The sequence below is a fragment of the Pantoea allii genome (assembly GCF_002307475.1).
GTDB lineage: Bacteria > Pseudomonadota > Gammaproteobacteria > Enterobacterales > Enterobacteriaceae > Pantoea > Pantoea allii.
The window spans coordinates 1-109,305 of record NZ_NTMH01000041.1; the positions used below are offsets into that span (position 1 = coordinate 1).

Genomic DNA, 109,305 nt, shown 5'->3' on the forward strand with positions numbered 1-109,305 from the left:
GGTTAAGCTACCTACTTCTTTTGCAACCCACTCCCATGGTGTGACGGGCGGTGTGTACAAGGCCCGGGAACGTATTCACCGTGGCATTCTGATCCACGATTACTAGCGATTCCGACTTCACGGAGTCGAGTTGCAGACTCCGATCCGGACTACGACGCACTTTATGAGGTCCGCTTGCTCTCGCGAGGTCGCTTCTCTTTGTATGCGCCATTGTAGCACGTGTGTAGCCCTACTCGTAAGGGCCATGATGACTTGACGTCATCCCCACCTTCCTCCGGTTTATCACCGGCAGTCTCCTTTGAGTTCCCGACCGAATCGCTGGCAACAAAGGATAAGGGTTGCGCTCGTTGCGGGACTTAACCCAACATTTCACAACACGAGCTGACGACAGCCATGCAGCACCTGTCTCAGAGTTCCCGAAGGCACCAAAGCATCTCTGCTAAGTTCTCTGGATGTCAAGAGTAGGTAAGGTTCTTCGCGTTGCATCGAATTAAACCACATGCTCCACCGCTTGTGCGGGCCCCCGTCAATTCATTTGAGTTTTAACCTTGCGGCCGTACTCCCCAGGCGGTCGACTTAACGCGTTAGCTCCGGAAGCCACTCCTCAAGGGAACAACCTCCAAGTCGACATCGTTTACGGCGTGGACTACCAGGGTATCTAATCCTGTTTGCTCCCCACGCTTTCGCACCTGAGCGTCAGTCTTCGTCCAGGGGGCCGCCTTCGCCACCGGTATTCCTCCAGATCTCTACGCATTTCACCGCTACACCTGGAATTCTACCCCCCTCTACGAGACTCAAGCCTGCCAGTTTCAAATGCAGTTCCCAGGTTAAGCCCGGGGATTTCACATCTGACTTAACAGACCGCCTGCGTGCGCTTTACGCCCAGTAATTCCGATTAACGCTTGCACCCTCCGTATTACCGCGGCTGCTGGCACGGAGTTAGCCGGTGCTTCTTCTGCGGGTAACGTCAATCACTGCGGTTATTAACCACAATGCCTTCCTCCCCGCTGAAAGTACTTTACAACCCGAAGGCCTTCTTCATACACGCGGCATGGCTGCATCAGGCTTGCGCCCATTGTGCAATATTCCCCACTGCTGCCTCCCGTAGGAGTCTGGACCGTGTCTCAGTTCCAGTGTGGCTGGTCATCCTCTCAGACCAGCTAGGGATCGTCGCCTAGGTGGGCCGTTACCCCGCCTACTAGCTAATCCCATCTGGGTTCATCCGATAGTGAGAGGCCCGAAGGTCCCCCTCTTTGGTCTTGCGACGTTATGCGGTATTAGCCACCGTTTCCAGTGGTTATCCCCCTCTATCGGGCAGATCCCCAGACATTACTCACCCGTCCGCCACTCGTCACCCGAGAGCAAGCTCTCTGTGCTACCGTCCGACTTGCATGTGTTAGGCCTGCCGCCAGCGTTCAATCTGAGCCATGATCAAACTCTTCAATTTAAGTTTGATTTGCTGAAACCAGTTCAGCGGTGCTCATCTGTAAAACGTCATAATGAATTTCATTATGTGTTCACTCGTGAGACTTGATATTTTTTACGTCCGNNGACGCTGATATCAATCCTGCGAGTGCCCACACAGATTGTCTGATAAATTGTTAAAGAGCAGTGCGAACAGCGGGTTAACCGTCTGTCGCGAGGTGGCGTATATTACGCTTTCCTCCTTCAGAGTCAACCTCTTTTTCAGAAGTTTTTCTCCGGCGGTTCAGTTTCCTGAACCTCCCGACACCGCATTCCGTAAGCCGTTGTGCCGTGTCAGTGGAGGCGCATTATAGGGCGTTCTCTCTGAGTGACAAGCATTAATTACAAAAAAATGACTGAGCGGTTTATTTTTAAACGAACGTGCTAAAAACCAACACTTCCTGCCTAAAGAACGCACGGAAATCACCACACAGTCATGAAAAGAGGCGTATTGTGCATTTCTGCCAATGCTATTCTTCTTCATTATCTTTGCTGAAAACATTACGAAGGACGCTCAATGATCACATCCGCGCGCAGTATGGCCGGTCTGCCATGGATTGCCGCTATGGCATTCTTTATGCAATCACTGGATGCCACCATATTGAATACCGCTCTGCCCGCGATCGCCACCAGCCTTGAGCGTTCCCCCCTTGCCATGCAGTCCGCCGTGATCAGCTATACCTTAACTGTTGCCATGCTTATCCCGGTTAGCGGTTGGCTTGCAGATCGTTACGGCACACGCAAAATCTTCATGATTGCCGTCTCTCTCTTTACGCTGGGGTCGTTAGCCTGCGCCTTATCGCCCTCTTTATCGGTTCTGGTCACTTCACGCATCATTCAGGGAGTCGGTGGCGCAATGATGATGCCGGTGGCCCGCCTGGCACTCCTGCGTGCTTATCCGCGCAGTGAACTCCTGCCCATCCTTAACTTTGTGACGATGCCAGGTTTAGTGGGGCCAATCCTTGGGCCTCTGCTGGGCGGTGTTATGGTGACGTATGCCACCTGGCACTGGATATTCCTGATTAACATCCCTATTGGCATACTTGGCATATTCTATGCGCGAAAATATATGCCTGACTTCACCACGCCAAAACGCCGCTTCGACTTTCTGGGCTTTCTACTGTTCGGAATTGGATTGGTGATGCTCTCTACAGGTATCGAGCTATTTGGTGAGCGCATTGTCTCGCCCTGGATTGCGGCAGCGGTACTGTGCGGCGGTATTGTGTTATTGCTTCTCTATATAGCACATGCCCGGCGCCATCCTTCTCCCCTGATCAATCTGCCCATGTTTAAGACCCGCACCTTCTCGGTAGGTATCATTGGCAATATCGCTTCACGACTGGGTACAGGCTGTGTTCCATTTTTAATGCCGCTGATGCTTCAGGTGGGATTCGGTTATTCAGCGATTCTGGCAGGATGCATGATGGCACCAACGGCCGTTGGCTCTATTCTCGCGAAACAGAGCGTGACGCAGCTGCTGCGCTGGTTTGGTTATCGCCGCTTGCTGGTGAGCATTACGGTAATCATCGGGTTTATGATCGCCAGCTTCTCCCTGCAGTCGCCTTCTGAAAGCATCGCGTTATTGTTGATACCGCTCTTTCTGCTGGGCATGGCGATGTCCACCCAGTTTACAGCGATGAACACGATTACTCTGGCCGATTTAGATGACGACAACGCCAGCGGTGGAAATAGCGTCTTAGCCGTAACGCAACAACTGGCTATTAGTTTTGGCGTCGCGGTCAGTGCTGCCGTACTGCGTTTTTATCAGGAATTTGATGGCACGACGGTAGAACAGTTCCATTCTACCTTCCTGACGATGGGCATTGTTACCGTGCTGTCGGCGCTGACATTTATGATGCTGCGCAACGGTGACGGACGTAACCTGATTAGCAATCGGGACAAAAAGAAGAAAGCTTAAACCGAGCCTCGCGGTACTAACTCCGGCGTCAGTACCAGCGTTTGCTGACTGACGTCGGGATTGCTCAGACGATGAATCAGCGTATCTATCGCCAGTTCACCCAGTTCGTCTTTGGGTTGATGGATGGTACTGAGCGGGGGTGACATATAGCGCGCCAGTTCAATGTCGTCATATCCCATCACCGCCATATCTCGTGGAATCTGCAATCCGGCCTGATGCAACGCGTGATAAACCCCGACCGCCATCGCGTCATTGCTGGTAAAAACGGCATGTGGGGGCCTGTCCAGCGCCAGCAATTCAAACATTGCGTTGTAGCCGCCTGAAAACTCAAAGTCGCCACTCACAACATACTCGGGCGGAACATCCAGACCGTTTTTCTGCATCGCCTGGTAATACCCTTCCAGTCGCATACGCGCCGGCGTTTTATCAAGCGGCCCTGAAATACAGGCGATACGTGAATAGCCACTATCAATAAGATGCTGTGTTGCCAGTTCACCGCCCAGAAGCGCATTGTCCTGAATAATATCGCCCCGGCCTTCAAAAGGTGCCCAGTCCATCATCACCATTGGGATAGAAGGATAACGATTAAGGATTTCAGCCGAGGGTAGATGGCTTTCAGTGCACATGATAAGTAAACCATCCACGCGTTTTTGCAGCAGCGTTTCCAGACTGCGGTTCATGCGCGCTTCATCGCCTGCGGTATTACACAGAATCAGGCTGTATCCACGCTCATAGCAACTGTCTTCTACGCCGCGCACGACTTCAGCATAAAAAGGGTTACTACTGGCGGTCAGTAACATACCAATGGTATTGGTTTGGTTAAGCTTAAGGCTACGTGCTAATGCCGACGGCGCATAATTGAGATCGCGGATCGCCTGTTCGATTTTTTCACGCACGCCATCACTGACAAAACGGTTCTTATTGATAACGTGTGAAACCGTTGAAGTTGACACTCCCGCCAGTCTGGCAACATCTTTCATCGTAGCCAAGCGCTTAACCCTGCTGCTGTAAAAAGTCGTCGATCTCCGCACGCCAGGGTACAGAAGGCTGGGCGCCAGAACGGGTTACCGCAATTGCCGCTGCGGCGTGGGCAAAGCGAACGGCATCATGCATGGCCTTACCTTCAAGACGAGCTGTGATAAATGCCCCGTTAAACGTATCGCCAGCCGCAATGGTGTCGACCGCGTTAACGTCAAAACCCGCAATGCGCTGCCCTTTACCATTTTCACTCAACCAGACGCCGCGGCGGCCAAGGGTGATCAAGACGGTCGCAATACCTTTGTCATGCAATGCGGCGGCGGCTCGTGCGGCATCGTCATCATTATTAACCGCGATGCCGGTGAGAATTTCTGCTTCAGTTTCATTCGGCGTAATGATGTCGATAAGCGCTAACAAACTATCGGACAGTTTTGTCGCCGGGGCGGGATTTAAAATTACGCGGGTCTGATGCTGTCTGGCTAAGGTCGCCGCAGCTAAAACACTGTCCAGTGGCGACTCAAGCTGCATCAGCAAGGCATCGGCCTGCGCAATCACCTGCTGGTGACGTTCGACATACTGCGGCGTTAACGCCGCGTTAGCACCGGAATAGATGCCAATATTATTCTCACCTTCGCCGTTGACGAAAATCATCGCGACACCGGTAGATTCACCTTCGACCGCTTCTACTGGATGGGTATCAATATTGTCCTGCGCTAACTGCTGGCAGATGCGTTCACCAATGTCATCGGCACCGACACAGGCTATAAAGGCAATATCGGCCCCCGCACGGCCCGCGGCGACAGCCTGATTTGCGCCTTTACCGCCAAACGCAATCTGATATTTCTGCCCGATCACCGTTTCGCCGGGGCGGGGAAAGTGAGCCAGATTAAGGATATGGTCAGCATTGATGCTACCGAGAACGGCAAGTTTTGCGTTTTTGCTCATTGGGAGAGTCCGAAATAAGTGCGCCACCGACGGGTGACGCAGTGCCCTGCTTTTCTTCGATTTATTTGGTAACCAGTTTCAGGTCGACCGGATTGATCGCCTGCACTTTTTCACCTTTCAGCACTTTATCAGCAGTCTGAACGCCGATCATGCCAATTTTCTCTGGCATCTGAGCCACGGTCGCGGCCAGTTTTCCGCCTTCAACCGCTTTCACACCATCTGGCGTGCCATCAAAACCCACAACCATTACATCGGTTTTGCCCGCCGTTTGCAGCGCACGCAGTGCACCCAGCGCCATTTCATCGTTCTGAGCAAACACAGCCTGCACATCCGGATGCGCCTGCAGCAGGTTCTGCATAACGTTCAAACCTTTAGTACGATCAAAGTCAGCCGGCTGGCTGGCCAGAATCTGGAATTTATGTGCATCAGCGGCCTGTTTAAAACCTTCGCCACGTTCACGTGCAGCCGAGGTACCCGCGATGCCTTCTAATTCGATAATTTTCGCGTTATCACCCAGTTTACGTGCGATGTAGTCACCCGCCATTTTACCGCCAAAGCGGTTATCAGATGCCACGTGACTGACCACGGTGCCCTGTGCAGCGACACGGTCCAGGGTGATCACCGGGATCTTCGCCTGGTTAGCCATTTTGATTGCGTTGCCGACAGCATCAGAATCGGTAGGGTTAATCAGCAGCACTTTCGTCCCGCGCACGGTTAAGTCCTGAACGTTGGCCAGTTCTTTTGCCGGGTTGTTCTGTGAATCCAGCACGACCAGGTTGTAGCCCAGTTTATCGGCTTCTTTCTGTGCACCCTCTTTCAGTGAAACGAAAAACGGGTTGTTCAGCGTAGAGATAACTAAGGCAATGGTATCTTTAGCCATTGCGCTGGCGCTGAGCGTTGCACCAAGGATCACAGCTAATGCAGTTAACTTTTTCATCATTTTATCCTGTATAAAGGTCTGAGTTATTTGCTGCTTTTATTGTCCACCAGCACCGCCAGCAGAATGACTACCGCTTTTACGATCATCTGGTAGTACGAAGATACACCCATCAGATTTAAACCATTGTTCAAAAAGCCGAGGATTAATGCGCCAATTAAGGTGCCAACAATCCGGCCCTTTCCGCCCGCCAGGCTGGTACCACCCAGAACAACGGCGGCAATGGCATCCAGTTCATAACCTGTTCCGGCCGTCGGCTGGGCGGAAGAAAGACGGGCGACTTCGATAGAACCCGCCAGCGCCGCCAGCATGCCGGACAGTGAGTAAACAATCACTTTTACCCGGTTAACATTAATGCCGGAAAGACGTGTTGCGGCTTCATTACCACCCAGCGCATAGATATAGCGGCCCAACCGCGTGTGGTGCAGCATGTACCAGGCTGCCACGAACACCACCGCCATCAGCCATACCGGTGTAGGAATGCCCAACGGACGACCGATACCAAACCAGCCAAACAGGTCGGCATTGTCATTAAAGCCGGTATTCACAGGGCTGCCGTTGGTGTACACCATGGTGACACCGCGCAGTAACAACATCATCACCAGCGTGGCAATAAAAGCCTGCACCTTACCGCGCGCCACAATGGTGCCGGTGACCGCACCAATAGCGGCCCCCAACGCCAGCGAAGCCGCTACGGCAACAAAGGCATTTACCTCCATCCCCACCAGCGATGCCGCCACCGCGCCCGTAAGCGCCAGCAGCGATCCCACAGACAGATCGATACCGGATGTCAGAATAACCAGCGTCATGCCCACCGCCATGATGGCGTTGACCGATGTCTGCTGCAGGATGTTGAACAGGTTTGCCACCGTAAAGAAATTTGGGCTCTGGCTTGCGACCACGGCAATCAACACAATTAACGCAATCAGCGACTTTTGCTCAAGCAACCAGGCTTTGCTGAACCAGCGGCGGTTAGACGGAACGGTTTGGGTGGTCATACAACTAAATCCTCACTGTGTTGCTTACCGACGGCTGCCGCCATCAGGCTTTCCTGAGTAGCGTCTTCACGGGTAAATTCGCCGCTTAAACGGCCTTCATGCATCACGACAATGCGATCACTCATGCCCAGAACTTCTGGCATTTCTGACGACACTAAAATAATGCTCAGCCCTTCGGCCTTGAACTGGTTAATAAGCTGATAAATCTCTTTTTTGGCCCCCACGTCGACACCGCGCGTCGGTTCATCAAGAATCAACACGTTGGGGCGCGTCATGAGCCCGCGGGCAATCGCGACTTTTTGCTGATTACCGCCTGACAGCAGGCCAATCGGCTGCTCCATTGACGGCGTTTTAACGTTAAATAAGCGGATAAAGTCGCTGACGGCGAGTTGTTCTTCAGCGTGCCTGAGTCTGCCGCCCATGTGGCTGAAGTAGCGCAGTGCGGTCAGAGACATGTTCTCTTTTACTGACATGCCCAGCACCAGGCCATCGCGCTTACGGTCTTCCGAGATATACACGATGCCATTGGCAAGGCCATCCTGTGGTGAGCGAGTCACCACTTCACGTCCACTCAGCCAGATCTGCCCGGCGCTGCGGGGCGCAGCACCGTAAAGAATTTTCATCAGTTCGGTACGTCCGGCGCCCATCAGGCCAGACACGCCCAGAATTTCACCTTTACGCAGGGTAAACGAGACGTTATCGACGCCAGGCCCGCTAAGGTTTTCCACTTTAAGACGCACTTCACCCGGAGCATCGTCAACATGGGGATACTGATCTTCCAGTTTACGGCCCACCATCATCTCAATGAGGCTCTCTTCACTCAGATCGCTGACGGCACGTTCAGCAATAAACTGGCCATCACGAAACACCGTGACGTCATCGCAAATCTCGAAAATCTCTTTCATGCGATGGGAGATATAAACGATACCGCAGCCTTGCGCTTTCAGCTCATTGATGACCCGGAACAACGACAGGGTTTCGGTATCCGTGAGCGCGTCAGTCGGCTCATCCATAATGATGACTTTCGACTCAAAACTCAGGACCTTGGCAATCTCAACCATTTGTTGATCGCCGATGGATAAATCGCCCACCAGCTTATGGCTGTTAAAACGCAGATTCAGACGTTTCAACAGCGCGTCGGCCTCGGCATACATCCGCTTCCAGTTAATACAGCCAAATCCATTGACGAATTCACGCCCCAGGAAAATGTTTTCCGCGACGGTTAACTGAGGGATCAGGTTAAGTTCCTGATGGATAATACCAATGCCCGCTTCCTGCGATGCTTTAGGTCCGCTAAACGTGGTTTCTTCACCAAGCCATAACAGCGAACCGGCGTCACGGCTGTAAATACCGGTGAGCACCTTCATCATGGTGGATTTGCCGGCGCCGTTTTCACCTACCAACGCCATTACGCGTCCCGGCCAGACTGACAATGACGCACCATTCAGCGCTTTAACGCCGGGAAATGATTTTTCGATGCCTTTAAGCTGCAGTAAGGGTTGCATAATGGCCTCAGAAGGTCACACCTGCGCTCAGGATGACATTCGCAAACGGAGAACACTCTCCGCTGCGAATGACCGCCTGGCTACGTTGTGTTTGTTGTTTGAACTGTTCATGACTGATGTAGCGGGTAGTGATGGTGTTTCCCTGGTGCTGTTGCAATGCGTCGAGCACGGCGATCAGTTCGCTGTGGAGCTGCGGATTGTGCCGCTTAATCTCTTCCGCAATAAAGGCGCTTTCCACCTGCATCTCAAGCGTAACGGCTTCTACCACCTGCATAAATCCCGGCGTACCCGGCGTCAGCGCCAGATCGATACGTTGTGGTCCTGCCGGAATCGGCAAGCCCGCATCGGCGATCGTTAACGTGTCCGTGTGGCCCAGGCGGGCGATAACGTGAGAGAGTTCAGCGTTTAACAAGCGACCTTTTTTCATTTTTACACTCCATAGCGAAACGTTTCGCTTTCTGGAGTGTATAAAAAACAGGTTACAATTCAACCACAGGATCAAAAATTTGTGATCGTTATCGAAACGTTTCGCTGTTGCAGAAAAGAATTTGAGTTAGGCGCATAGCCAGAGCGGAAAATGGACCGCCGGGGCGGTCCATTTGGGGGGCGTTATGGCAGCTTCTTGACCTGTTTAACATCCAGCTCAATGCTGTTGAAATCTTTATCCAGTTCACCCGTCAGTTCGACGCGATCTTTTGGCGAAACGGTCAGGCCGTTCCAGCGCTTGTGGTCAATTTCTACCTTCATCGTGCCGGTCTCGTCACGGAACAGGTAATCTTCGTCGCCAATCTGCTTTTCAAGCTGGCCACGAACGGTAATCCAGCTGTCATCTTTCATTTCTTCAGCCTGTTTCACCGTCACAACGCTGCTTTGACCGGCTTTAAAACCGCCTTGCTGATGATGTGCTGCCGGTGCTGACGCATTCGGGTCAACGAATCCACCCTGTTGAGCGGCAAATACCGGCGCAGAAGCCAGCATAGTCACGGCTAATAGTGCAGCATACTTTTTCATTTTGTCACCTCTTGTCCATGAAGCTGTTATGTCAGTGGCTGTAGTAAAACATAGAGTTCTTAACAGGATCTTAAGGCGAAAATAACCTCAGTTTTTAGCCAAACTCGCTGTACAACGGCCACCCAGCTTCGTATAAATCGCTTATTAAAAGGGAGAGAGAATGCGAATTTTACTCATTGAAGACGATCGCCTGATTGGAGATGGCATCAAAGCAGGGCTCAGTAAGCTGGGGTTCAGCGTCGACTGGTTTGTCTCTGGTGAGGCGGGTTTTCAGGCATTAACGGCGGCGCCGTGGGATGCGGTCGTACTTGATTTGTCCCTGCCGGAGCGTGACGGGCTGGACATATTGCGCCAGTGGCGTCAGCAGGGGCACGATGTGCCGGTCCTTATCCTCACCGCCCGCGATGCCCTGGATCAACGCGTTGAAGGATTACAGATGGGGGCTGACGATTATCTGTGCAAACCCTTTGCCCTTACAGAAGTTGCCGCACGGTTACAGGCATTGATTCGCCGCCGCCACGGGCAACTTCAGCCCGAAATGCGCCACGGGGATGTGGTATTGATTCCAGGCAATCTTAGCGTAGAAAGAAACGGCGAAAACATTGCGTTAAAAAGCCGTGAGCTGGCGCTGCTTGAGCTGTTTATGCGTAATCCGGGTCGGGTACTGACGCGTAGCCAGCTTGAAGAAAAGTTGTATACCTGGGATACCGAAGTGTCGAGTAACGCGGTGGAAGTGCATATTCATCATCTGCGTAAGAAGCTCGGTAATCGCTTTATCCGCACTATCCACGGCGTGGGTTATACGCTGGGAGACAGCGAATGCGATCGATGAGTTTGTTCCTGCGTCTTGGCATTGGCCTGGTGCTGATCCTGGGCATTTGCTGGGGAACAGCGACGCTCAGCGCCTGGTATAAAACGCGTGACACCATTAATGAGCTGTTTGATACGCAACAAATGTTGCTCGCTAAACGCCTGCTGACCCTGGACTTTACCTCGCTCAACGGCACGTCGCTGCCAAAAACGAAAACGCTGTTACACCATAATCGTGGCGAACAGGACGATGACGCGCTGGCCTTCGCGGTATTCGACCGCGCGGGGAAACAGATCCTCAACGATGGCGATAATGGCAAAGATCTGCCCTTTAATGCGGATCATCAAGGTTTCCAGAATGGCCAGCTTAACGGGGATGACGATCTCTGGCGTTTTGTCTGGCTGACCACGCCCGATCAACGTTACCGTGTCGTCGTCGGCCAGGAGTGGGAATACCGTGATGATATGGCAAAAGATCTGGTCAATGCCGGCATGGTGCCCTGGCTGATTTCCTTGCCTTTTATGCTGCTGATGTTGACGGGCCTGGTCTGGTACGAACTTCGTCCACTAAAAAAACTGAGCCAGCAGCTTGCCGCGCGCGCACCTGATGATGACGCGCCCTTGCAGGCCCAGCGCGTTCCTAAAGAAGTCCGCCCGTTGATTGATGCACTTAACGGCCTGTTCAGCCGCATTCATACCATGATGCAGCGGGAACGCCGCTTCACATCCGATGCGGCTCACGAATTACGCAGCCCGCTGGCCGCGCTGCAGGTGCAAAGCGAAGTCATTCAGTTGGCCGCCGATGACGAGGCGATGCGCACCCACGCGCTGCAGCAGTTGGATGCCGGTATCGTCCGGGCCACCCGCCTGGTTGATCAGTTGCTTACGCTGTCGCGCATTGAAGCCGATGATGTCCGCAAGGCGTTCCAGCCCGTTATTCTGAAAAAGGTGGCACAGGACACGCTGGCTTCACAGTTACCGCTGGCAGATAAGGCTGACATTAGGTTACGCCTTAACGCTACCGCCGATCCGGTTATTTCGGGACATGCGCTGCTGCTGTCTCTGCTGATCAGAAATCTGCTGGATAATGCTATCCGCTATACACCATCAGGCAGCCGCGTTGACCTTACCCTTAGCCAGAATACGTTAAAGGTGGAAGATAACGGCAACGGTTTATCGGCAGATGAACTGCAACGCCTGGGGGAACGTTTCTGGCGTCCGCCGGGGCAGGAAAAAAGCGGCAGTGGGCTGGGGTTATCGATAGTGCGCAATATTGCACAGCTGCATGGCATGACACTGCACTTTGCTCCGCATCCCGGCGGCGGATTATGCGTCACGCTACGTTGGTAACACACTGCGCCTGACTGGCAGGCGCAGTCGTCGTCTAAATCTCGACCTGCGTACCCAGTTCTATTACCCGGTTTGGCGGGATCTCAAACTGATCGGGCGCACGTAGCGCATTGCGTTGTAGCGTCATAAACAACTTGCCGCGCAGACGCAAATACCAGGGCCGTTTACCGATAATCAGCGACTCATGGGACATAAAGAAAGACGTCTCCATCATCCGGCAGTTAAGTCCTTCCAGACCGCAACGGTGGAAAATCTCTTCCACGTTCGGTGTTTCGCGCCAGCCGTAACTCGCCACCACGCGCCAGAAGGTGGGCGACAGCTGTTCGATGGTGACGCGCCGGACGTTATGCACGTAAGGTGCATCTTCAGTACGCAGGGTTAACAGCACGACGCGTTCATGCAGCACCTTGTTGTGCTTCAGGTTGTGCAGCATGGCAAAAGGAATAACGTTCAGTGCACGCGACATGTAAACCGCGGTGCCCGGCACGCGCACAGGCGGCGATTTTTCCAGAGAGGCAATCATCGCCTCCAGGGAGTTACCGTGTTCATGCATGCGGCGCAGCAAACGAAAACGTTCGCTCTTCCACGTGGTCATCACGATAAACATCATCAGCGCCAGCGTCAGCGGCAGCCAGCCACCAGAGAAAATCTTGATTAGGTTGGCCGAGAACAGCGACACATCAATACACAGCATGGCAATTAAAATCAGCCCCACCAGATAACGATTCCAGTGCCAGTTCAGTATCGCGACGGTCGCGCAAAGAATAGAGGTCAGTACCATTGTCCCCGTCACCGCAATACCGTAAGCCGCGGCCAGGTTACTGGAGTGCTCAAAGCCGATGATGACAATCACAACAGAGAAATAAAGCAGCCAGTTAATTACCGGAATATAGATCTGCCCAGACTCATTTTCTGATGTATGAACGATGCGCATAGGAGGTAAATAACCCAGGCGCACGGCCTGGCGGGTTAACGAGAAAACCCCGGAAATCACCGCCTGTGAGGCGATGACGGTGGCTAACGTCGCCAGAATTAACATGGGAATCAGCGCCCAGTCGGGTGCCAGCAGGAAAAATGGGTTTTTGATCGCTTCAGGGTGCTTCAGTAACAACGCGCCCTGACCGAAATAGTTGAGCACCAGCGAAGGCAGCACCACCACAAACCATGCCAGCCGGATAGGGAATTTACCAAAATGCCCCATATCCGCATACAGCGCTTCGACGCCCGTAATCGCCAGTACCACCGCGCCGAGCGCAAAAAAGGAAACCGTCTTATATTCCACAAAGAAGTGCAGCGCCCAGTAGGGGTTTAATGCCTGTAATACCTCAGGATTATTGAGAATGCTGCGCGCACCCAGTACGGCCAGGACGATAAACCACAGCAGCATGACGGGCGCGAACAGTTTACCCACGATACCGGTGCCATGTTTTTGAATGACAAACAGCAGGGTCAGCACGGCAATGGCCATCGGCACAATATAGCTGTCGAGGCTTGGCGCAGCGATTTCCAGACCTTCAATCGCCGACAATACGGATACGGCAGGGGTGATCACCACCTCACCATAGAAAAAACTGCCGCCAATGAGCCCCATAATCACCAGGATCGCAGTGGCACGTCCGCCCGTATTTCGCCCGGCCAGCGACATCAGCGTCAGAATACCGCCTTCTCCGGCATTGTCGGCACGCATCACGTAGCTGATATATTTCAGCGACACCACCAGCACCAGCAGCCAGAAAATCAGCGAAAGAAAGCCAAAGACCGCATCCCGTTCCACGCCAAAGCCAAACTGCCCCGAAAGACATTCGCGTAAGGTGTAAAGCGGACTGGTGCCGATATCCCCGTAGACGACACCAATGGCAGCCAGCGTTAATCCGCCTAGTGAGTGCTTATTATCCGAGCTCATAAAATTATCTTTTGTTGGAGTCTGAGAGGCGCACAAGCCATCAAAAAGCGCACAGTATGCACGTATTCACAAAAATTCCTACCTCCGTCGTGGTAACAGACGGCCATCCCCTGTTTTTTCTGTTGCCTGCAATCTTTAAAGCCGTGTTGTCGAACCTTCTGAAACAAAAAAGCTGACATCGATTAACGCTTTCGCGCATCATACCCTATAGAGTATTGCGTTCGCTAAAACGCGGCGGCTCGACGATTGTAAGGACATTGATGTGATTATGGCTCAACCCCATCTTTTGGCAGAAAGAATTTCTCGTCTCAGCAATGCGTTAGAAAAAGGTTTGTATGAGCGTCATCATGCCATTCGACTTTGCCTTCTCGCCGCCCTCAGCGGCGAAAGCGTGTTTCTGCTGGGGCCGCCGGGCATAGCAAAAAGCCTGATTGCCCGCCGCCTGAAGTGCGCCTTCCAGCATGCCCGCGCCTTTGAGTATCTGATGACCCGCTTTTCCACGCCGGAGGAAGTGTTTGGTCCACTGTCGATTCAGGCGTTAAAAGATGAAGGCCGCTACCAACGGCTGACCAAGGGCTATCTACCGGATGCAGAAATCGTATTTCTGGATGAGATCTGGAAAGCAGGCCCGGCAATCCTCAACACGCTGCTCACCGCCATCAACGAACGCCGTTTCCGCAACGGTGATAGCGAAGAAAAAATCCCCATGCGCTTGCTGGTCACGGCCTCGAATGAGCTACCGGAAGCCGACAGCGGGCTCGAAGCCCTCTATGACCGTATGTTAATTCGTCTGTGGCTGGATAACGTGCATGAAAAGCAGAACTTCCGCAGCATGCTGACTCATCATCAGGATGAAAATGACAATCCGGTCGCCGAATCGCTGCGCATCAGTGACGAAGAGTATGTGCAATGGCAACAAGGTATCAGTCAGGTCACGCTGCCCGATAACGTGTTCGAACTGATCTATCAGCTACGTCAGCAGTTGGAAAAGCTGCCAGATGCGCCTTACATCTCCGATCGTCGCTGGAAAAAAGCCATACATCTGCTGCAGGCCAGCGCCTTTTACAGCGGGCGAAACACCATTGCTCCGCTGGATCTGATCTTGTTGAAAGACTGTTTGTGGCACGACGTCACTTCGATGCAACTTCTGGATCGCGAAATCGATCAGTTGATGACGCAACATGCCTGGCAACAGCAGGCCATGCTACTCAGGCTTCAGCAACTCAAGGCGCGACGTCTGGCACTGCAACAGCAGCAAAGCGTGGCCGTCGCCATTACGCTTGAGAAACACAGCGGCATGTTCAGCCGTAAACCGCATTACGATATGCCCGAAAGCTTTACCGATGCGCAGTTAACCCTGATGCTGCAAAAGCCGCTTACACTGCATGATATGCAGGTCACGCATCTGGTTATTGAGCGTGAAGCGCTGAATCACTGGCTACAGAAAGGTGGTGACGTTCGCGGCAAATTAAACGGCATTGGCTTTGCACAAACGCTGGATATGCTGGTGGATGCTCAACATTGTCTGGCCGTGCGTGATGTCAGTCTGCAAACATCCAGGCTGACTCTGCCGGGCGCAAGCAGCAGTGATGCGCTGCCTGAGGAAATCCGCGAAGCGCTGGATGAACTCGACAGCCAGCTACGTCAGCAGCGCCATCAGTTCAGCCAGCAACAACGTTGCCTGTTTATCAGTGATGACTGGCTGGCTCGCGTCGAAACCAGCCTGCAGGACGTGGCGGAACAACTTAAACAGGCGCGTAAATGATCTCTCTGGAGACGCTGAGTACCCTGCTGTCAATCGGTGAAACCGAACTGATTGAAGAGTTAATTCTGGCACTCCTCGCGTCCCCACAGCTGGCCCTGTTCTTTGAAAAATTCCCCGGCATGAAAAAGGCGCTGTTACGCGACGTTCCTCGCTGGAAGGCGGAGATTGATGCCGAACTCAAAGCCACGCCCGTACCGGAAGCGCTGGCGGAAGAGTTTCAGTTATTCCAGCGTATTCAGTTACTCAGCGATCGTGAATTCAGCCAGCAGCTCGATGAAACCCTTGCTCACCTTGAACGTCTGACGTCCCCTTTTCTGGAAGAGGCACAACGCCTGCTGCTTCATAACGATCCCGGCAATCTTAGCAGCGCTCAGCATACGCTGTTCCTGCAACGCTGGCGGCTCAGCCTTACGCTGCAAACGCTAACGCTTAATGAGCAGCTTCTTGAGCAGCAACGCGAACGTCTGATGGCCGAGTTACAGCAACGTATGGCATTGAGCGGTCAACTGGCGCCGGTTCTGGCAGACGATGACGAAGCCGCAGCCGGACGCTTATGGGATATGGGCAAAGCCCCGCTTCAGCACGGCGACTACCAGCTGATGTTGCAGTACGGTGAGTTTCTGGCGCAGCAGCCTGAATTAATGAAGCTGGCCCAGCAGTTAGGCCGCAGCCGTGAAGCAAAATCGGTTCCCTCGCAGGACGCACCGATGGAGGCCTTTCATCACCTGGTGCGCGAACCTGATGCCGTACCGGAAGAAGTCAGCGGCATTCATCAGAGTGATGATGTGCTGCGTTTGCTGCCGCCCGAGCTGGCGGCGTTAAGCGTCAGCGAGCTTGAACTTGAGTTCTACCGCAGGCTGGTAGAGAAGCGACTGCTTACTTACAAACTTCAGGGTGATGCCTGGCATGAAAAAATCACCCAACGTCCCGTCAGCCACCAGCAGCACGAAGAACAGCCACGAGGTCCGTTTATCGTGTGTGTCGACACCTCCGGTTCGATGGGCGGTTTTAATGAACGCTGCGCAAAAGCCTTTTGCCTGGCACTTCTCAAGGTCGCACTGGCCGATCGCCGCCGCTGTTACATCATGTTATTCGCCCATGACGTAATTGGTTACGAATTAACAGGTGATGACGGACTGGAGCAGGCCATCCGTTTTCTCAGCCAACGTTTTCGTGGCGGAACCGACCTCGCGGCCTGTCTTTCAGCCGTGGTCAAGCGGATGGAGGGCGCGTTATGGCACGATGCCGATGCCGTGATAGTGTCGGATTTTATTGCGCAGCGCCTGCCAGAAGAGGTGGTACGCAGCGTTAAACACCGTCAGCAGCAACAGCAGCAGCGCTTCCATGCCGTCGCCATGTCTACGCATGGAAAACCCGGCATTATGCGCATCTTCGATCACATCTGGCGTTTCGATACCGGCTTAAAGAGCCGCCTGTTACGTCACTGGCGCCGTTAAGCGAGGCAGCAGAAATTCCATTTTGCTTTATAGTAAATATCTGCAATTACTTATTCAGCAATCAGGAGTGTCCTGTGAATACCGTTCAACCCCATCGCGATTTACCTGCGCCGACCCGTACGCTGATGCTCTCTGGCCAAAATGTCGAACAAAAACGTGCAGAGCTGCTGGCTTACTTCAATCAGACCTGGGCGCTGTACGAAGACCTGTTTACCTGTCTTAACGATCAGCGCGCCTGGTTTACCAAAGCGATTCCCCTGCGCCATCCGCTGATCTTCTATTTTGGTCACACCGCCACCTTCTACATTAATAAGTTAATGGCGGGCCGTTACATCGATGACCGCATTGATGACCACATTGAAGCCATGCTGGCCATCGGCGTGGACGAAATGAGCTGGGATGACCTCAATGACAACCATTATGACTGGCCTACAGTGGAAGCCGTGCGCGACTATCGCGGCAGCGTAAAAGCATTAGTGACGCAATTTATTCAGGAGATGCCGCTTGAACTGCCCATCCGTTGGGACAGCCCGGCCTGGGTGATCCTTATGGGCATTGAGCATGAGCGAATCCACCTCGAAACCTCTAGCGTACTGATTCGTCAGTTGCCGGTTGAATGGGTGAAACCCCAGCAGCAGTGGCCTGCGTGTGCTGAAGCGCGCCATGACCGACAGTCAGTACCCGCGAATACGCTCGTTCCCCAGCCCGGCGGTCACATCACCCTTGGCAAGACAGATGAGACCTATGGTTGGGACAATGAATACGGTACTCAGCAAATTGAGCTAAAACCGTTTAAAGCCAGCAAAATGCTGGTCAGTAATGCAGAATTTTATGAGTTTGTGCAGGCTGGTGGCTATCGGGAAACCCGCTGGTGGGATGAAGAAGGTTTGGGCTGGCGTCAGTTTGCGCAGGCAGAGATGCCCACCTTCTGGGTGGGCGACGCTACGATGCCCGATCAGCTAAAACTCCGCCTGATGTGTGAAGAAATTTCCATGCCCTGGGACTGGCCAGCGGAAGTCAATCAGTTGGAAGCCGCTGCTTTCTGTCGCTGGAAAGCAGAAGAAACCGGTAAATCAGTGCAGCTACCCTGTGAGGCTGAATGGTACCAACTCCGTGGGCAGGTAGAAGGCGATCAGCCAGACTGGCAGCAGGCTCCAGGCAATATTAACCTGGCTTACTGGGCTTCTTCCTGCCCGGTCGATCGTTTCCCTCAGGGTGAGTTTTACGACATCGTAGGTAATGTCTGGCAATGGACAACGACGCCGATCAATGGTTTCGAGGGGTTTAAAGTCCATCCGCTGTATGACGATTTCTCTACGCCCACCTTTGATGGTAAGCACTCACTTATAAAAGGTGGAAGCTGGATTTCTACCGGCAATGAGGCGATCAAATCGTCACGTTATGCTTTCCGTCGCCACTTTTTCCAGCATGCCGGTTTCCGCTATGTGGTCTCCTCGCATCAGGAAACCATGGCGCTGAATCCCTATGAAACAGACAGCATGGTTTCGCAGTATCTCGATTTCCAGTACGGTCCGCGCTATTTCGGTGTCGATAACTACGCTGAAGCACTGGTCAAACTGGCACTGCCGCACAGTCAGAATCGAGGTGAAGCACTGGACATCGGTTGTGCAACCGGCCGCGCCAGTTTCGAGCTTGCCCGCCACTTTGAACATGTCACCGGGATGGATTACTCGGCGCGCTTTATCGATGTGGCGCTACAGCTCACGACCGGCGAAGATTTCCGATACGTGGTGCCAGAAGAAGGCGAGCTGGTGGAATATCGGCAGGTACGGCTCAAGGACTTTGATGTCAGTAACGAACAGGCGAAGCGTATTCAGTTTGTACAGGGCGATGCCTGTAATATGAAGCCTCAACCCGCGCGTTACGATCTGGTGCTGGCATCGAACCTGATCGATCGTCTGCGTCAGCCGGCGCGCTTCCTTCAGGATGTAACACCTATGCTGCGTCCGGGTGGTGTCTTAGTGCTGTCATCGCCTTATACCTGGCTGGAAGAGTTTACACCGAAGGAAAACTGGCTGGGCGGCGTGCGTGAGAATGGCGAAGCCCTGACCACGCTGCAGGCGTTACAACGCCTGCTGGCCGCGGACTTCGAGCAAATCGGTTCTCCACAGGATGTGCCGTTTGTCATCCGTGAAACGGCCCGTAAGTTCCAGCACACGCTCGCTCAGGTGACGCTGTGGCGTAAGCGTTAAGGTAACCGGCAGCGGCTGATGCCGCTGCCGGTGAGTTGCCAGTTTGATTATTTTGCTGCACATTCTCCTCAGTTCATTGAAGAAAAACGATAACGAGGATGACCATGCCCGAACATCTGCAACTGGATAATCTCGACCGGGGTATCCTGAATGCATTACTGGAAAATGCGCGCACCGCTTACGCCGAACTGGCAAAACAGTTCAATGTCAGCCCGGGAACCATTCACGTCCGTGTCGAAAAGATGAAGCAGGCAGGCATTATCCTGGGCACGCGGGTTGAGATCGATCCCCGCCAGTTGGGCTTTGATGTCTGCTGTTTTATCGGCATTATTCTTAAAAGCGCCCGTGATTACCCGTCGGCACTGAGCAAGCTGGAAGCCCTGGATGAAGTTGTTGAAGCCTGGTACACCACCGGGCACTACAGTATTTTCATCAAGGTAATGTGCCGATCTATTGATGCCCTGCAGCAGGTATTAATTAACAAGATCCAAACTATCGACGAAATTCAGTCAACGGAAACCCTGATTTCCCTGCAAAACCCCATCATGCGAACCATCAAGCCCTGATCTTTCCACCAGCTTGTGCACAATCTTATCCTTAGACGATCGGCCGCCTGACAACGGCTGCATCGACATCATCTAAACTAATAACCCTGTTTTCCACAGGTGGATCACCGCTTGATCACAGCGTACAATGCTTTCCTTGATCTCAGGAGAGCACGATGGCCGACATTACGTTAATCAGTGGCAGCACCTTAGGCAGCGCCGAATATGTTGCTGAACATCTGGAAGAAAAACTGCAGGAAGCGGGCTTCTCAACGCAGATGCTGCACGGCCCTGAGCTGCATGACGTGCCGCAACAGGGCATCTGGCTGGTGGTGAGTTCTACCCACGGTGCCGGAGAGTTGCCGGATAATCTGCAACCTCTTTATGAGGCCATTGATGAGAGCCGTCCCGATCTGTCAGCCGTGCGTTTTGGCGCAGTTGGCATCGGCAACCATGAATACGATCTGTTTTGTGGTGCAATACGCAACCTTGATGCCCTGTTAATTGCCTGTGGTGCACAGCGCATCGGTGAAAGGCTCGAAATTGATATTCTGGAACATGAGATCCCTGAAGATCCGGCTGAAGAGTGGGTGATGACCTGGAAAGAGGCGATCTAAGCTGGTCGGGGATCGGGAAATAGCTACGATCCCCAGCAGAAGATACTGTTTTTCACACGATCCTGCCGTTTATTTTGTGGATAACTACCCTGTTTAGTTGCGTATAACCGGTAGTTATCCAAAGAACAACCGGAGTTCACTTTGTGAGCTGTGGATAACAAGCCATTTTGATCCCAGCTTATACGGATCAGGATCACCGATCATTAACAGGTATCGATCCTCTCTATACGCTTGTTTACGCTGTGCTTTTCGCAGATATCCACAGGGAACCGCGATCCTAATAAGAGATCTAACAGAAAGATCATATAAAGAATTAAGATCTTTTCTTTTAATACCTGACGATCCCGCTGCTTTCACCTCAGCCATAATTTCAGTAGAATCCACGGCCCAGAGAGAACGATCTCTGACTATTCATCAACGAGGTACCACTTCATGTTTTATCAAGATCCTTTTGACGTCATCGTAATTGGTGGTGGTCATGCGGGCACGGAAGCTGCCATGGCAGCAGCCCGAATGGGTCAGCAAACCCTGTTACTGACCCATAACATCGATACGCTGGGACAAATGTCTTGTAATCCTGCAATCGGTGGAATTGGCAAAGGACATTTGGTAAAGGAAGTGGATGCCTTAGGCGGTTTGATGGCTGGAGCAATCGACCAGGCAGGTATTCAGTTTAGGATACTAAACGCGAGCAAAGGCCCTGCTGTACGGGCCACTCGTGCTCAGGCAGACCGCGTGCTCTACCGCCAGGCCGTGCGTAAAGCGCTGGAGAATCAGCCAAACCTGATGATCTTCCAGCAGGCCGTGGACGATCTCATCGTCGAAAACGATCGTGTCGTCGGTGCGGTAACCCAAATGGGCCTGAAATTCCGTGCCAAAACGGTCGTATTAACCGTGGGAACCTTCCTCGACGGTAAAATTCATATCGGGCTGGATAACTACAGCGGTGGCCGTGCAGGTGATCCGCCGTCGATTCCTCTGGCAAAACGCCTGCGCGCTTTGCCACTGCGCGTTGACCGCCTGAAAACCGGTACACCGCCGCGCATTGATGCACGCAGCATCGATTTTAGCGTACTCGCCCCGCAGCATGGCGATAACCCGATGCCGGTATTCTCTTTCATGGGCAATGCCGGACAGCACCCCCAGCAGGTGCCGTGCTGGATGACCTACACCAATGAAAAAACACATGATGTGATCCGTAATAACCTCGATCGTAGCCCAATGTACGCCGGGATCATCGAAGGGATCGGTCCACGCTATTGTCCGTCGATCGAAGACAAAGTGATGCGCTTTGCCGATCGTAATTCACATCAGATCTTCCTTGAGCCTGAAGGGCTGACCAGCAATGAGATCTACCCTAACGGTATCTCTACCAGCCTGCCATTCGACGTACAGATGCAGATCGTTCGTTCTATGCAGGGTCTGGAAAATGCGACGATCGTGCGTCCGGGCTATGCCATTGAGTATGACTTCTTTGATCCACGCGATTTGAAACTCACGCTGGAAAGCAAATTTATCGACGGTCTGTTTTTTGCCGGTCAGATCAACGGCACCACAGGCTATGAAGAAGCCGCAGCACAAGGTTTGCTGGCTGGCCTTAATGCGGCACGCCAGTCTGCTGACAAAGAAGGTTGGGCGCCGCGCCGCGATCAGGCTTATCTGGGGGTTCTGGTCGACGACCTGTGCACGCTGGGTACCAAAGAGCCTTACCGCATGTTTACCTCGCGTGCGGAATATCGCCTGATGCTGCGCGAAGACAATGCTGATTTACGTTTGACGGAAACTGGCCGTGAACTTGGCCTGGTGGATGATGCGCGCTGGGCTCGTTTTAATCAGAAGCTGGAAGCCATTGAGCAGGAACGCCAGCGGTTGCGTGATATCTGGGTGCACCCTAAGTCAGAACATGTCGATGCGGTTAACGCCATCACCAGCTCGCCACTGACGAAAGAAGCCAGTGCGGAGGATCTGCTACGTCGTCCTGAAATGACCTACCTGAAGCTGATGGCGCTTGATGCGTTCGGTCCGGCTTTAGCGGATGATCAGGCTGCCGATCAGGTTGAAATTCAGGTTAAATACGAAGGCTACATTGCACGTCAGCAGGAAGAGATCGATCGTCAGCTGCGTAACGAAAATACGCTGTTGCCCGCGACGCTTGATTATCGCCAGGTCAGTGGCCTTTCAAATGAAGTTATCGCCAAGCTGAACGATCACAAACCGGTTTCTATCGGCCAGGCATCACGTATCTCAGGCATCACGCCTGCTGCCATCTCGATTTTACTTATTTACCTGAAAAAACAAGGTCTGCTGCGCAAAAGCGCCTGATCTGAACCGGGGCGGGTTATCCCGCCCCCGCTGACTGGACTGATGCTGTGATCAACAAACTCACTTCGCTGCTGCAAGCGGCTAAAATTTCCCTCTCCGATCAACAAAAACAGCAACTGGTCGCTTATGTCGGGCTGCTGGATAAATGGAATAAAGCCTATAACCTGACTTCGGTGCGCGATCCTCAGCAGATGCTGGTTCGCCATATCCTCGACAGTATCGTGGTGGCACCTCATCTTGAGGGGGCGCGCTTTATTGATGTCGGCACCGGTCCTGGTTTACCGGGCATTCCACTGGCCATCGTCATGCCGGATGCGCATTTCACCCTGCTGGACAGCCTGGGTAAGCGGGTACGATTTTTACGGCAGGTCCAACACGAGCTGGGGCTGACCAATATCGAACCGGTACAGAGCAGGGTAGAAGCGTTTCCGTCTGAGCCGCCCTTTGACGGCGTGATCAGCCGTGCCTTTGCTTCGCTGGAGGATATGGTGAACTGGTGTCACCATTTGCCGACGAAGAACGGCCGTTTTTATGCCCTGAAAGGGGTCCGGCCCGATGATGAAATTACCAGCCTGCCCGCAGGCTATTCGCTGGACAGGGTTATCTCGCTCCAGGTTCCACAACTGGACGGTGAGCGTCATCTGGTTATTATTACACCGCCAGGAAGCGTTCAGGCACCGTGAAAGCCTGGCGTTTCATCGTGCCTGTGTTACCAAAGATGCGATAGTTTGAGGGGCGAACCCGGCGATGTTGAGTGTCACATTGTTAAATTTCGCCCCGGAAATTATCTGAAAAACTTTTTCACATTTAACTTTTATTTCACAAAGTTTTATCAAAATAATCACTACTCCGCTGGGTATTAAACGCGTGCATCGCGATTAATCCTATTTAAGGGCAATAAAATTTTTGCATGAGTAATAGGCATTTTACGATTCTGAAGGTGACTTCGATGTCAATAGACCATTTTCATCGACAACAAAAATTATCAAGGACGTTTTTCTTTTTAACGTGATGATTATCAATGTTTTTATCCTTCATACCTTAGTTGGATAATGGCTCCTTAATAAAAGTTACTGTGGTGTGAATGCTTATTATGTGATCTAAAGCACGCTTTAAAATTGAGCCGCTGCAGAACTTTTCACAGCTTTATCCATAAACGGCTGCTCCGTATCTTTGGAAAAATAGTCATTCGGAAAGAAATTTAGATAATTGTTCACCTTTTCGTTACTTAACGATTGAAATCACAGGGACGGCCCGTATAATTTGCACGGCTTTTGCTACTTGACTCAAATGCACAAAGGCAGTCTTATACGACACGCGACATACCCCTAAAGGGGCAGGAGAGTATCAGCGCCATGTCAGTGTCTCTTTACAGTGTAAAATACGCCCGAACGGTGCTGATGATTCAGCTAGTGACCATTGTCATCGTCGGTGCACTCTTTGCCTTGAAAGATGTCACCTGGGGCAGCTCTGCTCTTGCTGGCGGGATGGCAGCCTGGCTGCCAAACGTGTTGTTCTTGTTTATAGCCTGGCGCCTGCAAGGGCAAACTCCGGCTTCGGGGCGCGTCGCGTGGAGCTTCGCTTTGGGTGAAATAGCCAAAGTGTTCGCGACCATTATTTTGCTCATTGTGGCGTTGGGCGTATTCGATGCGGTCTTTTGGCCGGTCGGGATCACCTGGTTATCGGTGCTGGTCGTTCAGATGTTGGCACCGGCGGTAATTAACAACAAAGGGTAAGAGGCATCATGGCTGCAGGAGAAATCTCTACTCCGCAAGAGTACATTGGTCACCACCTGACTCATCTTCAGTTGGACCTGCGTACCTTCGAGTTAGTGAATGCTCACGACGCTCCCGCGACGTTCTGGGTATTAAATATCGATTCCATGTTTTTCTCTCTGGTGCTGGGAGTTATCTTCCTGGTGTTGTTCCGTAGCGTGGCGAAAAGCGCCACCAGCGGTGTGCCAGGGAAAATGCAGGCGGCTATCGAACTGGTTGTCGGTTTCGTTGATAGCAACGTGCGCGACATGTATCACGGTAAGAGCAAACTTATCGCCCCGCTGGCTCTGACAATTTTTGTCTGGGTCTTTCTGATGAACTTCATGGATCTGCTGCCAATCGATTTGCTGCCCTATATTGGTGAGCACTGGTTGGGGTTACCGGCGCTGCGCGTGGTACCTTCTGCAGACGTGAACATCACGTTATCAATGGCGTTGGGCGTCTTTATTTTGATTCTGTTCTACAGCATCAAAATGAAAGGCATTGGCGGCTTCACGAAAGAGCTGACGCTGCAGCCTTTTAATCACCCGATCTTTATCCCCGTTAACCTTATTCTGGAAGGTGTTAGCCTGCTGTCCAAACCGGTTTCTCTCGGTCTGCGACTGTTCGGCAACATGTATGCGGGTGAACTGATCTTTATCCTTATTGCCGGTCTGTTGCCGTGGTGGTCACAGTGGATTCTGAATGTGCCTTGGGCCATTTTCCACATCCTGATTATTTCGCTACAGGCTTTCATCTTCATGGTCCTCACGATTGTCTATCTGTCGATGGCATCTGAAGAACATTGATTTTTTTCTCAACAATACGCGTTTAACTGAAACAAACTGGAGACTGTCATGGAAAACCTGAATATGGATCTGCTGTACATGGCTGCCGCTGTGATGATGGGCCTGGCGGCAATCGGTGCTGCGATCGGTATCGGCATCCTCGGAGGAAAATTCCTGGAAGGCGCTGCTCGTCAGCCTGACCTGATTCCTCTGCTGCGTACGCAGTTCTTTGTTGTAATGGGTCTGGTGGATGCAATCCCAATGATCGCTGTTGGTCTGGGCCTCTACGTGATGTTCGCTGTCGCCTAAAGCCCCCGTGTTCACTCCGCACCTGGTGTGAGAGTGAACGGATTCTGCCGTTTATCGTTGATAGCGGCAGAAAAGTTAAATACTTAATTAGAGGCATTGTGCTGTGAACATTAATGCAACAATCCTCGGCCAGGCCATCGCGTTCATCCTGTTTGTCGCGTTCTGCATGAAGTACGTATGGCCACCGATTATGGCTGCCATCGAAAAGCGCCAGAAAGAAATTGCTGAAGGCCTTGCTTCTGCTGAACGCGCGAAGAAAGATTTGGATCTCGCGCAGGCTAATGCGACCGACCAGCTGAAAAAAGCGAAAGAGGAAGCTCAGGTCATTATCGAGCAGGCGAACAAGCGTCGCACGCAGATTCTGGACGAAGCCAAGACTGAAGCTGATAACGAACGCACTCGCATTGTTGCACAAGCGCAGGCCGAAATTGACGCCGAACGCAAACGTGCACGTGAAGAACTGCGTAAGCAAGTCGCGTTGCTGGCTATGGCTGGTGCCGAGAAGATCATCGAACGTTCCGTGGATGAAGCTGCTAACAGCGACATCGTTGATAAACTGGTCGCTGAACTGTAAGGAGGGAGGGGCTGATGTCTGATCTGATTACTGTAGCTCGCCCCTACGCCAAAGCAGCTTTTGACTTTGCTGTTGAGCATCAAAGTATTGAACGCTGGCAAAAGATGCTGGCGTTTGCCGCAGAAGTGGCTGCCAATGAACAGATGGCCGACCTGCTTTCTGGTGCTTTAGCACCTGAAGCACTGGCTGCCTCGTTTAATGCAGTCTGTGGTGATCAACTGGATGAACCCGCACAGAACCTGATTAAGGTGATGGCGGAAAACGGACGTTTGACAGCGCTTCCGGCTGTTCTGGCGCAATTCATTCAACTGCGAGACGCTTATGAAGCGACTGCCGAAGTGGATGTTATTTCTGCCAGCACGCTGAGTGACGACCAGCTGACTAAAATCAGCGCCGCGATGGAAAAACGTCTGTCACGCAAAGTTAAGCTGAATTGCAAAATTGATAAGTCTGTGATGGCAGGCGTGATCATCCGTTCGGGTGATCTGGTTATTGATGGCAGCGTACGCGGCCGTCTTGACCGTCTGGCTGACGTCTTGCAGTCTTAAGGGGACTGGAGCATATGCAACTGAATTCCACCGAAATCAGCGAACTGATCAAGCAGCGCATTGCTCAGTTCAATGTCGTGAGTGAAGCTCACAACGAAGGTACTATTGTTTCTGTAAGTGACGGTATCATCCGCGTACACGGCCTGGCCGATGTTATGCAGGGTGAGATGATTTCCCTGCCGGGAAACCGTTACGCTATCGCCCTGAACCTCGAGCGTGACTCTGTAGGTGCGGTGGTGATGGGTCCGTATGCTGACCTGGCCGAAGGCATGAAGGTCAAGTGTACTGGCCGTATTCTTGAAGTACCGGTTGGCCGTGGCCTGCTGGGCCGCGTGGTGAACACCCTGGGTGCACCTATCGACGGTAAAGGCGCAATCGACAACGACGGCTTCTCGCCAGTTGAAGTCATTGCACCTGGTGTTATCGACCGTCAGTCTGTCGACCAGCCTGTTCAGACCGGTTACAAATCTGTCGATGCGATGATTCCAATCGGCCGTGGCCAGCGTGAGCTGATCATCGGTGACCGTCAGACCGGTAAAACCGCAATGGCAATCGACGCCATCATCAACCAGCGCGATTCAGGCATCAAATGTGTCTACGTTGCGATTGGTCAGAAAGCGTCAACCATTTCCAACGTGGTTCGTAAACTGGAAGAGCACGGTGCGCTGGCTAACACCATCGTCGTCGTTGCGTCTGCGTCTGAGTCTGCTGCACTGCAGTATCTGGCTCCGTATGCAGGTTGCGCCATGGGCGAATACTTCCGTGACCGCGGTGAAGATGCGCTGATCGTATACGATGACCTGTCTAAACAGGCTGTTGCTTACCGTCAGATTTCGCTGCTGCTGCGCCGTCCACCAGGCCGTGAAGCTTTCCCAGGCGACGTGTTCTATCTCCACTCTCGTCTGCTGGAGCGTGCATCACGCGTGAGCGCTGACTACGTTGAGCGCTTCACTAATGGTGAAGTGAAAGGCCAGACCGGTTCTCTGACCGCGCTGCCAATCATCGAAACTCAGGCGGGTGACGTTTCTGCGTTCGTTCCGACCAACGTAATCTCGATTACTGATGGTCAGATCTTCCTGGAATCTAACCTGTTCAACTCCGGTATCCGTCCGGCTGTTAACCCGGGTATCTCTGTATCCCGTGTTGGTGGTGCTGCACAGACCAAGATCATCAAGAAACTGTCCGGTGGTATTCGTACCGCGCTGGCACAGTATCGTGAACTGGCAGCATTCTCCCAGTTCGCTTCTGATCTGGACGATGCAACCCGTAAACAGCTGAGCCACGGTCAGAAAGTGACCGAGCTGCTGAAGCAGAAACAGTATGCGCCGATGTCTGTCGCGCAGCAGGGTCTGGTTCTTTTCGCAGCGGAACGCGGCTATCTGAACGACGTTGAGCTGGCAAAAATTGGTAGCTTCGAAGCTGCTCTGCTGGCGTTCGCAGATCGCGATCACGCCGAGCTGATGGCTGAAATCAACCAGTCTGGTAACTTCAATAGCGACATCGAAGAGAAGCTGAAAAGCCTCCTCGAGACGTTTAAAGCAACCCAGTCCTGGTAATGTCTGGCGGCTTGTCTGAAAAGGCAGGCCGCAAGGCTTTGAGGAGAAGCTAATGGCCGGCGCAAAAGAAATACGTACCAAGATCGGAAGCGTAAAAAATACGCAGAAGATCACCAAAGCGATGGAAATGGTCGCCGCCTCCAAAATGCGTAAAACGCAGGAACGCATGGCGGCCAGCCGTCCGTATGCAGATACCATGCGCAAAGTGATTGGTCACCTTGCGTTAGGTAATCTGGAATACAAGCACCCTTACCTGGATGAGCGCGACGTTAAGCGCGTCGGCTACCTGGTCGTTTCGACTGACCGCGGGCTTTGTGGTGGTTTGAACATTAACCTGTTCAAAAAATTGCTGGCAGAGATGAAGGCCTGGTCCGACAAAGGCGTCCAGAGCGATCTGGCGATTGTGGGATCGAAAGGCGTGTCATTCTTCGGCGCTGTTGGTGGCAACGTTGTGGCACAGGTCACTGGCATGGGCGATAAGCCTGCGCTCTCTGATCTTATCGGCCCGGTAAAAGTGATGTTGCAGGCCTATGATGAAGGCCGCATCGACAAGCTGTACATTGTCAGCAATAAGTTCAACAACACCATGTCTCAGACTCCGACCATTACCCAACTGCTGCCGTTACCGCCAGCGGAAGGTGAAGAAGAGATGAAGGCGAAGACCTGGGATTACCTGTACGAGCCCGATCCGAAAGCGCTGCTGGATACGCTGCTGCGTCGCTATGTCGAATCGCAGGTTTATCAGGGTGTGGTGGAAAACCTGGCCAGTGAGCAGGCCGCACGTATGGTGGCAATGAAAGCTGCAACCGATAACGGCGGAAATCTGATCAAAGAGCTGCAGTTGGTTTACAACAAAGCTCGTCAGGCCAGCATCACCCAGGAACTTACCGAGATCGTCTCGGGAGCCTCCGCGGTTTAACCAGGTTTGGAATTAGGTAGAGGATTCAAGATGGCAGCTGGAAAGATTGTCCAGATTATCGGCGCCGTAGTTGACGTCGAATTCCCTCAGGATGCAGTACCGCAAGTGTACAGCGCTCTTGAGGTTATGAATGGTGATGCTCGTCTGGTGCTGGAAGTTCAGCAGCAGCTGGGTGGTGGCGTGGTTCGTACCATCGCCATGGGTACTTCTGACGGCCTGAAGCGCGGTCTGAACGTCACCGACCTGAAAAAACCGATCCAGGTACCGGTTGGTAAAGCAACCCTCGGCCGTATCATGAACGTGCTGGGCGAGCCTATCGACATGAAAGGCGACCTGAAAGAAGAAGACGGCAGCGTCGTAGAGGTTTCCTCTATTCACCGCCCTGCGCCTTCTTATGAAGATCAGTCTAACTCGCAGGAACTGCTGGAAACCGGCATCAAGGTTATCGACCTGATGTGTCCGTTCGCTAAGGGCGGTAAAGTCGGTCTGTTCGGTGGTGCGGGTGTAGGTAAAACCGTAAACATGATGGAGCTTATCCGTAACATCGCGGCTGAGCACTCAGGTTATTCGGTCTTTGCTGGCGTGGGTGAACGTACTCGTGAGGGTAACGACTTCTACCACGAAATGACTGACTCCAACGTTATCGATAAAGTCGCGCTGGTGTATGGCCAGATGAACGAGCCGCCGGGTAACCGTCTGCGCGTGGCGCTGACCGGTCTGACCATGGCGGAGAAATTCCGTGATGAAGGCCGTGACGTTCTGCTGTTCATCGACAACATCTACCGTTATACCCTGGCCGGTACGGAAGTATCAGCACTGCTGGGTCGTATGCCATCTGCGGTAGGTTATCAGCCAACGCTGGCAGAAGAGATGGGTGTGTTGCAGGAGCGTATTACCTCCACCAAGACAGGTTCAATCACCTCCGTACAGGCCGTTTACGTGCCAGCGGATGACTTGACTGACCCGTCACCAGCAACCACCTTTGCTCACTTAGACTCAACAGTCACCCTGAGCCGTCAGATCGCCTCTCTGGGTATCTACCCGGCAGTTGATCCGCTGGACTCCACCAGCCGTCAGCTGGACCCATTAGTTGTGGGTCAGGAGCACTATGACGTTGCACGTGGCGTACAGTCACTGCTGCAGCGTTATCAGGAACTGAAAGACATCATCGCCATCCTGGGTATGGACGAACTGTCTGAAGAAGACAAACTGCTGGTGGCACGTGCGCGTAAGATCCAGCGCTTCCTGTCTCAGCCGTTCTTCGTAGCAGAAGTGTTCACCGGTTCTCCAGGTAAATACGTGACGCTGAAAGACACCATCCGTGGCTTTAAAGGCATCATGGAAGGTGAATTTGACCACCTGCCAGAGCAGGCCTTCTACATGGTTGGCGCCATCGAAGAAGCGGTCGAAAAAGCGAAGAAACTGTAATAACGGTTTCCCAGGAGGAAAATTATGGCTATGACTTATCACCTGGATGTTGTCAGTGCAGAGAGCCAACTGTTCTCTGGTCTGGTGCAGAAAATTCAGGTGTCAGGTAGCGAAGGTGAACTGGGAATTTTTCCTGGTCACGCCCCGCTGCTGACTGCCATTAAGCCTGGAATGATCCGTATCGTGAAACAGCACGGCGAAGAGGAGTTTATTTACCTCTCTGGCGGCGTGCTGGAAGTGCAGCCTGGCAGCACCACTGTTCTGGCCGATACCGCGATCCGCGGTACCGATCTGGATGAAGCGCGTGCGCTGGAAGCAAAACGTAAAGCAGAAGAGCATATGAACAGCAGCCACGGCGACGTGGACTACGCTCAGGCCTCTGCGGAGCTGGCGAAAGCCATTGCGAAACTGCGCGTGATCGAGCTGACCAAAAAAGCGATGTAATCCGGCTTTATGCGTCACGAAATGCCAGCCCTTTGGGTTGGCATTTTTTTTTGCCTGCCGTAGGGGTAACAAGATTCTGGCTAATTTCGGGACAAGAAAAATGTAGTAATCTCAGTGCTAAATCGTTTAACTTTCTTCAGTCTACAATCAGTCAGGATGGATATGTCTAACAGTGCGATGAGCGTGGTAATTCTTGCCGCTGGCAAGGGCACCCGTATGTATTCCGATCTGCCAAAAGTGTTGCATACGCTGGCAGGTAAACCGATGGTTCAGCACGTGATTGATGCCGCAAAAGGGCTGGGTGCACAGCAGGTGCACCTGGTATACGGACACGGCGGCGATCAACTGAAAGCAACGTTAACTGACAGCGCAGTCAACTGGGTGCTGCAGGCAGAACAACTGGGTACGGGTCATGCTATGCAGCAGGCGGCCCCGCACTTTGCTGATGACGAAGACATCATGATGCTCTATGGTGACGTTCCGCTGATTTCTGAAGCCACCTTACAGCGTTTGCGCGAGGCTAAGCCCGCGGGCGGTATCGGATTATTGACGGTTGTACTGGATGACCCGACAGGTTACGGTCGCATCGTGCGTGAAAATGGCACCATCGTCGGTATTGTTGAGCAAAAAGATGCTAACCCTTCTCAACTGACTATCAATGAAATTAATACCGGTATTCTGATCGCCAACGGCGGTGATCTTAAGCGCTGGCTGTCCAGGCTAAATAACAATAATGCCCAAGGCGAGTATTACATTACCGACATCATCGCATTAGCGCACGGTGAAGGTCGGGTAATTAATGCCGTCCATCCGGCCCGCAATAGCGAAACTGACGGCGTCAACAATCGCCTGCAACTGGCTACGCTTGAGCGTACTTATCAACACGAGCAGGCTGAAAAACTGCTGTTGGCTGGCGTTATGCTTCGCGATCCTGCACGTTTCGACCTGCGCGGAACGCTGCAGCACGGTCGGGATATTGAAATTGATACCAACGTCATTATTGAAGGCCAGGTGACGCTGGGCAACCGGGTTAAAATTGGCGCGGGCTGTATTATCAAAAACAGCGTTATCGGGGATGACTGTGACATCAGCCCTTATTCGGTGATCGAGGATGCAAATCTGGCCACTGACTGTACCGTAGGACCATTCGCGCGTCTGCGCCCGGGTAGTGAACTGGCTCAGGCTGCGCACGTGGGCAATTTTGTTGAGATGAAGAAAGCGCGTCTCGGCAAAGGGTCCAAAGCGGGTCACCTCTCTTACCTTGGCGATGCTGAAATTGGTGCCAATGTGAACATTGGCGCCGGGACAATCACCTGTAATTACGATGGTGCCAACAAATTTAAAACGATCATTGGCGATAACGTCTTTGTGGGATCGGACACGCAACTCGTTGCGCCGGTCACCGTGGCGGCAGGCGCAACGATTGCGGCAGGTACCACGGTGATGAAAGATATTTCCGGCGCTGATCTGGTCTATAACCGTAAAGAGCAGAATCACAAAGCCGACTGGCAGCGTCCGCAGAAGAAAAAATAATTTTTACGGCCCGTGTTAACGGGCCGCTGTGTAGTACCAAAACTATAATCCCCACTCTCTACAAGGCTCGGGGAACCGGCAAAGCCGGACTATCAGGTCATATGACAACGCAATGGCTTAACGCCATGAAGTCAGGAAATAACTATGTGTGGAATTGTTGGTGCAGTAGCACAACGTGATATCGCAGAAATTTTATTAGAAGGTTTACGCCGCCTGGAATACCGTGGTTATGACTCAGCCGGTCTGGCCGTCGTCGATCAGCAGGGACACATAACGCGCCTGCGTCGCCTGGGTAAGGTGCAGATGCTGGCTGCCGCCGCAGAAGAACAGCCCCTGGTTGGTGGAACCGGTATTGCCCACACGCGCTGGGCAACGCATGGCGAGCCCTCAGAAGCCAACGCGCATCCGCACGTTTCTGAGCACATCGTTATCGTACATAACGGCATCATCGAAAACCATGAGCCTCTGCGCGAAGCGCTGATGGCTCAGGGTTATCACTTTGCCTCAGAAACCGATACTGAAGTCGTGGCGCATCTGGTCCATCTGGAACAGAAACAAGGTGGCTCGTTGCGTGAAGTCGTGCAGCGCGTGATCCCTCAACTGCGCGGTGCTTATGGCATGGTGATCATGGACAGCCGCGATCCGTCGCTGCTGGTAGCGGCCCGTTCCGGTAGTCCGCTGGTCATTGGGCGCGGTGTGGGCGAAAACTTTATCGCGTCTGACCAACTGGCACTGCTACCGGTCACCCGTCGCTTCATCTATCTGGAAGAGGGTGATATCGCTGAAGTGAGTCGCCGTGATGTCACCATTATTGATGGTGCCGGTAACCAGGTCCGTCGCGAAGAGATCGAATCCAGCGTGCAGTACGATGCCGGTGACAAAGGCCTGTATCGTCACTACATGCAGAAAGAGATTTACGAGCAGCCTAACGCGATTAAAAACACCTTAACCGGTCGTTTTAATCACGGCGAAGTGGATCTCAGCGAGCTCGGCCCGCATGCAGAAACGCTGCTCAGCAAAGTTGAGCATATCCAGATCATTGCCTGCGGTACGTCTTATAACTCAGGCATGGTTTCGCGCTACTGGTTTGAAGCACTGGCTAATCTCCCTTGTGATGTCGAAATCGCGTCTGAATTCCGCTATCGCAAATCGGCGGTGCGTAAAAACAGCCTGCTGATTACGCTGTCTCAGTCGGGTGAAACTGCGGATACGCTGGCTGCGTTGCGCCTGTCAAAAGAGCTGGGTTATCTGGGATCGCTGGCTATCTGTAACGTCGCCGGTTCGTCCCTGGTACGAGAATCTGATCTGGCGCTGATGACCAAAGCGGGCACGGAAATTGGTGTCGCGTCGACCAAAGCCTTTACCACCCAGCTCACCGTGCTGCTGATGCTGGTGGCAAAACTGGGTCGCCTGAACGGTATGCCAGCGGAAAAAGAGCATGAGATTGTTCATGGTCTGCAGGCACTGCCAAGCCGCATTGAACAAATGCTGGCGCAGGATAAGCTGATTGAAGATCTGGCAGAAGATTTCTCTGATAAACATCATGCGCTGTTCCTGGGCCGTGGCGATCAATATCCGATTGCGATGGAAGGCGCGCTGAAGTTAAAAGAGATCTCTTATATTCATGCCGAGGCTTATGCTGCTGGTGAGCTCAAACACGGGCCGCTGGCGCTGATTGATGCCGATATGCCGGTTATCGTCGTGGCACCGAATAACGAGCTGTTAGAGAAGCTGAAATCGAATATCGAAGAAGTGCGCGCGCGCGGCGGTCTGCTGTACGTGTTTGCTGATGAAGATGCTGGTTTTAGCGACAGCGATGGAATGAAGATCATTCCCCTGCCGCACGTGGAAGAAGCGATTGCGCCTATCTTCTATACCGTGCCGCTGCAGCTGCTCTCCTATCACGTGGCCCTGATTAAAGGGACCGATGTGGATCAGCCGCGTAATCTGGCGAAATCGGTGACGGTCGAGTAATGCGTCTTACGCGTGAATCCCTGGCGGGATTCACGCGTTTCTTTTATTTAATTTTGCTGCTGACTTGCTCAAGTGCGCGCTGCTGATCGCTGATTTTGCGGTTAGCCTCATCGAGTGAGCGTTGCAGGTTAGTGATCACATCTTCATTTTTGCTTAGCTTTTGTGAAAGCGTATTGAGGGTATCAGTCTGGTTTTCTTGCGTTTTTATTAACGCTTGTACTTGCTTCTTAGTTTCACTCACATCCTCAGCATTGACAGACGCTTGTCTGACCGCGCCACTACTGTCAATTGTGGCCAGAGTGCCTCTGTTATCTGTCATTGCAAAAGATTCATTCGAATGAATCTGCGGTACGTCGTACGCATGGGCGCTGGCCAGCGTACAGAGGAGGACGACATTGCATACCAGAAGCTTCTTCATAAATGTCATTGAACATGTCCTTTTCAATAGTGGGCTTGTAAAAATGAGCAATAATTGTGTCTGTCATATAACTGTAATATTAACTACATTTTTCTGTCACTAAACTGTCCTATTTTCCCTCCTGCAGCAATCACTGACTCTTACTAAAAAGGCATTGAGCCTGAATTTTCTCCCCTGGAGGGAACATGACACTGATGCGTAGCACCGTAGCCCGAATCCTTGCCGCCTCTTTTGCCGTTAGCGCGGTTTCTGCCTTTGCAGCCACCGATCTGACTGGTGCGGGCGGGACTTTCCCGGCGCCGGTTTATGCCAAGTGGGCAGCAGAATATCAGCAAGCCACCGGTAGCAAAATCAACTATCAGGGCATTGGTTCATCTGGCGGTGTGAAACAAATTATCGCCAAAACCGTTGATTTCGGTGCGTCTGATGCGCCTATGAAAGACGAAGATTTGCAGAAAAATGGCCTGTTTCAGTTCCCAACCGTGATCGGTGGTGTGGTGCTGGCGGTTAACCTGCCGGGCATTAAATCAGGTCAACTGACGCTGGACGGTAAAACCGTTGGCGACATCTATCTGGGTAACATCAAAAAGTGGAACGATCCTGCGATTGTTAAACTGAACCCAGGCGTGAAACTGCCAGACACCAACATCAACGTGGTACGCCGCGCGGATGGTTCCGGTACCTCTTTCGTGTTCACCAGCTATCTGGCAAAAGTGAACGAAGAGTGGAACAGCAAAATTGGTAAGGGCAATACTGTTAACTGGCCAACCGGTCTGGGCGGTAAAGGTAACGACGGCGTCGCCGCCTTCGTACAGCGTCTGCCAGGCTCAATCGGCTACGTTGAATATGCTTATGCCAAACAAAATAATCTGACCTACACCAAGCTGGTGGATGCGGATGGTAAAGCGGTTGCGCCAAGCGAAACCAGCTTCTCTAACGCGGCGAAAGGCGCGGACTGGAGCAAATCTTTTGCTCAGGACCTGACTTTCCAGAAAGGCAACGACGCATGGCCAATCACCTCAACCACGTTTATCCTGATTTACAAAGACCAGGCTAACGCGGCGAAAGGTGCCGAAGTGCTGAAATTCTTCGACTGGGCTTACAAAGACGGCGGCAAAACGGCAAACGCGCTGGATTATGCCACCCTGCCTGACAGCGTAGTTCAGCAGATCCGCGCTGCATGGAAAGCCAATATCAAAGACAGTTCAGGTAAAGCGCTTTATAAGTAAGTGAATGACCCTGGCCAGACCGACGTCTGGTCAGCCTTCAGGGGCGGCGTCTGCCGCCCTGATAACTTCTGAGGACTGAGACTTCTATGGCTGCAACGAAGTCGGCATTCAAAGCCCCAGGCAAGCAAGGCGACAGAATTTTCGGTGCACTGGTAAAACTCGCTGCGCTGATCGTCCTGTTACTGATGGGCGGCATCATCGTCTCCCTGATCTTCTCTTCCTGGCCAAGCATACAGAAATTTGGTTTCGCGTTTTTGTGGACCAAAACCTGGGACGCCCCTAACGAACAATTTGGTGCGCTGGTACCGATTTACGGTACGCTCGTCACCTCAATTATTGCCCTGATTATTGCGGTACCGGTCAGTTTCGGTATTGCGCTTTTCCTTACTGAACTCGCACCAGGCTGGTTACGTCGTCCACTGGGTACCGCCATTGAGCTGTTAGCGGCGATCCCCAGCATTGTTTACGGCATGTGGGGCTTATTTGTTTTTGCGCCACTGTTCGCACAGTACTTCCAGACGCCGGTTGGCGATGTGATGTCGGGCATTCCTGTCATTGGCGAGCTGTTTTCTGGCCCCGCATTTGGTATCGGTATCCTGGCCGCAGGCGTTATCCTGGCCATCATGATCATCCCGTATATCGCCTCGGTAATGCGTGATGTGTTTGAACAGACGCCGGTGATGATGAAAGAGTCGGCTTACGGCATTGGCTGCACGACCTGGGAAGTGATTTGGCGCATTGTTCTGCCCTTCACCAAAAATGGGGTGATCGGCGGTGTCATGCTCGGTCTGGGACGTGCACTGGGTGAAACCATGGCCGTGACCTTTATTATCGGTAACACCTACCAGTTAGACAGCGCCTCGCTGTTTATGCCTGGCAACAGTATCACCTCAGCGCTGGCGAACGAATTCGCTGAAGCAGAATCAGGCGTACACGTTGCGGCTCTGATGGAGCTGGGCCTGATTCTGTTTGTTATCACCTTTATCGTGCTGGCGATTTCAAAGTTAATGATTATGCGGCTGGCCAAAAGTGAAGGAACGCGATCATGACAACGATGGAAGTGCAGGCTCGCGCAGAACTGGAAGCGTCACGTCGTAAGATGCAGTCATGGCGCAGTACCAAGAATAAAATTGCGCTGACGATGTCGTTACTGACCATGGCTTTTGGCCTGTTCTGGTTAGTGTGGATTCTGTTTACTACGGTAAGCCGTGGCATCGATGGTTTGTCATGGTCGCTGTTTACGGAGTCCACTCCGCCGCCAAACACCGCGGGTGGTGGCTTAGCCAACGCCCTGGCAGGAAGTGGTTTACTGATTTTCTGGTCTACCTTCTTCGGTACGCCGCTGGGCATTATGGCCGGCGTTTATCTGGCGGAATACGGACGCAAATCAGCACTGGCAGAAGTGATTCGTTTTATTAATGACATTCTGCTGTCAGCACCGTCAATTGTGGTTGGCCTGTTTGTCTACACCATCGTCGTGGCGCAAATGCACCACTTCTCCGGCTGGGCGGGCGTGATTGCGCTGGCGCTGCTGCAGGTTCCGATAGTGATTCGAACCACGGAAAACATGTTGCGACTGGTACCAGACAGCATGCGCGAAGCCGCCTATGCGTTGGGTACGCCGAAATGGAAGATGATCTCGGCTATTACGCTTAAAGCGTCGGTTTCCGGCATCATCACCGGTGTGCTGTTAGCGATTGCCCGTATCGCCGGTGAAACCGCGCCGCTGCTGTTTACTGCGCTGTCGAATCAGTTCTGGAGCACCGACATGATGCAGCCCGTGGCTAACCTCCCGGTCACCATATTTAAATTCGCCATGAGCCCGTTTGCCGAGTGGCAAAATCTGGCCTGGGCTGGCGTACTGATTATTACCCTGTGCGTGCTGCTGCTGAATATCGTAGCAAGAGTTGTTTTCGCCAAGGGCAAACACGGTTAACTACCGACACTGCCCTGCGCGGTGTTGATTAAGAGAGAAAAACAATGAGTACTGCGACTGCATCAGCCGGAAAAATCGAGGTTCGTAATCTGAATTTCTATTACGGCAAGTTTCACGCTCTGAAAAATATCAACCTGGATATTGCTAAAAACCAGGTCACGGCGTTTATTGGGCCATCAGGCTGTGGTAAGTCCACCCTGCTGCGCACTTTCAACAAAATGTATTCGCTCTATCCGGATCAGCGAGCAGAGGGTGATATTCTGCTGGATGGCGACAATATTCTGGCGTCGCATCAGGATATCGCACTGTTGCGCGCCCGGGTTGGCATGGTATTCCAGAAGCCGACGCCTTTCCCGATGTCGATTTATGACAATATCGCTTTCGGCGTGCGCCTGTTCGAGAAGCTGTCTCGTGCCGACATGGATGAGCGCGTGCAGTGGGCGCTGACCAAAGCGGCCCTGTGGAACGAAACCAAAGACAAGCTGCACCAGAGTGGCTACAGCCTGTCTGGTGGACAGCAGCAGCGTCTGTGTATTGCCCGCGGCATTGCTATCCGTCCGGAAGTGCTGCTGCTGGATGAGCCATGCTCTGCACTGGACCCCATTTCTACCGGCCGTATCGAAGAATTAATTACCGAACTGAAGCAGGATTACACGGTGGTGATCGTGACCCATAACATGCAGCAGGCTGCACGTTGTTCCGATCACACGGCGTTTATGTATCTGGGCGAACTGATTGAGTTCAGCGACACTGACACGCTGTTCACCAAGCCGGCACAGAAACAAACAGAAGACTACATCACAGGTCGCTACGGCTGATTCGACAGGAGATCGCCATGGACAGTTTAAATCTGAATAAACACATCTCCGGTCAGTTCAATGCTGAGCTGGAGCACATACGCACTCAGGTGATGATCATGGGCGGGCTGGTCGAACAGCAACTGACCGATGCGATCACCGCGATGCATAATCTGGACGGTGATCTGGCCCAGCGCGTCATTGATGGTGACCAGAAGGTCAACATGATGGAAGTGGAGATTGATGAGGCCTGCGTCCGTATCATCGCCAAACGTCAGCCTACCGCTATCGACCTGCGCCTTGTGATGGCAATTATCAAGACCATTTCCGAGCTGGAGCGCATTGGCGATGTGGCCGAGAAAATCAGCCGTACCGCGCTGGAGAAGTTTGGTCAGCAACATCTGCCGCTGCTGGTTAGCCTGGAATCCCTGGGCCGCCACACCGTACAGATGCTGCATGACGTGCTGGACGCGTTTGCGCGTATGGATCTTAACGAAGCCGTTCAGATCTACCGCGAAGACAAAAAAGTGGATAAAGAGTACGAAGGTATCGTGCGTCAGTTGATGACTTACATGATGGAAGATCCGCGTACCATCCCCAGTGTATTAACGGCACTCTTCTGCGCCCGCGCCATCGAGCGTATCGGTGACCGCTGCCAGAACATCTGCGAAATCATTTTCTACTTCGTTAAAGGACAGGATTTCCGTCACGTCGGCGGTGACAGGCTTGATGAGCTGTTATCCGGCGACGACGGCAGCAATAAGCCGTCTTGATCCTGGGCAACCGTGTGCGATTCCGGCACACGGTTGCGGCTATTCTGCATAGACCCCATCATCGTAGCTCTTTATACTTGCGCCAGTTTTTTAACCAACGGGTGCTGACTCATGTCCTCTTCTTCCCCTTCTAAACAGAGCATTACGCCTGCTAAAGCGATGCTGGCCGCCATCAGTGGTTATGCCATGGATGGATTCGACCTGCTTATTCTGGGGTTTATGCTGCCCGCGATTAGCCTGTCTCTGGCACTTGATCCCTCCCAGGCCGGTTCACTGGTGACCTGGACGCTGATTGGTGCCTTAATTGGCGGCATTGTGTTTGGTCATCTCAGCGATCGCTATGGTCGCATTCGTGTGTTAACCCTCACCATTTTGATGTTTTCCCTTTTTACCGGTCTGTGTGCGGTGGCTCAGGGGTACTGGGATCTGCTGGCCTATCGCACGCTGGCGGGAATGGGGCTTGGCGGTGAGTTTGGCATCGGCATGGCGCTGATTGCGGAAGCCTGGCCGGCAGAGAAACGCAACCGCGCCTCGGCGTGGGTCGGGATCGGCTGGCAACTGGGTGTTCTGCTGGCGGCATTTATCACGCCACCGCTGCTGAGTGTCATTGGCTGGCGCGGGATGTTCCTGGTGGGACTGCTGCCCGCGCTGGTGTCGTTTGTCATTCGCCGCAGTATGGGCGAGCCTGAGAGCTTTACCCGTCAGATCCAACATGTTCCCTCACTGTCCTTTCCCGCCCGACTGAAACTGCTGTTTAAAGACCGCGCCACCAGTAAAGCCAGCCTGGGGATTTTTATTCTCTGCTCCGTCCAGAACTTCGGTTATTACGGCCTGATGATCTGGATGCCAAGTTACCTTTCCTCAAATTTTGGTTTTAGTCTGACGAAATCCGGCATCTGGACGGCGGTCACTGTCGTAGGTATGACCTTCGGGATTTGGTTGTTTGGCGTGCTGGCAGATCGCTTTGCGCGCTGGAACATTTTCCTGCTATATCAGTTCGGCGCAGTTGTGATGGTGGTGGTTTATGCGCAACTGCGCGATCCCACTGTTATGCTGTTTACGGGCGCGCTGATGGGGCTGTTTGTTAACGGCATGATCGGCGGTTACGGGGCATTAATCTCGGATACCTTTCCACCGCAGGTGCGCGCCACCGCGCAAAATGTGTTGTTTAACCTGGGACGTGGCGTCGGTGGGTTTGGCCCGCTGGTTATCGGCCTGCTGGCAGGCAAGTTCTCTTTTGTGGCGGCCATTACCTTACTGGCGCTCATCTACCTGCTGGATATTGTGGCAACGCTGTTCCTGCTGCCGAAGAAGCAGAGCCAGGACGATGCGCTGGGGGCAATTGGTTAAGTAACCTGACTGACGTAAACCGGCCTCACAAAGAAGCTGGTTTACATGGTGATCCGGGGCGATACCTGATGCACCTCTCACCATTTCAACTTTCAGGCTACTTTTTCGCATGAATCGCGCGATTTGCATCGTTGGTCGCGCAGGGTCAGATTCTGCTGCAACAACCTTTATGAACCCTGAGGAAATGATGAGGGCAAGATAGCCCGACAGTGCCACTGTGGCAGATTGTTGTGAGCATGACGGGAGACATCGCTCAAATAAAAGGGCAACGTCGTTGCCCTCGGGTTGGATTACTGCTGCATCAACGGCAGCAGCTGCTGATACAGCCGGCTGAACGTCTCACGTCTCGGCTGATAGTGCGCATGACGCGCCGGGTCGGGCTGGTGGCGCTGCACCTGCTTCAGGGCAGGCACGGTCAGATTCTCATCCAGCGCCATTTGCGCCAGACGTGCAGCGCCCAGTGCGGGTCCGACATCGCCGCCTTCGCAGTAATCCAGCGTCTGTCCGCTGATATCGGCCAGCATCTGTCGCCAGTAACCGCTTCGGGCACCGCCGCCAATCAGCATGATGCTGCTGGGCGTGACGCCGCAGTCGTGTACCACATCCATCCCTTCGGCCAGTGCAAACCCCACGCCTTCCAGCACCGCCCGCGCCAGTTCGGGCCGTCCATGCTGGTGGGTAAAGCCAAAGAAGCTGCCGCAGGCGTGCGGATTATTATGCGGGGTGCGTTCTCCCGACAGATAAGGCAAAAACCACAGCGACGGCGCATCCTGTTTTGCCCGCTCTGCCTCCGCCAGCAGATGCGGAACATCGTCACAGCCGGTCAGCGCAGCCGCCCAGTCAAGGCAGGACGCGGCACTGAGCATCACGGACATCAGATGCCAGCGCTGCGGCAGAGCGTGGCAAAAGCTGTGGACAGCACGTTGCGGATTACTGAGATAGCCGTCGCTGACGACAAAATAAACCCCGGATGTCCCCAGCGACAGCATGCCTTGCCCCGGTGCTGTCATGCCGACGCCAACTGCACCTGCCGCATTATCGCCACCGCCCGCCACCAGGGGCACCTGCGGCAGTGTCCAGCGCTGTGCAATAGCCGCCGACAAGGTACCGGTAATCTGATTACCTTCAAACAGCGCAGGCATCTGGCGTCGTTCCAGCCCGCAGGCCGCCAGCATCACATCGCTCCAGTCACGCTTTTCTACGTCCAGCCACATTGTGCCCGCCGCATCCGACATATCGCTGGCAAATTCGCCGCTCAGCCGCCAGCGTAGGTAATCTTTGGGCAACAGCACTTTTGCGACCTGAGCAAAGACGTCAGGTTCATGCTCTTTTACCCACAGCAGCTTTGGCGCAGTGAAACCCGGCATCATCAGGTTGCCGGTAATCTGACGCGATTCAGGCACGCGCTGCTCCAGCGTATGGCACTGATCGCCGCTGCGCCCGTCATTCCAGAGAATGGCCGGGCGCAACACCTGATGTTGTGCACCAAGCAGCGTAGCACCGTGCATTTGCCCGGTCAGGCCAATCGCTTTTACGCCACTCAGGTCATGCTGGTGGGCCAGGGCCTGTACGGCGCGATCCGTGGCCAGCCACCAGCTTTCGGGATCTTGTTCGCTCCACAACGGATGCGGGCGGGAAACCGTCAAGGGGGAGGTTTCCACTGCCACAACCTGCCCGTGTTCATCCAGCAGCACCACCTTGACGCCGGATGTGCCGATATCGATCCCGATTACCATGTCGCGCTCCTTACGGATTAAAAGTCATAAAGATAGTGATTCACCAGGTTTTCCAGCTGTTCCTGGCGTCCACTGTTGTGCTGCGGATTAAACTGCTGCTGATGTGCATGAGCCGCCAGCGCATCCAGCGAGAATTCACCTTTCAAAATCTGCTGACCAAATTCGCCGTTCCAGCCGCTGTAGCGCTGTGCTACGCGTTTATCCAGCTCACCGTCAGCCAGCATGCGTGCCGCCACTTTTAGCGCCAGCGCCATGGTGTCCATCGCGCCGATATGGCCATAGAACAGGTCATATTTATCGGTGCTCTGACGGCGTACTTTGGCATCAAAGTTTAGGCCGCCGGTCGTGAAACCGCCTGCTTTGATGATTTCGTACATCACCAATGCGTTTTCTTCCACGCTGACCGGGAACTGGTCTGTATCCCAGCCGCACTGTGGATCGCCACGGTTAGCATCCACCGAACCAAATACGCCAAGGGCAATTGCCGTCGCAATTTCATGATGGAAAGAGTGGCCAGCCAGCGTCGCATGGTTCGCTTCGACGTTCACCTTAATCTCTTTTTCCAGACCAAACTGCTTCAGGAAGCCATAAACCGTGGCCACATCATAATCATACTGGTGTTTGGTGGGTTCCTGCGGCTTAGGTTCGATCAGCAGCGTGCCCTGGAATCCGATTTTGTGCTTGTGCTCAACCACCATCTGCATAAAGCGGCCGATCTGCTCGCGCTCCTGGCGCAAGTCGGTATTTAACAGGGTTTCGTATCCTTCGCGACCGCCCCACAGCACATAGTTTTCGCCGCCCAGCGTCTGGGTCGCTTTCATGGCACTGCATACCTGGCTGGCTGCCCAGGAAAACACTTCCGGATCGGGACTGGTCGCAGCACCTGCACCGTAGCGCGGATGCGTAAAGCAGTTCGCCGTGCCCCACAGCAGTTTAATTCCGGTTTCCTGCTGTTTTTCCTGCAGTTTATCGGTCATGACGGCCAGGTTTTCGCGATAGCTTTTCAGCGAATCCCCTTCTGGTGACACGTCTACATCGTGGAAGCAGTAATAGGGCACATTCAGTTTGTGAAAAAACTCAAACGCCACGTCCGCTTTCAGTTTTGCCAGATCCAGCGCTTCGCCCGTTTTTTGCCACGGACGATCAAACGCGCCCGCGCCAAACATATCCGCACCGTTCCAGCAGAACGTATGCCAGTAACAGGCGGCGAAGCGCAGATGCTCGGCCATGGTTTTACCCATGATCACTTCATCCGGATTGTAATGGCGGAACGCCAGGGGATTGGTGGTTTTTGTTCCTTCGTAGCGAACGCGATCAAGCTGGTCAAAATAAGCGTGCATGGTTGGCTCCTTAGCATCGGCCCCGAATGGGTTACCCGGAAGCGTTATTGTGCGTACCCGCTCTCAGCGCGCTCAATTACGATATTTCACACAGCCAGTAAGATAATTATTTATTGTGCACTTGCTCGCAAAAAAATATGAAGGCTTTATGACGCCTGACAGGTCTTATGTCGCGATCGGCGAGTCTGAAAATGTAAAATTTTCGATCGCGCTCAAAAATACAGAAATAAACCAAAAAACGTAATAGCGGGATAAAAATCAGTAATTGCTGGCAGCTGAAAATAAGGTGAACAATTCATCCGCCTGGTTCATAGCCTTACAACGACAATAACCGTTCCCTACAGGATGACCATGATGAAAATGAAACCTGCATTACTCGCTGCCTTTGCGGCGCTGGCCCTGTTCAGTCAGGCCAGTCTGGCAAAAGAAGTCAAAATCGGTATGGCAATCGATGATTTACGCCTGGAGCGCTGGCAAAAAGACCGAGACATCTTTGTTAAACAGGCTGAGGCGCAAGGCGCAAAAGTATTTGTGCAGTCAGCCAATGGCAACGAAGAAACCCAGATGTCGCAAATTGAAAATATGATCAACCGCGGCGTTGATGTGCTGGTTATCATTCCCTACAACGGTCAGGTATTAAGTAACGTGGTGGCAGAAGCCAAACGTGAAGGGATTAAAGTGCTGGCCTATGACCGTATGATAAATAACGCCGATATCGACTTTTATATTTCCTTTGATAATGAAAAAGTGGGTGAAATGCAGGCGGAAAGTCTGGTGAAAAAGGTGCCAAAAGGAAATTACTTCCTGATGGGCGGATCACCTGTAGACAATAACGCACGCCTGTTCCGCGAAGGGCAGATGAAGGTGTTAAAACCCTATATCGATAACGGCAGCATTAAAATCGTCGGCGACCAGTGGGTTGATGCCTGGCTACCGGAAAACGCGCTGAAGATCATGGAAAACGCCCTGACTGCCAATAAAAACAATATCGATGCGGTTGTCGCCTCTAACGATGCCACCGCGGGCGGCGCGATTCAGGCGCTGAGTGCTCAGGGACTGGCCGGTAAAGTCGCTATTTCCGGGCAGGACGCGGATCTGGCCGCCATCAAGCGCATTATGAACGGCGCCCAGACCATGACCGTGTACAAACCCATCAAAGAACTGGCTACCGAAGCCGCGAAGATTGCCATCGAGCTGGGCAATGGTCAGACGCCAGCCAGCAATGCCAAACTCAACAACGGCCTGAAAGATGTGCCAGCGCGCCTGCTGACACCGATTGAGGTGAACAAAGACAACATTGACAGCACCGTGGTGAAAGACGGTTTCCACAAGAAAAGCGAACTCTAATCGCGTTACGCGAAGGAGAGTAAACGATGTTGCTGGAAATGAAGAACATCACCAAGCGCTTTGGCGCGGTGAAGGCGCTGGATAACGTCAGCCTGCAGCTGGATGCGGGTGAAGTGCTATCGTTGTGCGGTGAAAACGGATCGGGCAAATCAACGTTGATGAAAATCCTGTGCGGACTCTATCCGCACGGGGATTTTGACGGGCAGATCCACTTTGCCGGGGACGCTATTCAGGCGCAGACCATTCGCGATACCGAGCGCAAAGGTATTGTGATTATTCACCAGGAGCTGGCGCTGGTGCGGCAACTTACGGTGATGGAGAACATCTTTCTCGGCGCAGAGCTGGGGCGCTTCGGCATGGTGGATGATGAAACCATGACGCTGCGCTGCCAGCAACTGCTGGAGCGCGTCAAACTCAACGTCTCCCCGGATACGCGCGTGGGCGAACTGGGCCTTGGGCAACAACAGCTGGTGGAGATTGCCCGTGCCCTTAACAAGCAGGTGCGCCTGCTTATCCTGGATGAGCCCACCTCTTCGCTGACCGAGCAGGAGACGACAGTGCTGCTCAGCATCATCCAGAACCTGCGCGAACATGGCATTGCCTGCGTGTATATCTCGCACAAGCTCAACGAAGTGAAGGCTATCTCGGACACGATCTGTGTCATTCGCGATGGTCAGCACATTGCCACCCGACCTGCTGCGGGCCTGAGTGAGGATGACATCATCACCATGATGGTGGGACGCGAACTCACGGCGCTTTATCCCCATTCGCCCCACGAGATTGGCGACACGGTGTTGCAGGTCGATAACCTGACGGCCTGGCATCCGGTTAACCGTCACGTGAAGCGGGTAAACAACGTCTCTTTTACCCTGCGAAAGGGGGAAATCCTCGGCATTGCCGGATTAGTGGGTGCGGGTCGAACGGAAACCGTGCAGTGCCTGTTTGGCGTCTGGCCCGGCCGCTGGCAAGGGGAGATAGCGATTCACGGCAAAAAAGTCACGATTCGCGACTGCCAGCACGCCATCGCGCACGGCATTGCCATGGTGCCGGAAGATCGTAAAAAAGACGGCATCGTGCCGCTGATGGGCGTAGGCAAAAACATCACGCTGGCCGCGCTGGACCAGTTCAGTCATCGGCTTTCCACCATTGATGAGGCCGAAGAACTGCATGCCATCAACGCCGCCATTGCACGACTGCGGGTGAAAACCTCTTCGCCTGAGCTGCCGATTGGTCGCCTCAGCGGCGGCAATCAGCAAAAAGCGATTCTGGCGAAGTGCCTGCTGCTCAACCCAAAAATCCTGATTCTGGACGAGCCGACGCGCGGCATTGATGTTGGGGCGCGCCAGGAGATCTATGTGCTGATCAACGCCCTGGTACAGCAGGGCATCTCGGTGATTGTGATTTCGTCTGAGCTGCCTGAAGTGCTGGGCCTGAGCGATCGCATTCTGGTTATGCATGAAGGGCAAATAAAAGCCGATCTGATTAACGACAATCTGACTCAGGAGCAGGTGATGGAAGCCGCCCTACGGAGTGAACATTATGCTTAACAGCGAGAGTAAACCTGCCGTAGCGGCACCGGCTAACAAGCACGTATCCAGCAAGCTCGGCCTGCGTAACCTGCAGGTGTTGGTGATGCTGGGGGCGATTGTCTTGATTGCCCTGTTCTTTACCTGGACGACCGACGGTGCCTGGCTCAGTCCGCGCAACGTTTCTAACCTGCTGCGCCAGACGGCGATCACCGGCATTCTGGCGGTGGGCATGGTGTTTGTAATTATCTCCGCCGAGATCGATCTGTCCGTCGGCTCCATGATGGGGCTGTTGGGCGGCGCGGCGGCAATCTTTGACGTCTGGCTGGGCTGGCCGCTGCCGCTGACTATCGTGGTCACGCTGGTGCTGGGGCTGTTGCTCGGCACCTGGAACGGCTGGTGGGTGGCTTACCGCAAGGTGCCATCATTTATTGTGACCCTGGCCGGCATGCTGGCGTTTCGCGGTATTCTGGTGGGCATCACCAATGGCACCACCGTGGCCCCAACGAGTCCGGCGATGTCGCAGATTGGGCAGAGTTATCTGCCCGGCGGTATCGGTTTTGGCTTTGGTTTTGCGGGCCTGGCGCTGTTTATTCTGTGGCAGTGGCGCCTACGACTGCGTCGTCAGCAACTGGGTCTGGCTCAACCTGCCGCCTCCGGCACCGTAGCACGGCAGGCCATTACCGCCGTCCTGGTACTGGGCGCGATCTGGCTGCTGAACGACTATCGCGGCGTACCGACACCGGTACTGTTGCTGGCATTGCTGCTGCTGGTGGGGATGTTTATGGCCACTCGCACTGCCTTTGGACGCCGTATCTATGCCATTGGCGGCAACATTGATGCCGCGCGGCTCTCCGGTATTAACGTGGCGCGCACCAAGCTGGCGGTGTTTGCCATCAATGGCCTGATGGTGGCGATTGCCGGGCTGATCCTTAGCTCGCGGCTCGGCGCGGGTTCCCCTTCCGCCGGGAACATTGCCGAACTGGATGCCATTGCGGCCTGCGTGATTGGCGGCACCAGCCTGGCGGGTGGCGTGGGGTCGGTAGCGGGCGCCGTGATGGGCGCGTTTATCATGGCCTCACTGGACAACGGTATGAGCATGATGGATGTACCGACTTTCTGGCAGTACATCGTCAAAGGGGCCATTTTACTGTTAGCGGTGTGGATGGATACCGCCACGCGTCGCCGCCTGTAATCGTGTGAACGATCACACTGTGGCGCAAACCATTTCTGTGGCGCATCCAGCTGTGTTATGCAATGCGCTGGGAGTTAAAGGGATTGTGCCACTATGCATGAAAAACGATACCGCATTACCCTGCTGTTTAACGCCAACAAGGTTTACGATCGTCAGGTAGTAGAAGGCGTTGGCGAGTATTTACAGGCTTCGCAGACCAACTGGGATATTTTCATTGAGGAGGACTTCCGTTGCCGCATTGATAATATTCAGGAATGGCTGGGTGACGGGGTTATTGCGGATTATGACGATAGTTCGATTCAGCGCTCTCTGGCCGACGTGGCTGTGCCGATTGTCGGCGTGGGCGGTTCGTATCACAGGGAAGAAGACTATCCACCAGTGCACTATATTGCCACCGATAACACTGCGCTGGTGGAAAGCGCCTTTCTGCATCTGAAAGAGCGCGGCATCAACCGTTTCGCCTTTTACGGTTTACCGGCCTCCAGCGGTAAACGCTGGGCGCAGGAGCGTGAACTGGCGTTTCGCAAAATGGTGATGCGCGAGCGTTACATGGGCGTGGTCTATCAGGGCATGGAGACTGCCTCTGAGAACTGGCAGCACGCACAAAACCGTCTGGCCGACTGGCTGCAAACGCTTCCTCCCCATACCGGCATTATCGCCGTTACCGACGCCCGTGCGCGCCATCTGCTGCAGGCCTGCGAATACCTGAAAATTCCGGTGCCGGAGAAGCTGTGTGTCATCGGGATCGATAACGAAGAGCTGACGCGTTACCTGTCCCGCGTGGCGCTGTCCTCAGTCGTTCAGGGATCGCGGCAGATGGGTTACCAGGCCGCTAAACTGCTGCATCGTCTGCTCGATCAACAATCTCTGCCGTTACAGCGCATTTTAGTGCCGCCGGTAAAAGTCATTGCCCGCCGTTCCACCGATTTCCGTTCGTTGCACGATCCCGCTGTCATTCAGGCGATGCACTTTATCCGCTTCAACGCCTGCAAGGGCATCAAGGTTGAGCAGGTGCTGGATGCCATTGGCATGTCGCGCTCAAACCTGGAGAAGCGTTTCCGGGATGAAACTGGCGATACGATTCACGCCATGATCCACCGCGAGAAGCTGGAGAAGGCCAGGGAGCTGCTGGCGGGTTCGTCGCTGAGTATCAATGAGATCTCACAGATGTGCGGCTATCCGTCGTTGCAGTATTTCTATTCGGTGTTTAAGAAGAGCTATGCCACGACGCCGAAGGAGTACCGCCAGGAGAATGGCGAGGTGGTGTAGAAGCCCGGGCTGTGAGCATATCGGTACATCGATTACCTGTCGCCAGATCGCGCTTTTAATCATGATTAATATATCCTGCCCGCGTTTTTATCGCTGCTGCTCTTGTAACCTTAACCCTGTAATTACAGAAAAAAAAGTATTTATAATCAGGCAGTGCTGACCCTTACTCAACGTTTCATCAGGCGAATTGAAAAGAAATTATATGAAAATATGTGAATGGAAATCTGTTCAGCCTAATATCCAAACACCACCTTTTTCTCTAAGGAAGTCAGCATTTAAAAAGAAGTAAGGCAATATTTGAAAAGATGCAAAAAAGATAAATACATTCCAACATAAGCCTACGCCAATACGCCAGAAATGCTCGGCACGGGCATACGAATGGTCATGTGACGGAAAATGCGTATCGCCTTTAGCGGCTATGGTGAAAAAAATATCTCCATCAGGCGTCCAGAACGTTGACCTGAAACTGCCCTCCGTTTCCTGCATCTGGCAAAGGAAGGAAGATACATTACGGCTTCAATCAAATTGCAAGATATCATGTTAAAAATTGCAATCCATTCAGATGCAGTAATTGATCTCAATCATTAAAAACAGTAACACAGAATTTAATATGCTCACTCCACACTGAATTCTTAAATTTATCGGAGCATATAACGATGAGAGAAAAATTACTGTTACTCCCCGTGTCTGTCGCATTAGCATTTCAGAGTCATGCAGCAGTCCCGGAAGTCACATTCAATCTTTATAAAAATAAAGATGCATACTGGACGGCGGAAAAAATTCAAAAAGCAGCCCCTATGGAGGCAGTAGAAGCGCATCGCATCCAGCACACCCACGAGGTTTATCAAAATAAAGAGCCGTCTCCGGATCTTTCATCTGAGAATAAGTTCAGGAAACGCCCCCGAAATATGAATGGAATACCAACAAAAGCGAACATTGAAGTGCAGCCTTATAGAACGGCGGGAAAGTTATTTTTTTCTGATGATTCTGGTAAGAATAAATATTGTAGTGCTCAATATATCAAAAGTAAAAATCTGCTGCTAACAGCAGGACATTGTGTACGTAATGCCGTGACAAAAAAATGGTATAGTCATTTCATTTTTTATCCCCGCTATTCAAACGGACCCAAAGATAAAAGTACAGGATGGTTATGTGCAACAACATGGTCTGATTATACAAAAGAAATTCCCGGATGGTCACAAAATTGGGGTAAGGACTACGCTTTTATTTATACGCTTTCACCGTCAAAAAATGGCTATCTGGGTTACAGAATCAATAGCACGGAAAAAGCCACAACTGCAATAGGCTATCCGGGTAATTATGAAAAAGGTCATTATCTGATGGCGATGTCCGGCACACAGATGCGTGTAACTGGGTCTCCTGTTATTGAAATGCAGATCAACCGCATGCGCAGTGGCAATAGTGGCGGTGCCTGGATAGTAAATTTTAGCGACAATAATGTAAACAGTAACTATGTGACTGGTATCAACTCATTCCATTACACGAACAAACCAGACAGTGAATTTAGTCCTCTGTTCGACAAGGATTTTATTACGCTAATGAACTTTAGTAATAATAAATGTTTGTATTAAAATCCAATGTTTAGCAAACCATAATATCCGATTGTATTATTCATGAAGCGTTAACGTGATAGTCAGTTTACTGCCTTTCACCGCACGTGTTATGCCATAAGGAAAATCAGGAAAGCCAGTTCTGTTATCCCAGGCTGGCTTTATTATTTTTTTTAGAGGGAAAAATAAAATATCAAAGGCCTAATGAAATCTTTCCGGAGAATAATCTCATGATACATGATAAATTCGCTATTGAGATAATTATTGGTTGCCTTGTGATAAGTAAAACACTCCAGGAAGCGTAAGGGTGAGTGTAGCAGAAATTATTTTCTGTTAAACAGGGCGGCAGGAAGTTCTGCCACCCTGTTTAACAATAATTATGCTGAGTAAGCAATATCCCACTGTTTAATGTGTTTCTGTAATACTGTCGAAAACAGACCTGTTTATATTGTTGTTTTCTTTAAGGAAATAGAGGTAGGTTTTAATCGAAATATCAATGCTTACGTCACTCATCATTTTAAACTCCACCCCATTCAATGGTTTGTAAATTTTATAAAAATCCATTCCCTTTATTACGCCGACAGCATCGCCAGCACAAATTAAATCTGTATAGTGAGAGATTTCATTAACAATAAGTATTTGTGCATTTCTGAAAAGACAACAAACACGTTTGGAAATCATACTGACATTCTCATGACAAACTGATTTTTTATCAATAATAAATACAGTGTCAATATTTCTACTTTCCAGAATGTCCTGGATTTTGCTGTTATAAAAGAGTGAGACCTTTTCAGAGAGTAGTTCCACAGAGTCAATAGCCGCATGATTAATCATGCGCTGTGAAACTACCATATCCACGTCCTCAGAAAGTAGTTTTTCAAGTGCCAACTCTTTCCCGAATTCCATAAAGAAAACATTACTGATTTTTTTCTTTTTCTTGAGAGAGTATATGAACTTGTTAACTGTATGGTTATAATTAACTTCCATACCTATTTTTAAGTCATTCCTTTGCCTTCCTCTGATTTTTTCTTTTACATAAGAATTTTCAATGTTATATATCTCCTCATGGAAAGGTAAAAGTTTTTCATAAAATTCTTTTCCTTTCTCAGTGAGTATTAGATCGTTATGCCTTCTAACAAAAAGCTTAAATCCCACCCATGATTCGAGAGTTTTTATTCTCCGACAAACAGGTGAAGAGGTCAGGTTAAGAGAAAAAGAGGCTTCTTTAATCGTCCCTTCTTTTACAACTGCCATAAAAGATTCAAGTGTTTTTGATATTAGCAATTTCTCAAGCCCTCACAGTGAAATATACGCTGAACATCATTATTCAAAACACTTGTTAATTGCAACATGAAATTATCAACTGATCATATTATTTTCTATATTTTTTAATGGTATACCAATTCTGGCAATATTACGTTGCTAAAGTGGCATTTGGAATTTGTTCACGGCAAGGGCAACATACTTAACAGACGAAACAAGCATCGTTTCGGATGATGGAATTTTGATGTCAAGTGCTATTAATCATGAAATTAACTTAGATCAAAAAACAAAATAAAATTTTTGTAACTGAACGTTATTTTTAAATAAGAATTTAGAGGTTGATATCAGAGATTATCTTTATGATTTTTGTTTATAAGTGATAGTGGAGTGTGTTACGAGCAGATAACTCATTCTGGAAAAAGGAAATGTCAAAAATTTCATTTACGAGGAAGGGGGGAGCATCGTTGGAAGGCTGAAAAATTCAACATTATTTTATTTTTTAGCGAAGGGTGAAAATAGAAAATATCGACTCGCATTTAACTATATTCCAGTTTCATTAAAAAGGAGAGGGCCGTTGTCTGCTTTAAGGGTGGTTCTTATGTTAATAGCTGAAATTAAAAAAATAAGAAAATTTTTCAGAAGGTAACCTGAAGAAAAAACATTTTTATTATCAATGAGTTAACTCTGTTTCTTTAGTTCTATAGGTTTTTAGAACTGAAGGTTTATTAAATATGGTTTTATTTTTCTGACGCTAGTTAGTCGGTGTGGCTTAATTAAAAAAAGGAGGGTAAAGCAATACTGTAAAATTTAAATTATCTTCATGTATGCTTTTTTGCGGGTTAACAGAAACTCTGAAAACCATTTCAGTTTGTTGCTTTTTAATTTTTTGCCCCATAGAGATAGCATGCAATATCGCACGGTGAGTTGTTTGGTATTTATTTAGCAACCGATAATATCTGTTAAGAGTTTAATAACATTAGGAGATTTAAAAATGAAAAACATTATTTCTAAACCCAAAGAGGGTCTGTCTTCCCGCCATGGGCATGTTTTTTCGCCAAAGTCACGCGCCTATTTCGCCTGGGAAAAGGGACAAATTGACGATGGTATGTTGAATCAGCGTGAGGCTGGGAAGTTTTTTCCTGCAAAGTTGAGCGGTCTGGCCGATCCGGTTGCACCGACGGATGTTTATAGTGCGCTTCCGCCGCGCGACGGGGAAATTGCCAGTGCTAATCAGGGAAACGCAAGATTTCTTGACCAGCCAGGCTCAGACTGGCCCAAGCACGATGTGATTTCCAGTCAGCTGCTACCTGTTCGCTGGCATTACTCTGCTGTTCATGTCACTCGTCGCTGGAATTACTTTATTACCCGTAAAGACTGGAACCCTGATTTACCTTTAAGTCGCGAGCAATTTGATGAAAAGCCTTTTTTTAGCGTTGAATTAACCGAACAGCCCTTCTGGAGTCATGGTGACGCCCTGACGCCGCCTAATCCGACCGAACATATGCTGATGTTGCCTGAACGACGCGGTTATCATGTATTACTGGCGGTGTGGGAAATCGCAAATACCGGAAATGCGTTTTATCAGGTCATTGATTTAAATTTCACCGACAGCACGATTTCGCTTCCACCTCCCGCGGCACCAGAAGCCTTACGGGTTAAGGGCGTAACGGGTAATACCATTTCACTTACCTGGAGTGCCCCGTCGGTAGCGGCAGCTTATTACACTATCTATCGTGACGGAGTATTCGCTGACCGCGTAAAAGCGATGGAATTTACTGATTCAGGGCTGAAAGAAGATACGGAATATACCTATGAAGTCACCAGCGTCGATATGTCCGGAACGGAATCTGCTCGCAGTCATGCTTTAACTGTACGGACCCAGTCCAGCGCCGCTATTGATCATCCACCTTCTGCACCTGAAAACTTACACTGTATGCAGGTTACCACCAACAGTATTAGCTTGATGTGGAGTCCGTCGCAGAGTCCGGTCGCTATTCAGTGCTATATCCTTCACCGGGATGGTCAAGTCATTGCGCGTACGCCTGCCAGTCAGTTGACATATGTTGACAGCAATCTTCAGGAAGGTACGACATATCACTATTATGTCGTTGCACAAAATGAAAACGGATGCTTATCCGCGCCCGGTAATCAACTTGCCATGACTACTGAGCGAACATCAACGACAACCCCCGATCCGGCGCCACATCGTAAATGGGCTTTACGCTCTACATTTAGCGCGGGCGAAATTGTTTCTCACAATGGCAGCTTATGGCAGTGTATTCAGACACACGTAGCGTATTCACCCGAATGGGCGCCCGGAGCTTCTGATTCCGCCACGCTATGGCGCCTGATCAAAGCGTAAATTCAGTATGGCAAAAAAGATAGCCGGCCTCCGGCTATCTTTATCACTCATCTGAGGAATGGGATTACATCAGATTGGCATATTGATAATGGAAGAATTTGAAAATTTATTCAGGGTGAAAGATGTTTAGCAATATTATTTGTCAACCAGACTATCGTGTTATCGCCGCCTCTTTTTCAGGTGCGCTCGTTTTTTTTCTGATTGAGAAAAAGTACAAGCGGAGTAAAAAATGGGTGCTGTTTGGGATATCGTTTGTTATGGGTATTCTTGGTGCCGATGCGGCGGTTTCAATTTTAAGTCATTATTTCTCTGAGGACATTGGCTGTGGAAGGGAGGTTGGTGGGTTTGTATGCAGTGTGACCATTGTGAGTCTGGGGAAGGGTTTACTCTCATTACCTGATATACTGTTTAGAAAATTCAAAAGGAATTAACGTGAAAACGGCTGTGCATTGCTAAAGTCATTAATCAATAAAACGGCCTGAAATAAAGAAAAATAAAGGGATTGATAAAATAGTCTGAAGCGTTCCACTTAATTAATTATTGCTTTACTGCCCACAATCGACAGTTGGCGATGGACCTTGAGAACACGTTGATGGGGGTGATGATATTGAAGAACCTGATGCTGAATATCTTCTTTAGCGTAATATTTCATTAATTTCAGGGGCGACTATAAAGGCACACATATGCACTGGCTGCAGCAAATTCAGCATCAGTATCAAATGTAGGGGTATTGACCTTGCGGTTTGCCTGTTTTTGTCTCCGTGGTGCCTGAAAGACACTCCCGTTAAAGTATAGATCGCAACGTTTTAGCGCCCCCATAATGCCATTATTGATAGTTCCGGTGCTGTAATCATCATGACGGAGTTATCGCCTGTTCACCCGTGACGAGTTTATCGCATGCGTTTGCGTTCTGGCTCCTGGCTATGTGATGGTGCTTTACTGACTTATGAAGCAGCCAGTTGTCCTTTGCATTCCCGGAATAAAGCGTGCTCAACAGTAGGCATGGCTTAAAAGGGGGAAGCTATCGGGCCCATCTAATAAAAGTAACGTCTAATGCTTAAAGTTCGTAATGCCCTGCTGGGCGGTTACGCCGCCTGGGTGGCGCTCTGGAAAAATTACCTGCGGTTTTATGGCCAGGATCTGGATGATATCGTCCCTTATAATATAAGGCTCTGAGCCTAAGTCCTCTGGACTGCATTCCTGAAATAACGTTATACAAGATCTCCTCCAGCTTTTGAAAAGGATAAAAGATGACTTGTCGGGAACATCACTACCACATTAACATTCGCTGGACCGGTAATCGTGGCAGCGGTACAGACTCCTACTCCTCGTACGACCGCAACAGCGAACTTGCCGCTGACGGTAAAGCGACCATCGCGCTCAGTGCCGATCCGGCATTTCGTGGTGATGCCACCCGCTGGAATCCCGAAGAACTGTTACTGGCCTCTGCGTCAGCCTGCCATAAATTATGGTATCTGCACCTGTGCGCCGATGCCGGTATTATTGTCGAGGCCTATGAAGATATGGCCGAGGGCACGCTGGTTGAAGGCGAGCGTGGCCATTTTACGCAAATCACGCTAAGGCCGATGGTCACGCTGCGCCACCCGGCAGATGCCGTGCGTGCAGAGGCATTGCATCACGACGCTCACGCTGCGTGTTTTATCGCCAATTCGCTAAACTTTCCGGTACATTTCGTGCCGCACTTTATCTCAGGATAAGCCGCACGCTTCACCGGATTATTAATAATGCTTAAGTTTTGCACGCGCTTGCCGATACTTTATGCGCAACTGGCGAAATCCGTCGCCAGTATTATGTGACCCCCATCTGGGGCTCAGTCAACATAAGGAGCAACTGCATGGATATACAGCAACTCACCACTCTGTCTGCAGGTTTAGAACAATGGCAGGCTCGCGGTGAAGCCAATGCGAATCTGTTGAAAAAAACGCTGAATCAACAGGCAGATACCATCACTACGCTTGTTGAGGGTGTGACAGCACTTCCCTCTAATCCGGCTGTAGGGCGTAACATCAACACCACCGCCTGATCATGCCGTTACGGATCCCCGGGCGGCTTTCGCTGTGCCGCCCGTTTTAATGCATGGCGCGGTTTATTCCCTTGTCTGAATCTGGCTGAGTCAACGGCCTTGACTCAACGCTTTCATCACAGCAATTTCTTCCAATATCCGTGAACCTCACCTGGATTAAATAGGTTATCGCTCATCTGTTGCCTGGGAATGCTATGTCTTCGCGCCTGTTATCGATTGGTTATTCAATGCCTAAAATACGTTTAATCGCGACGTACCCTTTAAATGTTCTTCGCACGACATTGAGGGTTTTTTTGACCGCTATATGCTTCTTCACGAACACGGCCCAGGCAGACCGCCTTAAATCTGAGGAGCCATCGTTATGATGTCTTTTTCAACGGGTTTCCTGTTGAGCCTGTCACTGTGTCTTGATATCGGCATTGCCAACATTGCCATGATTACGCTGGCGATGCAGCGTGGCTATTTTCAGGGGTTCTGGTTGGGAGTCGGCACCTGTGTGGGCGATTTGATCTATGCCGTTCTGGCGCTGGCTGGCATGGCGGTGTTGCTGCAGTTCGATGTTGTGCGGTGGATCATCTGGATAGGTGGTGGTGCTTTGCTGGTGGGGTTTACCATCAAAATGCTGCTGTCCGCCTTTCGTAACCTCAACGATATCGATACCACGCTGAGTGCGCCCAGGCGGTCAATGTGGCGTGAGTTCCGGCACGGTATCGTGCTGGCAATGTCGTCGCCGACTGCCATTTTGTGGTTTGCCACGGTGGGTGGTGCATTGATTTCCCGATTCGGGCAGCAAAGCATTACGGGATCGGCACTGTTTCTGAGCGGTTTTTTTCTGGCGGGGATCGTATGGACAGCGGCCCTGTGCCTGGTCGGTAGCCTCGGCGGCAGGTTGTTAGGGCAAAAGCTATTGAGATATTCCTATATGGCTTCCGCGCTCATCTTTGCCTACTTTGCCTTATATGTGATCGTGTCAGGATATAGAGAATTTATTCTTTCCTGAACCCACCTGTGAAGCATAGTGATGGGGCGTTATCCCCATCACTTTTCGAAACGCATTGATAAAATGGCTCTGATCGTAAAATCCCAGCTGATAAGCCGTATCAAGAGGATGGCTGTTTTGCCGGAGTAAATCCCGTGCCGCACACAGGCGAAGCTGCATGTGATACTGCAGAGGAGGAAGCCCGGTGTACTGCGTAAAACGTCTGACCAGATAATATTTTCCGACACCTGCAACCTGTGCCAGTGTTTCCAGCGAAAGTTTTACGCTCAGATGCTGCCGCATAAATACTTTTACCCGATCCATCTTCTTATCTGAAAAGGTCCCCAAGGGGGCATTTGTGGATAGCAGCTCAGCGCACAGCAGCAGCAATGCCTGCTCTTCCTCGGCGCAGTCATGATGTTGGGTCAGGCTGGCATAGCGGCATATGGCGTTAAATAATGCCTGATCGGTGAAAACGCCTTCAGGCAACACGGGTGCCGCATGGCTGCTGCTAAGGTTCTGGCTAATGCTGAGCGTTTTCAACACGCACTGCGGAATATGAATGCTCAGGAACTCCGCCCCATGGTGATCGAAGCGCGAGGACTGAACGCTTGCAGGGTTATACAGGGTGATCTGGCCTGCGTTAACCCACTGTGTCTGACCATTGAGCGCAATTTCCTCAATGCCCGCCAGGTTAGCGCTGATAACGTATTCATCATGCGTATGTCTAGGAAACACGGCGTCATTGGCGTTCACGCGAGAGCACTCCATGCCATTGCGGCTAAACCAGTCCAGAGCGTGCAGCGCCATAAGAAGCCCTCTTACGTTAAGCATCAGAGCGATGTGGCTCTGACAAGACCATTCAGGCAGGCTATATTAACCTTATTTCGGGACGGATATGTGTGTACCCGCCAGCGCAAGAGAGATGTTGAACCTGACCGGTAGTGAGGCATTTTTTCGATGTGTTCTTTCGATGAAAATCGGGGGGAGGTGAAGATGGATGATTTTTTAAACCTGATAGCGAACTGTTGCCTGCTTTTCTCATTTGGAAAGAAGAAAGAGGTGAATACGTCCATCACCGCGCTAAAATACAAGCCGTTAGTGAATATGGGCGTCTGTGAGCCGAAGACGCATAAGAAGGGCCCGTCCGCTAAGTGATGGCTACGCGTAAAATGAAACCGCGCGTGAAGATGCAGGGCACTGAGACGTCCCTCATGGGTGTCGGTCTTTCAGACAGAGATAAACCGGCCTGGCGTCCGCCCCATCCTGTTCTCTGGCTCCCGACCACGTTGTTGTGCTGAATGACAACGGCCCGCTGGCTCCTCAGCACGAGCAGGCGATAGCCACAGGTTTTTAGTCCTGTCACGGCCTGTCCGTTTGCAAAGACGTTTCCTCACGCCACCCACTGTGTCTTGATAGATATCCCGTTCAGCGACGGCCAACATGATCTTCTGCCAGGCCACGCGCCACCGATCACAGGCGAGAGCTATCAGTGCAATAGATAGCATGATCACAATAACTGCACTTATTGTTAACTTTGTATTAATAACATTGGTTATCATAACCCCATCGAAAGCGAATTGCTTTCACACTTACAACATTAAGGAACAGGATTATGAAAACCATTAAAACACTGTCGATTGCTGCCGTTGCTGCACTGTCATTTATGTCGGCCTCAGCTTTTGCACAAACCGTTACCGCAACGGGTTCAACGCTGGACGGTACAGAAGCCAAAATTGCCGCTCAGGCCGAGCAGCAGGGCGCACAGTACAAAATCATCGAAGCCAATACAAACGATCGCGTTCACATGACAGCTGAGCTGTATAAATAAGCGTTCCGGATGCGCCGGCGCGAAAAAGGGCTGCTTAATGAGCAGCCCTTTTTGTGTCTGCACAGACAGCAGCGCACCAACCTTGTCAGATTGAATCGCCGCCGTGCGCCGTTTGCGCTCTGCAAGCAGCGTCATGAATAAAAGGTCAGGCTTCCCCGCACATAAACCGCGCCAGATCAGCGTAATCTTGATGCCGTACCCGCTTCATTCAGCCATAACGTAAATTTTACAGAAGAGGTTAGCCCGGTCACAATCTTATGGTTGTTTATTCGCCATTGTCTCAAGCCCGTTCTTTATCCTGCCGATAAACCCTCCAGACCACTCAACATGGCAGTATAAAAAATGACAATTTTTAAAAAAATATTTTCTATTTTTCCTAAACACCAGCATAAACACGCCGCCGATTCGCTCAGAGCTTTGGACGATGCGGTTCCGATCATCGAATTTACCCCGGATGGCACCATCCTTCGGGCCAATGCACTGTTTCTAAGCAAGATGGGTTACGAAGCGCAAGAGATCGTGGGCCATCACCACAGTATGTTTTGCCCGCCATCAATGGTGAACTCATCTGAGTACCGCCAGTTCTGGCAGCGCCTTGCCAGCGGCAAGAGCTTCAGCGGCAAATATCTGCGTCTGGGCAAAGACAGCCATCCGGTCTGGCTGGAAGCCAGCTATGTCCCGGTGAAAGACAAACATGGCCGCGTCATCAAGGTCATCAAGCTGGCGGCAGATATCTCCGAGCGCATCAGTGAGGCACAGCAGCAGGATGCCCTGGTGCAGGCGATCAGCCGCTCAATGGCGGTCATCGCATTTAACAAAGCCGGGGAAGTGTTAGAGGTTAACGAAAACTTTCTCAAAGCAACGGGCTATAAAGCCGACGAGATTCTGGGCAGGCATCACCGTATGTTCTGTTCCGAGGAACTGCGCAGCAGCAAGGAATACCAGCAGTTTTGGCAGCGTCTCAATCAGGGCGAATTTTTCTCTGGGCAGTATCCGCGACTTAATCGTCATGGCGAAACTATCTGGCTGCGCGCGACGTATAACCCGGTTTTCGATGCCGATGGCCGGTTATATAAGATTGTAAAATTCGCCAGCGATGTTACCGAGCAGGTGCTGCAAAACCAGCAAGAAAATGAAGCGGCTCAGCACGCGTGGAAGATGGCGCAGCAAACCCGCGAAAGCTCGGTAACGGGTGCGGATGTGATTGAAGACAGCGTCAGAACCATGGCCGAGATCGCCAAAGAGATGAACAGCGTTTCCGCTGACGTCTTTGGGTTAAACGGCCAGTCAGATCGCATTGCCGATATGGTGCACACCATTCGCAACATCGCTGAGCAGACGCGATTTATCGCATTAAACGCGGCAATTGAGGCAGCCCGTGCCGGCACGTCCGGCCGCAGTTTTGCCATCGTGGCCGCCGAGGTGCGTACTCTGGCTGCCCGCATCAATGAAGCCACTGAAGAGATAGGTCGCGTGGTCTCCAGCAATAATCAGCTGGCAAAAAAGGTGCTGGAAGATATCGAAAATAACCTGAAAAACACCGCTCGCGGCGTCAACCTGATGCGCCAGGCCGGAGAGGTTATCGCCAGCATTCAGAGCAATTCGGAGCGGGCAGAAGAGGCGGTCAGAAACGTTTCACGCTCGACGTCGCCTATTTAGCGCTTAACCCTGCAGCAGCAGGTCATCCGTCTGCGCGGGTGACCTGCTGCCTGTCCGGCTGTTTTCTGTCAGGCGCTCCGCCAACATTTCACTTTGTTTGCCACCATTCGATAAGGCACTATTAGCCCTCTCTGTCCCTGCCACATCATTGTTGAAAGGAACGCCAGCCCACATGCCCGTCAATTTCGATCTCAACGATCTGTATGCGTTTCGCGCCCTGGTTGAATATGGCAATTTCCGTATCGCCGCGGAATCCATCTGCCTGTCCCAGTCGGCGCTGAGCCGCAGGATTGAGAAGCTGGAAACGGCGTTGGGGATAAAGCTGTTTGACAGGACCACCCGCCGGGTCACGCTGACGCTTTATGGCCAGACGTTCGCCGCGCGTTCAGAGCAACTGCTGACCAATTTTGAAGAAGTGATGGCGGATATCAGTAAAGTCAGCCAGGACAGAACCGGACTGGTGACGGTTGCCACGGTGCCTTCCGCCGCCTATTACTTTATGCCGGATGTGATTCGCCGCTTTCAGGTGCGCTATCCTCGGGTGCGGGTCAAGATTATTGACAGTAGCGCAGGCAACGTTATTGAAGCTGTCACCAGTGGTCAGGCAGATTTTGGCATTTGCTTCTCGGGCAACCCGCCGCCCAATACTGAGTTTTTACCGCTGGTGGAGGATGTTTACGTCGTGGCGTGCCGACACGATCATCCCCTTGCTAACCGCAAAAGCCTGACGTGGCAGGAGTTTTACCAGCAGGATTATGTCGGGCTGGATAAGACCTCTGGCAATCGAAATCTACTGGATTCCGCACTGGGCCATGTTGTTCCGGCGCGCCCGAGCATCTGCGAAACCCGGCATGTAACAACGATGCTGGGCATGGTCGAAGCGGGAATCGGCATTGCTGCCGTTCCCGCGATGTCGATGCCGTCATCAGGCCATTCGGTGCTGGTTCACCTGCCGCTTACCGATCCGGTCGTGAAACGCACCGTTGGCCTGATCAGGCGCCGTGGACGCATACAGTCTTATATCGCTGCAGAGCTGGAAAAACTGATTACTGAACAGTATCACTCTGCTTAACGGGTTGCTGCGCGTTGACCGAGTGCAAACCCGTGGCATGGATGACTTCCTGAGCCGGGGCAGACGCCAGGAAATCCAGTAACGCTTTGCCTTCCTCAGGATGGTCTGCTTTGGCAGGAACCGCGCCGGCAAACCGGGTGATGTACTGCACGTCCTCAGGCAGTTCACCTACAAAGGTCACGCCCGGCACGGGCAGGAGTTCACTGACCTGCTGGAAGCCCAGCGCATAGTGGCCTTTTGCCACTTCAGACGCTACCGGGATGCGTTCCACCTCGTGCGCTTTGCCTTTCACCTTGTCTTCAATGCCTAACTTTTTAAACAACTGGCTGCTAACGTACTGACCGCTGGCGCTGTCTGAGTAGGCAATTGACTTCGCATTTAACAGGGTTTTACGCAGATCGGCATCCGTTTTGATATTGGGTTTAGCGTCGCCTTTCTTCACGACAATCCCGATCGGCGAGTCAGCCAGCTCAACGCGGGAGTCCGGTTTTATCCACTTACCTTTTTCCAGCTGACTAAGCGCATCGCCGACCATAATCACCACATCGGCTTTTTCCCCGCGCGCCAGACGGTTGGGAATCGCCTGCGGTGTTTTACCCATCGACGGCCCGGACACCAGAATAATGTTGTCGCCACTTTTAGCTTCAAACTGCGGTGTGAGTTTTTCCAGTGCGGCTTTAAAGCCGCCAGAAATCATCACGGTCACCTCTTTTGCCAGCAAACCGGTGCTGACGGAGGAAAGGACCAGCGTGGCAAGGAGTGAACGGTAAATTATTTTCATTATGTAATCCCTGACTTAGTGTTTAACGGCGGTTTGAAGATTTACAGTGCTGCGACGGTACAGATACAGCGTTGCCAGTAAGGCGCAGACGGCAGCAAAGCTCATCCAGTAACCCGGGGAGGCTTTATCGCCTGTGTACTCAATCAATGCGGTTGAAATCACCGGCGTAAAGCCGCCAAAGACGGCGGTTGCCAGGCTGTAGGCCAGTGAAAAGCCCGCCACCCGAACTTCCGCTGGCATGATTTCAGTCAGTGCCGGAATCATCGCGCCGTTATACAGACCATAGATAAATGACAGCCACAGCAGAACGGTGAGCATCATGGAAAAGCTGGGTGCAGCAGCCAGCATCGACAGGGCAGGGTAGGCGGTCGCCAGCGCGATCAGCGTCATGGTAACCAGTACAGGTTTACGTCCGAAACGGTCAGACAGCGCCCCGCCAACCGGTAACCAGAGGAAGTTAGAGATGGCAACCAGCAGCGTGACTAACAGGCTATCGGAGGCGCTGAGCATCAGCACTTTCTTGCCGAAGGTCGGCGCATAAACGGTGATCAGATAAAACGCTGTGGTGGTCATGGCCACCATCAGCATGCCTGCAATCACAACCTGCCAGTTGGCCAGCAGGGTTTTAAACACGTCGCGCATCGCCAGATGATGACGGCGGGCGTTGAACTCCTGGGTTTCTTCCAGCTTGCGGCGCAGGAAGAAAATGAAAGGCACAATCATGCAGCCAAACAGAAACGGAATCCGCCAGCCCCATTCACGAATCGCGCTCTCTTCCAGCACGGCGTTCAGGGCAAAGCCCATCGCGGCGGCGACCATAATGGCCACCTGCTGGCTACCTGACTGCCAGCTGGTATAAAAACCTTTGCGCCCCGGCGTGGCGATCTCAGCCAGATACACAGAAACGCCACCCAACTCCGCTCCAGCGGAGAAACCCTGCAGCAGGCGGCCGATTAACACCAGCATCGGTGCCCAAAGCCCAATGCTTTGATAAGACGGAATCAGGACGATCAGAAAAGTACCTGCCGCCATAATCGACAGGGTGACGATCAGGCCTTTACGTCTGCCGACCTTATCAATGTAGGCGCCCAGCACCACTGCGCCGACAGGACGCATCAGAAAGCCCGCGCCGAAGACGGCGAAGGTCATCATCAGCGAGGCAAATTCACTGCTCGCCGGAAAGAAAGTGTGGGCGATATAGGTGGCATAGAACCCAAACAGAAAAAAGTCGAACTGTTCCAGAAAGTTGCCCGAGGTAACGCGTAATATTGCGCCGGCTCTGGCGCGGGTGGTCATCGGTGAAGTCGAGGAATGCATCGGTATCTCCAGTTTATCGTTGACGCTTTTTGCCGCGTCTGTTGCTGAAGACTGGATCAGGTAAATAAAGTAAATAAGCGCAATAAACTCATCGACTAATGCGCGCTGTGCATCAATGGCAGTTAACAATTACCTGAGGCTATGCGCAACAAGCCTTTAACAAGATGGCGAGATAAGCGCTTACAGATCAGGGCCGGGAAACTTAATGCGCGTTTTGTGACAGGGTTCATACGGGTATTTGAATCAGAAAGCACAGCGTAAAGCGTTTGTAAGGCTATATCAGTCGATGCGGGCGCTCAGGGCTTAATGGCCGCAAAAAAGGGAGAGCAGTAAGACGTGCCAGCGCCGCTAGCCAGGCGATCAGCGCGGCTGAAAAAGCGCCGTTTCCACGGTGCCTCGCGCTATCAACGTTCTGCCCAGCCCTGACCACACAGGCGAGAAAATCCCCGTATGTCGACATCCCCGGCTTCGCTGTCCTGAATAGCCTGAACCGATGACGTTGTTGCTGATAGCCATCAGGGTACATTTCTTATCTGAGGTCATGATGTGAAACAGCAGGGATACCGTTGAGACAGCAGGGCGTGACAGCAAGCGTGATCCTGACGACATAAAAGCCGATCGGGCATACGGCAGAAACGCCCGAACGGGGGGGTTTATCAACGTTGCTGATAAACTTCTGTGCCTGTCATTCGTGAGAACGGGGTCATAAGGCTTATCGCCTGTCCTCAGAACCAGGCTTCCCACATTGCACCCAGATTGAAGTCGTCCTGGATGTCGTTTTCACGGCCATTCACGCGCGCGGTGCGCGCATCGTCGACTTTGCCGCCGGTGACATAGAAGCGCAGCATGGGGCGGAACTCCGGTCCCATATCAATGGCGATGTTTTGCGACAGGGTCAATTTCCAGCCATTGTTACTGCCGCCTTCATCATAGTTTACGCGCTGATAACCGGCTTCCAGCCAGGTTGAATGGACGTCATTCCAGAAATACATCGGGCGAACAATCGCGGCGTAGTTTTTCCGATTGTCGCTTTTCAGTCGACGGTTGTCGTAATCGTGATAACCCAGCAAATACTCCACCTGTGCCTGCTGGGTAAACTGATGCTTACCTTCAAAGCTGGTGTAGACAGTGCGAAGGCCCTCGGTTTTGCTGAAAACGCTGTTATCCGAGTTGTCAGAGTAGCGGGTAATCACTTTATTCACGCCGTGGTCGTTGGTGTGGCTCAGCACAAACGCGCCCTGCCAGGCTTTCAGGCGATCGTCACTGTCCACCGCTTTGGAGTCGAAACCGTAATTAGCGTAGATCTCCAGATCCAGTGCGCCCAGCTTCATGCCGTGAATTTTAGACGTCGCGGCGTAGTTGCCTTTATCCCCGGTACCCGAACCGCCCGTACAGGTGATGCGCGACGGATTGGACTCGTCGCTGAGCACTTCAGGGCTACAGGATTCCACGGCAGCAACAGCAGCAACGTCAAATTTTATCCCGCCCACGTCGAAGTTTTTTACCCCCGCGCCCTGACCATCATGGTTCATCCAGAAATAATCATTGATGTTCTGCTGTGGACGCTGATGAAAGTCCCGTCCGGCCCAGAGATAGGCGTCAGGATTTGATGCCAGCACATTGGTGACGCCGGCATAGGCTTTTTTCAGGTTAACTTCATCGCCCCAGTGATCGATCATCACATTGACGTCCCAGAGGGCACCACTTTGGCTCTTAAATGCTTTGGAGAGCTGGAACTCGCCACCGTTGCCTTCGTTGCCCAGACGACCGATACCGGAGGCCCCGTTGTAAGAGCCGTCCACGCCAACATATTTCTGATCGCCGCTTTGGTAATGCGCACCGTAGCGTGCGTAGCCGCTGAACGTCACCCCAAACGGAATAGCCCGGTCCGGTGACTGAACCGGACTTTGTGGTTCGGTCACCTCATCCGTTGTCTTCGCCACTGCCGCATCCCTCTTTGCCTGACGTTCTGCCAGGGCTTTATCGACGGCTTTGGCGACGATGGCGTCGATTTGTTCCTGCGTAAATTCCTGTGCTGCGCTCACAGCAGGGCACAGCACGGCGACCACCGCCAGAGGTAATGGAAGGTTTCGAATAATATTCATGGTTGTCTCGTTTGCACAGCGTCCTTCAGGTTGATTATGTTCAACCCGAATAACGGCGTGTGTTAATGAACAGACAATAACCATCCTGCACCGGTTAATTGATCACCAGAACAAGTTGATTTTTATATTATGGTATTTTCCAGAGGACGCTTATTTTTCCGTTTTTCTCCTGTGATATATATTTTTATTGCCGTTGATAGAGATGAATAATTTCTTCTGAGAGTTCACGCGCCAGTAACGACGTCATTAAATGATCCTGAGCATGAACCATAATTAACGTCATAGGCTGTCGCCCTTCGCCAGCGTCCTGCTCAATTAATCGGGTTTGCATTTGATGAGCCAGACGAGAATAGTCATCGGCTTCCCTTAGTCGATCTTTGGCCTCGTCGACGTTACCCTTTCTTGCCGCCTGCAGGGCTTCGAAACACAGGCTGCGGGCATGTCCTGCATTGACGATGATCGTCATTACGGCCTCTTCAAGTTCAATCATAATCGCTGCTCTCAATTAAAACCGTTATTTGCGGCAACCTCAGCAAACCATTTGCCGCTCTTTTTAATCGTACGTTTTTGCGTTGCCAAATCTAACTGCACAAAACCGTAACGGTTTTTATAGCCGTTCAGCCATGACCAGTTATCGATAAATGTCCACATATGATAACCCAGGCAGTTACAGCCTTCGCTAATGCCTTTATGGAGCCATTTGAGATGTTCGGAAACAAATTCGATACGATAATCATCCAGTATTTCACCGTTCTGGATAAAACGCTGTTCATTCTCTACGCCCATGCCATTTTCAGAAATAAAACAGCGTGGATTCCCATAATTAACGCGTAGGTTGGTCAGAATATCGTAAATACCGGGCGCGTAAATTTCCCATCCGCGGTATGGATTCATTTTTCGTCCTGGCATTTCGTAATGATCGAATAACCATTCCGGCATAAAAGGTGCATCAGGATTGACGGCGCTATCCCGACACTTAACACGGCGCGGCTGATAATAGTTAACGCCCAGCAGGTCGATGATGCCATCGGCCATGACTTCGCGGTCCCCGGGCTGGCAGCGCGGAAGCTGATGGTACTGACTCAGTAAACTCATCAGATCCATTGGGTATTCGCCCTTAAGAACCGGATCTAAAAAGCTGCGGTTAAACAGCAGGTCTGCATGATGCGCGGCTTGTACATCTGCCGGATTCGCCGAGCGCGGATAGGACGGCGTGAGATTCAGCACTACGCCAATCTCGCCGTCATAACCGCCGTTACGCCAGGCCCGCACCGCCAGCGCGTGAGCCAGCACAGTGTGCCAGGCCACGGTCGCGGCGCGTCTGAAATCCACCACGTTCGGGTAGTGAAAATCATACAGATAGCCACCTTCGACCGGCACAATCGGCTCGTTAAAGGTAAACCAGTGCTTCACCCTGTCACCGAACAGGTCGAAACAGCGCTGGGCGTAGCGGCTAAACGCTTCCACCACTTCACGGTTCTCCCAGCCGCCTTTTTCCTGCATGGCCAACGGCATATCGAAATGAAACAGGGTGATAAAGGGCGTAATGCCCTGCGCCAGTAACGCATCGATCACCTTGTTATAAAAATCCACGGCTTCGGGATTCACTGTGTCGGTGCCGTCAGGCATCAGGCGCGCCCAGCTCAGCGACGTACGAAAGCTGTTGTGTCCTAACTGCTTCAGTAACGCGATATCGTGCTGCCAGTGCTGGTAAAAGCCAGAGGTGTTCTGCGGGCCAATGCCCTGATGGAAACGGTGGGGTTGCCGTGCAAACCAGCGATCCCAGGTGGTCGGGCTTTTACCGCCATTCAGGCTGTCACCTTCGGTTTGCAACGCCGAACTGGCGCTGCCCCACCAGAAATTTTCAGGAAAACGGTAGTTCATGTCACTGGCTCCTTAAGCGTGTGGATGACCGTGCTCGGGATGGCCTGCTGGCGCGGCATCCTTGATTTTTTTCTCTTCAGCCTTAATCAGACTGCGTTCATAGGCTCGCAGGAAGGGTAGGTACATCAGCGCCGACATCAGCATACAAACAAGGCACATTACCAGCGGGCTGAGCGCCCAGTTGGCTGCCCAGGATGCACCAATCGGGGCGGGTGTGGTCCAGGGCGTGAGCGAAACCACCTGAGCGATCCAGCCGAGTTTTGTCGCGGTGTACGCCAGCACGGCGTTAATCATCGGAACGCACACGAAGGGGATAAACAGCAGTGGATTCATAATGACCGGGGCACCAAACAGGATCGGTTCATTGATATTAAAAAAGCTGGGTACCACGCCCATTTTACCGATGGTGCGCAGATGCAGCACCCGGCTACGCAGCAGGAGGAAGGCCAAGGGTAAGGTGGAACCCACGCCGCCAATCAGCAGGTAGTGATCCCAAAAGCCCTGCAGGTAAACATGCGGCAGGGCGGCACCGGCGGCCAGGGCTGCCTGGTTAGCAGACAGGTTAGCCATCCAAAAGGGGTTCATAATGCCGGTGACGATCAGGGCACCGTGAATACCGGCAAACCAGAATATCTGACAGAGCAGTACGGAAAGTAAAATGGCGGGCAAGGAGTCCGAAGCAGAGACCAGCGGCTCCAGTAAATGCATGATGGCCTGCGGCATAATCATGCCGGTTTGCGCTTCGATAAACAGGTTGAGCGGATGTAACGTTGCGATAATCACCAGGACTGGGATCAGAATCTCAAAGGAGCGGGCCACGCCGGTGGGCACTTCTTTGGGCAGTCGGATAGTGACATTATTTTGCTTTAGCCAGGCATAAACCCGGGTGGCGTAAATGGCGGTAATCAAGGCAGTAAAAATCCCCTGACCGGAAAGATACTGGGTTGAGATCTTTTCATCCGCATAGGGCGCGGCCACCAGTAAAAACGCCATAAACGCCAGCAAACCCGACATGATGGGATCAAGGTTAAACTGACGGCCCAGGCTGGCACCAATCCCGACCGAGATGAAAAAGGTCATAACGCCCATGCTGAGATTAAATGGCAGCATCAGCTGTTGGCGATAGGTGATGGAAAAGTCGAGCCACGCACGGGCAACGCTGTTAGTGGTGTCCGCTGAAAATGGCGGAAAGATAAATACCAACATAAACGACCCGATAATCATAAACGGCAGTGCCGCCGTAAAGCCGTCACGAATCGCTATCACATACTTTTGCTGACCTAACTTTCCGGCGAGTGGCGTAATGGACTGTTCAATTACCGTCACCATCGACTGATATAACGAACTCATAATGACACCTTTCTAGTGTGCCGCTTCAATAAGCGACAGAGCGTAATCCAGCACCTTGTCACCGCGTTGCATGCCGTAATCCGTCATATCAATAGCCCGGACAGGAATGCCGTGGGTGGCAGCTTTTTCAGAGAGCATGGCTAACATGTACTTTACTTGTGGGCCGAGCAGGACAACCTGATAGTGTGGAAACTGCGTATCAAATTCTGAAACGCCCCAGGCATCGATCTGCACACTGAGACCACGCTGTTCCGCAACCTCTACCATTTTACGTACCAGCAGGCTGGTGGACATGCCCGCTGAACAACACAACATAATCCTGATCATGAGTAACGCTCCTTTAAATGAAAACGTGGACGGATATGATTTGATACGATACGGAAACCGGTTTCCATTTGTCGCAAAAGGAACTGTGACAGGCGTCATGATCTTAAGGAAACGAGGTGTTTTATTACGATTCAGATCACGTAATTGGGGATTTTTGTCGAAGATTGAGAAGAGATGGAAAATCGGTTTCCACAAAAAAATGAAAACGCTATACTGCCAATGGTGATAATTTGAGCCGCAGCGTTAGTCAGTAATTCAGGGATCCTGTGGGTTCTTTTAGGGGAAAATGATGTCTACTATCAACGATGTATCGCGTCTGGCTGGTGTGTCAAAAGCCACGGTGTCACGCGTGTTGAGTGGGTCACGCGGCGTAAAAGAAGCCAGCCGCGTCGCAGTATTAAAAGCGGTGGATGAACTGAATTATCGTCCAAACGTGATCGCTCAGTCATTGCTGAGCCAGTCCACCGGTTGTATTGGCGTAATTTGCGCGCAGGACAATATTAACCAGACGACCGGTTATCTTTATGCGCTGGAAAAACATCTTAGTCAGCACCAAAAACACCTGTTGCTCCGTTTCGCGAACAGCAAATCAGAAGTGATGCACTGTCTGAATGAGCTGACCTGTGGCTTGTGTGATGATGTATTGATTATCGGCGCTCGTTTCCCGCTCAATCTTCAGCAAAAAAACGTGATTCTGGTGGATTGTCTGGAAACAGGGGATGACGTGAGCAGTATCCAGTTCGATCACGCTTTCGCTGCTGAAACCGCCTGTCACTATCTGATAAGCCAGAATCGCCGCCAGATCGCCCTGATCCATCCTGACGGAATGGGTTTTTCCGAGCAGGTGCTGCTGGGCTATAAGCACGCCCTGGAAAAAAACTTTCTGCCTTTTAACCGTAACCTGGTGTTTATGGACTCCACATCCTCCTCGGTCGCCCTACAGGAGTTGTTGAATAACGCGTCCACGCTGAACTTTAGCGCATTGCTGGTGGCGGATGAACAGCAGGCCCAAAAAGTCATTCCACAGCTGCAGGCATTCAACAAACAGGTTCCCACCGATATTATGGTTTTTAGCCTGGCTGGATCGCTGAATTTGCCCGGCATCCCAACCATTCCGGCGATTGAGTATTCAATGGACGCCATGGCTGCGCGCATCGTGAAGGCACTGACTGAACAGACGCGAAGCGTGCTGAACGCCTATGTGATGCGGGGTGACCTGATTATTCCCGATTTTCGCCAGCGCGAGCACCGTTAATCCATACGTTGCTCCATCTGCTCAATGATTGCCAGCGCCAGTCCTGTTGCCGGCGCAAGATGTGAGGTCAGGAAATGCACCTGAGTATGGGCGGCAATAAACGCCAGTTTGTTTGCCTGCGTCTGATTGAGTACGGCCTGGCAAAATGTCGGACTGATGCTCCAGGGGCAATCAATAATGATATTGGCGGGATTCAGTAACAACATGATCTGGCTGAGCGCGATGCCCAGATAGTTGCCCGCCAGTTGCATGACTTCGTTCACCACGTTAGGTGCGCTGTCACGGCTTTGCCAGGTCAATCCCGGCTGACGCTGAGCCAGTTGCTGATTAATGGCGGGTTTGCTGATCATGGCTTCCAGACAACCCTGACGGTTGCAGCTACAGCGAGGGCCATTAGGTTGCACGGTAAGGTGACCGGCTTCACCTGCGGTCCAACTGTTGCCCGTGAAAACGACACCGTGCTGTACCAGCGCACCGCCAATGCCTTCAGCGATACGTAAATAAAAATGCCCGCTCTCGGCGGGCAATTTGAGTTGTTGTACAGACAGCAGGGCAGCCGCTCTGACGTTATTCATAATGCGAATCGGCAACTGAACCTGTTTGCGTAGGTTGCTCGCCAGGTCAACGTCCTGCCAGCCCAAATGGGTGGATAAATGCATCCAGCCCCGCCTGGGATCAACGACGCCAGGAAAACCCAGTCCGATGCCTAACAGACCCGGCCACTCCTCGGTAAGTTTGTCACATAAGGCGGCCACCTCGGCCAACAGCGGCCCCGGCCTGCTGGTATCTGTACGCAGGGTTTGCTCAGCAATCGTCTGGGAAAAATAATCACACACCTGCCAGTGAATCAGGTTCTTTTCCACCATGATGCCGGCGCTGACCAGCTTTTCCGGGCGCAGGGTGATATGAATTTTAGGGCGGCCCGCCGCAGAGACGCTGGCCTTTCCCAGCTCCTGCACTAAATCCTGTTCCAGCAGGTCATCAATAATCTGCGACACGGTATTTTTACTGATTGCCAGTATGTGTGCCAGATCCTGACGCGACGTGATACGCAGCTGACGCAGTTGTGCCATCACCCGCTTTTGGTTATTCAGCCGCATTAATGCAGGCCCTTTGCCAGTTACTTTCATGGCGGCTTACCCCAGATGTGAAAATCGGTAGCGGACCTACCAACGATGAAGTCTTATTAGTTTGATGTCTAATCAAAACTTAGCATTGGGCAGATAGGCTGCCAAACGGCAATAGCATCTGGACGGGGGAATTAAGTCAGAAATGGGTGCCAGGCCACACGATTGTGTAATGGCAGGATAACGTGCTGGCCCGCCTTAGCGGGCAGCACATATCAGTATTCATCACCGCGAACGCGGCTGCGATAGCTTTCCCAGTCAAAGCGAACCCACAAACTGTTGCCCAGGCGCATACGATCCATAACGCGCTCACCCAGCAACGCATTCATACCGGCGTGATCAAGGTTAGAGAGCATACCTGTGGGGCGTTTTGAGGATGAACGGCGGTCCACGATCTGGTTAATAATCACTTTCTCGTAGCGCGATTCACTTTGCATACCGATCTCATCGATCACCAGCAAATCAACGCTGCTGAGATCCTGAATCAGTCGCTCTTCCGTGATTCCGCTGCTGCCGCTAAAGGTGCCTTTCATGCTCGACATCAGGTCAGCTACCGTGACGATGAGCACGCTCTTACCCCGTAAAATCAGGTCGTTACCAATGGCTGCCGCCAGGTGATTTTTACCGGTACCGGGACGGCCTGAGAAAACGAAGCTGGCAATACTGCCGTCAAATTCTGCCGCGTACTGGCGAGCAAGTTCCAGGGCTTTGCGCTGGCCTTCGTTTTCAACCCGATAGTTATCGAACGAGCAATTGATGTGTAACTCGCGAATACCAGAACGGCCCATGATGCGCTGCATTTTCATGGCGCGGTTCTCACGCACAATGGATTCTGAGCGCAGGCGGCCCTGTTCCTGATTCCAGGCCAGTAACTCTTCACCATTGGTGAACTTTGGGCGAGTGCCCGCGGGCATCATCCGTTTCAGACGGTTAAACAGATCGTTCAGCGTTTTCATTATTCACCCCGGAAACCATCAGGAATTGTGCTGTCAGGATTCGGCAACTGCGTAATATCACGTCTGGGCTGTCCGCCATTCGCGGCGCGGTTCATCTGCAGGCTGCGCGCCAGTTTCTGCTGCCACTGCACATGATGAAACAGACGGCCTTCGGCCTGCCAGTAAGCCACAAAGGCAGCCAGTTCGGCCGCCGTGACCGGCTCGCTTAGCGCCACGCCCCAGATGGCCGCCTGACGCGTAAAGTCAGCGTCCGGTTGCCAGCCATCATACATGGCGAATTTACCCACCGGCGTATGCAGCGTAGCAGAAACATCGTCATACAGGCTGTCATCCAGCGCCACATCAGTGGGTTGCTGAGAGGCTGCCTCAAGTGCCAGCAGCCGTGCCAGACGTACTGGCGTGATGGCGTACATCACGGGCGTGTAATTTTCCAGCACCGCCAGCGTGCCGTCTTCAGCCTGCTGCAAGGCGCTGAGTGGATCCTGACGGAAAGCCTCAAGACCAATAAGCGTTGACGTTAAGATTTTGACTGACATGAAAAGACCTGCGGTTAACTTACACCGAACACCGGATAAAATAACCCGGTGCAGAAGCGCATATTGTACCTTTTTTAACGCGCAGGATCGCTGAAAAAGCGTTGTGGATAGCAACCCAACTTAATGCGTTAGCACAACCGTTGGGTTGACGTGGCAGTGTTTACCTGACGCGCTTAGCGCCGGGTTTGCCACAGATAGCGAAGCCCGGCCAGCCAGCACAGGCTGTAACCCAGCAGTTCAACGCCTTCTTCAGCCATATTTTTGACGCCTCGATTATAGTGATCGGGCATCAGGTGCTCCCACAGCGCGTTCATACCAAACAGCCGGGAGAAAACCAGCACAATCATCAATCCGGCCGCCATGACGGGCCAGCGATTGTGATTCAGCAGATCCGCCAGCGCGCTGATGGTTTGCTTAGGTGTTCGCATGGCTACCGCTAAACTGCCCAGCGCAATCGCCAGCGCAAACCACACCCAGCTACCATGACGGATGAGATCGAAGAAAAAATCCAGTTCACGGATAAGCATACAACTGTAAAAACCGGCAATTAAGGTTAAACCACCCCGTTGTTCGGGCCGATGACGAGCGGCAATAAAAAACAGCGCGGCAAGACTGACCAATAACAATTCCTGCACGGTTTCGGTAAAAGACGCTTCATGCAGCGCATTATCCATCCAGACCACATCCACATAGAGGGGGCCGATCATTAAGGTGATAAACAGGGAAGTAAAAAGAAATACCGTGAGCTCACGGCCAATAAGGATTACATCGTTACGCATGGAGTTACCTGAAAATGACTATCGTTATCATTATATTTTTATTCGTCGCACCTGCCTTCGCTTTTTATGCGTGATCGATTCAGCGAACAACATAACCTGCGTTGATAGCCGAAGCGGCCTCGCAAATTACGCGGCTTAGGGTTCAAAACGTCAGGGATTGCCTCTACTATCGGGGAAATCAAAATAGCGCGCTATATAAGGACTAATGCAATGCAACGATGTGGCTGGGTAACGCAAGATCCTGTCTATCTGGCCTACCATGACAAGGAGTGGGGCATCGCGCAGAGAGATAAACAGGCGCTGTTTGAAATGTTGTGCCTGGAAGGCCAGCAGGCGGGGTTGTCCTGGATTACCGTGCTGAAAAAACGCCAAAATTACCGCGCCGCGTTTCACCAGTTTGATCCGCAGGCCATTGCGTTGATGGATGAGCAGGATATCGCGCAGCTTATGCAGAACAGCGGCATTATCCGTCATCCAGGCAAAATCGCGGCGATTATTGCAAATGCCCGAGCCATGTTGGCAATGGAAGCAGAAGGCGAGGATTTTGCCCGTTTTGTCTGGCAGTTCGTCGATAATCAGCCCATTGTCCATCACTTCGCCGACTATAAACAGAGCCCGACAACCTCCGCGCAGGCCATTGCGCTTTCAAAAGCACTCAAAACACGTGGTTTTAAATTCATCGGCCCGACAATTTGTTATTCATTTATGCAGGCCTGCGGCCTGATTAACGATCATCAAACCAACTGTTTTTGCCATCCTGACAACATTTAACGCCGATCCTTTACAAAATAAGACATTGTCTCAGGATTTTCCTCACTTTTGCGCGGCATAATCAGTACCACTTAGGGGATAAGATGCCTCGTTGTGATGAACGTAAGGGATAAATAATGCAGAAAAAGTTAATTGCTCTCACCCTGTTGTTAAGCGGTAGCCTGGTGATATCGGGTTGTACCACCAATCCTTACACTGGCGAATCTCAGGCCGGTAAATCCGGTGTAGGTGCAGGCCTTGGCGCATTAGTGGGCGCAGGCGTTGGCGTACTTTCTTCCTCGAAGAAAGATCGCGGTAAAGGGGCATTAATTGGTGCGGCCAGCGGCGCGGCATTAGGCGGCGGCGTGGGTTATTACATGGATGTCCAGGAAGCGAAGCTGCGCGACAAAATGAAAGGAACCGGCGTTAGTGTGACCCGTCAGGGCGATAACATCGTGCTGAACATGCCGAACAATGTGACCTTTGATTCCAGCAGCAGCAGCCTGAAACCGGCGGGGGCCAATACACTGACCGGTGTGGCAATGGTGCTGAAAGAGTATCCCAAAACGGCCGTCAATGTTGTGGGACATACTGACAGTACCGGCTCGCGTGCGTTGAACATGCGTCTGTCGCAGCAGCGTGCCGAAAGCGTTGCCAGCGCCCTGATCGTTCAGGGTGTCGCAGAGAATCGTTTGCATACTCAGGGCGCAGGGCCAGACAGCCCGATTGCCACTAACAGTACTGAAGCCGGTAAAGCGCAGAACCGCCGCGTTGAAATTACGCTCAGTCCGTTGAATTGATTATCCCGCCCCCGTCTCCGGGGGCGAAATACGGCTCGCTGTCATTTTTTCGACAATTTTCGGTAATAAAATTGGCAAGGGTTCCAGTTGGGAACCTGCGCACGGTGCCTGTCAACGCTTTATGCCAGAATGATTCAAATTGAACAATGGATAACGCATCATGTCACTGAAAGCCATTGCGTCAGTATTAGGTCTCTCCGTTACCACAGTGAGCCGTGCACTCAACGGTTATGAGGATGTGGCCAAACAAACACGCCAGCGTGTGGAAGAAGAAGCACAGCGACGCGGCTACCGTCCCAATGTTGCCGCCCGACGTTTAAAAACCGGACGTGCCAACGCGGTAGGACTGGTTTATCCGATGAGCGCTCCGCCACTCAGCGACACGCACTTTAACAAGATATTAGTGGCGCTCGATCAGCGTCTTTCTCACTACGATATCGATCTCCTGTTATTAACCGATAAACCGCATGACGGGCAGCGTTCACTGATTCGCATGCTGCGCAGCCGGGCGGTCGATGCGATCGTCGTTACGCACACCTCACCTCATGACGAGCGCCTGCTCAGCCTGCAGCAGAAAGGTTTTAATTTTCTGACGCTGGGACGGAGTGATGCACAGCAGGATCATGCCTGGTTTGACGTCGACAATGCCGCCGGTTCGGTTCTGGCCGTGAAGCACTGTCTGGCGCTTGGCATGCAACGTATCGCCTGGCTCGGTGGCAACGAGACCTGCACGTTTGTGCGCGATCGCCGCCAGGGTTATCTGAATGCGCTGGATTCCGTGCCACCTTATGCCACCGCCGTGGTTGAACCGTCGCGTCGGGCGGGTTATCAACAAATTACAGACTGGCTGGCGCAAGGGCTGCAACCTGAGGCAATTATCACCGATTGCAGTGCGCTGGCGGAAGGCGCGCTAATGGCATTGCAGCAGGCGGGTCGCCTGCAGGGTAAAGACGCCATCACCTTAATTGCGTGGGACGGGCTACCGGCTGATGCCATTATCGATTACCCGATTATCGCCATTCGCCAGGCCAGCGAGCAGCAGAGAGGGGAGCAGGTAGCGACGATGATAATGCGCCTGCTGGAAGGCGCGCCGTTGGCGCAACTGCAGGTACTGTGGCAACCCTGGCTGCAACTTCCCCAATGACGCTATCTTTTTTGCCATGTTGTATGCCTGTGGTAGTCTCGCCGGATGCTTAATTTGCGGAAGACTTTATGAAAACCAGGCCGTCTCGCGCCACGATCAGCGATGTTGCTCACGCGGCAAAAACCGGTAAAACCAGCGTCTCACGCTATTTAAACGGCGAGCAACATTTGCTCTCTGCCGATTTAAAAGCGCGCATCGAGCAGGCGATTAGCGATCTTAACTATCGGCCAAGTCAGATGGCGCGTGGCCTGAAACGCGGGCGTACCCGACTGATTGGCCTGATCATCGCCGATATTACGAATCCCTATTCTGTGGACGTGATGTGCGGCATTGAAGCCGCCTGCCGCGAATGTGGCTTTACATTGCTGATGTGTAATACCAATAACGAAGTCGATCTGGAGCAACATTACCTGCAGTTGCTGAGCAGCTATCAGGTTGAAGGCATTGTGGTCAATGCGGTTGGCATGCATGAAAAGGTCCTGAGCCGGTTACAACAGTCGTTGCTGCCCATGGTACTGATCGATCGAAAAATCCCTGATTTCCCGTGCGATGTTGTCGGGCTGAATAATGCCGAAGCGGCAGAAACGGCCACTGGCCATCTTATTGATAACGGCTATGAGTCACTGCTGTTTCTCAGTGAACCGCTTGGAAGCGTGAATACGCGTCGGGAACGGCTACAGGCGTTTCGCCAGCGTTTGGCTGCGCATCCCGCGATCGTCCATGAGAACGCCGAGGTCGCGCTGCACCAACCGGAGCTGATGGATAACGTCCTGCGCGACTTTCATCAGCGCCATGCGGGAAAACGCTGTGCGGTAATGGTTGCCAATGGCGCGCTAACCCTGCAGGTGGCCCGCTCCCTCCAGCGCCTTGCGCTGCACTGGGGCAGCGACATTGGTCTGCTGGGATTTGACGAGCTTGAGTGGGCTGCATTGGCCGGGGTGGGTATTACCACCTTAAAGCAGCCGACCTGGCAAATCGGTTATCACGCGCTTGAGCGTCTAATTTCCCGTATCGACGGTCACGATCATCCCCCTTGCGAACAGGTTTTCTCGGGCGAACTGATTGTTCGCGGTTCCAGCCAACGCCTGCGCTGATTTTCAGACTCTTCCTTTCGATTACGTGCTCACTTCGTGAGCACGATCATAATTTCGCGTTTTGCCACTTTGCTTTGGAACCGGTTCCATTTAACGTTTTTGTAACGCAAATGCCGATTTTCACATCAGGAGCCCGTAATGAAGCCCGAAATCATCGTCGTGACCGCTGCTTATGGTCATCAACAGGTTGCTGCACTGGGCGGGCAGTTAGCGCTTTTGCCCATTATCCAGCAGGCCGGTGCCGACGGTGTGGAAATCCGCCGTGAACTGTGTGATGACACCACGCTAACGCATTTACCCGCGCTGGCGCAGGCGGCGCGGCAGCACCAGTTACGCGTCAGTTATTCGGTGCCCGACACCTTGTTCAGCGAGGACGGCAGGCTAAACCCACTGTTGAAAAGCTACTTTAGCGAAGCACTTCAGCTCAATGCACAACGGTTGAAAGTGGCGCTGGGAAACTTCACAGGTGCGCTGTACAGCGAAATGCTGCGTAAGCTTATGACGGAATATGGCATTCCCCTCACCGTAGAAAATGATCAAACGCGCTTTGGTAAGCAGCAGCCCATGTTGCGTTTCTTCAACGCTGCCCAGGAGGCGGCGCTGCCGATCGGCATGACGTTTGATATGGGCAACTGGTACTGGACGGATGAAGACCCGCGTCAGGCGGCGGACCTGCTGGCGGGCCATGTGGGTTACGTGCATGTCAAAGCGGCGGCGCCGCAGGGAACCAGCTACCGCGCGATAGCGCTGGATGACGCTCCGCCTGGCTGGCAAAGCCTGTTACACCGGTTACCTGCAACAGCGCCTCGCGGCATTGAGTTTCCGCTGGAAGGCAACGATTTGATTGCGGTTACGCGCCATTATGTGACGCTGCTGCGTAACGTCTGAGGAGTACATATGACAACCCATCCAAACGGCACGCTTGATGTGATCACCATCGGTGAGGCCATGGCCATGTTTGTCGCCCGTGAAACGGGCGATTTGGCTGCTGTAGAAACCTTTGTTAAGCGCGCCGCTGGCGCTGAACTGAATGTGGCAATCGGTCTGGCGCGCCTTGGCCTGAAAGTGGGCTGGGTAAGCCGCATTGGGCAGGACGCCTTTGGTCGCTTTATCTGTCAGGTGCTGGACAAGGAAAATATTGACCACCGCCAGGTGATCGTCGACTCGCACTATCCCACCGGTTTCCAGCTTAAATCCAAAGTCGATGACGGTTCAGATCCGCGGGTGGAGTACTTCCGTAAAGGCTCCGCTGCCAGTCATCTGTCGCCAAAGGATTTTGACCACGACTATTTCGGTTCCGCGCGCCATTTGCATCTTAGCGGCGTGGCGGCGGCGATTTCAGACAGCTCGCTTGCGCTGACAAAGCATGCGGCTAAAGAGATGCGGGCACGAGGCAAAACTATTTCGTTTGACCCCAATCTGCGACCTGTGTTGTGGCGCAGCGAAGATGAAATGCGCAAGCAACTCAATCTGTTAGCGGAATACGCGGACTGGGTACTGCCTGGAGAAAAAGAGGGCTATATCTTAACCGGCTATCGTCAGCCGCAGGATATCGCCGATTTTTATCTCGATAAGGGCGTGAAAGCGGTCATCATTAAAACCGGTTGTGACGGTGCCTGGTACAAAACGGCCAGCGGTGAGCAGGGCCAGGTTGAGGCGATGAAAGTCGATAACGTCGTTGATACTGTGGGGGCGGGAGATGGTTTTGCCGTGGGTGTGGTGAGTGCGTTGCTGGAAGGGAAGCCACTGGTACAGGCGATTCGCCGGGGTAACAAAATAGGTTCACTGGCGATTCAGGTTATTGGCGATAGCGAAGGTTTGCCGACACGTCAGCAGTTAGGCGATGCGTAGCCCAGCCCGCAAACACAGACAGAGGAGTTTCCGATGAAAACGCAGACTATCGCGCCAAAACGCTGGTGGTTCATCATGCCCATCGTGTTTATTACTTACAGCCTTGCCTACCTTGACCGTGCAAATTTTAGTTTTGCGTCGGCAGCGGGCATTAATGACGATTTGGGCATCACGAAAGGCATGTCATCATTACTGGGCGCCCTGTTCTTTCTGGGATATTTCTTTTTCCAGATCCCTGGGGCAATTTATGCCGAACGCCGCAGTGTAAAAAAACTGATTTTCTGGTGCCTGATTCTGTGGGGCGGCTGTGCTTCACTGACCGGTATCGTCAGTAACATTCCCATGCTTGCGGCCATTCGTTTTGTTCTTGGCGTTGTCGAAGCCGCCGTGATGCCCGCCATGCTGATTTATATCAGTAACTGGTTTACTAAATCTGAACGCTCGCGGGCCAATACCTTTCTGATCCTGGGCAATCCGGTCACGGTATTGTGGATGTCAGTGGTGTCCGGTTATTTAATCGAGGCCTTCGGCTGGCGGGAAATGTTCATTTTTGAAGGCATTCCCGCGGTTATCTGGGCCGTGGCCTGGTGGTTCTTAGTGCAGGACAAACCGTCGCAGGCGCGCTGGATGAGTGATGCAGAAAAAGCCGCGCTGCAGGCTGAGCTGCAAAAAGAGCAGGAAAGTATTAAGGCGGTACGCAACTACGGCGAAGCCTTCCGCAACCGCAATGTCATCATTCTCTGTTTGCAATATTTTGCCTGGAGCATTGGCGTTTACGGTTTCGTACTGTGGTTGCCTTCAATTTTGCGTAATGGCACTCAAATGGGCATGGTTGAAGCCGGCTGGCTGTCAGCCGTACCTTATCTGGCGGCCACCATTGCGATGGTGCTGGTTTCCTGGGCCTCAGACAAAACGCAAAACCGTAAGCTGTTTGTCTGGCCACTGTTGCTGATTGGTGCACTGGCGTTCCTGGGCTCGTATCTGGTCGGCTCCGGCAATTTCTGGCTATCCTATACATTACTGGTGATTGCGGGGGCGGCGATGTACGCGCCATATGGACCGTTCTTTGCCATTATTCCGGAAATGTTGCCGCGTAATGTCGCGGGTGGTGCAATGGCATTGATTAACAGTATGGGCGCGCTGGGTTCCTTTATCGGTTCCTGGATTGTGGGTTATCTGAATGGTGTGACCGGCAGTCCTTCTGCCTCCTATATCTTTATGGGCGGCGCGTTACTGCTGTCAGTGGTACTGACGCTTATCGTCAAACCCGCACAGAATAAGACGCCGCCGCTTCACGGGGCGAAACCGGCCTGAAAGCGTAAGCGTTAGCACCTTCTCCGGGCGACCTTAGCGTTGCCCGTCATTCATTTACAGGGAGCTATCTGATGAAACCCGCCGTCATTCTCTATAAAAAATTGCCTGACGATCTGCGTGCGCGCCTTGCAGAACATGCCACGGTGACCGAAATCGACGATCTGTCGCCAGAAAGCCAGCAGCAGCATGAAAAGGCGCTGCAACAGGCCGAAGGATTATTAGGCTCGGGCGGTAAAGTCAATGAGGCGCTGCTGGCAAAAATGCCTAAGCTACGGGCCTGTTCCAGCGTTTCTGTGGGCTATGACAACTTTGATGTAGATGCGCTAAATCAACGTGGCGTGGTGCTAATGCATACGCCAACGGTGCTGACAGAAACAGTCGCTGATACCATTATGGCGCTGGTCCTCAGCAGCGCACGACGCATTCCGGAACTGGATGCCTGGGTAAAGGCGGGTAACTGGCAAAAAGGCATTGGCCCGGATCGCTTTGGCACCGATGTGCACCATAAAACCTTGGGAATCCTTGGGATGGGCCGCATTGGAATGGCGCTGGCCCAGCGGGCGCATTTCGGTTTTGGCATGAAAATTATCTACCAGGCTCGCCGCCAGCATGAGCAGGCCGAATCACAGTTCGCGGCGCAACGCTGTGAATTGGAAACGCTGCTAAAACAGAGCGACTTTGTCTGCATCAGTCTGCCGCTGACCGAAGAAACCCACCATTTGATTGGCGCGGAACAGTTAAAGCTGATGAAGCCTGATGCCATACTGATCAATGCCGGTCGTGGCCCGGTGGTGGATGAAAAGGCGCTGATTGCCGCCCTGCAGGACGGTACTATTCGTGCCGCCGGACTGGATGTGTTCGAGAAAGAGCCCTTACCCACTGACTCGCCACTGCTGTCGTTGCCGAATGTGGTGACGCTGCCGCACATTGGTTCAGCAACCCATGAAACCCGATACGGGATGATGCAGGATGCGGTAGAAAATCTGATCGCAGCGCTGAACGGCAAGGTAGAAAAAAACTGCGTTAATCCGCATGTGCTGACGTAATCCCTACGGCTTTCCATTGCGCCCGCCGGGAGCGGGCGTTATGGTGGTTCACCCATTCTTTATTACAAATTTTTAACCGTTATGGCCTTTTCTCAGTTCGGCGACAAATTTACTCAGCATTCTGGCATCTCACGTCTGATGGAAGACATGGGCGCAGGCTTACGTACGCCTGGCACTATCATGCTCGGCGGCGGCAATCCTGCGCAGATCCCGGCAATGAACGACTATTTTCAGCAGTTGCTGCAGCATATGCATGATGAGGGCAAGCTGAGTGAGGCCCTGTGCAATTACGATGGCCCACGCGGTAAAGCGGTGCTGCTGGATGCGCTGGCGGCGATGCTGCGCGAGCAGCCTGGCTGGTCCATCACTGCACAGAATATCGCCCTGACCAATGGTAGCCAGAGCGCGTTTTTCTATCTGTTTAATCTGTTTGCGGGACGCCGCAGTGACGGCAGCAAAAAACGTGTGCTGTTCCCACTGGCACCAGAATACCTGGGTTATGCCGATGCGGGCCTGGATGAGGACCTGTTTATTTCGGCTAAACCGAATATTGAGTTGTTGCCGGAAGGACAGTTCAAGTATCACGTCGATTTTGAACATTTACCTATGAATGACGACGTCGGCCTGATTTGTGTCTCACGCCCAACGAATCCCACCGGCAATGTGATTACTGATGATGAGCTGCTGCAGTTGGATGCGCTGGCGCAGCAGCATGAGGTTCCGCTACTGATCGACAATGCTTATGGTGTGCCGTTTCCGGGCATTATTTTTAGCGATGTCCGGCCTCTGTGGAATCCCAATATCATTCTTTGCATGAGTCTGTCCAAGCTCGGTCTGCCTGGCGCACGCTGCGGCATTATCATCGCTGATGAAAGCACCATTGCGGCGATTGGCAACATGAACGGCATTATCAGCCTGGCACCAGGCAGTATTGGCCCGGCCATCGCCTGTGAAATGATCCAGCGTGGCGATTTGCTGCGACTGTCTGAAGCGGTGATCAAGCCTTTCTATCAGGACAAGGTTAGGCAGACGATCGCCATTATTCGTCGTTACTTAACTGCGGATCGCTGCCTGATACATAAACCCGAAGGGGCAATTTTCCTCTGGCTGTGGTTTCGCGATTTGCCGATCAGTACGGAGTTGCTGTATCAACGACTTAAGGCGCGAGGTGTGCTGATGGTACCCGGACACTTTTTCTTCCCTGGGCTGGAACATGACTGGCCGCACACACATCAGTGCATGCGTATGAACTATGTGCCGGATGCTGAAAATATTGAAAAAGCGGTACAGATTCTTGCAGAAGAAGTGGAAAACGCCTGGCGCGACAGCTGATTTTGCGGCTGCATCATCATAAAAGGCCGCCGTGTGCCCATGGCTAACCTGTGCTTTAACGTGACGCTGCCTCAACCTGGTGTTGCCGGGCAGTAGACGACTATTTTTGCATTATCGGTCAACGCGGTTGGGCTCATGGCTGTTGTGGCCTGAGACGAGCAAAAGGAGTGTGCTGTGTCGGGAAAAGATATGCTGTTGGCCCTTTGTGTGGTGGTTGCCTGGGGCGTGAACTTTGTGGTGATCAAACTGGGCCTGCAGAATATGCCGCCCTTCTTGCTGGCCGGACTGCGTTTTGCTCTGGTCGCCTTTCCCGCCATTTTGCTGGTGCGTCGTCCTGCCGTACCACTGCGCTGGATTTTACTGTACGGCATGACCATCAGTTTTGGGCAGTTTGCGTTTCTGTTTTTGGCGATCAAGCTGGGCATGCCGGCAGGCCTGGCCTCGCTGGTGCTTCAGGCACAGGCGTTCTTTACGTTGCTACTCGGGGCGCTGTTTCTGGCAGAGAAACTCCGCTGGAATCATATCGTGGGTATTATTATCGCCACTCTGGGTATGTTTTTGTTGGCGACCTCGGGAATGGCGGGCCAGAGTGCAGCCGGTATTACGCTGACGACGATGATGCTGATGCTGGCGGCGGCGTTCTCCTGGGGACTGGGCAATATCACCAATAAGATCATTACGCGTCACTATCCCGTACCGGTGATGTCATTGGTGGTCTGGAGCGCCCTGGTTCCGGTTCTTCCTTTTATTGGCTGTTCGCTGCTGTTCGACGGTGAATCGGCGATAATGAGTAGTCTGACGCAGATTAACCTGCAAACGATACTGGCGCTCGTTTATCTGGCGTTTGTCGCGACCATTATGGGCTACGGCATCTGGAGTACCTTGCTCAGCCGCTATGAAACATGGCGCGTTGCGCCGTTGTCTCTGCTGGTGCCTGTGGTGGGGATCGTCAGTGCGGCCTTGTTGTTGGGGGAAACGCTATCACTCCAGCAGGTTGTGGGCGCAGCGGTAATTATTGTCGGGCTCCTGGTGAATATGTTTGGTGGCATGATCAGGCAGCGATGGTTTATGCGTTCGCAAACATAAATCATCCGGCTGAGAGTGCAGGCATCTGACGAGCGTACCATCTCCATCAGCGCGATCTCGCCGATCTGATGGACAGACTTGTCCCTGTGCTGCTGTCCGGTTATCTTTCATCATCACAGGTCGTATCCTTAGTACATTATATTATGCAGGCGGGGGAAACCCTGGCCGTCGAGGCTTTTATCCAGGAACTCGCCCGGCGGGTACCGCAACACGGAGACGCGCTAATGACTATCGCACAGCAGCTTGAACAAAAAGGCATTCAGAAAGGCATTCAGAAAGGCATTGAGCGAGGGATTCAGCTCGGACGACAGGAAGGCCGCAATGAAGGTAAACGCGAAGTCGCGCGAACCATGCTGCAGAATGGTCTCGATCTCTCTACCGTAATGAAAATGACGGGCCTGAGCGAAGAAGAGCTGGCACAGATTCAGCACTGATTTTACGCCACCGCAACGTGCTCCATGAGGCTATTGCAAACCTGATGCCTCATTATGCTTCGCTTTGCCCGTTCCCGCGTCAGTCGCCGCATCGCCCTGATACACGCTTCAACGAGGCAGGGCTGCAAAACGTCTTTATTGCCAATGTCATCCATAAAAAAACGGCCACAGCAGCAATGCTGTGGTCGTTCTCCAGAATGACTTAGCCGTTACGGCCGTTTTATTTCAGAATTTCAATCCGGCGTGGTTTTGCTTCTTCAGGCACCAGACGCTCAAGATCAATGCTCAATAACCCATTTTCCAGACGCGCATCACGCACGACGATATGGTCAGCCAGCTGGAATTTGCGCTCGAAATTACGCTCGGCGATGCCCTGATAGAGATACTTACGTTCAGTCTGCTCTTCTGGATGGGCACCACGCACGATCAGCACGTTATCGTGGGCAGTAATATCAAGTTCACTCTGGGCAAAACCGGCCACCGCGATGGTAATGCGATAATGGTTTTCATCAACCAGTTCGACATTATAAGGAGGATAACCCCCGTTGCTCTGATTTTGATTGGACTCAAGCAGGTTGAACAAACGATCAAAACCGATAGCAGAGCGATAAAGTGGAGACAGATCAAAGTTACGCATAAAAATACTCCTGAATGTCAGCAAGTTTTGGCAACCTTCCAGCAGTGGACAGGTTGTGTCGTACCGCATTGCCCCTTACGGCGGCAACCTTAACGGCCTGCTATAAAAATGGGTGCAGGTAACATGCTTTCAAGGTGCCGTACGTAATTTTTTCGCCAAATCGGTGAAATGACATACACTCAGGGGTACATAGCCGGACCAGAACGGACTTCACTAGCGGGTGATAAGGTATTCTGGCGAGCCAACTCAGTCAGGTGTTGCCAGGACTGAAGGGATGACGATATGAAAATGATGAAAAGGTTACCGCTGGCAGGCGTGATGTGCTGCGCGGTCGTTTCAAGTGGATGTTCCAGTGTGATGACGCATACCGGGGCAAGCCAGGGCTATTATCCGGGCACGCGCGCCAGCGCTGATATTCTTACCGACAGCAATGCCAGTTGGGCGCTTAAGCCGCTGGCGCTGGTTGACCTGCCTTTTTCTGCGGTAATGGATACGCTGTTGTTACCCTGGGATTATTATCGTAGCGATAGCGACCAACGTCTGGATTCACCGCGCGCCCGGGTGCTGCAGAGCGAAAAGCTGGCGCACACCGAGGAAAACCTGGCCCATGCTCAACCCATGCCCGCTATGCAACCGCAACGGTAAACAGTTGCCGCCAGCCCTCTTTTTCACGCATAAAAGCAATCTGCTTTCCGTCTGGTGACCAGACCACGGCCTCACCGGACGGCGTCTCACTATGTCGTACCGTTAAGCGTTGACACTCACCGGTTGCCACGCGGCAAAGCATAACGCTGTTATCGCAGATAAAGGCAATGGCTTCGCCACAGGGCCGCCAGCTAAACGCCGACTGGATGCTGCTGGGCAGGCGGGTTACCTGACGGGGTTTGCCGCCGTTAGGCGACACGTGCCAAAGCTGGATCACCTGCTGGCTGTCTGCCATTAAAAACGCTATCGCACTGCCATCTGGCGAACTTCGCAGCCAGTGGCGAGGTTGTAACGCCAGTCCTTGAGTCGTCGTTATGCGGCGTTGCCGAACACCAGCCGGCGGCGCAGGTAGATGATCGTTATCACCTTCCAGCGGTAAACCTCCCGGCATTGCATACGCTTCCAGCGCTTCAGGCAGATCGACGACAAACACTTCGGGACACTTTTCCCCTGTAGCGGAAAGGGTGTCACCGATAAAGGCGATGGCCCAGCGTTGCCAGCTACCGTCAGGTTTTTGATAGCCCTGGTTGCCAATCCAGCACTCTTCATATGCCCGGTTGATGTGGTCGCTACCCGGCTGCGGACTGGCGGTCGTTTCACTAATTAACACGCAAAAATGGCTGCCATCGTATTCGCGCGGGTGCTGCTTTTCTGGCTTAACCGATCGCAGTGGTACGGCGATGCCGACATTACGCAGGTCAAGACGCTGATCCCGCTCGTGCATTACGTGATCGTTATAGGTGAAGCTAATGCGTGTGCCATCCGGGCTAAAAACATGCACGTGGGAGCCGCCACGCAGGGCACCTGGCGTGAAGGGCGGCGTGATATCGCATGCATCCAGGTTTTCGGCCTGGCCCTCTGCCACGATCACGCCGCGCCGATGATGAAAATCGTAATGCCAGCTTTCGTCAGGATGCTCAGGCCCATGGATACAAACGTAACGTGGGGGCAATGTCGGACTTACGGTGACGACGCCAACGTGCGCGCCATCCTTTGCCTGATATACCACCTCCACTTCGCCCGTGTTCACATTCACGCGCTCAATGGTCTGGCTGGTAAAAGAAGCGCCGGAAGGCCGCACATCAAATGCCAGCCACTGGCTGTCAGCGGTCCAGACGTTGATGTTCGTCAACTGATGGTGGCGCGATGCAAAGGTGATCTGTTTTTCAGACATAGCAAAATCCAGTGAACAGGAGGGCGGCAAATTACGCGCGTGTATTTATGGATGAAACAGCCTCATAAGAGGCAATCAACGGCGGCCTCACCCTGCGTCAGAACAGGCTAAAGCACCCATTTTTCAATCGCGTGCGCAACACCATCTTCCCTGTTGGTTTTGGTGACGAACTGCGCAATCTGCTTAACCGATTCAATGGCATTGCCCATTGCCACACCGGTGCCTGCGTATTCAATCATGGCCAGATCGTTTTCCTGATCGCCTATCGCCATCACTTCTTCCGCTTTAAGTCCCAGTTTTTCGGCCAGCATTTTTACACCGTAGCCTTTATTCACCCGGCGATCGAGGATCTCCAGGTAATAGGGCGCACTCTTCAGGATGGTGTAAGTTTGATGTGCATGCTGAGGCAACTTTGCAATCGCCGCATCGAGCAGGGCGGGCTTATCAATCATCATCAGTTTCGGGAAGCGGGTGGTCGGGTCCATCTCTTCCACGGCGCGATAGCGTACCGGAATACCGGTCAGGCTGGATTCGTGAATAGTGAATTCGCTGATGTCTTTGTTTGGCGTGTAAAGATGCGACTTATCAAAGGCTTGAAAATGCACGCCCAGTTCCCGAGCCAGCTTCTCGACATACAGATAATCGTCATAACCCAGCGTCACATCCGCGACCACCTCGCCATCTTCGGCCCGGTGAACCAGGGCACCGTTATTGCTGATGCAGAACTGTCCGCTGGTTTGCAGATCCAGCTCCATCAGATAACGTTCAATGCCAACGAAAGGCCTGCCGGTCGCTAACACAATGGAAACACCCTTTTCCCGGGCGCGGTTCAGCGCTGTTTTTACCCCTGGCGTGATCTCATGCTGCGGATTCAGCAGCGTGCCATCCATATCAATTGCGATCAGTTTTATAGCCATAGCATCCTCGTTGTGTAAGGTTTGCTGCAATGCTAGCGCGATTCAGCGCATATTGACCAGTTCGTCGGCGCTTTATCGCACGCTTACACCATAATCTGGCCACCGCCCGTCTGGCGATGTGTAAACCGGCGGCAGTGTCAGGCAAAAAAAAACCCTTCCAGGGGAAGGGTTTTGCTCATCGCAGGGCGATTAGATATCAATATTTGCGGCTTTCAGCGCATTCTCTTCTATGAAGGCGCGGCGTGGTTCAACCGCGTCGCCCATCAGTGTGGTGAACAGCTGATCGGCGGCAATCGCATCTTTGATGGTCACGCGTAACATACGGCGGCTGTCCGGGTCCATGGTCGTTTCCCACAGCTGCTCCGGGTTCATCTCGCCCAGACCTTTATAGCGCTGGACCGACAGACCGCGACGCGACTCTTTCTCCAGCCAGTCAATCGCCTGTTCAAAACTGCTGACAGGCTGACGGCGTTCGCCGCGTTCGATATAGGCATCTTCTTCCAGCAAACCGCGCAGTTTGCCGCCCAGAGTGCAGATCTTGCGGTATTCTGCACCCTGCAGGAACTCGGCATCCAGAGGATAGTCGGTATCCACGCCATGCGTACGGACGCGTAAAACTGGCTCAAAGACGCTCTGCTCACGGTTTTCACGAACCTGTGCCAGATAGGTGCTGCCGTGCGCTTCGCGTTCGGTCAGGTAGCTAACCAGGCCGTTGATCCACAGGGTCACTTGCGCTTCGTTGCTGATATCGCTCAGGGTATCGTGATAAATCAGCGCACGCAGCATGGCGACCGGATAACGGCGCTCCATACGTTTGATCATCTTCTGGGTGCTGTTGAATTCAGCCACCAGCGTTTCCAGTGGTTCGCCGCCTAACGCCGGTGCGCTGGCGGTGGTGTGCAGCGAAGTGCCGTCAAGGGCAATAGCAATCTGGTACTGAAGCATTGCCTCATCATCCTTGATGTACTGCTCCTGCTTGCCTTTTTTCACCTTGTACAGCGGCGGCTGCGCGATATAAACGTGGCCACGCTCGATAATTTCTGGCATCTGGCGATAGAAGAAGGTCAACAGCAGCGTACGAATGTGTGAGCCGTCGACGTCCGCATCGGTCATGATGATGATGCTGTGATAACGCAGTTTGTCTGGATTATATTCATCGCGGCCGATGCCGCAGCCGAGCGCGGTAATCAGCGTTGCCACTTCCTGAGAAGCCAGCATCTTATCGAAGCGCGCCTTCTCGACGTTCAGGATCTTACCTTTAAGTGGCAGAATGGCCTGATTCTTACGGTTACGGCCTTGCTTGGCAGAACCGCCTGCGGAATCACCCTCCACCAGGTAGATTTCTGACAGCGCCGGATCGCGCTCCTGACAATCCGCCAGTTTGCCTGGCAGGCCAGCAAGATCCAGCGCGCCTTTACGGCGGGTCATCTCACGGGCACGACGTGCAGCTTCACGGGCGCGTGCAGCATCAATAATTTTGCCGACAACGATTTTCGCATCGCCCGGATTTTCCAGCAGATATTCAGCCAGCAGTTCGTTCATCTGCTGTTCAACGGCCGATTTCACTTCTGAAGAAACCAGTTTGTCTTTGGTCTGTGAAGAGAATTTCGGATCCGGTACTTTTACCGAAACCACTGCAATCAGCCCTTCACGCGCATCGTCACCGGTTGCGCTGACTTTGGCTTTCTTGCTGTAACCCTCTTTATCCATATAGGCATTCAGGGTGCGCGTCATCGCCGCGCGGAAACCGGCAAGGTGCGTACCGCCGTCGCGCTGTGGAATATTGTTGGTAAAGCAGTAAATGTTTTCCTGGAAGCCGTCATTCCACTGCAGTGCCACTTCTACGCCAATGCCATCTTTCTCGGTCGAGAAATAGAATACGGTGGGGTGAATAGGCGTTTTGTTCTTATTCAGATACTCAACAAAAGCACGAATGCCGCCTTCATAGTGGAAGTGGTCATTTCTTGCATCACGCTTGTCTTCCAGACGGATCGACACGCCAGAGTTCAGGAAGGACAGTTCACGCAGGCGTTTCGCCAGAATGTCGTATTCGAAATCGGTAACGTTGGTAAAGGTGTCATGACTTGGCCAGAAACGGATGCGGGTACCGGTTGCGTCGGTATCGCCAGTGGCCGCCAGTGGCGCTTGAGGCACCCCGTGCACATAGATCTGCTGATGCACTTTGCCTTCGCGACGAATGGTCAGCTCCAGCTTCTGCGACAGGGCGTTAACAACGGAAACACCCACGCCGTGCAGGCCGCCAGACACTTTATAAGAGTTGTCATCAAACTTACCACCGGCGTGCAGGACGGTCATGATGACTTCCGCTGCCGACACACCTTCTTCTTCGTGGATGCCGGTTGGGATACCACGTCCGTCATCCTGTACGGAGACAGAGTTATCCGCATGGATGGTGACGACGATATCTTTACAGTGACCGGCGAGCGCTTCGTCGATTGCGTTATCCACGACCTCGAATACCATGTGATGCAGACCGGTTCCGTCATCGGTATCGCCGATGTACATGCCCGGGCGTTTGCGTACCGCATCAAGCCCTTTCAGGACTTTGATACTTGAAGAGTCATAAGAATTCGACATCAACGTTTCTCGCTCATTTAATCTTTAGGTTGAACCGCTATTTTACCCTGTTCCACGCGGAACATCTTGCCCTTTTCGTCAGTCATGTCGATTACATGCTCCAAAGAGATGGCGCTGACAAAGACCTGTGCCTGGGTAGCTTTCAGTCGTTGCGCCAGCAGGCGACGACGGCTGTCATCCAGTTCAGAGGCAAAGTCATCAATGAGGTAAACACAACGGCGTCCGCTCTGGCGGGTCAGGAACTCGCCCTGCGCCAGACGCAATGCACACATCAGTAGCTTAAGCTGACCGCGTGAGAGTAAATCTTCCACCGGCGTACCTTCGGCACGAATACGGAAATCCGCTTTGTGCGGGCCGCTGGCGGTATAAGTCAGGGCACGATCGCGTTCGAAGTTGCGTTCAAGCAGCTCGCCGTAATCGCTTTCTTTGTCCCAGCCACGCTGGAACGAAAAACGCAGATCAAATTCGGGTAAGAACTGTCCACAGGTGGTGACAATTTCGGCTGAGATGGCCGCGCTGTATTCGGCGCGCCACTGGCTGATCTGCTCGGCCAGCGGGACCAGTTCCTGATCCCAGGGACGAATCTGGCTGTAGCGCGTGACCTGACGCAACGCCGCATTGCGTTGCTTAAGCAGGCGGCGGAGGTTGCTCCAGGCATTAAAAAAGCCTGGCGTATTATGAAAACAGCCCCAGTCCACATAGGCTCTGCGATATTTGGGGCCACCGTTAAGTAGAGTAAAACCTTCTGGCGTAATTAACTGCATCGGCAATAGCTGCGCCAGCTCAGCGACTTTGTGACCATCGCTGCCATCAATGCGGACTTTGCTTTCTCCGGCCCGGTTTTTACTCAGCCCCACCGAGAGCTCGCGTTCCTGACCTTCCAGCCGACCATGCAGCACAAACGCTGCCTGATCGTGACGAATCACCCGGCCCGCCTGTAAACTGCGGAAAGCACGGCCGTGTCCCAGTGTATAAATCGCCTCAAGCACGCTGGTTTTACCGCTACCATTCGCACCCACCAGAAAATTAAACCCTGGCGCTAACGCTAAGTCGGCCTGTTCAATATTACGAAAATCTTTTATCAGCAGGCGGGTTAAAGCCATGAATCAATCCAGCGTGAAGGGCAAATGAGGTTTATCAAATCTCAGTGGTTCCGGACGTTAGCGGTTCTGCTTGTTTTCACACGCTCAGCGCGCCTGGCGCATACAACGTATGTGACCAGAAAGGCGCACTGAACGGATGAAACTAGCGAACCGATGAGCCCGTGTTCTACAAACGCATTGGCATGACGACATAGGCCGCTGCCGGACTCACCACATCTTCGATCTGCACGCTTGACACCGAATCTGTCAGCAGCAGACGCACATTCTCGCACTTAAGGGCATTCAGCACATCCAGTACGTAACTGACGTTGAAGCCAATTTCGAGTTCGCTGCCGTTATAGCTGACATCCAGCATCTCTTCCGCTTCTTCCTGCTCAGGATTATTGGCGGTAATTTTCAGCTGATTTTCGGTGATATGCAGCCGAACGCCGCGAAATTTCTCATTAGAGAGAATCGCCGCACGGGCAAAAGCCTGTTTCAGCAGATCGCAGCCTGCTTCCAGGACTTTATCCGGGTTCTTAGGCAATACCCGACGATAATCAGGGAAACGGCCATCCACCAGCTTGGAGGTAAAAATATAGTCGCCAACGTGCGCGCGGATATTACTGCTGCCAATCTGCACCTGAAGCGGCGTATCACCGCCGTCCAGCAGGCGTAACAGCTCGATGACCCCTTTACGCGGCACAATCACTGAATGGCTTGGCAGCGCCTGGCCAATGGGCATTGAGCAGACCGCCAGACGGTGACCGTCGGTAGCAACCGTACGCAGCTCTTCGCCTTCCGTCTCAAACATCATGCCGTTCAGGTAATAACGTACGTCCTGGTGGGCCATAGAGAACTGGGTGGCTTCGATCAGGCGTTTTAGCGTGGCCTGAGGCAGCGTGAATTCAACTTCGTTCTGCCAGTCATCCAGATTGGGGAAATCGCTGGCGGGCAGCGTAGAGAGCGAAAAGCGGCTACGGCCAGAGCGCACTAACATGCGCTCGCCTTCCAGCGTTACGTTTATCTCCGCGCCTTCCGGCAGGCCACGGCAAATATCAAGGAATTTGCGTGCCGGAACGGTCGTCGCGCCGGTCTCGTGCGCCTGGGTTAGCGCAACCCGTGCGACCATTTCCATTTCTAAATCGGTGCCGGTCAGCAACAAAGAGCCTTCATTAACCTGCATCAGCAGGTTGCCGAGGATTGGCAGCGTCGGGCGACCACCTAATGGACCACTGACTTGCTGCAGCGGCTTTAGCAACTGTTCACGTTCAACAATAAATTTCATAGCGTCACGAAGATAATGTTCTGATGAGATTTGAGAAATCTTCTTTGATGTCGTGGCTTTCTTCACGCAACTGCTCAATCTTACGGCAAGCGTGAAGCACCGTGGTATGGTCGCGACCACCAAAAGCGTCGCCGATTTCCGGCAAACTGTGGTTGGTCAGCTCTTTAGCCATCGCCATCGCCATTTGACGCGGACGTGCTACCGAGCGCGAACGGCGCTTAGAGAGCAGGTCTGCGACTTTAATTTTGTAGTACTCAGCAACGGTCTTCTGAATATTATCAATAGTGACCAGCTTCTCTTGCAACGCCAGGAGATCCCGCAGCGCTTCACGAACGAAATCGATCGTAATCGCCCGGCCGGTAAAATTGGCGTTGGCGATGACCCGGTTCAGTGCCCCTTCCAGCTCGCGCACATTGGAACGTAAACGCTTGGCAATAAAGAAGGCTACTTCGCCCGGCAGGCGGATATCGTTTTCATCCGCCTTTTTCATCAGGATCGCGACGCGGGTTTCCAGTTCTGGCGGTTCGATCGCTACCGTTAAGCCCCAGCCAAAGCGCGACTTCAGACGATCTTCGACGCCGTTGATCTCTTTAGGATAACGATCCGAGGTCAGGATGATCTGCTGATTGCCTTCTAACAGGGCATTAAAGGTATGGAAAAACTCTTCTTGAGAACGCTCTTTGTTGGCAAAGAACTGAATGTCATCGATCAGCAGCGCGTCAACCGAACGGTAGTAGCGCTTAAACTCTTCGATAGCATTATTTTGCAGCGCTTTAACCATGTCCTGCACAAAGCGCTCGGAGTGCATGTAAACCACTTTGGCATTGGGTTTACGCGCAATAATGCCGTTACCTACCGCATGCAACAGGTGGGTTTTACCCAGGCCCGTACCGCCATAGAGAAACAGTGGGTTATAGGCCCCGCCAGGATTGTCAGCCACCTGGCGCGCCGCCGCGCGTGCCAGCTGGTTCGATTTACCTTCGACAAAGTTATCGAAGTTATGGCGATTATTGACGTTAGAACGATAAGTTACATCTGCTGGCGCAGGCACATTATCCCAGCTTGGGCGCATGATCTGCGCAGGCGCCGGGCGGTTTTGAACGGGTGCAGCCGGAGCGCTGACGCTGGCCATGACAGGCTGATTGACCGCTGCGGCTTGTTGAACCGGGCGCGTGCCCACCTCAAAACGCAACAACGGTACGTTGACACCGCAGAATTCATTCAGCAATGCATTGATGCTGTTAAGGTATTTATCCCGAACCCAGTCGAGTACGAAGCGGTTAGGAGCATATAAGGCAAGCGTATTGTCGTTTAATTCAGCCTGAAGTGGACGGATCCACATGCTGAATTCGGTGGCAGGAAGCTCATCCTGCAAACGGGCAAGACACTGTTGCCAAAGCGTAAGTGACACGGCGGACTCCACTCGTACAAATTCGATAAGAAAAGTAGGCGCTAATCTAAGAAACGTTCATTTTTGACACAGACGAAAGAAAGCGCCTGCGACCGCTATCAGCGGTTTTCCATCCTGCAATCATTGGAGGATCGTCAGAGGAAGGGCGGATCATAGCGCAAAGCGCGACAGAGATCTTCCCTTTCTACACAGTTTTTATCCTTTTTATCCACAGGACATGAACGCGGAAGAAAGTTTACGCTTGTGGTAGAAAAAACCACCTGGGATCGCGCTGAATGATTCAATTTTTCGGACGAGCTCTCGTTTTTGCTTACTAACGCGCCCATTTGATCGCAATAAGATCCTGCGCGATCCTTGCGCTTTAACACAGACCCCGTATAATTCTTCCCCCGGCGTTGTCGCGTCATGCTCAATGCCCGGACTCAGCGGGCTGTAATCCGGGTTTCTGGTACCGCGACAAGCGAAGTAAATTGACTCGGGACTGTACAATTATTACAATCCCGCCTCTTTATTAAAGACACATTGAGGCGTCGGTCTGTTTTTTGGTCCGGAAACGCGTCACCCAGTGAAAATTTTCAAGTTTAGGTAGAAATCGCCATGAAACGCACTTTTCAACCGTCCGTACTGAAGCGCAACCGTTCACACGGCTTCCGTGCTCGTATGGCAACTAAAAATGGTCGTCAGGTTCTGGCACGTCGTCGTGCTAAAGGCCGCTCTCGTCTGACCGTTTCTAAGTAATAAAGCTAACCCTGGTGGGTAAGCTCGCATTTCCCAGGGAGTTACGTTTGTTAACTCCCACTCATTTCACTTTCGTCTTTCAGCAGCCACAACGGGCTGGCACGCCGCAAATTACTATTCTCGGCCGCCTCAACGCGCTGGGGTATCCCCGCATCGGTCTTACTGTCGCGAAAAAACATGTGAAACGCGCCCACGAACGCAACCGGATCAAGCGATTGACCCGCGAAAGCTTTCGTCTGCGTCAGCATGAATTACCGTCGATGGACTTTGTGGTGGTTGCGAAGAAGGGTGTTGCCGATCTCGATAACCGTATGTTGGCGGAAGCGTTGGAGAAATTATGGCGTCGTCACTGTCGCCTGGCGCGCGGTTCCTGATCGTCCTGATACGCGTTTATCAACGCGGCATCAGTCCATTACTGGGGCCACACTGTCGGTTTCATCCGACCTGCTCTCAATACGGAATTGAGGCCTTACGCAGGTTTGGCGTGATAAAAGGCAGTTGGTTGACTTTAAAACGCGTATTAAAATGCCACCCTTTGAACCCGGGTGGTGACGATCCTGTGCCGCCAAAAACCTTTGATACCAGAGAACATTAACGATGGATTCGCAACGCAATCTCTTTCTCATCGCTTTTCTGTTCGTGTCTTTCATGATCTGGCAAGCCTGGCAGACGGACCATGCTCCGAAGCCTTTGCAGACCCAGACCACGCAGAACACAAACAGTGCAGCCGGTGATGCTGCAGGCCAGGGTGTACCGGCCAGCGGCCAGGGTAAAACGATCACCGTTAAGACTGATGTCCTGTCATTAACTATCAACACCCGCGGTGGCGATGTTGACCAGGCACAACTGCTGACTTACCCAGATAAGCTGGGTTCTGATAAGCCGTTCGAGCTGCTGGAAACCACACCGTCGTTTGTTTACCAGGCGCAAAGTGGCTTAACGGGTCGTAATGGTCCGGATAATCCTAATAATGGTGCGCGTCCGCTGTATAACACCGCCCAGGACCATTTCGAACTGGCTGACGGTCAGAGCGAACTGCGTGTGCCGATGACGTTCACCGCTGAAAACGGCGTTGTCTATACCAAGACATTCGTGTTCAAGCGTGGCGACTATGCGGTTAATGTTGACTACAACATCAACAATACCAGCCAGCAGCCGCTGGAGTTGTCGATGTTTGGCCAGTTAAAGCAGACCATCGATTTGCCTAAACACCGTGATACCGGCAGCAACAACTTTGCGTTGCACACCTTCCGCGGTACGGCTTACTCCACCAGCGAATCGAAATACGAAAAGATTAAGTTCGATACCATCGCGGATAACGAAAACCTCAATACCACTACCAGCAATGGTTGGGTAGCGATGTTGCAGCAGTATTTTGCCACCGCATGGGTGCCGCGCACCCAGGGCGCGAATACGCTTTACACCAGTAATCTGGGTAATGGCGTTGCCGCCATCGGCTATAAATCCGCGCCGGTAACCGTCGCGCCGGGTGCACAACAGACGCTGGATGCCACGCTGTGGGTTGGCCCGGAAATTCAGGACAAGATGGCTGCCATTGCGCCTCACCTTGACCTGACGGTTGACTACGGTTGGTTATGGTTCATCTCTCAGCCACTGTTTAAACTGTTGAAGTTCATTCACAGCTTTATCGGTAACTGGGGCTTCTCCATCATCATCATCACGTTCATCGTGCGTGGCATCATGTACCCGCTGACCAAAGCGCAGTATACCTCGATGGCGAAAATGCGCATGCTGCAGCCGAAGATTCAGGCGATGCGTGAGCGTTTAGGTGACGATAAGCAGAAGCAGAGCCAGGAAATGATGGCGCTGTATAAAGCAGAAAAAGTGAATCCGCTGGGTGGCTGTTTGCCGTTGGTGATTCAGATGCCTATCTTCCTTGCCTTGTACTACATGCTGTCCGGCTCGGTAGAACTGCGTCATGCGCCGTTCATTTTATGGATCCACGATCTGTCAGCACAGGATCCGTACTATATTCTGCCGATTCTGATGGGCATCACCATGTTCTTCATTCAGAAGATGTCACCGACCACCGTGACCGATCCGATGCAGCAGAAGATCATGACGTATATGCCTGTGATTTTCACCGTGTTCTTCCTGTGGTTCCCGTCAGGTCTGGTGCTGTACTACATCGTCAGTAACCTGGTGACCATCCTCCAGCAGCAGCTGATTTATCGCGGGCTGGAAAAACGTGGCTTACACAGCCGCGACAAGAAGAAAGCGTAAAGCCGTCGCGGGAGGTCTCCCGCGATAAAAACGGTTATGCTCAGGCGGTCAAAGCGACCGCCTTTGTTTTTTGTAGTGAGAGAGAATTTATGAGCCATAGCGATACCATTGTTGCTCAGGCAACCCCGCCCGGACGCGGCGGCGTTGGCATTTTGCGTATTTCCGGTCCGCGAGCCGCCGAGGTTGCGCAGCAGATATTGGGTAAACTGCCCAAACCGCGTTATGCCGACTATTTATCGTTTAACGATAGTGACGGCAGCGTGCTGGATCAGGGGATCGCGCTATGGTTTCCCGGCCCCCACTCATTCACCGGGGAAGACGTGCTGGAATTGCAGGGGCACGGCGGCCCGGTGATTCTGGATCTGCTGCTGAAACGGATTGTGGCGCTGCCGGGTCTGCGCATTGCCCAACCGGGTGAATTCTCTGAGCGTGCCTTTCTGAACGACAAACTCGATTTAGCGCAGGCAGAAGCGATTGCCGATCTGATTGATGCCAGCTCAGAACAGGCGGCACGATCGGCGGTCAACTCACTGCAGGGCGCATTCTCTGTCCGTATTAATCATCTGGTGGAAGCACTGACTCATCTGCGTATCTATGTTGAGGCGGCGATTGATTTCCCCGATGAGGAGATCGATTTTCTGTCTGACGGTAAAATCGAAGGGCAGTTGAATACGGTCATCAGCGATCTTGATGCCGTGCGTGCCGAAGCCAAACAGGGCAGCCTGTTGCGTGAAGGGATGAAGGTTGTCATTGCCGGTCGGCCGAATGCCGGAAAATCCAGCCTGCTTAATGCGCTTGCCGGACGTGAGGCGGCCATCGTGACCGATATCGCCGGTACGACGCGCGATGTACTGCGTGAGCACATTCATATTGACGGTATGCCGTTGCATATCATTGATACCGCCGGGTTACGTGAAGCCAGCGATGAAGTGGAGCGTATTGGTATTGAACGCGCCTGGCACGAAATCGAACAGGCCGATAGAGTGCTGTTTATGGTCGATGGCACCACCACTCACGCAACCGAACCGGCTGAGATCTGGCCAGATTTTGTCGCACGCTTGCCGCCCCAGTTGCCGATTACCGTGGTGCGTAATAAAGCCGACATCACCGGTGAAACACTGGGCCTGACAGAAGTCGATGGTCATTCGCTTATCAGGCTTTCTGCCAGAACCAGCGAAGGCCTGGACACATTGCGCGACCATCTCAAACAGACCATGGGCTTTGCCGATAATATGGAAGGTGGCTTCCTGGCACGCCGTCGTCATCTGCAGGCACTGGAGCGTGCTGCGACGCATCTGGAACAGGGCAAATCTCAGCTCTTAGGTGCCTGGGCAGGCGAGTTGCTGGCAGAGGAGTTGCGCCTTGCGCAGCAGGCGCTCAGCGAAATTACCGGTGAATTTACCTCGGACGATTTGCTGGGACGCATTTTCTCGAGCTTCTGTATCGGCAAATGATGTACAGCACGTAACCCGTAAGCGGCATGGCAAAAACAGAACGCCGCCGCTCAGGGGATAAATCGTAATGTGTTGCTTATTCGTTATTGTGGCGTAGGTTATTATTGTTAAGGATGCTCTGCCCCGCGTTTTTTGCTGTGCATTGACGGTCAAAAAACGCGATAAGACGGGCCGCAATGCATCCAAAAACCTGAACTCACCGTATAGGTTGAATACTGGATGTCTTCCCTGGAGAGTTATAATGACTACATCGCTTGATGATAACGCGCTGAATACCCTTTTTTACCATGCCCGCACTCACAATCACTGGCAGCAAAAACCCGTGGACCCGGCCCTGCTGGAGCAACTCTATCAGCTCGTTGCCCTGGCCCCAACTTCTGCAAACTGCTCGCCGGGACGCTTCGTTTTTGTCACCTCCGCTGAGGGGAAAGAAAAGCTGAAACCGGCGCTGGCGTCAGGCAACCTTGAGAAAACCATGAACGCCCCGGTCACCGTTATTATTGCCTGGGACAGCGAGTTTTATCAGCACCTGACGATGCTGTTTCAACATGCCGATGCGCGTAACTGGTTTACCAACACACCGGATTTGGTCAAAGAGACGGCCTTTCGTAACAGTAGCCTGCAGGCAGGATATTTTATTCTGGCAGCGCGCGCGTTGGGACTGGATGCCGGGCCGATGTCGGGTTTTGATCCGTTAAAAGTGAACGAGGCCTTTTTTGCCGATACGACCTGGCAGGCCAATCTGTTAATTAATTTGGGCTATGGCATCCCGGATAAGCTTCATCCCCGTTTACCCCGTCTGAGCCTTGAGCAGGCGTGCCAGTTCGTCTGATATCCCTGAGCGTTACGGCCGTTTCGTAGCGCCCATCCCTGACGGTTTATGCTGCCTGCCGTGCGGGTGTCAGCCTGATGCTTTTCTGAAAAGCGAAGGGTTTACGGAATGCCGAATGCGGCAGCCAGAGAAAGCGCTTATAATCCTGCTGATGATTATCTGACCATTCTCATGGAGCGACAGATGGCTGGTCATTTTGTTCGTTGGGCAGGCAACCCCGGCCAACGGCTCGTTGACATGACAATGACGCAGGACGTTATCGACAGCGTGCGACACGTGGCGGATAAACGTCGCGAGCGCTTTCTGGCGGCGCGCATTATATTGAAGCAGCTCATGCAACGCGTTTATGGCCTTCATCATCTTCCTCCGATAGTTAACTGCCATAACGGCCGCCCGGCCTTCGTGGACCCCAATCTCCCGGACTTTAATATTGCCTACGCAGGGAATACCGTTGGCGTATTGCTGGCTGAAGAGCGCAGTCAGGTTGGGCTGGAGATTGATATCGTGCGGGCGCACAGTCGTCAGACGCAGGAGCAGATGATGCAGGGCTTAAGTTCGGGAGAAATCACCTGGATTAATGCCCAGCAAGACGTGCCTGAGGCGGTGACGCAGATTTGGACGCTACGTCGCAGCGTGATGAAACTCCAGGGGGGAGATGAAACAGGACTGACGTCGCTCCAGCTGTTACCCGGCGCCGGACGCCTGCGTTCAACGCTTCATACCGATCTGCAAATTCTGTGTGATGCCGAGCCCACGCTGGTGTGGTCCTGTGCTTTATCACCTCAGGTACGGCACTTGCACTTATGGGAAATAACCGGCGACGGCCAGTGGTCTGAACTGCGTGATATCACCCTGGACAAGCCGGATGCCGGTACGCAGATGATACGTCTGACGACGCTGAATGGACGCGCGCTGGCCTTATCCTGACCGCTGAGGCCAGTCGCCAGCACGCGCAAAGTCGTTTATCTCCGCTTAGTGTCCGTCGATAAACGCGATTTTAAGCACAAACAGTACTGCGACGATCACCACGCAGGGACTGATTTCACGCCAGCGCCCCGTGCCCAGCTTCATCACACAGTAAGCAATAAAGCCCAGCGCGATGCCTTCGGTGATTGAGAAGCTAAAGGGCATCATTGCTGCCGTAACGAACGCAGGGACGGCTTCCGTCAGATCGTCCCATTTCACCCGCGACAGGCTGGCCGTCATCAGTACGCCAACGTAGATCAGCGCGCCTGCTGCGGCATAAGCCGGAACCATGGCCGCCAGCGGCGACAAAAACGTCACCAGCAGGAACAGAAGACCGGTAACCACTGCCATCAGGCCGGTACGACCGCCTACGGCGACGCCAGAGGTACTTTCAATATAGGCCGTAACGGACGAGGTGCCCGCCAGCGCGCCGGTCACAGAGCTTATACTGTCGACATACAGCGCCTGCTTCATCCGTGGAAAAGTACCCTTTTCATCGGCGATTCCGGCTTTATCGGTAACACCAATGAGCGTACCGGACGAGTCAAACAGATTGACCAGCATAAAAGAGAAGATAATGCCGGCCATGCCAACATTAAATGCACCTTTAATATCGACCTGACCGACCACCGAGGTGATGGAAGGGGGCGCAGAGAATACGCCAACAAACTTAACGTCGCCCAGCATCCAGCCAATCGCCGTGGTGACGATCATCGAAATCAGCACGGCGGCGTGAATATTGCGTGACGCCAGAATAGCGATAATAAAGAAACCCAGTGCGCCCAGCAGGACATGATGTGAGCTGAGATTACCCACAGTGACCAGCGTATCCGGGTTCGCCACAATGATGCCGGCGTTTTTTAGCCCCATCATCGCAATAAATAACCCAATGCCAGCGGTAATGCCGACGCGCAGGCTGAGCGGAATGTTGGCGATCATCCAGTAACGGACGCGCAGCAGCGTCAGGATCAACAGCCCCAGCGCCCCCCAAAAGATTGCGCCCATTCCTACCTGCCATGAGTAGCCCATGGCCCCCACGACGACGAAAGCAAAAAAGGCATTGAGGCCCATCGCGGGTGCCAGCGCCACCGGCAGGTTAGCGAACAGGCCCATCAGAATGCTACCAAACGCGGCAATCAGACAGGTGGTCACAAACACCGCCTGGGTATTCATGCCTGCGACACCCAAAATCTGTGGGTTAACAAAGACGATGTAGACCATGGTCAAAAACGTGGTAATGCCTGCGATGACCTCGGTACGAACCGTTGTACCATGTTCCTGCAGCTTAAATACGCGCTGAAAAAGGCCGTGTTTGTTCATGCCATTTATCCAGAAGAAAATTTCACCGGCGCGTATCCTGGCGATTTTGCCCCTGCAATACAATGATTTTTCGCAACCGATTGCCATTATCGCAATTCGACAGGGTTACGTTAAAGTGTAAGGGCACCCACATAAAAGGATTGAGTCAGATGTCAGCAGAATGCGTCTTTTTCGATTGCGATGGTACCCTGGTCGACAGTGAAGTACTGTGCACCCGCGCTTATGTCACCACGTTTGCCCGTTACGGTATTACGCTCTCCCTGCAGGAGATGTTTGAAAAGTACAAAGGGGTAAAACTGTATGACATTATCCGCGATGTCGCGGAATCGCACCGGATAACCTTACCGCTGGAGGAGGTTGAACCTGCCTACCGCAGCGAAGTGGCGCGATTATTTGATCTTGAACTGAAGCCGATCGCCGGGGCGAAGGCGCTGGTGGAGCAGATGAAGGTGCCGGTGTGTGTGGTATCCAACGGCACGGTCAAGAAGATGCAGCACTCGCTGGGCTTGACCGGCATGCTGGACTATTTTGCCGATCATCTTTACAGCGGTTACGACATTGGCCACTGGAAACCCGAGCCAGAACTGATGTTTCACGCCGCCCGGCACATGCAGGTCCCTGTTGAACGCTGTATTTTGGTGGATGACTCTGAAGCGGGCGCGCAGGCCGGTATCGCCGCCGGCATGCCGGTGTTCTATTACTGTGCCGATGCACATAACCCGGCGCTTGATCATCCACTGGTCACGGTGTTTACGGATATGGCCGCGTTGCCCGGGCTATGGCGCGCCCGGGGTTGGAATCTGACAACATAGCCCTCAGGTCACCCAGTGCCGTCGGTCTATCCGACTGAGTATCATCGCCAGGAGTAAACTGCCTGCCAGGGTGACTGTGAACACGGCAGGCAGATCCAGCCAGGGCCGCGTCATATCGTCATAGTGATTGGTGCGGATGAAATGAATAAACAGCGCGTGAAAACCGTAAATGGGCAGCGAGTAACGTGAAATCGTCGCTAAACCGGGCAAGGTTCGTTGATTAAAGGCATTTTTGAACACCAGCAGGGCGCTGATAGCCGCAATAAAAACCAGCGGTCCGCAGTAGAGATACCAGGTGTCGTTAAACGCGCCGTTGACGATTAGCGCCCGTTTGGTGCCAAGCATAATGCCGGTCACGCAGGCCAGGAAAGCCACCGCCGCGAGCGCAGTCACGCCGCGACTGTCTGTTTCCATAGTTCCGATAGCCCGGCCTAACAGCGCGTAGAGCAGGTAGTAAATACTGTCTCCGCTCATATACAGGTTAATCGGCAACCAGTGGAATCGTCCCCATGACTGATCCATGGTATTGGGATTCGCCAGCACCACCAAAACCAACACCAGCAACGCGACGTAGCGCGGTCGTACGCTTTTTACCTGAATCAGTGGCGACAGCAGGTAAATGCCGATCAGCGCGAAGAAAAACCACAGATGGTAAAACACCGGCTTCTGCAGCATTTTTAAAATCGAGCGTCCTTCACCGATGGGCGTCAGCAGGCTGATATAGACCAGCGAGACGGCACTGTAAAACAGCAGGCACCCCACAAGCCGCCATAAATGACGTGGCTGCGCACTGCGCTCCCCAAAGAACAGGTAGCCGGAAATCATAAAAAACAGCGGCACACAGATGCGCGACGTCGAGTTGAACAGGTTGGCAACGTCCCACCAGTGACCTTTTATCGCCATCGGCCCGGCCAGATACCAGGTGGTAGTGTGGATGACGATGACCATCAGGCAGGCAATCGCCCGCAAATTATCTATCCAGTAAATCTTTTGCGACATGGTTTCCTCTGGCGCAGTGCGTCCCGGTGCAAAGCGTAGCCAGTCGCGTCGCAGTCAACAAGCGCGTTGACAGGGATTCAGAACCCTCTGTGCGCAAGATCGCATGAAAAAAGCCAAACGGCACAGGTTAATTTCGCCGTTCAGCGGCGCTTGGGTGCCGAACGGCGTCCTAAAATCTACGTTCGGGGCTGCACGGCAGGATTTCCGGCTGCACATCGCGCGGTCAAAGGGTATACTGTCGCACTCTTTTTTTATCTAGCCGAACCGCGTGCGAACTCATCATGCAAAAGTTTGATACCAAGACCTTTCAGGGCCTGATCCTGACATTGCAAGATTACTGGGCGCGCCAGGGCTGCACCATTGTTCAGCCACTGGACATGGAAGTGGGCGCTGGTACTTCACACCCAATGACCTGCCTGCGTGCACTTGGCCCGGAGCCGATTGCCGCTGCCTATGTGCAGCCGTCCCGCCGTCCTACCGACGGTCGCTACGGCGAAAACCCGAATCGCTTACAGCACTATTACCAGTTTCAGGTGATCATCAAGCCCTCACCAGACAACATTCAGGAGCTGTACCTTGGGTCGCTGAAAGAGTTGGGTATGGATCCGACTGTGCACGATATTCGCTTTGTCGAAGACAACTGGGAAAATCCGACGCTGGGCGCCTGGGGACTCGGCTGGGAAGTGTGGCTGAACGGCATGGAAGTGACGCAGTTTACCTATTTCCAGCAGGTCGGCGGCCTGGAGTGCAAACCGGTGACCGGCGAGATCACCTATGGTCTCGAGCGTCTTGCCATGTACATTCAAGGCGTTGACAGCGTTTACGATCTGGTCTGGAGCGACGGTCCGCTAGGCAAAACGACCTACGGCGACGTGTTCCACCAGAACGAAGTCGAGCAGTCTACTTACAACTTCGAATACGCCGATGTGGATTTTCTCTTCACCTGTTTTGAACAGTATGAGAAAGAAGCGCAGCATTTGCTGGCGCTGGAAAAACCGCTGCCACTGCCTGCTTACGAGCGCATCCTGAAAGCCGCGCACAGCTTTAACCTGCTGGACGCGCGTAAAGCGATCTCGGTGACTGAACGTCAGCGCTACATTCTGCGTATCCGCACCCTGACCAAAGCCGTGGCTGAAGCCTATTACGCTTCTCGTGAAGCGCTGGGCTTCCCGATGTGCAATAACAAAAAGTAAGAGGCAGCCATGACTGAGAAAACGTTCCTGGTGGAAATCGGCACCGAAGAGCTGCCACCGAAAGCATTACGTAGCCTGGCGGAAGCCTTCGCGGCGCAGGTTACGGCCGAGCTGGATGCGGCCAATCTGAACCATGGCGAGGTGCTCTGGTTCGCCGCGCCGCGTCGCCTGGCGCTGAAAATCGCGAATCTGAGTGCCGCCCAACCTGACCGTGAAGTTGAAAAGCGCGGGCCTGCAGTAGCCGCAGCGTTTGATGCAGACGGCAACGCGACGAAAGCCGCAGAAGGCTGGGCGCGCGGTAATGGCATTACGGTTGATCAGGCTGAACGCCTGAGCACCGATAAAGGCGAATGGCTGGTTTATCGTGCCCAGGTTAAAGGTGAGGCCGCTCAGGTATTACTGCCGGGAATGATTGCCACGGCCCTGAGCAAACTGCCTGTGCCTAAACTTATGCGCTGGGGTAACAGCGACGTGCAGTTTGTGCGTCCGGTGCACACCGTTACCATGCTGCTCGGTGATGAACTGATCCCCGGTACGATTCTGGGCATTCAGTCAGACCGCGTTATTCGTGGTCATCGCTTTATGGGCGAAAGTGAAATCACGCTCGAGAACGCCGATCAGTATCCGGATGTGCTTGAAAAGCGCGGCCAGGTGATTGCCGACTATCAGGTCCGCAAAGCCATGATCAAAGCCGATGCGGAAGCCGCGGCACGTCGTTTAGGCGGCGTAGCCGACCTGAGTGACAGCCTGCTGGAAGAGGTAACGTCGCTGGTGGAATGGCCGGTTGTATTAACTGCCACCTTTGAGGAAAAATTCCTCAAAGTGCCTTCTGAAGCGCTGGTTTACACCATGAAGGGCGATCAGAAATACTTCCCGGTTTATGACGCCGCTGGCAACCTGCTGCCGAACTTCATTTTTGTGACCAACATTGAGTCCAGCGATCCGCAGCAGATCATTTCAGGTAATGAAAAGGTCGTTCGCCCGCGTCTGGCGGATGCCGAATTTTTCTTTAATACCGACCGCAAAAAACGCCTTGAAGATCATCTGCCACGCCTCGACACCGTGCTGTTCCAGAAAGAGCTGGGTTCGCTGCGTGACAAAACTGACCGCATTCAGGCTCTGGCAGGCTGGGTTGCGGCGCAGATGGGGGCGGATGTGAACCACGCGACGCGCGCAGGCTTGCTGTCGAAGTGTGACCTGATGACCAACATGGTGTTTGAGTTTACCGACACGCAAGGCGTGATGGGCATGCACTATGCGCGTCATGACGGCGAAGCCGAAGATGTTGCCGTGGCGCTGAACGAGCAGTATCAGCCGCGATTTGCGGGGGATGATTTGCCCTCCAGCCCGGTAGCCTGCGCACTGGCGATCGCTGATAAGATGGACACCCTGGCCGGTATTTTCGGCATTGGTCAACATCCTAAAGGCGATAAAGATCCCTTTGCACTGCGTCGTGCCGCCCTTGGCGTACTGCGCATTATCGTAGAGAAAAATCTGCCGCTCGATCTGCAAACGCTGACGGAAGAAGCCGTACGCCTGTATGGCAGCAAGCTGAGCAATGCCAATGCGGTTAATGACGTCATCGACTTCATGCTGGGGCGCTTCCGCACCTGGTATCAGGAAGAAGGTCACAGCATTGATACATTGCAGGCGGTACTGGCACGTCGTCCGACCCGTCCGGCAGACTTTGATGCACGCATGAAGGCGGTATCACACTTCCGTACGCTGGATGAGGCTGCCGCACTGGCCGCTGCCAACAAGCGCGTCTCTAACATTCTGGCGAAATCGACCGAACCGCTGAATGACAGCGTGCAGGCGTCATTGTTGAAAGAGAACGAAGAAATCCAGCTGGCCACCTTTGTTACCGCCCTGAGCAGCAAACTGCAGCCTTACTTTGCAGAAGGTCGCTATCAGGATGCGTTAATTGAGCTGGCCCAACTGCGTGAAGCGGTAGATAACTTCTTTGACAAAGTCATGGTGAATGCAGAAGACCAGGCGGTGCGGATTAATCGTCTGACGCTGCTGTCGAAACTGCGCGAACTGTTCCTGCAGGTCGCTGATATTTCACTGCTGCAGTAACCCATGCAGAATGACTAGTCCTGGCATAGGTTGACACTTTTTTTATCTTTTAAAACGCCTGATGTACCTCATCAGGCGTTTTGTATTTTAATGACAGATGAGGACGCTGGCTGTTATAGATCCTGACTGACTCACTGACCATCCTGCCTGCCTGCACCACGTCTGCCGGACGCGTAATCAGTAATTCATTTTTCAGTATGCCGTTAACCCTTTCTGCCAGCGCATTCTGATAGCAGTCGTAGCCGTCCGTCATTGAACAGACAAGACCGTGTTTTTTATGCACTGACTGATACATTGCCGAACAGTACTGAAGTCCGCGATCTGAGTGGTGGATCAGGCGGCCCTTTCCCTGCCGCTCCCTCAGTGCCATTTGCAGCGCCTTAATAACGTGTTCCGTATGCAGACTTTCATGAACATGATACCCCACGATTTTTCGTGAGAAAGCGTCCGTTACCAGACTGATGTAGGCCATACCTGTTCTTACCGGAAGCCAGGTGATGTCGGCAACCCATACCTGCTCCGGACCGGAGATTACCGTCTGCTCCGGCCCCGCTTTCAGCAGATTCGGATGTCTGTAAAAATGATGACGGCTGTTCGTTGTTTTATGATAAGCCCTTGCCGGATGAACCAGTAACCGGGCTTCCCGCAGCACAGCGAACAGACTGTCCCGCCCGATATGCAATGCGGCATCTTCCCGCTCGTTAAGAATATGCTGCAGTTTCCGGGTACCCAGGCGGGGCTGCTGTAACCTGATAAGTCTGACTTCTTCAGTAATGCGGTGTGCCTTTTCAGCCCTGCGCATTTCACGCCGGCATCCCTGATACCAGGCCTGACGGCTTATCTTTAAATACCGGCAGACCCTGACGACAGTCAGTTTCAGGGATTGTGTCTGTGCTTTCGCGATAAGGACGCTAACTGCTTCTTTGTGAGTGTGGCACCGAATTCGGTGTTCATCACCTTCACGACAGCTTCAAAAAACTGCGCTTTAACTTCGGATTCAGCCAGTTGCTGCTCAAGCTCTTTGATTCGCTGTTCAGGTGTGAGGGGGAGAGATTTTGTCATGTTTCCTCCACGGGTGGTGCGCTGCCGGGATGACTGCCAGTCCAGATGACCGTATTTACGTAACCACATGAGCACGGTGGAACATCCCTGGATGCCGTAGCGTTCCTGAGCCTGGCGGTAAGTCATCTCGCCTTTTTCAACCTGCTCCACGACTGCCAGCTTAAAAGACAGAGAGTAATCCCGCTGAGTGCGTTTAACATACTGTTTCATCACATTCTCCTCAAAACCAGTGGAAAATGTGTCAACGCTATTCAGGACGGGACA

Annotated in this window: 97 protein-coding genes, 1 rRNA gene and 1 pseudogene; 64 read left to right on the top strand and 35 right to left on the bottom strand. The window is 52.6% G+C overall.

The window, feature by feature from the left end; translation table 11 throughout:
* Positions 1-1,447, bottom strand: a 16S ribosomal RNA gene (locus tag CMR03_RS20730); the annotation flags it as partial.
* 534 nt (positions 1,448-1,981) lie between these two features.
* Between CMR03_RS20730 and mdtD the strand changes: the two genes are divergently transcribed.
* Positions 1,982-3,382, top strand: a complete 1,401-nt coding sequence (mdtD, locus tag CMR03_RS20735; protein ID WP_096012541.1) for a multidrug transporter subunit MdtD — start codon at positions 1,982-1,984, stop codon at positions 3,380-3,382.
* Here the strand turns inward: mdtD and rbsR are convergent.
* The 7 genes from rbsR to CMR03_RS20770 form a co-directional block, all read right to left on the bottom strand.
* A complete protein-coding gene (gene rbsR, locus CMR03_RS20740) occupies positions 3,379-4,362 on the bottom strand; it encodes a ribose operon transcriptional repressor RbsR (protein ID WP_063877753.1) in 984 nt (327 codons plus the stop codon). The genes mdtD and rbsR overlap by 4 nt on opposite strands.
* Before the next feature lie 13 nt (positions 4,363-4,375).
* The gene (gene rbsK / locus CMR03_RS20745) at positions 4,376-5,305 is read right to left on the bottom strand and encodes a ribokinase (protein ID WP_063877754.1); all 930 of its coding nucleotides are present in this window, start codon (positions 5,303-5,305) and stop codon (positions 4,376-4,378) included.
* A gap of 61 nt (positions 5,306-5,366) precedes the next feature.
* Complete coding sequence (rbsB, locus tag CMR03_RS20750) at positions 5,367-6,242, bottom strand: ribose ABC transporter substrate-binding protein RbsB (RefSeq protein ID WP_063877755.1); 876 nt, start codon at positions 6,240-6,242, stop codon at positions 5,367-5,369.
* 26 nt (positions 6,243-6,268) lie between these two features.
* Positions 6,269-7,240, bottom strand: coding sequence for a ribose ABC transporter permease (rbsC, locus tag CMR03_RS20755; RefSeq protein ID WP_063877756.1), 972 nt, complete (start codon positions 7,238-7,240; stop codon positions 6,269-6,271).
* Positions 7,237-8,745, bottom strand: a complete 1,509-nt coding sequence (gene rbsA, locus CMR03_RS20760; RefSeq protein WP_063877757.1) for a ribose ABC transporter ATP-binding protein RbsA — start codon at positions 8,743-8,745, stop codon at positions 7,237-7,239. The genes rbsC and rbsA overlap by 4 nt, the downstream gene beginning before the upstream one ends.
* Positions 8,746-8,752: 7 nt before the next feature.
* Positions 8,753-9,172 carry a D-ribose pyranase gene (gene rbsD / locus CMR03_RS20765; protein ID WP_063877758.1) on the bottom strand — a complete coding sequence of 140 codons (420 nt, stop codon included), beginning with the start codon at positions 9,170-9,172 and terminating at the stop codon, positions 8,753-8,755.
* Positions 9,173-9,354: 182 nt separating this feature from the next.
* A complete protein-coding gene (locus CMR03_RS20770) occupies positions 9,355-9,756 on the bottom strand; it encodes a YgiW/YdeI family stress tolerance OB fold protein (RefSeq protein WP_063877759.1) in 402 nt (133 codons plus the stop codon).
* Positions 9,757-9,916: 160 nt separating this feature from the next.
* Here CMR03_RS20770 and qseB point away from each other — a divergent pair, with 160 nt between their 5' ends.
* Both qseB and qseC read left to right on the top strand, forming a co-directional pair.
* Positions 9,917-10,588 (top strand): quorum sensing response regulator transcription factor QseB, encoded by a 672-nt coding sequence (qseB, locus tag CMR03_RS20775; RefSeq protein ID WP_096012542.1) that lies wholly within the window; start codon positions 9,917-9,919, stop codon positions 10,586-10,588.
* Positions 10,576-11,916 (top strand): quorum sensing histidine kinase QseC, encoded by a 1,341-nt coding sequence (gene qseC / locus CMR03_RS20780; protein ID WP_096012543.1) that lies wholly within the window; start codon positions 10,576-10,578, stop codon positions 11,914-11,916. The genes qseB and qseC overlap by 13 nt, the downstream gene beginning before the upstream one ends.
* A gap of 34 nt (positions 11,917-11,950) precedes the next feature.
* Here qseC and kup read toward each other — a convergent pair whose 3' ends face one another.
* The gene (gene kup, locus CMR03_RS20785; protein WP_063877762.1) at positions 11,951-13,819 is read right to left on the bottom strand and encodes a low affinity potassium transporter Kup; all 1,869 of its coding nucleotides are present in this window, start codon (positions 13,817-13,819) and stop codon (positions 11,951-11,953) included.
* A gap of 268 nt (positions 13,820-14,087) precedes the next feature.
* Here kup and ravA point away from each other — a divergent pair, with 268 nt between their 5' ends.
* The 18 genes from ravA (at position 14,088) to glmS (ending at position 34,565) form a co-directional block, all read left to right on the top strand.
* Complete coding sequence (gene ravA / locus CMR03_RS20790; protein WP_063881064.1) at positions 14,088-15,584, top strand: ATPase RavA; 1,497 nt, start codon at positions 14,088-14,090, stop codon at positions 15,582-15,584.
* The gene (gene viaA, locus CMR03_RS20795) at positions 15,581-17,041 is read left to right on the top strand and encodes an ATPase RavA stimulator ViaA (protein WP_063877763.1); all 1,461 of its coding nucleotides are present in this window, start codon (positions 15,581-15,583) and stop codon (positions 17,039-17,041) included. The genes ravA and viaA overlap by 4 nt, the downstream gene beginning before the upstream one ends.
* 74 nt (positions 17,042-17,115) lie before the next feature.
* Positions 17,116-19,254, top strand: coding sequence for a 5-histidylcysteine sulfoxide synthase (ovoA, locus tag CMR03_RS20800; protein WP_208625038.1), 2,139 nt, complete (start codon positions 17,116-17,118; stop codon positions 19,252-19,254).
* A 104-nt stretch (positions 19,255-19,358) separates the two neighbouring features.
* Entirely contained in the window at positions 19,359-19,820 is a 462-nt protein-coding gene (asnC, locus tag CMR03_RS20805; protein ID WP_063877764.1) for a transcriptional regulator AsnC, read from the top strand.
* Positions 19,821-19,975: 155 nt separating this feature from the next.
* Entirely contained in the window at positions 19,976-20,416 is a 441-nt protein-coding gene (mioC, locus tag CMR03_RS20810; protein WP_096012544.1) for an FMN-binding protein MioC, read from the top strand.
* A gap of 432 nt (positions 20,417-20,848) precedes the next feature.
* A complete protein-coding gene (gene mnmG, locus CMR03_RS20815; protein WP_063877766.1) occupies positions 20,849-22,738 on the top strand; it encodes a tRNA uridine-5-carboxymethylaminomethyl(34) synthesis enzyme MnmG in 1,890 nt (629 codons plus the stop codon).
* A gap of 47 nt (positions 22,739-22,785) precedes the next feature.
* Entirely contained in the window at positions 22,786-23,421 is a 636-nt protein-coding gene (gene rsmG, locus CMR03_RS20820; RefSeq protein WP_063877767.1) for a 16S rRNA (guanine(527)-N(7))-methyltransferase RsmG, read from the top strand.
* A 672-nt stretch (positions 23,422-24,093) separates the two neighbouring features.
* The gene (gene atpI / locus CMR03_RS20825) at positions 24,094-24,474 is read left to right on the top strand and encodes a F0F1 ATP synthase subunit I (protein ID WP_063877768.1); all 381 of its coding nucleotides are present in this window, start codon (positions 24,094-24,096) and stop codon (positions 24,472-24,474) included.
* A gap of 8 nt (positions 24,475-24,482) precedes the next feature.
* Complete coding sequence (gene atpB, locus CMR03_RS20830; RefSeq protein ID WP_063877769.1) at positions 24,483-25,301, top strand: F0F1 ATP synthase subunit A; 819 nt, start codon at positions 24,483-24,485, stop codon at positions 25,299-25,301.
* A gap of 48 nt (positions 25,302-25,349) precedes the next feature.
* Positions 25,350-25,589: a F0F1 ATP synthase subunit C gene (atpE, locus tag CMR03_RS20835; RefSeq protein WP_003849523.1), complete on the top strand. Its 240-nt coding sequence runs from the start codon at positions 25,350-25,352 to the stop codon at positions 25,587-25,589.
* Positions 25,590-25,692: 103 nt separating this feature from the next.
* The gene (gene atpF, locus CMR03_RS20840) at positions 25,693-26,163 is read left to right on the top strand and encodes a F0F1 ATP synthase subunit B (protein ID WP_013023933.1); all 471 of its coding nucleotides are present in this window, start codon (positions 25,693-25,695) and stop codon (positions 26,161-26,163) included.
* A 14-nt stretch (positions 26,164-26,177) separates the two neighbouring features.
* Positions 26,178-26,711, top strand: coding sequence for a F0F1 ATP synthase subunit delta (gene atpH, locus CMR03_RS20845; RefSeq protein ID WP_006121199.1), 534 nt, complete (start codon positions 26,178-26,180; stop codon positions 26,709-26,711).
* 14 nt (positions 26,712-26,725) lie between these two features.
* On the top strand, positions 26,726-28,267 hold the full coding sequence (gene atpA / locus CMR03_RS20850; RefSeq protein ID WP_096012545.1) for a F0F1 ATP synthase subunit alpha: 1,542 nt from the start codon (positions 26,726-26,728) through the stop codon (positions 28,265-28,267).
* Between the two features lie 52 nt (positions 28,268-28,319).
* A complete protein-coding gene (gene atpG, locus CMR03_RS20855; RefSeq protein ID WP_063877770.1) occupies positions 28,320-29,186 on the top strand; it encodes a F0F1 ATP synthase subunit gamma in 867 nt (288 codons plus the stop codon).
* 30 nt (positions 29,187-29,216) lie between these two features.
* Entirely contained in the window at positions 29,217-30,614 is a 1,398-nt protein-coding gene (gene atpD / locus CMR03_RS20860; RefSeq protein WP_063877771.1) for a F0F1 ATP synthase subunit beta, read from the top strand.
* 24 nt (positions 30,615-30,638) lie between these two features.
* Positions 30,639-31,058: a F0F1 ATP synthase subunit epsilon gene (locus tag CMR03_RS20865; protein ID WP_013023936.1), complete on the top strand. Its 420-nt coding sequence runs from the start codon at positions 30,639-30,641 to the stop codon at positions 31,056-31,058.
* Between the two features lie 162 nt (positions 31,059-31,220).
* Positions 31,221-32,591 (top strand): bifunctional UDP-N-acetylglucosamine diphosphorylase/glucosamine-1-phosphate N-acetyltransferase GlmU, encoded by a 1,371-nt coding sequence (glmU, locus tag CMR03_RS20870; protein WP_063877772.1) that lies wholly within the window; start codon positions 31,221-31,223, stop codon positions 32,589-32,591.
* A 144-nt stretch (positions 32,592-32,735) separates the two neighbouring features.
* Positions 32,736-34,565 (top strand): glutamine--fructose-6-phosphate transaminase (isomerizing), encoded by a 1,830-nt coding sequence (gene glmS / locus CMR03_RS20875; RefSeq protein WP_063877773.1) that lies wholly within the window; start codon positions 32,736-32,738, stop codon positions 34,563-34,565.
* A gap of 43 nt (positions 34,566-34,608) precedes the next feature.
* Here glmS and CMR03_RS20880 read toward each other — a convergent pair whose 3' ends face one another.
* Entirely contained in the window at positions 34,609-34,992 is a 384-nt protein-coding gene (locus CMR03_RS20880; protein ID WP_096012546.1) for a DUF4349 domain-containing protein, read from the bottom strand.
* Positions 34,993-35,168: 176 nt separating this feature from the next.
* Here CMR03_RS20880 and pstS point away from each other — a divergent pair, with 176 nt between their 5' ends.
* The 6 genes from pstS (at position 35,169) to CMR03_RS20910 (ending at position 41,068) form a co-directional block, all read left to right on the top strand.
* Positions 35,169-36,212, top strand: coding sequence for a phosphate ABC transporter substrate-binding protein PstS (gene pstS / locus CMR03_RS20885; protein WP_096012547.1), 1,044 nt, complete (start codon positions 35,169-35,171; stop codon positions 36,210-36,212).
* An 86-nt stretch (positions 36,213-36,298) separates the two neighbouring features.
* Positions 36,299-37,261, top strand: coding sequence for a phosphate ABC transporter permease PstC (pstC, locus tag CMR03_RS20890; RefSeq protein ID WP_063877776.1), 963 nt, complete (start codon positions 36,299-36,301; stop codon positions 37,259-37,261).
* On the top strand, positions 37,258-38,148 hold the full coding sequence (gene pstA, locus CMR03_RS20895; RefSeq protein ID WP_096012548.1) for a phosphate ABC transporter permease PstA: 891 nt from the start codon (positions 37,258-37,260) through the stop codon (positions 38,146-38,148). Before pstC ends, pstA begins: the two co-directional genes overlap by 4 nt.
* A gap of 44 nt (positions 38,149-38,192) precedes the next feature.
* On the top strand, positions 38,193-38,966 hold the full coding sequence (gene pstB, locus CMR03_RS20900) for a phosphate ABC transporter ATP-binding protein PstB (RefSeq protein WP_013023943.1): 774 nt from the start codon (positions 38,193-38,195) through the stop codon (positions 38,964-38,966).
* Positions 38,967-38,983: 17 nt separating this feature from the next.
* Positions 38,984-39,718 carry a phosphate signaling complex protein PhoU gene (gene phoU, locus CMR03_RS20905; protein ID WP_063877777.1) on the top strand — a complete coding sequence of 245 codons (735 nt, stop codon included), beginning with the start codon at positions 38,984-38,986 and terminating at the stop codon, positions 39,716-39,718.
* A gap of 111 nt (positions 39,719-39,829) precedes the next feature.
* Positions 39,830-41,068, top strand: coding sequence for an MFS transporter (locus CMR03_RS20910; RefSeq protein ID WP_096012549.1), 1,239 nt, complete (start codon positions 39,830-39,832; stop codon positions 41,066-41,068).
* Between the two features lie 290 nt (positions 41,069-41,358).
* Here the strand turns inward: CMR03_RS20910 and xylB are convergent, their stop codons facing one another.
* On the bottom strand, positions 41,359-42,804 hold the full coding sequence (gene xylB / locus CMR03_RS20915; RefSeq protein WP_096012550.1) for a xylulokinase: 1,446 nt from the start codon (positions 42,802-42,804) through the stop codon (positions 41,359-41,361).
* 17 nt (positions 42,805-42,821) lie between these two features.
* The gene (gene xylA / locus CMR03_RS20920; protein ID WP_096012551.1) at positions 42,822-44,144 is read right to left on the bottom strand and encodes a xylose isomerase; all 1,323 of its coding nucleotides are present in this window, start codon (positions 44,142-44,144) and stop codon (positions 42,822-42,824) included.
* 354 nt (positions 44,145-44,498) lie between these two features.
* Between xylA and xylF the strand changes: the two genes are divergently transcribed.
* The 5 genes from xylF to CMR03_RS20945 all read left to right on the top strand — a co-directional run bounded on the left by xylF (position 44,499) and on the right by CMR03_RS20945 (position 51,073).
* Positions 44,499-45,491 carry a D-xylose ABC transporter substrate-binding protein gene (gene xylF / locus CMR03_RS20925; protein WP_063877781.1) on the top strand — a complete coding sequence of 331 codons (993 nt, stop codon included), beginning with the start codon at positions 44,499-44,501 and terminating at the stop codon, positions 45,489-45,491.
* A 26-nt stretch (positions 45,492-45,517) separates the two neighbouring features.
* On the top strand, positions 45,518-47,038 hold the full coding sequence (locus CMR03_RS20930) for a xylose ABC transporter ATP-binding protein (RefSeq protein ID WP_063877782.1): 1,521 nt from the start codon (positions 45,518-45,520) through the stop codon (positions 47,036-47,038).
* Positions 47,031-48,212, top strand: a complete 1,182-nt coding sequence (gene xylH / locus CMR03_RS20935; protein WP_096012552.1) for a xylose ABC transporter permease XylH — start codon at positions 47,031-47,033, stop codon at positions 48,210-48,212. Before CMR03_RS20930 ends, xylH begins: the two co-directional genes overlap by 8 nt.
* A 93-nt stretch (positions 48,213-48,305) precedes the next feature.
* Positions 48,306-49,481 carry a D-xylose utilization transcriptional activator XylR gene (gene xylR, locus CMR03_RS20940; protein ID WP_096012553.1) on the top strand — a complete coding sequence of 392 codons (1,176 nt, stop codon included), beginning with the start codon at positions 48,306-48,308 and terminating at the stop codon, positions 49,479-49,481.
* A gap of 656 nt (positions 49,482-50,137) precedes the next feature.
* Complete coding sequence (locus CMR03_RS20945) at positions 50,138-51,073, top strand: trypsin-like serine peptidase (protein WP_096012554.1); 936 nt, start codon at positions 50,138-50,140, stop codon at positions 51,071-51,073.
* Positions 51,074-51,457: 384 nt separating this feature from the next.
* Here the strand turns inward: CMR03_RS20945 and CMR03_RS20950 are convergent, their stop codons facing one another.
* Positions 51,458-52,336, bottom strand: a complete 879-nt coding sequence (locus CMR03_RS20950; protein WP_257469700.1) for a LysR family transcriptional regulator — start codon at positions 52,334-52,336, stop codon at positions 51,458-51,460.
* A gap of 970 nt (positions 52,337-53,306) precedes the next feature.
* Here CMR03_RS20950 and CMR03_RS20955 point away from each other — a divergent pair.
* The 6 genes from CMR03_RS20955 (at position 53,307) to CMR03_RS20975 (ending at position 57,721) form a co-directional block, all read left to right on the top strand.
* Entirely contained in the window at positions 53,307-54,677 is a 1,371-nt protein-coding gene (locus tag CMR03_RS20955; protein ID WP_096012556.1) for a lytic polysaccharide monooxygenase, read from the top strand.
* Positions 54,678-54,799: 122 nt separating this feature from the next.
* A complete protein-coding gene (locus tag CMR03_RS20960) occupies positions 54,800-55,108 on the top strand; it encodes a putative holin (protein WP_096012557.1) in 309 nt (102 codons plus the stop codon).
* Positions 55,109-55,730: 622 nt separating this feature from the next.
* Positions 55,731-55,853, top strand: coding sequence for a hypothetical protein (locus CMR03_RS25770; RefSeq protein ID WP_257469699.1), 123 nt, complete (start codon positions 55,731-55,733; stop codon positions 55,851-55,853).
* A 74-nt stretch (positions 55,854-55,927) separates the two neighbouring features.
* Positions 55,928-56,395, top strand: coding sequence for an OsmC family protein (locus tag CMR03_RS20965; RefSeq protein WP_096012558.1), 468 nt, complete (start codon positions 55,928-55,930; stop codon positions 56,393-56,395).
* Positions 56,396-56,532: 137 nt separating this feature from the next.
* Positions 56,533-56,721 carry a YjfB family protein gene (locus CMR03_RS20970; protein ID WP_063877794.1) on the top strand — a complete coding sequence of 63 codons (189 nt, stop codon included), beginning with the start codon at positions 56,533-56,535 and terminating at the stop codon, positions 56,719-56,721.
* A gap of 361 nt (positions 56,722-57,082) precedes the next feature.
* Complete coding sequence (locus CMR03_RS20975) at positions 57,083-57,721, top strand: LysE family translocator (protein ID WP_096012559.1); 639 nt, start codon at positions 57,083-57,085, stop codon at positions 57,719-57,721.
* Here CMR03_RS20975 and CMR03_RS20980 read toward each other — a convergent pair.
* A complete protein-coding gene (locus CMR03_RS20980; RefSeq protein ID WP_096012560.1) occupies positions 57,692-58,510 on the bottom strand; it encodes a helix-turn-helix transcriptional regulator in 819 nt (272 codons plus the stop codon). The two genes, CMR03_RS20975 and CMR03_RS20980, sit on opposite strands and share 30 nt — an antisense overlap.
* Positions 58,511-59,315: 805 nt before the next feature.
* On the opposite strand from CMR03_RS20980, the gene CMR03_RS20995 reads away from it, so the two are divergent.
* The 3 genes from CMR03_RS20995 (at position 59,316) to psrA (ending at position 62,262) form a co-directional block, all read left to right on the top strand.
* On the top strand, positions 59,316-59,531 hold the full coding sequence (locus CMR03_RS20995) for a YdgH/BhsA/McbA-like domain containing protein (RefSeq protein ID WP_063877799.1): 216 nt from the start codon (positions 59,316-59,318) through the stop codon (positions 59,529-59,531).
* 342 nt (positions 59,532-59,873) lie between these two features.
* Entirely contained in the window at positions 59,874-61,190 is a 1,317-nt protein-coding gene (locus tag CMR03_RS21000) for a methyl-accepting chemotaxis protein (protein WP_063877800.1), read from the top strand.
* 172 nt (positions 61,191-61,362) lie between these two features.
* Complete coding sequence (gene psrA / locus CMR03_RS21005) at positions 61,363-62,262, top strand: L-proline-binding transcription factor PsrA (RefSeq protein WP_096012561.1); 900 nt, start codon at positions 61,363-61,365, stop codon at positions 62,260-62,262.
* On the opposite strand, the gene CMR03_RS21010 is transcribed toward psrA, so the two are convergent.
* The 7 genes from CMR03_RS21010 to CMR03_RS21045 form a co-directional block, all read right to left on the bottom strand.
* On the bottom strand, positions 62,237-63,043 hold the full coding sequence (locus tag CMR03_RS21010; RefSeq protein WP_096012562.1) for a substrate-binding domain-containing protein: 807 nt from the start codon (positions 63,041-63,043) through the stop codon (positions 62,237-62,239). The two genes, psrA and CMR03_RS21010, sit on opposite strands and share 26 nt — an antisense overlap.
* Before the next feature lie 15 nt (positions 63,044-63,058).
* Positions 63,059-64,360, bottom strand: coding sequence for an MFS transporter (gene tcuC, locus CMR03_RS21015; RefSeq protein ID WP_096012585.1), 1,302 nt, complete (start codon positions 64,358-64,360; stop codon positions 63,059-63,061).
* 725 nt (positions 64,361-65,085) lie between these two features.
* Entirely contained in the window at positions 65,086-66,465 is a 1,380-nt protein-coding gene (locus tag CMR03_RS21025) for a carbohydrate porin (RefSeq protein ID WP_096012586.1), read from the bottom strand.
* Positions 66,466-66,649: 184 nt separating this feature from the next.
* Positions 66,650-66,955, bottom strand: a complete 306-nt coding sequence (locus tag CMR03_RS21030; protein WP_063877804.1) for a PTS lactose/cellobiose transporter subunit IIA — start codon at positions 66,953-66,955, stop codon at positions 66,650-66,652.
* Between the two features lie 11 nt (positions 66,956-66,966).
* Positions 66,967-68,349, bottom strand: coding sequence for a glycoside hydrolase family 1 protein (locus CMR03_RS21035; RefSeq protein WP_096012564.1), 1,383 nt, complete (start codon positions 68,347-68,349; stop codon positions 66,967-66,969).
* 12 nt (positions 68,350-68,361) lie between these two features.
* Complete coding sequence (locus CMR03_RS21040) at positions 68,362-69,699, bottom strand: PTS sugar transporter subunit IIC (RefSeq protein WP_096012565.1); 1,338 nt, start codon at positions 69,697-69,699, stop codon at positions 68,362-68,364.
* A 12-nt stretch (positions 69,700-69,711) separates the two neighbouring features.
* Entirely contained in the window at positions 69,712-70,026 is a 315-nt protein-coding gene (locus CMR03_RS21045; protein ID WP_063877807.1) for a PTS sugar transporter subunit IIB, read from the bottom strand.
* Positions 70,027-70,315: 289 nt separating this feature from the next.
* On the opposite strand from CMR03_RS21045, the gene CMR03_RS21050 reads away from it, so the two are divergent.
* Positions 70,316-71,281 (top strand): LacI family DNA-binding transcriptional regulator, encoded by a 966-nt coding sequence (locus CMR03_RS21050; protein ID WP_096012587.1) that lies wholly within the window; start codon positions 70,316-70,318, stop codon positions 71,279-71,281.
* On the opposite strand, the gene CMR03_RS21055 is transcribed toward CMR03_RS21050, so the two are convergent.
* The 4 genes from CMR03_RS21055 to CMR03_RS21070 form a co-directional block, all read right to left on the bottom strand.
* Positions 71,278-72,411, bottom strand: a complete 1,134-nt coding sequence (locus CMR03_RS21055; protein ID WP_096012566.1) for an ROK family protein — start codon at positions 72,409-72,411, stop codon at positions 71,278-71,280. The two genes, CMR03_RS21050 and CMR03_RS21055, sit on opposite strands and share 4 nt — an antisense overlap.
* Positions 72,412-72,623: 212 nt before the next feature.
* Positions 72,624-73,364 carry a replicative helicase loader DnaC gene (dnaC, locus tag CMR03_RS21060; protein WP_096012567.1) on the bottom strand — a complete coding sequence of 247 codons (741 nt, stop codon included), beginning with the start codon at positions 73,362-73,364 and terminating at the stop codon, positions 72,624-72,626.
* The gene (gene dnaT / locus CMR03_RS21065) at positions 73,364-73,900 is read right to left on the bottom strand and encodes a primosomal protein DnaT (protein ID WP_096012568.1); all 537 of its coding nucleotides are present in this window, start codon (positions 73,898-73,900) and stop codon (positions 73,364-73,366) included. Before dnaT ends, dnaC begins: the two co-directional genes overlap by 1 nt.
* Before the next feature lie 173 nt (positions 73,901-74,073).
* Positions 74,074-74,679, bottom strand: coding sequence for a hypothetical protein (locus CMR03_RS21070; RefSeq protein ID WP_096012569.1), 606 nt, complete (start codon positions 74,677-74,679; stop codon positions 74,074-74,076).
* A gap of 210 nt (positions 74,680-74,889) precedes the next feature.
* On the opposite strand from CMR03_RS21070, the gene CMR03_RS21075 reads away from it, so the two are divergent.
* From CMR03_RS21075 to CMR03_RS21125, 11 genes and pseudogenes are all read left to right on the top strand, one after another.
* A complete protein-coding gene (locus CMR03_RS21075; protein WP_063877812.1) occupies positions 74,890-75,450 on the top strand; it encodes a DNA-3-methyladenine glycosylase I in 561 nt (186 codons plus the stop codon).
* A 116-nt stretch (positions 75,451-75,566) separates the two neighbouring features.
* Complete coding sequence (locus tag CMR03_RS21080) at positions 75,567-76,229, top strand: OmpA family lipoprotein (RefSeq protein WP_063877813.1); 663 nt, start codon at positions 75,567-75,569, stop codon at positions 76,227-76,229.
* Between the two features lie 160 nt (positions 76,230-76,389).
* Positions 76,390-77,373: a LacI family DNA-binding transcriptional regulator gene (locus CMR03_RS21085; RefSeq protein ID WP_096012570.1), complete on the top strand. Its 984-nt coding sequence runs from the start codon at positions 76,390-76,392 to the stop codon at positions 77,371-77,373.
* A 68-nt stretch (positions 77,374-77,441) separates the two neighbouring features.
* Positions 77,442-78,467, top strand: a complete 1,026-nt coding sequence (locus CMR03_RS21090) for a LacI family DNA-binding transcriptional regulator (protein ID WP_063877815.1) — start codon at positions 77,442-77,444, stop codon at positions 78,465-78,467.
* 138 nt (positions 78,468-78,605) lie between these two features.
* A complete protein-coding gene (locus tag CMR03_RS21095; protein WP_096012571.1) occupies positions 78,606-79,355 on the top strand; it encodes a sugar phosphate isomerase/epimerase family protein in 750 nt (249 codons plus the stop codon).
* A 9-nt stretch (positions 79,356-79,364) separates the two neighbouring features.
* Positions 79,365-80,318 (top strand): sugar kinase, encoded by a 954-nt coding sequence (locus CMR03_RS21100; RefSeq protein ID WP_096012572.1) that lies wholly within the window; start codon positions 79,365-79,367, stop codon positions 80,316-80,318.
* 33 nt (positions 80,319-80,351) lie between these two features.
* Positions 80,352-81,632 (top strand): MFS transporter, encoded by a 1,281-nt coding sequence (locus CMR03_RS21105; protein WP_096012573.1) that lies wholly within the window; start codon positions 80,352-80,354, stop codon positions 81,630-81,632.
* Between the two features lie 71 nt (positions 81,633-81,703).
* Positions 81,704-82,678 carry a glyoxylate/hydroxypyruvate reductase GhrB gene (ghrB, locus tag CMR03_RS21110; RefSeq protein ID WP_063877819.1) on the top strand — a complete coding sequence of 325 codons (975 nt, stop codon included), beginning with the start codon at positions 81,704-81,706 and terminating at the stop codon, positions 82,676-82,678.
* Positions 82,679-82,759: 81 nt separating this feature from the next.
* Positions 82,760-84,010, top strand: a complete 1,251-nt coding sequence (locus CMR03_RS21115; protein ID WP_096012574.1) for a valine--pyruvate transaminase — start codon at positions 82,760-82,762, stop codon at positions 84,008-84,010.
* Positions 84,011-84,184: 174 nt separating this feature from the next.
* Positions 84,185-85,096, top strand: coding sequence for an EamA family transporter (locus CMR03_RS21120; RefSeq protein WP_063877821.1), 912 nt, complete (start codon positions 84,185-84,187; stop codon positions 85,094-85,096).
* Between the two features lie 38 nt (positions 85,097-85,134).
* Positions 85,135-85,530, top strand: a pseudogene (locus CMR03_RS21125) (Rpn family recombination-promoting nuclease/putative transposase); the annotation flags it as partial.
* Between the two features lie 220 nt (positions 85,531-85,750).
* On the opposite strand, the gene ibpA reads toward CMR03_RS21125, so the two are convergent.
* On the bottom strand, positions 85,751-86,167 hold the full coding sequence (ibpA, locus tag CMR03_RS21130; protein WP_014332924.1) for a small heat shock chaperone IbpA: 417 nt from the start codon (positions 86,165-86,167) through the stop codon (positions 85,751-85,753).
* A gap of 282 nt (positions 86,168-86,449) precedes the next feature.
* Here ibpA and CMR03_RS21135 point away from each other — a divergent pair, with 282 nt between their 5' ends.
* Positions 86,450-86,812, top strand: coding sequence for a YceK/YidQ family lipoprotein (locus tag CMR03_RS21135; protein WP_096012575.1), 363 nt, complete (start codon positions 86,450-86,452; stop codon positions 86,810-86,812).
* Here CMR03_RS21135 and CMR03_RS21140 read toward each other — a convergent pair.
* The 6 genes from CMR03_RS21140 to dnaA all read right to left on the bottom strand — a co-directional run bounded on the left by CMR03_RS21140 (position 86,793) and on the right by dnaA (position 95,342).
* Positions 86,793-88,046: a YidR family protein gene (locus CMR03_RS21140; RefSeq protein ID WP_096012576.1), complete on the bottom strand. Its 1,254-nt coding sequence runs from the start codon at positions 88,044-88,046 to the stop codon at positions 86,793-86,795. The two genes, CMR03_RS21135 and CMR03_RS21140, sit on opposite strands and share 20 nt — an antisense overlap.
* 107 nt (positions 88,047-88,153) lie before the next feature.
* A complete protein-coding gene (yidA, locus tag CMR03_RS21145; RefSeq protein ID WP_063877826.1) occupies positions 88,154-88,963 on the bottom strand; it encodes a sugar-phosphatase in 810 nt (269 codons plus the stop codon).
* Between the two features lie 189 nt (positions 88,964-89,152).
* The gene (gene gyrB, locus CMR03_RS21150; RefSeq protein ID WP_063877827.1) at positions 89,153-91,561 is read right to left on the bottom strand and encodes a DNA topoisomerase (ATP-hydrolyzing) subunit B; all 2,409 of its coding nucleotides are present in this window, start codon (positions 91,559-91,561) and stop codon (positions 89,153-89,155) included.
* Between the two features lie 17 nt (positions 91,562-91,578).
* Entirely contained in the window at positions 91,579-92,664 is a 1,086-nt protein-coding gene (recF, locus tag CMR03_RS21155; protein WP_096012577.1) for a DNA replication/repair protein RecF, read from the bottom strand.
* Positions 92,665-92,830: 166 nt separating this feature from the next.
* The gene (gene dnaN / locus CMR03_RS21160) at positions 92,831-93,931 is read right to left on the bottom strand and encodes a DNA polymerase III subunit beta (protein ID WP_096012578.1); all 1,101 of its coding nucleotides are present in this window, start codon (positions 93,929-93,931) and stop codon (positions 92,831-92,833) included.
* A gap of 4 nt (positions 93,932-93,935) precedes the next feature.
* Complete coding sequence (gene dnaA, locus CMR03_RS21165; RefSeq protein WP_063877830.1) at positions 93,936-95,342, bottom strand: chromosomal replication initiator protein DnaA; 1,407 nt, start codon at positions 95,340-95,342, stop codon at positions 93,936-93,938.
* Positions 95,343-95,939: 597 nt separating this feature from the next.
* Here dnaA and rpmH point away from each other — a divergent pair.
* From rpmH to CMR03_RS21205, 7 genes are all read left to right on the top strand, one after another.
* Positions 95,940-96,080 carry a 50S ribosomal protein L34 gene (gene rpmH, locus CMR03_RS21175; protein WP_003849659.1) on the top strand — a complete coding sequence of 47 codons (141 nt, stop codon included), beginning with the start codon at positions 95,940-95,942 and terminating at the stop codon, positions 96,078-96,080.
* A gap of 14 nt (positions 96,081-96,094) precedes the next feature.
* On the top strand, positions 96,095-96,454 hold the full coding sequence (gene rnpA, locus CMR03_RS21180) for a ribonuclease P protein component (RefSeq protein ID WP_013023999.1): 360 nt from the start codon (positions 96,095-96,097) through the stop codon (positions 96,452-96,454).
* A complete protein-coding gene (gene yidD, locus CMR03_RS21185; protein ID WP_006121380.1) occupies positions 96,418-96,675 on the top strand; it encodes a membrane protein insertion efficiency factor YidD in 258 nt (85 codons plus the stop codon). Before rnpA ends, yidD begins: the two co-directional genes overlap by 37 nt.
* 2 nt (positions 96,676-96,677) lie before the next feature.
* On the top strand, positions 96,678-98,324 hold the full coding sequence (gene yidC / locus CMR03_RS21190) for a membrane protein insertase YidC (protein WP_096012579.1): 1,647 nt from the start codon (positions 96,678-96,680) through the stop codon (positions 98,322-98,324).
* A gap of 89 nt (positions 98,325-98,413) precedes the next feature.
* Complete coding sequence (mnmE, locus tag CMR03_RS21195; protein WP_096012580.1) at positions 98,414-99,778, top strand: tRNA uridine-5-carboxymethylaminomethyl(34) synthesis GTPase MnmE; 1,365 nt, start codon at positions 98,414-98,416, stop codon at positions 99,776-99,778.
* Between the two features lie 241 nt (positions 99,779-100,019).
* Positions 100,020-100,610, top strand: coding sequence for a malonic semialdehyde reductase (locus tag CMR03_RS21200; protein ID WP_063877833.1), 591 nt, complete (start codon positions 100,020-100,022; stop codon positions 100,608-100,610).
* Between the two features lie 183 nt (positions 100,611-100,793).
* On the top strand, positions 100,794-101,537 hold the full coding sequence (locus CMR03_RS21205; protein WP_096012588.1) for a 4'-phosphopantetheinyl transferase family protein: 744 nt from the start codon (positions 100,794-100,796) through the stop codon (positions 101,535-101,537).
* 45 nt (positions 101,538-101,582) lie between these two features.
* On the opposite strand, the gene CMR03_RS21210 is transcribed toward CMR03_RS21205, so the two are convergent.
* A complete protein-coding gene (locus tag CMR03_RS21210) occupies positions 101,583-102,896 on the bottom strand; it encodes an NCS2 family permease (RefSeq protein ID WP_096012581.1) in 1,314 nt (437 codons plus the stop codon).
* 149 nt (positions 102,897-103,045) lie between these two features.
* Between CMR03_RS21210 and yieH the strand changes: the two genes are divergently transcribed.
* Positions 103,046-103,708 (top strand): 6-phosphogluconate phosphatase, encoded by a 663-nt coding sequence (gene yieH / locus CMR03_RS21215; RefSeq protein ID WP_063877835.1) that lies wholly within the window; start codon positions 103,046-103,048, stop codon positions 103,706-103,708.
* Positions 103,709-103,711: 3 nt separating this feature from the next.
* Here the strand turns inward: yieH and CMR03_RS21220 are convergent, their stop codons facing one another.
* Positions 103,712-104,707 carry an acyltransferase gene (locus tag CMR03_RS21220; protein ID WP_096012582.1) on the bottom strand — a complete coding sequence of 332 codons (996 nt, stop codon included), beginning with the start codon at positions 104,705-104,707 and terminating at the stop codon, positions 103,712-103,714.
* A 281-nt stretch (positions 104,708-104,988) separates the two neighbouring features.
* Here CMR03_RS21220 and glyQ point away from each other — a divergent pair, with 281 nt between their 5' ends.
* Together glyQ and glyS are read left to right on the top strand one after the other, a co-directional pair.
* Positions 104,989-105,900, top strand: a complete 912-nt coding sequence (gene glyQ, locus CMR03_RS21225; protein ID WP_031375581.1) for a glycine--tRNA ligase subunit alpha — start codon at positions 104,989-104,991, stop codon at positions 105,898-105,900.
* A gap of 9 nt (positions 105,901-105,909) precedes the next feature.
* Positions 105,910-107,979 (top strand): glycine--tRNA ligase subunit beta, encoded by a 2,070-nt coding sequence (gene glyS / locus CMR03_RS21230; RefSeq protein ID WP_096012583.1) that lies wholly within the window; start codon positions 105,910-105,912, stop codon positions 107,977-107,979.
* Between the two features lie 49 nt (positions 107,980-108,028).
* On the opposite strand, the gene CMR03_RS21235 is transcribed toward glyS, so the two are convergent.
* Positions 108,029-109,251 (bottom strand): IS3 family transposase gene (locus CMR03_RS21235; protein ID WP_425270632.1). Its coding sequence is split into 2 segments (ribosomal slippage): positions 108,029-108,904 and positions 108,907-109,251, totalling 1,221 coding nucleotides; the frame shifts between segments, so codons are not numbered across the junction.
* Positions 109,252-109,305 lie beyond the last annotated feature (54 nt).

What these genes read in the sequence shown, in the direction of transcription:
- rbsD (WP_063877758.1), bottom strand. Translation starts at nt 9,172, where the DNA reads ATGAAAAAAGGTCGCTTGTTAAACGCTGAACTCTCTCACGTTATCGCC.
- CMR03_RS25770 (WP_257469699.1), top strand. Translation starts at nt 55,731, where the DNA reads ATGCTTAAAGTTCGTAATGCCCTGCTGGGCGGTTACGCCGCCTGGGTG.
- pstC (WP_063877776.1), top strand. Translation starts at nt 36,299, where the DNA reads ATGGCTGCAACGAAGTCGGCATTCAAAGCCCCAGGCAAGCAAGGCGAC.
- rbsR (WP_063877753.1), bottom strand. Translation starts at nt 4,362, where the DNA reads ATGAAAGATGTTGCCAGACTGGCGGGAGTGTCAACTTCAACGGTTTCA.
- CMR03_RS21045 (WP_063877807.1), bottom strand. Translation starts at nt 70,026, where the DNA reads ATGATCAGGATTATGTTGTGTTGTTCAGCGGGCATGTCCACCAGCCTG.
- asnC (WP_063877764.1), top strand. Translation starts at nt 19,359, where the DNA reads ATGCCCGAACATCTGCAACTGGATAATCTCGACCGGGGTATCCTGAAT.
- dnaN (WP_096012578.1), bottom strand. Translation starts at nt 93,931, where the DNA reads ATGAAATTTATTGTTGAACGTGAACAGTTGCTAAAGCCGCTGCAGCAA.
- atpH (WP_006121199.1), top strand. Translation starts at nt 26,178, where the DNA reads ATGTCTGATCTGATTACTGTAGCTCGCCCCTACGCCAAAGCAGCTTTT.
- mnmG (WP_063877766.1), top strand. Translation starts at nt 20,849, where the DNA reads ATGTTTTATCAAGATCCTTTTGACGTCATCGTAATTGGTGGTGGTCAT.
- CMR03_RS20970 (WP_063877794.1), top strand. Translation starts at nt 56,533, where the DNA reads ATGGATATACAGCAACTCACCACTCTGTCTGCAGGTTTAGAACAATGG.
- atpE (WP_003849523.1), top strand. Translation starts at nt 25,350, where the DNA reads ATGGAAAACCTGAATATGGATCTGCTGTACATGGCTGCCGCTGTGATG.
- pstS (WP_096012547.1), top strand. Translation starts at nt 35,169, where the DNA reads ATGACACTGATGCGTAGCACCGTAGCCCGAATCCTTGCCGCCTCTTTT.
- gyrB (WP_063877827.1), bottom strand. Translation starts at nt 91,561, where the DNA reads ATGTCGAATTCTTATGACTCTTCAAGTATCAAAGTCCTGAAAGGGCTT.
- CMR03_RS21055 (WP_096012566.1), bottom strand. Translation starts at nt 72,411, where the DNA reads ATGAAAGTAACTGGCAAAGGGCCTGCATTAATGCGGCTGAATAACCAA.
- rbsB (WP_063877755.1), bottom strand. Translation starts at nt 6,242, where the DNA reads ATGAAAAAGTTAACTGCATTAGCTGTGATCCTTGGTGCAACGCTCAGC.
- mioC (WP_096012544.1), top strand. Translation starts at nt 19,976, where the DNA reads ATGGCCGACATTACGTTAATCAGTGGCAGCACCTTAGGCAGCGCCGAA.
- glyS (WP_096012583.1), top strand. Translation starts at nt 105,910, where the DNA reads ATGACTGAGAAAACGTTCCTGGTGGAAATCGGCACCGAAGAGCTGCCA.
- dnaT (WP_096012568.1), bottom strand. Translation starts at nt 73,900, where the DNA reads ATGTCAGTCAAAATCTTAACGTCAACGCTTATTGGTCTTGAGGCTTTC.
- viaA (WP_063877763.1), top strand. Translation starts at nt 15,581, where the DNA reads ATGATCTCTCTGGAGACGCTGAGTACCCTGCTGTCAATCGGTGAAACC.
- CMR03_RS21220 (WP_096012582.1), bottom strand. Translation starts at nt 104,707, where the DNA reads ATGTCGCAAAAGATTTACTGGATAGATAATTTGCGGGCGATTGCCTGC.
- CMR03_RS20980 (WP_096012560.1), bottom strand. Translation starts at nt 58,510, where the DNA reads ATGGCGCTGCACGCTCTGGACTGGTTTAGCCGCAATGGCATGGAGTGC.
- CMR03_RS20930 (WP_063877782.1), top strand. Translation starts at nt 45,518, where the DNA reads ATGTTGCTGGAAATGAAGAACATCACCAAGCGCTTTGGCGCGGTGAAG.
- glmU (WP_063877772.1), top strand. Translation starts at nt 31,221, where the DNA reads ATGTCTAACAGTGCGATGAGCGTGGTAATTCTTGCCGCTGGCAAGGGC.
- dnaC (WP_096012567.1), bottom strand. Translation starts at nt 73,364, where the DNA reads ATGAAAACGCTGAACGATCTGTTTAACCGTCTGAAACGGATGATGCCC.
- CMR03_RS21200 (WP_063877833.1), top strand. Translation starts at nt 100,020, where the DNA reads ATGACTACATCGCTTGATGATAACGCGCTGAATACCCTTTTTTACCAT.
- CMR03_RS21075 (WP_063877812.1), top strand. Translation starts at nt 74,890, where the DNA reads ATGCAACGATGTGGCTGGGTAACGCAAGATCCTGTCTATCTGGCCTAC.
- CMR03_RS21115 (WP_096012574.1), top strand. Translation starts at nt 82,760, where the DNA reads ATGGCCTTTTCTCAGTTCGGCGACAAATTTACTCAGCATTCTGGCATC.
- yidC (WP_096012579.1), top strand. Translation starts at nt 96,678, where the DNA reads ATGGATTCGCAACGCAATCTCTTTCTCATCGCTTTTCTGTTCGTGTCT.
- CMR03_RS21030 (WP_063877804.1), bottom strand. Translation starts at nt 66,955, where the DNA reads ATGATTGAACTTGAAGAGGCCGTAATGACGATCATCGTCAATGCAGGA.
- atpG (WP_063877770.1), top strand. Translation starts at nt 28,320, where the DNA reads ATGGCCGGCGCAAAAGAAATACGTACCAAGATCGGAAGCGTAAAAAAT.
- qseB (WP_096012542.1), top strand. Translation starts at nt 9,917, where the DNA reads ATGCGAATTTTACTCATTGAAGACGATCGCCTGATTGGAGATGGCATC.
- pstA (WP_096012548.1), top strand. Translation starts at nt 37,258, where the DNA reads ATGACAACGATGGAAGTGCAGGCTCGCGCAGAACTGGAAGCGTCACGT.
- CMR03_RS21070 (WP_096012569.1), bottom strand. Translation starts at nt 74,679, where the DNA reads ATGCGTAACGATGTAATCCTTATTGGCCGTGAGCTCACGGTATTTCTT.
- atpD (WP_063877771.1), top strand. Translation starts at nt 29,217, where the DNA reads ATGGCAGCTGGAAAGATTGTCCAGATTATCGGCGCCGTAGTTGACGTC.
- CMR03_RS20955 (WP_096012556.1), top strand. Translation starts at nt 53,307, where the DNA reads ATGAAAAACATTATTTCTAAACCCAAAGAGGGTCTGTCTTCCCGCCAT.
- rbsA (WP_063877757.1), bottom strand. Translation starts at nt 8,745, where the DNA reads ATGCAACCCTTACTGCAGCTTAAAGGCATCGAAAAATCATTTCCCGGC.
- xylH (WP_096012552.1), top strand. Translation starts at nt 47,031, where the DNA reads ATGCTTAACAGCGAGAGTAAACCTGCCGTAGCGGCACCGGCTAACAAG.
- CMR03_RS21140 (WP_096012576.1), bottom strand. Translation starts at nt 88,046, where the DNA reads ATGTCTGAAAAACAGATCACCTTTGCATCGCGCCACCATCAGTTGACG.
- CMR03_RS20960 (WP_096012557.1), top strand. Translation starts at nt 54,800, where the DNA reads ATGTTTAGCAATATTATTTGTCAACCAGACTATCGTGTTATCGCCGCC.
- CMR03_RS21105 (WP_096012573.1), top strand. Translation starts at nt 80,352, where the DNA reads ATGAAAACGCAGACTATCGCGCCAAAACGCTGGTGGTTCATCATGCCC.
- CMR03_RS20945 (WP_096012554.1), top strand. Translation starts at nt 50,138, where the DNA reads ATGAGAGAAAAATTACTGTTACTCCCCGTGTCTGTCGCATTAGCATTT.
- yidD (WP_006121380.1), top strand. Translation starts at nt 96,418, where the DNA reads ATGGCGTCGTCACTGTCGCCTGGCGCGCGGTTCCTGATCGTCCTGATA.
- CMR03_RS20770 (WP_063877759.1), bottom strand. Translation starts at nt 9,756, where the DNA reads ATGAAAAAGTATGCTGCACTATTAGCCGTGACTATGCTGGCTTCTGCG.
- ghrB (WP_063877819.1), top strand. Translation starts at nt 81,704, where the DNA reads ATGAAACCCGCCGTCATTCTCTATAAAAAATTGCCTGACGATCTGCGT.
- glmS (WP_063877773.1), top strand. Translation starts at nt 32,736, where the DNA reads ATGTGTGGAATTGTTGGTGCAGTAGCACAACGTGATATCGCAGAAATT.
- CMR03_RS21000 (WP_063877800.1), top strand. Translation starts at nt 59,874, where the DNA reads ATGACAATTTTTAAAAAAATATTTTCTATTTTTCCTAAACACCAGCAT.
- kup (WP_063877762.1), bottom strand. Translation starts at nt 13,819, where the DNA reads ATGAGCTCGGATAATAAGCACTCACTAGGCGGATTAACGCTGGCTGCC.
- CMR03_RS21210 (WP_096012581.1), bottom strand. Translation starts at nt 102,896, where the DNA reads ATGAACAAACACGGCCTTTTTCAGCGCGTATTTAAGCTGCAGGAACAT.
- glyQ (WP_031375581.1), top strand. Translation starts at nt 104,989, where the DNA reads ATGCAAAAGTTTGATACCAAGACCTTTCAGGGCCTGATCCTGACATTG.
- xylB (WP_096012550.1), bottom strand. Translation starts at nt 42,804, where the DNA reads ATGGTAATCGGGATCGATATCGGCACATCCGGCGTCAAGGTGGTGCTG.
- CMR03_RS21100 (WP_096012572.1), top strand. Translation starts at nt 79,365, where the DNA reads ATGACAACCCATCCAAACGGCACGCTTGATGTGATCACCATCGGTGAG.
- CMR03_RS21040 (WP_096012565.1), bottom strand. Translation starts at nt 69,699, where the DNA reads ATGAGTTCGTTATATCAGTCGATGGTGACGGTAATTGAACAGTCCATT.
- yidA (WP_063877826.1), bottom strand. Translation starts at nt 88,963, where the DNA reads ATGGCTATAAAACTGATCGCAATTGATATGGATGGCACGCTGCTGAAT.
- CMR03_RS21095 (WP_096012571.1), top strand. Translation starts at nt 78,606, where the DNA reads ATGAAGCCCGAAATCATCGTCGTGACCGCTGCTTATGGTCATCAACAG.
- rbsK (WP_063877754.1), bottom strand. Translation starts at nt 5,305, where the DNA reads ATGAGCAAAAACGCAAAACTTGCCGTTCTCGGTAGCATCAATGCTGAC.
- CMR03_RS21080 (WP_063877813.1), top strand. Translation starts at nt 75,567, where the DNA reads ATGCAGAAAAAGTTAATTGCTCTCACCCTGTTGTTAAGCGGTAGCCTG.
- rbsC (WP_063877756.1), bottom strand. Translation starts at nt 7,240, where the DNA reads ATGACCACCCAAACCGTTCCGTCTAACCGCCGCTGGTTCAGCAAAGCC.
- CMR03_RS20865 (WP_013023936.1), top strand. Translation starts at nt 30,639, where the DNA reads ATGGCTATGACTTATCACCTGGATGTTGTCAGTGCAGAGAGCCAACTG.
- CMR03_RS21135 (WP_096012575.1), top strand. Translation starts at nt 86,450, where the DNA reads ATGAAAATGATGAAAAGGTTACCGCTGGCAGGCGTGATGTGCTGCGCG.
- CMR03_RS20880 (WP_096012546.1), bottom strand. Translation starts at nt 34,992, where the DNA reads ATGACATTTATGAAGAAGCTTCTGGTATGCAATGTCGTCCTCCTCTGT.
- yieH (WP_063877835.1), top strand. Translation starts at nt 103,046, where the DNA reads ATGTCAGCAGAATGCGTCTTTTTCGATTGCGATGGTACCCTGGTCGAC.
- tcuC (WP_096012585.1), bottom strand. Translation starts at nt 64,360, where the DNA reads ATGCATTCCTCGACTTCACCGATGACCACCCGCGCCAGAGCCGGCGCA.
- atpI (WP_063877768.1), top strand. Translation starts at nt 24,094, where the DNA reads ATGTCAGTGTCTCTTTACAGTGTAAAATACGCCCGAACGGTGCTGATG.
- mdtD (WP_096012541.1), top strand. Translation starts at nt 1,982, where the DNA reads ATGATCACATCCGCGCGCAGTATGGCCGGTCTGCCATGGATTGCCGCT.
- pstB (WP_013023943.1), top strand. Translation starts at nt 38,193, where the DNA reads ATGAGTACTGCGACTGCATCAGCCGGAAAAATCGAGGTTCGTAATCTG.
- CMR03_RS20910 (WP_096012549.1), top strand. Translation starts at nt 39,830, where the DNA reads ATGTCCTCTTCTTCCCCTTCTAAACAGAGCATTACGCCTGCTAAAGCG.
- CMR03_RS21085 (WP_096012570.1), top strand. Translation starts at nt 76,390, where the DNA reads ATGTCACTGAAAGCCATTGCGTCAGTATTAGGTCTCTCCGTTACCACA.
- mnmE (WP_096012580.1), top strand. Translation starts at nt 98,414, where the DNA reads ATGAGCCATAGCGATACCATTGTTGCTCAGGCAACCCCGCCCGGACGC.
- qseC (WP_096012543.1), top strand. Translation starts at nt 10,576, where the DNA reads ATGCGATCGATGAGTTTGTTCCTGCGTCTTGGCATTGGCCTGGTGCTG.
- CMR03_RS20965 (WP_096012558.1), top strand. Translation starts at nt 55,928, where the DNA reads ATGACTTGTCGGGAACATCACTACCACATTAACATTCGCTGGACCGGT.
- xylA (WP_096012551.1), bottom strand. Translation starts at nt 44,144, where the DNA reads ATGCACGCTTATTTTGACCAGCTTGATCGCGTTCGCTACGAAGGAACA.
- phoU (WP_063877777.1), top strand. Translation starts at nt 38,984, where the DNA reads ATGGACAGTTTAAATCTGAATAAACACATCTCCGGTCAGTTCAATGCT.
- CMR03_RS21025 (WP_096012586.1), bottom strand. Translation starts at nt 66,465, where the DNA reads ATGAATATTATTCGAAACCTTCCATTACCTCTGGCGGTGGTCGCCGTG.
- CMR03_RS20995 (WP_063877799.1), top strand. Translation starts at nt 59,316, where the DNA reads ATGAAAACCATTAAAACACTGTCGATTGCTGCCGTTGCTGCACTGTCA.
- ibpA (WP_014332924.1), bottom strand. Translation starts at nt 86,167, where the DNA reads ATGCGTAACTTTGATCTGTCTCCACTTTATCGCTCTGCTATCGGTTTT.
- xylF (WP_063877781.1), top strand. Translation starts at nt 44,499, where the DNA reads ATGAAAATGAAACCTGCATTACTCGCTGCCTTTGCGGCGCTGGCCCTG.
- atpA (WP_096012545.1), top strand. Translation starts at nt 26,726, where the DNA reads ATGCAACTGAATTCCACCGAAATCAGCGAACTGATCAAGCAGCGCATT.
- ravA (WP_063881064.1), top strand. Translation starts at nt 14,088, where the DNA reads ATGGCTCAACCCCATCTTTTGGCAGAAAGAATTTCTCGTCTCAGCAAT.
- xylR (WP_096012553.1), top strand. Translation starts at nt 48,306, where the DNA reads ATGCATGAAAAACGATACCGCATTACCCTGCTGTTTAACGCCAACAAG.
- atpB (WP_063877769.1), top strand. Translation starts at nt 24,483, where the DNA reads ATGGCTGCAGGAGAAATCTCTACTCCGCAAGAGTACATTGGTCACCAC.
- CMR03_RS21035 (WP_096012564.1), bottom strand. Translation starts at nt 68,349, where the DNA reads ATGAACTACCGTTTTCCTGAAAATTTCTGGTGGGGCAGCGCCAGTTCG.
- psrA (WP_096012561.1), top strand. Translation starts at nt 61,363, where the DNA reads ATGCCCGTCAATTTCGATCTCAACGATCTGTATGCGTTTCGCGCCCTG.
- recF (WP_096012577.1), bottom strand. Translation starts at nt 92,664, where the DNA reads ATGGCTTTAACCCGCCTGCTGATAAAAGATTTTCGTAATATTGAACAG.
- rpmH (WP_003849659.1), top strand. Translation starts at nt 95,940, where the DNA reads ATGAAACGCACTTTTCAACCGTCCGTACTGAAGCGCAACCGTTCACAC.
- CMR03_RS21205 (WP_096012588.1), top strand. Translation starts at nt 100,794, where the DNA reads ATGGCTGGTCATTTTGTTCGTTGGGCAGGCAACCCCGGCCAACGGCTC.
- CMR03_RS20975 (WP_096012559.1), top strand. Translation starts at nt 57,083, where the DNA reads ATGATGTCTTTTTCAACGGGTTTCCTGTTGAGCCTGTCACTGTGTCTT.
- CMR03_RS21090 (WP_063877815.1), top strand. Translation starts at nt 77,442, where the DNA reads ATGAAAACCAGGCCGTCTCGCGCCACGATCAGCGATGTTGCTCACGCG.
- CMR03_RS21050 (WP_096012587.1), top strand. Translation starts at nt 70,316, where the DNA reads ATGTCTACTATCAACGATGTATCGCGTCTGGCTGGTGTGTCAAAAGCC.
- CMR03_RS21010 (WP_096012562.1), bottom strand. Translation starts at nt 63,043, where the DNA reads ATGAAAATAATTTACCGTTCACTCCTTGCCACGCTGGTCCTTTCCTCC.